Below are 115,343 nucleotides of genomic sequence, written 5' to 3'. Positions count from 1 at the left end.
TAACGTAATGCTGTTTGACCGGAGCGGGCACCGAGCCGTGCTCACCCCCGCTGGCCGTTACCTGCTCGAAGAAGGCAGAACGCTGCTTGAGGCAGCCGAAAACCTTGCGCACTCAACCCGGCAAGTCGCTCAAGGCTGGGAAACGCGTTTACGCATTGGGTTCAACTCACTGCTTCCAGCAGAGTGCCTGTTCCCGGCGATTAAGGACTTCTATGCCCTGGGGGTTCCGGTCGACATCCAAATCACCGAAGAAGTTTTTGCCGGCACCTGGGATGCTCTGCAAAGCCGCAGGGTAGATCTCGTTATTGGTGCCGACGACATCAGCAAACCTGCTGGAAACTTCACCAGCCATGTACTTGGCATTATGGACTTCGTTTTTGCTGTTTCTTTTGACCACCCATTGGCAGAAGCCAAAACCCCCCTGACCGAAGACGACATTTGCCGCTTTCCAGCCGCGGTTGCCGCAGACTCATCCCGCTCGCTGCCTGCGGGCCACGCCGGTATATTTCACCGACAGCGAACGTTAAGCGGCACCAACATCGACCACAAAATTGCCATTCAAAAAGCAGGTCTGGGGATAGGCTGGCTGCCACGAGCCCGAGTTAAAGAGCTACTGGAATCCGGCCAACTCATCGAAAAACAGGTGTGCGAGCCGAGACAGCCCATCACCCTTCAGGCGGCGCGGCACGCCGACGACAAAGGCAAAGCATTAATCTGGTTCTGGCAACGGCTCATAACCGATCCAGCCATAACAGATTGGCTTGAGAGCTGAACTTCCCTGCAAAACACGGTCATCATGACTGCAAAGCAGAATTCAGGCAGGCAAATGAGTCAACGGCATGGTTAGCCGGTTCATTTATACTGCAACCAACCTTGTAAACAATGGAGTCCCTTGATGCGGCAGCTATCGGAACTGGATGCCTCTTTCCTGTACTTGGAGTCAGCTAATGCGCCGATGCATATTGGCAGCATCTATCTATTTGATGCCAGCGAGAGAGAAACGCCCTTAGCGTTCAGCACCTTTGTTTCCTACCTGCGTAGTCGCCTGCATGTGGTGCCGGTATTTCGCCAGCGCCTGAAAGAAATCCCGCTGCGCATGGGCCGCCCCTACTGGATTGACGACCCTGATTTCAGCATAGAGCGGCACCTGGCTTATGTTAGCCTCGGCGAAAACAGCCGGGAAGCGAGCTTAATGACACTGGCTTCCAAAATTCTGGAAGAGCCCTTGAAGCGAGACCGCCCACTCTGGCACATCACCTTTGTTGATGGTTTCCAGCTGGGTGGCGACAAAGAGGGCAAACCCGGCTTCGCACTCATTGTAAAGCTGCACCATGCAGCAATTGATGCGTTTAGCGGTGCCGAGATAATGGGAAAGCTGCTGGAATACACACCGGAACCACAACCCATTAGCGCACCTAGGCCTTGGCAGCCACGCCCGAAACCTTCAGAAGAGCGCGTTATGCTGCAGGCAGGGGCCAACATATTGCGCACACCCTGGCGAGTTACATCGATAGCTGCTGGCGCCATGGAGGCAACTGCGCGCGGCCTAATCCAGAAGCAACTGCGCAGAATACCCCTGCCGTTCCCTCTGTTTTCGGCGCCCCACAGCCCTTTTAACCGCCAGATTACAGCCAATCGCCAGATAGTCTCTGCAAAGCTGGATCTATCTCGCCTCAAGGCAATCAAAGCAACGCTGGGGGATGTCACTCTCAATGATGTCGTGCTGGGGCTTTGTGCGGAAACCCTTCACCGGTACCTTGGCGATCAGGGCGCTAACACTGGCGAATCACTGGTGGCAATGACCCCCCTATCTGTGCGCTCAAGTACACTGAACAGAACCACCGGCAACCAAATGTCTGCCATGCTCCTGGATCTTGCTACCAACGAGCAGAATCCAGCCAAGCGCATTCGCCGGATTCACTGGAACGCAGTAGCGTCTGAGCCATACCGTGAAGCCATTGCAGCAGATCGCCTTACCGAACTGCTGCCTTCCACGATGCTAGCCCTATCAGCACGACTGTATTCGGAGCTACAGATCGCCCAGCGCTATCAACCCGTATTCAACCTGCCCATTACCAACGTTCCGGGGCCCCAAGTACCTCTATACCTGCAAGGCGCAAGGTTGGTGCAACAGTATAACGCCGCCCCGCTTTTCGACAGCATGGGGCTGGTTATTGTAGCTGTAAGCTATCAGGGTAGCCTAACCCTCAACTTTACTATATGCCCAGACGTGGTGGCCAACGGGGACTCTCTGCGACACCATGCCTGCGCGAGTCTCGATGCCATTGAGCAAGCCGCCAGCATGCTGGATCCTGAGGAGATGCACACTCCACTTGAAGAAACCCGGAGCCAGTCACTGGCAGACAGCGCGATGAACTTGCTAGAAGGTTCACTAAAAAAACTGACAAGCCGCCTCAGGCGTTAACCCTACTCAAACGCCCAGCGCAGAAACGCTTTTTTCTCTTCTTCTGACGCAGTCTCCCAGACGGCTTTCAGTCGGTTCAGCGGGCTAACATCTTCGCTATTGGCTAAAGCCTCACCATCGTCGCCACCCTCGCCGAGGGTCAAGGATGTGCTTGCCACCAGAGGCTTGTCGATACCCGACCAGTTACTTGAGCGAGCCAAGGCCTGTCCATCGGCCCCCACAATCGCCGCTGAAAACTCGGGAAGCGCATCTTCAGCCTGTCGGCGGGTTTTAGGTTTGGCAAATTCGAAACGGTAGACGGCATTGGGGCTCGCCTCAAACCGCACAACTTGGGGCTTACTTTCGATCACATGAACCTTCGACTCGCCATTGTTCACAACCCCAGATTTGGCCCAGATCGTTTTGTAGGTGAACACCACCTCGTTTTCACCGGGCAGTAGCGCATAATCCAGCGCTAAGTCGTCCATGAGGTAGTTGGTCATCGAGCGCCCGTTAACCCGGTTGACATGAATAACACCCGGCGCTTTCAAGATTGCCGCGTTCAACGCATTCGCGGGCTCGCCATCCCAGGTCTCAATTTTTGTAAGTGCGGATGAACAACCGGCCAAGGTTGTGAAAAGCAAAGCCGAAAGAAAAAACCGACATATCTGCAGCCACCAACGGAAACCGCTCATCTCTAACCTTGTAACACGCAAAACGCTAAAAACATTCATGCTATTTCCTTATGGTAAGGGGAAGCTTGTTCGGGCCGGGCCAACAGCCTGTTGATACGCATTTTGAACACCGTGACCACTGAGGGCAACCGGTTCCACAAATTGGGGTGTACGCATTTAAACAGGAGGTCAACATATTAATGTTAAAAAAACATTGAATTTGTCAAAAAATGTATTAATTTTAAGCAGACCCTTATAAAACACATATCGCCCGACATACCATAGACGTAGGTCGGACACCGGAGCCGGCCATGAATACTCAGGGCAGATCAGGAGAAGATAGACGTATCCCCTTTCGGAGCAGTCGTTTTTTTTGTGTCGGAAACAAATGGTACTTCACAACCCGCGAAGGATTCGATAGCGGCCCCTTCGCATCGCGCGAGCGCGCCGAAATCGGCTTAAAGCGCTTTCTACACGTGGTAAAGCTGCTTCCTGAAGAGCATCAAGTGCACTAATGCAAGCTCATGAAAGCCTTGACCCCTTATTCTAGAGTATGTAAGGCATCAGCCAGAGATCAATCGCGAATAAGCACGGAAGCGCCATCACACCAGCAACTACGTCATCAACCATGATCCCCAACCCACCGGGCAGCCGCTCATCCAGCCAATTAATAGGCCAAGGCTTGAGCACATCAAAAAACCTAAAAACCAGAAACGCTGACAAAACTCCATAGATTTGGTCTGGAAACAGCCCGAGGGCAATCCACATGCCCACAAACTCGTCCCAAACTATGCCGCCGTGGTCGTGCACTTTTAAATCGGCTGCGGTCTTTCCACATAGCCAAACACCCAGCACGAACGCCAACGCAACAACAGCCCAGTAAGCGATGGGCGGCAGCCATGCGAAACCGTACCAAAGTGGAATGGCAGCCAAACTACCCCAAGTTCCAGGCGCCCGGGGTGCTGCGCCGCTGCCAAAGCCGAAGGCCAAAAGGTGTACCGGGTTCTTCAGGAATCCGGGGGGCAAAATGGCTTGTGGTAAATCCGGTTCTGGCCATTGTTCTTCTTGGCTCATGCCTTTCTCCTGAAATGATCAAAACCTGTCGCTTCAGAACCTGAGACTACAGCACTGCCGTCAAGGCGCAAACCGGCTACGGGTTCAATCACACCGACAACCGTGAGCTGTTGCTTAAGCCACTCCGGCGCCGCTACCCAGCTCGCTTCCGAAATAGTCGCACACAACTCATAGTCATCACCGGAATGCAGCGCATAATCTGTGGCTGCGGCACCCTTCAAGCGCACGAGCGCCGGAGATAAGGGTATCCGGGCAAGCTCGATACTGGCGCCTACATTAGAAGCCTCAAGAATATGATTAAGATCCGCCAGCAATCCGTCGGATATATCAATGGCGGCTGTTGCAAGCTTCCTGAGAGCTATACCCAAATCTAATCTTGGCTGCGGATGGTGGTAACGTTCCAGCACAAACTGTTCATCCGCTGCCACGGAATGGTCGGCATCAAGATCGTCTTGGGCCGGAAGGTAGTCTAGTGCGGCGCCAGCATCCCCCAAGGAGCCAGATACAACAATCAGGTCACCAGCTCTGGCTCCGGTGCGCCGAATCGCGCATCCCTGCTCCACAACTCCGTGTACTTGCACGCTCAGTGTCAGAGGGCCGCGGGTTGTGTCGCCACCAGCGAGTGCCAAACCGAAAGACTCAGCCGCATTGCCAAGCCCAAACGCAAAATCCCGCAACCAGAGTTCGTCTGCTTCGGGAAGTGTTAGCGCAAGCGTAAAGCAGCCAGGCTCAGCGCCCATGGCCGCAAGATCACTCGCCGCCACTGCGAGGGCTCTCCAACCAAGATAATCGGGGCGATAACCAACGGGGAAGTGCACGCCTTCAACCAGCGTATCGATAGAAAAAACCAGATCAGAACCGGGTGGAACTCTCTGAACTGCGCAATCGTCGCCCGGCCCCACGATAACGGAGCTGGAACCGTGCAGACGTGCTAACGGCATAAAGTATTGCCGTATCAGCTCAAATTCTCCCATCGGTCAGCGCGGGCGCGTCTCGGCAAGGCGCAAGCGGCGGCCTAATTTATCCAGCACACTGTTAACAAACTTATGTCCTTCTGTGCCGCCAAACCGCTTCGCCAGCTCTATGCCTTCATTGATAACTACTTTGTAGGGCACATCCATTCTGTGGCGCAGTTCATAGGCACCCACGCGAACAATGGCCAACTCCACAGGGTCTACTTCAAGTAGCGGGCGATCAAGAAATGGCTCGATCAGTTTGTCCAACTCCGCCTGTTCGCGATGAACACCACGCAGAACATCGCGAAAATACAGAGAATCCACTTTGGTCATGTCATTATCGACCATGAACTCAGCTTCAATATCCGAAATCGGGCTCTTGGTAAAGTGGCGCTGGTAAAGCCCCTGCATTGCCAGAATCCGGGCGCGGCGGCGATCACCAGCTTTTGGCTGGCCTGTCGGCGCCGGGCGGGGTGTCGTATCTTCAGTGTCGCTCATTACTCACCCAGTTTGTTGAACAGGCTAACCATTTCAAGCGCTGTAATTGCTGCTTCGGCGCCTTTGTTACCGGCCTTGGTGCCCGAGCGCTCAATGGCTTGCTCGATAGAATCTACAGTCAGCACACCAAAGGTTACCGGCACGTCTGTTTCAAGGCTGACGGCGCCGATGCCACTAGAAGCCTCACCCGCTACATACTCAAAATGCGGGGTTCCACCGCGAATCACGGCTCCTAGAGCAATAATGGCATTGTACCCACCGGTTTCGGCAACGCGCTTCACAGCCAGAGGCATTTCATAGGCGCCGGGCACACGGACGATGGTTATATCGCTGTCTGCAATTCCATGGCGGCGCAGCGTGTCGATGGCTCCATCTACCAGACTTTCCACAACAAAACCGTTAAAACGACCAACCACCAGCGCATAGCGCCCGGTGCACTGGGTAAAATCACCTTCAATTACTTTGATATCGGCCATCGGTGGCTCCTTCTCGGGCTGCAACCGCAATGCTGCAACCGGGTTTATCAGTCCGGGGTGTAGGGAATGTACTCAACTACTTCCAGATCGAATCCGGAAATGGCCGAGTATTTTACGGGCGGGCTAAGCAGCCGCATCTTGCTTACGCCAATGTCCCGCAGAATTTGGGAACCGGTGCCCACGGTGAAATACACACCAGAGCTGCCCTTGCCAGAGGGCCCGTGTCCTTGATCGAAAAATTCGTGAATACGGTCTTCCAGATTGTAGCTGTCCTCTGCACTGTTCAGCAGAACAACAACCCCACAGCCTTCAGTGGCCACCTTTTCAAGCGCATGATGCAGCGGCCAGCTTCGGGAATCCTTGCGGCGCGCGCCAAGCAAGTCCCTAAGGGTATCGGTAATATGGACACGCACGTGCACCGGCTCATCTGCCGGAATTTCACCGTAAACCATGGCAAGGTGCGTGGAACCCTGAATAATATCCCGGTAGGTGCGCAGTTTGAACACGCCGTATTCCGTATCGAGCTGGTTCTCTTCAACACATTCAACGGTGCGTTCGTGGGTAGTGCGATAGTGGATCAAGTCCGCGATGGTGCCGATTTTGAGCTCGTGCTCTTCAGCAAAACGCTCAAGATCCTCGCGGCGAGCCATAGACCCATCATCATTCATGATTTCACAGATAACACCCGCCGGCTCGCTTCCGGCTAGAGCTGCCAGATCACAGGAGGCTTCCGTATGACCCGCGCGACTGAGCACACCGCCGGGATCAGACATTAGTGGGAAAATATGTCCCGGCTGCACCAAGTCTGACGCTTTGGCATTACGGGCAACGGCTGCCTGCACGGTACGCGCACGATCAGCAGCTGAAATACCCGTGGTTACGCCCGTTGCCGCTTCAATGGACAGGGTAAACTTGGTACCGAAGCCCGAAGCGTTCTGCTGGACCATCAAGGGCAATCCCAGCTGCTCGCAACGATCGCGTGTCATAGGCATACAAATAAGACCACGACCAAAGCGGGCCATGAAGTTGATGTCCTCGGCGGTGCAGTGTTCAGCCGCCATAACCAAATCACCTTCATTTTCACGATCTTCATCATCCATCAGGATAACCATCTTGCCCTGACGGATGTCCTCAATGATTTCTTCAACGCTGTTCAGTGCCATACTGTTTTGCACCCTTTCAATGCACCCATTACCGCCTCACAAAAGCAGCTACAGTGCGCACCATGAATTTAAACGCTTAGCGGCGAATCAGGATCAGACGCTGGTCTTCTCCTACCTGCCGCCGGTCTTGTACCGTCCATTCGATTTTGTCGGCCATGGTTTCCAGCGGAAGATGTGCTGTCGGCCTACCGTTGCTGCCCAGAAAAACCGGAGCCTGATAAAGCCAGAGTTCGTCTACCAACTGCTCGTTGATGAACGTGCCTGCCAGCGTTGGGCCAGCCTCAACCAGAAGTTCATTAATGCCCAATTCGCCCAGCGAATCCAAAAGCTCGGCAACGTCGATACCATTATCCTTCCATGAAACACCCTTGAGGCGAATTCCCAGTGCCGCAAGATCTTGCGCGGGCGCTGTTGCTAGCGTGGACGATGCGCAAAAAACCTGCACTTTACCGCCTCGCAAAATGGTTGCAGACGGTGGCGTTCTCGCATCTCTATCGGCGATCACGCGAAGCGGTTGCCGCGAAGGCTCGGTGGCGTCGCCAATATCCCCAAGTTCCTCACGGCGGACGGTTAACGAGGGATCATCCGCGAGCACAGTACCTACACCGGTAAGAATTGCGTCGCTCACCGCACGGAGCCGCTGTACGTCACGGCGGGCTTCTTCCCCGGTAATCCATTGGCTCTCGCCGGAGGCCATGGCCGTGCGGCCATCCAAGCTTGCCGCCATTTTCAAGCGCACCCATGGACGGCCGGTATTCATGCGCTTCATAAACCCGGGGTTCAGGCGTGCCGCTTCATCTGCAAGCAGTCCAACATCAACTCTGATCCCGGCTTCACGGAGCATATCAAGCCCCCGGCCCGAGACCGATGGATTGGGATCCTGTGTGGCTGCAAAAACCCGCGATATGCCCGCGTCAATCAAGGCCCGGGCGCAGGGCGGTGTACGCCCAAAATGACTGCATGGTTCAAGCGTGACATAAGCAGTGGCGCCACGGGCGGCGGTACCGGCTTCGCTCAAGGCGCGGGTTTCTGCATGCGCTTCCCCGGCTCGCTCATGCCAGCCTTCACCCAAAATTTTGTCACCACGGGCTATCACGCAGCCAACCCGTGGGTTGGGGTGCGTTGAATAGCGGCCACGCCATGCAAGCTGCACGGCTCTGGCCATCATGGACCGTTCCCGGAGTTCGGTCATTTCTTTCCTTCAGGAGATTGCTTGTCCGCCAAGGCCTTTGCAACATCCACCGCCGCCTCGCCGTTACTGGCTGAGAGCCGCTCGATTTCTTCCTTGAATTCATTGATGTCTTGAAAGCTGCGGTAAACAGAGGCAAAGCGCACATAGGCTACCTTATCGAGCTGCCGAAGCTCGGTCATTACCTCTTCGCCCAGCTGCATGGATTTCACCTCTCGCTCGCCCGTTGCCCGTAGCCGGTAGCGTATACGATTCAGTGCAGCATCAATTTGCTCAATACTAACCGGGCGCTTTTCCAGCGCCTTCATAATACCGGAACGCAACTTGTCTTCGTCAAAAGGCTGCCGAACGCCATCTTGCTTGACGACCCTTGGCATTATCAGTTCTGCGGACTCAAACGTGGTAAAGCGTTCACGGCAGGAAAGGCACTCTCTGCGGCGGCGCACCTGATCGCCCTCGGTAACGAGCCGCGAGTCAATAACTTTGGTATCCGCTTCACCACAGAAAGGACAGTGCATATCAGGTACTCCGGGAGGGCGCCGGGTGGTGCGGCTATCGCGCACCTTGCCCGGCAAGCATTACCAGACGCTTAAGCGTATACCGGGAAGCGCGCGCACAGGGCTTCAACCTGCTCACGGACACGGCTATTCACAGTTTCGTCTTCCAGATTATCAAGGATATCGCAGATCCAACCTGCCAGCTCACGACACTCAGCTTCACCAAAGCCACGAGTTGTAATCGCTGGCGTACCAAGGCGCAGGCCAGAGGTCACAAACGGCGAACGCGGGTCGTTAGGCACTGCGTTCTTGTTCACGGTAATGTGCGCACGACCCAGTGCCGCGTCTGCATCTTTACCTGTGATGTCCTGTTTGATGAGACTGACCAGGAACAGATGGTTTTTGGTGCCACCGGAAACCACATCGTAGCCGCGATCAACAAATACGTTCGCCATAGCGGAAGCGTTCTTGACCACCTGCTGTTGATAGGCCTTGAACTCGTCGCTCATTGCCTCTTTGAAGCAGATTGCTTTGGCAGCAATCACGTGCATCAAGGGGCCGCCCTGGCCACCCGGGAAAACAGCGGAATTCAGTTTTTTGTGCAGAGCCTCATCATCGCAGGCCAAAATCAGGCCACCACGGGGTCCGCGCAGGGTTTTATGAGTTGTTGTGGTCACCACATGTGCGTGAGGCATGGGGTCGGGATAAACGCCCGCAGCTACCAGACCAGCCACATGGGCCATATCTACAAACAGGTAGGCATCAACCTTGTCGGCAATGGCGCGAAAACGGGCAAAATCCAGTTCCTGTGAATAGGCAGAGAAACCGGCAATGATCATCTTCGGTTTGTGCTCAACCGCTAGAGCTTCCAGCTCATCGTAATCAATCAGACCGGTATCCGTATCGATACCATATTGCACGGCATTGTAGATCTTGCCGGAGAAATTCACGCCAGCACCGTGGGTTAGGTGGCCACCGTGGGCCAAGCTCATGCCTAATACCGTATCGCCCGGATTAACCAGCGCCATAAAAACGGCTGAGTTGGCCTGCGACCCGGAGTGCGGCTGTACGTTCGCGTAAGCGGCACCAAACAGCTCCTTGGCGCGATCGATAGCAAGCTGCTCGGCAATATCAACAAATTCACAGCCACCGTAGTAACGCTTGCCGGGATAACCCTCAGCGTACTTATTGGTAAGGTCACTGCCCTGAGCTTCCATTACTCTCGGGCTGGTGTAGTTCTCTGATGCAATCAGCTCAATATGAGCCTCCTGACGCTTGCTTTCCGCCTGCATGGCGTTCCAGAGTTCGTCGTCGAAACCGGCGATCTTCATATCACGATTAAACATCGATGTGCTGCCCCTGTGTGCTGACTGGCCCGGAGAGTCTTGGGAATGCCTCCGGAATCCCTTAAAATTCGGGCCGCTATTCTAGCCCATTACCGGGTTGGAAATCATCCTTTATACAGTTCGCAGATACCGTCATGCCGATATCGCCTGTTTTCCTGAAATTGCTATAGCTGCCTTGTTTCGATACCTTACAGACCCAACTGTCAATCCTAATTGCAAGGTTGCGCAAGGCGATAGCAAAATCCCCTTACGGAACCTTTTCACATCTCGTTTTTAAGAGGGTAATGCCTTTATGGCCCAATACGTATATAGCATGAACCGCGTGGGCAAGGTGGTTCCGCCCAAGCGTGAAATCCTCAAGGATATTTCCCTGAGCTTCTTCCCGGGCGCCAAAATTGGCGTACTCGGTCTCAACGGTTCCGGTAAGTCCACCCTTTTACGCATTATGGCGGGCGTGGATCAGGATTACATCGGTGAGGCCCGCCCCCAGCCTGGCATCAAAGTAGGCTACCTGCCTCAGGAACCGGAGCTGGACGACAGCAAAACAGTCAAAGAGATTGTCGATGAGGCTGTTTCCGAAGTTCATGACGCACTGGCAGAACTGGACAAGGTTTATGCTGCCTACGCTGAACCGGATGCAGATTTTGATGCGCTAGCGAAAAAGCAAGGCGAGCTGGAAGCGTTGATTCAGGCCACCGACGGCCACGATATAGAACGCAAAATGGAAGTAGCTGCTGATGCCCTGCGCCTACCCGCTTGGGATCAGCCGGTAAAAAATCTCTCCGGTGGTGAGCGTCGTCGCGTGGCTCTCTGCCGCCTGCTCCTCTCCGGCCCGGACATGCTTTTGCTGGACGAGCCGACCAACCATCTGGACGCAGAGTCCGTAGCCTGGCTGGAGCGCTTCCTGCACGATTACGAAGGCACTGTGGTTGCCATCACCCACGACCGTTACTTCCTCGACAACGTAGCTGGCTGGATTCTGGAACTGGACCGGGGCCAGGGCATTCCGTTTGAAGGTAACTACAGTCAGTGGCTGGAGAACAAACAGCAGCGGCTGAGCACCGAAGCCAAGCAGGAAGCCTCGCACCAGAAAGCCATGAAGCAGGAACTGGAGTGGGTGCGCAGCAACGCCAAAGGCCGCCAATCCAAGAGCAAGGCCCGTCTGGCGCGCTTCGAAGAAATGAGCTCGCAGGAGTTCCAGAAGCGCAATGAAACCAACGAGATCTATATTCCACCCGGGCCTCGTTTGGGCGACAAGGTCATCGAAGTGGAAGGTATAAGCAAAGCTTTTGGTGATCGCCTGCTTTACGAAGATGTGTCCTTCACCGTGCCGCCAGGTGCGATCGTTGGCATTATCGGTGGTAACGGTGCTGGTAAATCCACGCTGTTCCGAATGATTGCCGGTCACGACCAACCTAATTCGGGCACCATCACCGTGGGTGAAACCGTTCAACTGGCCTACGTGGATCAAAGCAGAGACCTGGACGGTTCGAAAACTGTGTGGGAACTGCTCAGTGATGGCCAGGACATCATTAAGGTCGGCAACTACGAAACGCCTTCAAGGGCCTATGCCGGCCGCTTCAACTTCAAAGGCTCTGACCAGCAGAAGCGGGTGGGCGATTTGTCCGGCGGTGAGCGTAACCGCCTGCACTTAGCGAAGCTGTTGAAAGAAGGCGGCAACGTATTACTGTTGGACGAACCTACCAACGACTTGGACGTAGAGACCCTGCGCGCGCTGGAGGAAGCTCTGCTGAATTTCCCGGGCTCCGCTATGGTTATCTCGCACGACCGCTGGTTCCTTGACCGAGTAGCCACGCACATTCTGGCGTTTGAGGATGATGGCGAGGTGGTGTACTTCGAGGGTAACTTCGCCGAGTACGACGAAGACCACAAGAAGCGCAAAGGGGACTCCGCCATGGTGCCCCAGCGTATGAAGTATAAGAAGTTGGCGTAAATGACAACACCCCCTCTCCCCAACCCCTCTCCCTCAAGGGGCGAGGGGCTTTACTGCACTACCTGTGAGATTAGTGCAGAGACCTCAGGCTTCAGGTGTGTAGCCCCCCTCTCCCCTCTCCCGTGAAGGGAGAGGGTCTTTGCTGCACTGCCTGTGAGATTTGTACAAAGACCTCAGGCTTCAGGTGTGTAGCTCCCCTCTCCCTTCACGGGAGAGGGGCCGGGGGAGAGGGTGAGAGGGTGAGAGGTTGAACGCTCCGCAAAACCACCAGGACTATCTTCATGGCAAAAGCAAAAACCGCCTACGTTTGCACTGAGTGCGGCGCCGACTACTCCAAATGGCAGGGGCAGTGCACTGCCTGTCAGGCATGGAATACAGTCAGCGAAGTTCGTGGCGTCAGCAGCAATGCAAAAGGTGCTCGCGGAGTGCGCTTTGAGGGTTTCGCCGGCAGTTTGTCAGCGGTGCAAAGCCTTGGTGATGTAAGCCTCGCCGAGCAGGAGCGCATAAGTACCGGCATGCAGGAGTTCGACCGGGTTCTAGGTGGCGGGCTTGTGGAAGGTTCTGCTGTGCTTATGGGCGGACACCCCGGTGCAGGCAAGAGTACGCTGCTGCTTCAGGCTGTGTGTCACTTGGCTGCTAGCGTGCCAGCGCTTTATGTAACAGGCGAAGAATCTCTGCAGCAAGTGGCCATGCGCGCGAAGCGGCTTGGCTTGCCCACCAAAGATTTGAAAATGCTGTCAGAGACCAGTGTCGAGCGTGTTATGCAGGTGGCTGAGGCGGAGAAACCACGGATTTTGGTGGTGGACAGTATCCAGGTGATGCACGTTGCGGACATTGAATCAGCTCCGGGTTCGGTTTCTCAGGTTCGAGAAAGTGCTGCGTTTTTGACTCGCTTTGCCAAACAGACGGGCACAATTCTGTTTTTGGTAGGCCATGTCACCAAGGATGGTAGCCTTGCTGGGCCGAAGGTTTTGGAGCACATGATTGACTGCTCTATTCTGCTGGAGGGCTCCAGTGACAGCCGCTACCGCACCTTGCGCGGGATTAAGAACCGCTTTGGCGCGGTGAACGAGCTTGGTGTGTTCGCTATGTTGGAGCAGGGTCTGAAGGAGGTTAAGAACCCCAGTGCCATTTTCCTGAACCGTGGTGAGGAAGCCGCGCCCGGTAGTGTGGTTATGGTGGTGTGGGAAGGCACACGGCCGATGCTGGTGGAGATTCAGGCGCTGGTAGACATGGCTCAGGGTGGTTACCCTCGTCGCGTTGCAGTGGGGCTGGATCAGAATCGTTTAGCCATGCTGCTGGCCGTGCTGCACCGCCATGGTGGCTTGCATGTGTCGGACCAGGATGTGTTTGTGAATGTGGTGGGTGGCGTGAAGGTGAATGAGACCAGTGCGGATTTGGCGTTGCTGGCTGCCATTGTTTCTTCGTTTCGGGACCGGGCGCTGCCGCAGGATTTGGTGATTTTTGGGGAGGTTGGGTTATCGGGGGAGATCCGTCCGGTGCCTAGTGGTCAGGAGCGGATTAATGAGGCAGCCAAGCATGGGTTTACTCATGCTCTGGTACCCAAAGCCAATGCACCACGTAAAGCTATAGCGGGGATGAAGGTAATTCCAGTAACTAAGCTTAGTGAGGCTATTACGGCGCTGGAGGAGCTTTAGGTTTGAGCCCCCACTGTCGGCCTTGGCAGTCCGGCAGAAGCGGGGAAACCTTTCCAAAAACCGCTACAAGCACATCCATGTGCACTTGTCTCCGGCCATCCTTGGCCTACGACATTTTTGGAAAGGTTTCCCCGCTTCCGCCTGCATATTTCGTGATTCGCCTGCTAGCAAAAATCTAAAACCGACTAATCAATAAGCCGGGTAAATTCTCGCTCAAGAAGAACCTGATCGCCAAGATTCAACTCAACAAGGCGCTTCAGGTGCGTCGCGCTTTCCAGGTCTATGTACTGGCACTTAAAGCCAAGTCGTTGAGATTCAATGTGCTTTAACTCAACCGCCATAACAATCCCTACCTGTTCCCCATCAAGATGGATAACCACCTCACAGGGTTGGTTTAACGGCACATCCCACCCTTCTGGCCGTTTAACCAAAACGCCTTTCAGGGAAATGTCCAGAACCTCTGTTGTCCACACGCTTTCAATCGCATGCAATTCGCAAGGCGCATCAAAGCTTATTCGGTGGAACTTTCGTTTTTCTGCAGATTTAGAGGCGGGCAAGGGACTGCTCCTTTGTTTTCAATGTCATCTGCCATGACTATAGACTGCGGGGAGTTGCCAATCCAGAAGAGTTCTACTCAAGGAAAACTGTCAGAAGGCGCGCTGAGAGGATCAATGCGAGAGTTGAGCCACCGGTTCCAAAAATGTCGTAGACCAAGGACGGCCGGAGACAAGCCACATGGATGTGCTTGGAGCGGTTTTTGGGACCGGCGGCTCAACACCCGCCCACTGAGCCCGCAGGCCCGTGAACGGGGATAGTAAATACTAGCGATGATACTCCGGACTCAATTCAACAACTGCCTCGATGAAGGCTTTGGCGTGCTCAGGATCAACATCCGGGGTAATGCCGTGGCCCAGATTGAATATATGGCCAGGACCCGCGCCGTAGCGACGCAATATATCAGCCACTTCTTCACGAATCCGCGCCTTGGGTGCGTAGAGCATGGTGGGATCCATGTTGCCCTGCAGTGCCACGCGGTCGCCGATGCGGGAACGGGCCTCGCCGATATCCGTGGTCCAATCTAGGCCTACAGCATCAGCGCCAGAGTCGGCAATGGACTCAAGCCACTGGCCACCGTTTTTGGTGAACAGGATTGCCGGCACATAGCGCCCATCGTTTTCGCGAATCAGGTTATCGACAATCTTCTTCATGTAACGCAGAGAGAACTCCTCGTACGCCCAGCCGCTGAGCATGCCGCCCCAAGTATCAAAAATCTGAACGGCTTGAGCACCGGCCTTAATCTGGCCGTTGAGGTAATCGATAACGGCGTCTGCAAGAAGGTCCAGCAGTTGATGCATGACTTCTGGCTGGCCGTACATGAGTTTTTTGGCTTCGCGGAAATCTTTGGAGGAGCCGCCTTCAACCATATAGGTCGCCAGCGTCCAGGGGCTACCCGAGAAGCCGATCAAGGGAACGCGGCCATTGAGCGCGCCCCGGATGGTGGAAACAGCATTCATCACGTAATCAAGGTCGGTTTCTGCCTCGATCTTCGGCATTGCATCCACATCCGCTTGGGAGCGTATGGTGTGCTTGAACTTGGGGCCTTCGCCGGCTTCAAAATACAACCCTAAGCCCAGAGCATCGGGAATGGTGAGAATATCAGAGAACAGAATAGCGGCATCCAGCGGGAAACGCTCAAGCGGCTGGAGAGTCACCTCACACGCCAAAGGCGTGTTCTTGCACAAGCTGAGGAAGTCACCCGCTTTTTCCCGGGTAGCGCGATACTCGGGCAAATAACGGCCGGCCTGGCGCATCATCCATACCGGGGTACGATCAACAGGCTGGCGCATCAGGGCGCGCAGGAAGCGGTCATTCTTCAACTCGGTCATAAGGATCCCAACGTTGTCTCTTTCAAGTGGTCTAAACGGAACGAGAGCAATGATACCCCGTTTGCCATAATAAAAAAGGCCAGCTTACCCTTACTAAGCTGGCCTTCTGATCCGAATCAAAGCGTTTGTCAGATATCCAGATAATCCATGATGCCTTCGGCAGCCTGACGACCTTCCCAGATTGCGGTCACCACAAGGTCTGAGCCTCGAACCATGTCGCCACCGGCAAAAACTTTCGGATTGCTGGTTTGGAAGCCGTACTCCGCCTTTTCCGGGGCGGTTACCCTGCCCGACTCGTCGGTGTTGATGGTTAGGTCATCAAACCAGTCCGCCGGGCTTGGACGAAAGCCGAAGGCAACCAGCACTGCATCTGCCGGGATAACCTCTTCACTACCGGGCACCACCTCCGGGCGGCGGCGACCGTTTTCATCCGGCTCACCAAGCTGTGTCGACACCACTTTTACACCTTCCACCTGATCCTCACCAATGATGGCGATGGGTTGGCGATTGAATAGAAACTTCACACCTTCTTCCTTGGCGTTGGAAACTTCGCGGCGCGAGCCTGGCATGTTGGCCTGATCGCGACGATAAGCGCAGATCACGCTTTCTGCCTGCTGGCGGATGGAGGTGCGGTTGCAGTCCATGGCGGTATCACCGCCACCAAGCACCACCACGCGTTTGCCTTTCATATCAATGAAGTCCGCTGGATCTTGTTCAAAGCCAAGTCGACGGTTAACGTTGGACACGAGGAACGGCAAGGCATCGTAGACCCCCGGCAAATCCTCGCCAGGAAAGCCGCCCTTCATGTAGGTGTAGGTTCCCATGCCCATAAACACAGCATCGTATTCGTCAAGAATGTCCTGCATCTGAACATCCTTACCCACTTCCGTGGACAAACGGAACTCAACACCCATTTCCTCAAACACTTGACGCCGACGCGTCATCACAGATTTTTCCAGTTTGAATTCCGGGATACCGAAGGTCAGCAAGCCACCGATCTCCGGATACATATCGAACACCACCGGCTTCACTCCGTTGCGCACCAGCACATCGGCACAACCCAGACCCGCAGGGCCCGCGCCTATCACGGCTACCTTTTTGTCCGTCCACTTAACCGCAGACATGTCCGGCTTCCACCCCAAGGCGAAGGCCGTATCGGTAATGTACTTTTCAACAGAACCGATAGTAACCGCGCCAAAACCGTCGTTCAGGGTGCAGGCACCCTCACACAAACGATCCTGAGGGCAAACCCGGCCACAGACTTCTGGCAGCGAGTTGGTTTGATGACACAACTCCACGGCTTTCATGATATTGCCCTCCGACACCAACTTCAGCCAGTTCGGGATGTAGTTGTGCACCGGACACTTCCACTCACAATAAGGATTACCGCACTCCAGACAGCGATGGGACTGGGATGCCGCATGATCTGCCGCAAGCGGGTGGTAGATTTCACCGAACTCTTTTTTGCGTTTCTTCGCAGGCACCTTCTTCGGGTCTACCCGCCCTACTTCCACAAATTGGAAATCGTTGTTAAGTCGTTCTTTCATGTTGGCGCTCTCATCAGCTCAATATCGACAAGGGCTGCTGATCTGAGCAGCCCTAAACCCTTACAAGGAAACAGACTCAATGCACTGACCTTACTCAGGACGCGCACGGGTACTTGCCAGAAGGCTGCGCAAATTCGCAGCTTTGGGTTTCACCAGCCAAAAGCGGCCGATGTAGTCGTCGAAATCTTCAAGAATGTGCTCAGCCCAGGCACTGCCGGTTTCCGAGATATGCTCGCGAATCACGCTGCGCAGATGGTTGCGGTAAGCCTCCATGTCCTCGCGGGAAATACGCTGAATCTCCACCAGTTCGTGGTTGTATTTATCGACAAACGTGTTGTCCATATCAAGCACATACGCGAACCCGCCGGTCATACCTGCACCAAAATTGGCACCAGTAGAGCCTAGTACCGTCACCAGACCGCCAGTCATATATTCACAGCAGTGATCGCCTGCACCTTCAACCACGGCATGGGCGCCAGAGTTACGGACAGCGAAACGCTCTCCGGCTGTGCCAGCGGCAAACAGCTTACCGCCCGTAGCTCCGTACAAGCAGGTGTTACCAACAATGGCTGTGTTCTGGGATTCGAAAGCACTACCACGGGGCGGTTTTACCACCAGCTTGCCGCCGGTCATGCCTTTGCCAACATAGTCGTTGGCGTCACCTTCAAGAATGAGGTTAAGCCCACCAACGTTCCAGACACCAAAGCTCTGACCAGCAGTACCCACGAGATCCAGTGTTATGGGTGCATCGGCCATGCCTTGGTTTCCATGCTTCGCTGCAATTTCACCTGAAATACGGGCACCAATTGAGCGATCACAGTTGGTGACGCGGTAACTCCACGCGCCTCCGGTTTTGCCTTCAATCGCAGGCGCTATGGCCTTAAGCATTTCTTCCGCCAGTAAGCCTTGGTCGAAAGGCAGGTTGCGCTCAACTTGACACGTTTGGGGTTTTTCCTCGGGAATATGGTCGTTGGACACTAGCCGTGTTAGATCCAACTTTTTCTGCCGCTCGGTGTCGCCCGGCAGACGCACAAGAAGGTCAACACGCCCGACCAACTCTTCTAACGTGCGCACTCCCAACTTTGCCATCCACTCGCGGGTTTCTTCCGCCACAAAACGGAAGAAGTTCATAGCCATGTCCACCGTGCCTTTGAAGTGCTCCTCACGGAGATGCTCATTCTGGGTGGCAACGCCGGTTGCGCAATTGTTCAGGTGACAGATACGAAGGAACTTGCAGCCCAGCGCCACCATGGGGGTAGTGCCGAACCCGAAACTTTCAGCACCAAGAATGGCCGCCTTCACTACATCTAAGCCAGTTTTAATACCTCCATCCGTTTGCAAACGGATTTTCCCTCGCAAGTCATTAGCTCTCAGCGCTTGCTGGGTTTCTGTTAATCCCAACTCCCAAGGCGAGCCAGCGTAGCGTATTGAAGCTAGCGGGCTTGCCGCCGTACCTCCGTCGTAGCCGGAGACAGTAATCAGATCGGCATAAGCCTTAGCTACACCTGCCGCAATAGTGCCGACGCCGGGCTCGGAGACCAGTTTGACCGACACCAGTGCCTGCGGATTCACCTGCTTGAGATCAAATATCAGCTGTGCCAAGTCTTCTATCGAATAAATATCATGGTGCGGCGGTGGCGATATCAAGGTAACGCCCGGCACCGAGTAGCGCAGACGCGCGATCAGCTGGTTCACCTTGCCGCCGGGCAACTGCCCGCCTTCGCCAGGCTTGGCTCCTTGAGCCACCTTAATCTGCATAACATCGGCGCTACGCAGGTACTCTGCGGTTACACCAAAGCGGCCGGAAGCGACCTGTTTGATTTTGGATCGCTTTTCCGTGCCATAGCGAGCAGGGTCTTCACCACCCTCACCAGAATTGGAGCGCCCGCCAAGAGTATTCATGGCCACCGCCAGCGCCTCGTGAGCTTCCGGCGATAGGGCGCCTAGAGACATAGCCGCAGAGTCAAACCGGGGAAAGATGCTCTCAACCGGCTCAACCTCGGAAAGCTCGATGGCTTCAATACCCTCACGGAACCCAAGCAAATCCCTGATAGTCGCAACAGGCCGCTCACTAACCAGCGCCGCGTATTCTTTGTAGTGCCCGTAATCCCCGGTGCTGACTGCATCCTGCAGTTTGCCGACTACGTCTGGGTTAAACGCATGATATTCCTGGCCATGGATGTACTTCAGGAGACCACCCGGGGTAATGGGCTTACGCGGTTTCCACGCCGTAGCCGCTAGTTGCTCTTGGTCCTGCTGAAAATCGATAAAGCTCGCACCCTGAACTCGGCTGGGCACGCCTTTGAAGCAGAGATCAACAACATCATCCGCCATACCTATAGCTTCGAAAAGCTGGGCTCCTCGATATGAAGCGATGGTAGAAATACCCATCTTGGACATAATCTTTAACAGGCCTTTGTTTATGCCCTTGCGATAGTTGTTCTTCGCTTCGATTGGATCCATCAGCAGTTCGCCGGTTCGTATCAGGTCGTTCATCACCTGATACGCCAGATACGGGTAAACCGCCGTTGCGCCAAAGCCAAACAGCACAGCAAAGTGGTGGGGGTCGCGTGCCCAACCGGTTTCCACAATAATATTGGAGTCGCAACGCAAACCCTGAGCCACCAAATGATGATGAACCGCCCCGGTTGCCATCAGCGAGCTAACAGGCAACTCACCCTGTTTTAGATTCTTGTCCGAAAGAATCAGGAGAACCTTGCCGTCACGGACGGCTTGGGCTGCCTCCTCACACACTCGCCGAATAGCTTGTTCAAGCCCGAACTCTGGCGAATAGCCTAAAGAGATGATCACCTCGGCAAATCCCGGTCGCTTGGTGCCCTCTAACCGGAGAAACTTTGCGGGCGACAGTACGGGCGTTGTCAGAATAATCCGATCAGCATGCTCGGCGGTTTCATCAAATACATTCCGCTCCGCACCCAAGCAGGTTTCCAGCGACATCACTATGGCTTCGCGCAGCGGGTCAATTGGCGGGTTGGTTACCTGAGCAAACTTTTGCCGGAAATAGTCAGCCACATGGCGAACCTTGCTCGATAAGACGGCCATTGGCGTGTCGTCGCCCATGGACCCAACCGCTTCCTGAGCATTTTCAGCAAGAGGGCGCAGGATCTGGTCACGCTCCTCATAGGACACCATAAACATTTTCTGGTGCACCAGCAGTTCATCGGCATCCATCAGCCGGAATTCAGGCGTCTCTTGATTAAACGTGGTTTCCACTCTCAGCGCATTTTCACGCAGCCACTGCCTATAGGGCTTTGCGGTCTTGAGACGTTGGTCAATATCACGGGTGTGCAACACCTCGCCGGTTTCTGTATCAATAGCCAGCATTTGCCCAGGCCCCACGCGGCCTTTAGCGACCACATCCGCTGGCTGGTAGCCGTAGGTACCAATCTCCGACGCCAAGGTGATGAAATCATCTTTGGTAATTACCCAGCGAGCTGGCCGCAACCCGTTACGATCAAGCATACAGACAGCGTAACGGCCATCCGACATAACGAGGCCAGCTGGACCGTCCCAGGGTTCCATATGCATGGAGTTGTATTCGTAAAACGCCCGGAGCTCAGAATCCATCGTATCGACATTTTGCCAGGCTGGCGGAATCATCATGCGCGCCGCACGGAATAGATCAACGCCACCTGCCAGAAGAACTTCAAGCATATTGTCCATGCTTGATGAGTCAGATCCGGCCAGATTCACGAGCGGCTGTAGCGTTTGCAAATCCGGCAAGTTTGGGGAGCTAAATTTTGCGGCTCGAGCAATCGCCCAATTGCGATTGCCATCAATGGTATTGATTTCGCCGTTATGAGCCAGATAGCGAAATGGCTGGGCCAGAGGCCAGCGAGGCATAGTGTTAGTGGAGAAACGCTGGTGAAACACGCAAATCGCGGTGGCAAAATCAGGATCGCCCAAATCCTGATAAAAGTTAGCCAGATCCGCTGGCATCATGAGACCTTTGTACGCAAGTGTTCGATGGGAAAGGCTGCAGATATAGAACTCTGAATCGTCCGCCATATCCCGCTCGGCATGGCGACGCCCGATAAATAGGCTGATGGCAAACTCTTGCTCTGACTTAGCGGCCGGCAGTACATACACCTGCTCGATACGAGGCATGCAATCCAAAGCCATTGGTCCGAGGCAACTGTCGTCAACCGGCACTTCACGCCAACCCATGACTTCTAGACCCTGCTCTACCAACCGCTTTTCAACTGTCGCCCGGCCTTTGGCAGCTTTAGCCGAATCCGGGTTCAGGAACACCTGACCCACGGCAAACAAGCTTTCTGGCTCTTTGCCAAACGCAGATTTAGCCGCTTTTTTCAGGAACGCAACAGGGCTTTGGATAAGCAAACCGCAACCATCACCGGTTTTGCCATCTGCGGCGATACCACCTCGGTGAGTCATGCAAGTAAGTGACTCGATAGCCGTTTGCAACAGCTTGTGGCTAACCTCGCCTTTCATGTGGGCAATCAACCCAAAGCCGCAGTTGTCCTTGAATTCGTCGGGGTGATACAGACCTTCTCTCATAAGCGCCCTCTTGCATAGAAATGCATCTTAATCAGCGACTTGCGCACCAAAACAGTGCAAGAAATCAACCGACGTTAAAAAAATGGGGCAGTGATTCTACACACGTACTAATACGTACTCAACAAAATTTTATATCTGCTGCTGGGAAGGGTTCTGTAAACCAAAGTCATTTCCTGTGGCGAAACAAGAGGTTGGGTTAGGTTTTTGCCAAGCTAAAGACCGTCGGTTGAGCGCACCCAGGGAGTGCGCGAAATCAGTGCATCGGGCAGTTGGGAGGCAGCCTGTCGGGCTTCTTCCTTGGTGGCATAGTTGCCATGAAACACCATAAACCAGGGCTCATTCTTGCGTTCGGTCTTGGTATAAACCATTTCTTCGAAAGACGGGTAGCGGGAGATAACATTGAGTGCCGTTTGCTCAAGGTTTCCGGCAACAAGCTGAATAGTCCAGCCCTTGCTACGGCTACGCAGCTGTTCAACCGTCACGTACCGGCTAGCATTTTTTGGAACAAAGTCAGGCTCAGGCTCAGGCTCAGGCTCAGGCTCAGGCTCAGGCTCAGGCTCAGGCTCAGGCTCAGGCTCAGGCTCAGGCTCAGGCTCAGGCTCAGGCTCAGGCTCAGGCTCAGGCTCAGGCTCAGGAATAGGGTCCGCCGGAGTTACTTGCTCTGTCAATGGCGGAAGCGTCTCAGCGGGCACCTCATCTTCTGGTGTTTCAGGGCCAATGGTAATGCTCTTGCGCACTCTATCCGGCTCTGGAATCGTTTCACTTTCCAGCGCCACCGATTCATCGTATTGCTGGGAAACGAACCACCAAGAACCACCCAAAAGCAGCAGTGCCAGTGCTGGCAAGCGGAGCTGTTTTAAGTCGACGCGCCGGGATGGGCGTTGTTTTGAGGTTTCAGAAACAATGTCCAGCCAGATGCCGGGCGTCACCCTTTTCAGACGGGAAAAGCTACCCTGGCTGAGGTCGTATATTCTCGAAAGGCGAGCAGCACTCAGGAGCTCGTTCACCTTGCCCCCCGCTTTATGAACACGAGGCTCAAGGTAAGAAAAAACCTCTTCCTTGGTTAGAGGCCGCAAGTGAATCTGATGAATGGAAACGGAAGACTCATCAAGGCCAAGAAGCGTTACGAGACGATCCTCCCCGGCAAACACAGGAACTGCCGCCTTGGCACGATCAGCCGCTAAAAAGCCTTCAAGAATAAGCCTAAGAAGCTCAGGAGGCGCACGATCAGCATCATCAATCAGCAACACCATGCGCTGACCTTTAGCAACCCGGCCTTCCGACCAACGGAAAAATCGATACACAGCTTCGCGCGGATTTTCATCAGTGTTGGAGCCGGAACGAGCAACTTGCCGAAGGTCCCTTGCCAGCGCATTGGAGCTGGTCATGGCCGCAGCCGAAAGCCGATGGAAGCCCAACCGTGATGACTCGCTGCGCATCAACTCCGTTAGCAATCGACTCTTGCCAGACCCCGGCCCACCTGTGAGCAGCAGCGCCATATCGCCAAACCCACATAGGTGACGAAGTGCCTCTAGTGCGTGATGGCGCATACCATCCGGAAAGAATGGCGTCTCCATTTCCAGCGGGTTATCTCTCAGACCGTATCGCTGCTGTAATCGGGGGAACAACCCTCCCCCGTCCAGACTGTTGAAGCTATCGTCAGTCACAAAAGATCCTTGCCGTTCAATGTTGCACGTCCTGCTCAGGTTTTCTGGTGGCAAAATGCGCTGAGCGTTGCCGAGAGATTTTCCTCAGTTGCTCGGGATGTTACTTCTGCTTTACCCACGGCCCGAAGCAACACAAGCCTTAGCAAGCCATCGACATTCTTCTTGTCGACAGCCATCAGGCTCATAAAATCCGCAGGTGTCATGTTAGCCGGAGGCGACTCTGGCAAGTTGGCCTTGCGAATAATGTGCAGGATACGGTCGTAATCGGCCGAACTTATCCAGCCTTCCCGAGCGGACAAATCGGCCGCCATCATCATCCCGGTACCAACGGCCTCTCCATGAAGCCAGTTGCCATAACCAGCGAAGGTTTCGATAGCGTGGCCAAATGTATGCCCCAGGTTCAGCGTTGCCCTGAGCCCGTTTTCCTTCTCATCTTGAGCGACAACATCTGCCTTGCAGGCGCACGAACGGAATATGGCTTCAGCCAAGGCTTCGCTATCAAAACCCACAAGTTTATCCATTGCCTGTTCCAGCCAATCAAGAAAAGCTGTATCACGAATCAAGCCGTACTTGATGACCTCTGCGAGCCCCGCAGATATCTCTCTCGGTGGCAAACTGTGAAGCGTATTCGTATCAATTAAAACGGCTTCTGGCTGATGGAAGGCGCCAACCATGTTTTTCCCGAGCGGGTGGTTAATGCCGGTTTTTCCGCCCACAGACGAGTCAACTTGTGACAAAAGCGTCGTCGGAATTTGTATGAACGGCACGCCACGCTGGTAGGAAGCAGCAGCAAACCCCGTCATATCGCCAACAACACCCCCGCCCAAAGCAACGAGAGTGGATTTTCGGGTATGCTGTTTCTCCAGCAAAGCATCAAAAATCAGGTTCAGTGTTTGCCAATCCTTGTGCTTTTCGCCGTCGGGGAGTACGACTACATCAACCGTCTTGTCGGGAAAGCAAGCTTTTGCTTGCTCCAGATACAATGGCGCAACCACATCGTTGGTCACAATCATTACCTGTGAGCCGCGAACGTAATTTGAGAGCTCATATTCACCGAGCACACCCTCGCCGATCACAATGGGGTAACTGCGCTCGCCCAACTCAACCTGGAGTGTGTGAAGCAGTTTATACATGGTTGCGCCCGTCCTTTCGTACTTGTCTTTGTTGTCTCGGTGTTTTGGGGTTTATGCGATTAACCAGTTGGCGCACTACAAGTCGTGGGCTCTTGCGGTCTGTATGCATGATAATATCGGCAAGCTCGGTATACAGGGGATCTCGAACGGCAAACAGCCGCCGTAAGACGCCTTCTGGGTCATCGTTCTGGAGCAGGGGGCGGTTCCGGTCTTTCCGGGTACGCTCTACCTGCTGCTCTATGGATGTTCTCAGGTAAACGACCACCGAATGTTTCTTTAAAAGCGCGTGATTTTCAGTACGCATGACCGCGCCACCACCGGTTGCCAAAACAGTTTCAGGCTCAGTGGACAGCTCGTCCAACATCGCTGTTTCACGCTGCCGGAACCCTTCCTCGCCCTCTACGTCGAATATCCAGGGAATGTTTGCACCACAACGCTCTTCAATGATCCGGTCAGAATCCAGAAACCTATACCCCAACTCCCGGGCAAGCATCCGACCAATCGTACTTTTACCTGCGCCCATGGGGCCAACCAGAACTACGCGTTTGGGCAAAGACATAACTTCCGCTCAATAGTATTCAGGCGGGTGAGAATATCACAGGGCCGAAGATTGCATAAGCTTCAGCGTTGATACAACAAACGATACAGACACAAAAAAGCCGCCGGTTAATCGCGGCGGCTTTTTTCCTGACACCTACTACTGGATCAGGTCGTTCTTAATGATCTTCGGTGTGATGAAGATCAATAGCTCACTGCGAAGCTCCACGACCTCAGAGCGCTTAAACAGGCGTCCCAGATAGGGAATATCGCCAAGAAACGGAGTCTTAGTAGTCTGAGTTATATTGGTAGACTCAAAAATACCACCCAGCACAACGGTTTCACCATTCGCCACCAGCACCTGTGTCGTTACAGAATTGGTATTGATAGCAGGTCCGGCAGTCGTCTCCTCACCACGAGAGTCCTGATTTACCACAAGATCCATAATAATCTTGTCATCTGGCGTTATCTGCGGCGTCACTTCAAGCGATAGCACAGCCTCCTTAAAAGATACGCTAGTCGCACCGCTGCTTGCAGCTTCCTGATAAGGAATTTCCTGACCCGATTTGATTGAAGCAGTCTGGCGATCAGCTGTCACTACACGGGGCTGAGACACAATCTCGGCCTTGCCGTCACTCTCAAGCGCAGATAGCTCAAGATCTACCAAGAAATCATCGCTGCCAAAACCAATGGCAAACGAGGATGCGCCTTCATCGCTAACGCCGAGATCCACTGCGAGCGCTCCCGGGAAAGAAATGCCCGCAGAGCCACCAGCGGCAGCGTCTCTCGCTTCACCGACCGTCCCAAGAGAACCGCCTACGGAAACGATGTTATTTCCACTCACGTTGTATGCCGCACCACCCCAACGAACACCAAGGCTTTCAGATACATTGTTCTGAGCACGCACGATACGAGCTTCGATTGAAACCTGTCGTACAGGAACGTCCCAGGTGGATACGAGGCGGCGGATTTCTTCCAGTTTGCCCGTTGTCTCGCGCACACTGATCGTGTTGGTACGCAAATCGGAGGAAACGAAACCGCGATCGGAAATCAGCTCCTTGTCGGCCTCGATCAGCGCTACGATATCAGCAGCCTTGGCATAGTTTACTTGCACTATATCTAGGCGAACGGGAGCCAACTCAGCAATTTGTTTGGTGGTTTCAAGTTCAAGTTTCTCGCGCGCAGCAATTTCATCTGCTGGAGCGACCAACAACACGTTACCAATCTGGCGCTTATCCAAACCTTTCGTCTTCAGGATAAGCTCAAGCGCTTGATCCCATGGAACGTTCTGGAGGCGCAAAGTGATGCTACCGCCGACAGTATCACTGGCAACCAGGTTCAAGCCCGTAAAGTCCGCTATCAACTGCAGTACGGAGCGTACTTCAATATCTTGGAAGTTGAGGGAAAGCTTCTCTCCGGAATATGGGAACTTCTCCTCGCGGCGGGATTCTGCCTCCTCTTCACTGAGCTTTTCAACGCTAACAGTAAACTGGCTACCGGACTGGTACGCAATGTAGTCGTAATTCCCTTCAGGCCGAATCTCAACCACGGCATTGCCATCTTGCACGAACGTATCAATGCGGCTGACAGGTGTTGCAAAGTCGGTCACATCCAAACGACGACGCAGGTCTGCCGGCACTGCAATGCCATTCATTGTAAGGCGAATTTTGCCGCCCAATTCTGACAAGTCTACCGGTGTTCGCGGGCTTCCAAGGTCTACAATAACTCGACCTTCACCCTTATTGCCCCGGCGGAAGTCAACACCAGCCAGCGTGTCTGGAGCAGACGCTGACTTCGACACAGTGGTCGTTCCGGAAGGACTGGCAGCAACCGAGCCTGAGCCTGCTCCGCCGCCGATTGTCATCACTAGCGAGTTGTTGTTCCGAACTGTCTCGTAGGGAGCAAGCTCAACCAAATTAAAAATCAGGCGAGTCCGGTCCTTTGTTTCGACGACTGTCATGCTTTGGGCATTGCCTGAGCCGAGCGGAACGCTCCGAGTATTCAACCCGCTGGTCGTGTCAGCCAAATCCACCGCTATCCGCGCCGGACGCTCAATGGTGTAACCCGACGGTTCGGGCGGCTCACCATCGAATTTAAGTGTCACTTCCAGACGCTCTCCCGGTAGCGACGAAAACGACACGTCTTCCAGCGTGACCGCACTGGCCAGGCCGGATAACAACCCAAAAGCAATTACGCTGACGTATACATTGAGTTTTCTGAACATCGCTAGCCTCGACCCCGAACTTTTTTGTACATGCATTTTTCTTTCAATTTTCATCCAACCGCTCCTTAACCCGCATCTTCGTCCAGTGTAAGAGAGCGAGGACGCTCTACCCAGCCACCCCGGCCATTGGGAACGATTTCGATAAGCTCTATACGGGTTTCACTAACGCCTATAACACGGCCGTAGTTCTGCCCCATGAAATTCCCGGTGCGGACCCTGTGTATGCCACCCGCATTATCCCGAATCAGTGCAAACAGGTTTCCTTTTTCGCCCTGAAGCGTACCCACCATACCCAGATCCTTGAGATCAAAGTTTTCGAGCACCTCTTTAGGGCGATCTAGGTCGGGCTCAATGTCGCTGATTGGTTTTTCGTCAATCATCGTAAGCTGAACATCCATCGGCGGTTCAAACGGAGCCCGCCTATCAGCTGCAGAGTAACTAAACGCCTCGTACGCATTGAACTCCGGCAATGGCTCTACGTGTCCCCGAGGCTTGGCTCGGGTGTCCGCCATGAACTTGTCCAGATCAGAAAAACCACTGCCCTGGGAGCAGGCTGTTAACAGTGATACCAGACACACACCCAGCCAGGCTTTTCCCGCATGCTTTGCTGCCATGCTCATTCTCCAGCCCGGTAGCGGTAGGTACGAGCAACAACCTGCATATCAAGTCGCTCGTTGTCTCCGCCAGTTGGTTTAATAGTTAAGTCATGCAAGGTCACAATCCTCGGCAAGCTCGCTACGCTGCTAACAAACGAGGCCAGCTCATGGTATGAGCCTGTAACCCGGATATTGATCGGCAATTCTGAGTAGAAGTCTCGCTTCTGCTCTGGCTGAAGCTTTACTTCCTGGAGAGCAAGGCCGCTACCTAAAGCGGTGTTGGTAATATCCTCCAGAAGGCCGGGCACTTCGGTTTCGCTTGGCAACTGCCGCACAAGCGCGCCGAATGTCTCTTCCATTTCAACCATCTGCGTTTTGAAAACCTCCAGATTGGCTACCTGATAAGCTTTCTCTTCATACTTTTTGCGTAAATCCTGCTCTGTCTTTTCGACCCTATCGAGCTGGACGTATTGGTCCTTGATAAAAAACCAGTACCCGCCACCCATTATCAGGCCAAAAACAATCAGAACAACAATCGCCTTGATCGGTGCAGGCCAAATGCCCGCGTTATTGATATCAAGATCATTGATATCAAACTCATTAAGGCTTTTTAGGGAGTCCGAGAGGCTCATTGTTTATCCTCCCCTTCAGGCTCAGGTGTTTGTTGCTTCACAGTCATAGTGAACTCGCTGTAGCCCGCGCGCTGGCCATCCGCTGAAGACACGTTAGACAGGTTCGGGCTTGTGAACCAATCGGACTCATCAAACTGACGCATCAGAGTTGAAACGCGACTGTTGGATTCAGCCATACCCACAATGCTCACCTGATCTCCAGATCTCTTCAAATCCGTGTAGTAGAGGCCATCAGGCAAGGTACGAACCAATTCATCAAAGGCACGGACGATAACCGGACGCTTACCTTGCAAATCCTGAATAACTTTCATTCGGGCCAACAACTCGTCACGCTTGCGCTTGAGGCTATCAATCTCGCGAATCTGCTCATCTAGCTTCTTGGTAGCGGATTCGATATAAGCATTCCGAGACTGTTGGTACGCAATACTGCTATCAAGATCCGAACTCCACAGGAATGTGAGACCGGCGGCGATAATAGCGGTCCCCAGCACCATTACAACAAATTGCTTTTGCTTCTCTGCCCGGAGCTCTTCGCGCCAAGGCCTGAGGTTAATTCTTGCCATTAGTCGAAGCTCCTCATTGCCAGGCCACAGGCAATCATCAGCGAAGGAGCATCATTGCTCAGCGCCGATGCATTGACCCGCGAGCCAACGGCCATTTCTGCAAAGGGATTCGCGACCAGTGTTGGTGTGCCTGTTTTCTCTTCCACCATTTCTGTCAGTCCTTGAATCGAAGCCGTGCCGCCAGCGAGCACCACATAATCCACCGCATTGTACTGGCTAGCTCCGAAGAAGAACTGAAGGGCGCGCGCTACCTGCTGAACGACCGCCTCCCGGAAGGGTGTAAGCACTTCGGAATCGTAGTCGTCCGGCAGACCGCCCTGCTTCTTGGCAAGCCCAGCTTCTTCAACCGAAAGTCCGTAGCGGCGCTGTATTTCTTCGGTAAGCTGTTTGCCTCCAAAAATTTGCTCACGCGTATAAACGGTCTTGCCGTCAGCCAAAACGCTCAATGTGGTCATGGTGGCGCCAATGTCAACAATGGCGACGACCAAGTCTTCGCCTTGGTGATCAAGCTGGGATTCAATCAAAGCATAGGCACGCTCAAGTGCGTAGGCTTCAACATCCACAATCTTCGTGTTGAGCGAGGCTATCTCAAGTGCATCTTCACGGATGTCTACATTTTCTTTGCGGCAAGCTGCCAAAAGAACATCCACTTGATCCGGGTTCGTTTCCGAAGGACCTTGCACCTCGAAATCAATCGCTACCTCGTCGAGCGGATAAGGAATGTACTGATCTGCCTCCAAGGCAATCTGGTCTTCCATCTCGAATTCGTTGAGACCCCCATCCATCTGGATGAGTTTCGTTATCACCGCTGAGCCCGACACCGCCACCGCCACCTGCTTAACGCTGGTCCGGGACTTGGAAGCTACCCGTTTGAGAACCTCACCGACAGCCTCGACATCCGTGATATTTTTTTCCACGACTGCGTTAGCCGGCAATGGCTCAACGGCATAGCTCTCGACCTTGTAGCGGTCGCCCTGCTTCGACAGCTCAAGGAGTTTGACGGAGCTGGAGCTCACGTCGACACCTAATACTGCACTGGATTTCTTTCCGAACAATCCGAACACGCGCTCACCCTATACCTGGTTAGATGCACCCGGTTACATGTGTTATGTGTTTTTTATTTAAGAGAATTTCTTCATTATTCCGTTTACAATACCCGCTCTCATTCAGCTGGGAACAATTGCAACGGTGAAGCGACTCATCCTTCCTAAAGCAATTTCTCAAATGATAGACCTATATCCAACAGTTGTCAGAAAAAATGTCCCATTTGTTGCGTACATCTCGCCTTTTTGCCTGGTTATTTCTCACCGGAATGAGTGTCGCCGTTATCCTAGGCTCAGGCTTCTATCTTTACCTTCGTCCCGGCCTCCCCCCAGTCGAGCAACTTTTGGAGATAAAACTCCAGACGCCGCTGCGGGTGTACAGCAAAGACAACAGATTAATAGCAGAATTCGGTGAAAAGAGAAGGGCACCGATCACAATCGAACAGATCCCAACAGTTCAGTTACAAGCCTTTTTGGCGGCAGAAGACTCGCGATTTTACGAGCACTTCGGGGTCGACATCAAAGGCCTGGTGCGGGCTGCAATCGAACTGGTCTCTACCGGTTCGATCCAATCTGGCGGCAGCACCATCACAATGCAGGTTGCAAAAAATTACTTTTTGTCACGTGATCGGACCTTTATTCGCAAGTTCAACGAGATACTTCTTGCAGTTCAGATAGAGCGTGAACTGGAGAAAAGCCGAATTCTTGAGCTGTACCTAAACAAAATCTATTTAGGCAATCGCGCTTACGGCATCGCTGCTGCAGCTAAGGTTTATTACAACAAACCGGTTAGCGAACTCTCCCTCGCTCAAATGGCCATGCTGGCAGGCCTACCCAAGGCTCCGTCTGCCTACAACCCTCTCGCCAACCCTCAGCGCGCAATGCAGCGCAGGGACTGGATTCTGGGCCGAATGAAGGAGCTCCAGTACATTACTCCAGACGCCTATGACCTTGCCATTCAGGCACCGCTTACCGCCACATACAATGCCACAGAAGCGGAGGTAGATGCGGACTACGTTGCGGAAATGGCCAGAGCAGAAATGGTCAGACGCTTCGGAGAAGAAGCTTACACCGATGGCTACACCGTTACCCTGACGGTAGACAGCAAAGAGCAGCAAACAGCAACCGACGCACTCAGGGACGGCTTAGAAGCCTACGATCGCAGACATGGGTTCAGGGGGGCCATAGGCAAAATTGACGATGAAACTCTGGCTGATGGAGACCTGTCCGGCGCAATGTTGAACTATCCACGAATAGAGTCCTTGATGCCTGCGGTTATTACGGCAGTTAATGATAAGGATAACGAAGCGCGCGCCTATGTCCGCCGCTTTGGATCGGCAGTAATGCCATTTGAATCTATGCAGTGGGCACGGCGTTATAAAACGGAAAATTTGACAGGCCCGAAGCCTGAAAAACCTTCAGACGTTGTCAACGTTGGTGATGTTGTCTACGTTCGGGTCGAGCAACTGCCAAAAGCCCCAACCTTGGCCGAGGACGGCGAACCTTCAGAGACCCCACCAGCCAACGACATTGACCAACCGGTGAAAGTGTCTCTCATGCAAGCTCCCAAAGCCGAGGGCGCACTGATTTCTCTAGAAGCAAAAACCGGTGCCATTCAAGCTCTTGCTGGCGGTTACAGCTTTGGCCAGAGCAAATACAACCGAGCCATACAAGCCAAACGGCAACCCGGCTCTACCTTTAAGCCGTTTCTGTATTTGACCGCACTGGAAAGCGGCATGACACCGGCAACCATCTACAACGACGCCCCGATCGTTTTTGACGATTCAGAGCTCGAAACCGCCTGGCGCCCACAAAATTCCTCGGGCCAATTTTACGGCCCTACGCCGCTTCGCGAGGCTCTGTATCGCTCACGCAACCTTGTCTCCATCCGGCTCTTAAGGGATCTCGGCATCCCCAACACTCTGAACTACCTTAAACAACTCAAGGTCCCGACAGAGAATATGCCCAAAGATCTTTCCCTCTCCTTGGGCAGCGGACAACTCTCACCCATGGAGCTGGCTAGAGGGCTCGCTGTCATTGCAAATGGCGGATACGACGTTGAACCCTACCTGATCGAAAGCATTACAGATGTAAATGGCGAGGAAATATATCGGGCTCCAACTGTTCTTCTTTGCGATCGCGACTGCGATACCAACGACATTGAAACTAAGACCGAAACCGCTAACGACGATGCGATTGCAGACGAAGACACACCCGCACTAACAACAGAGAACACTCCTGAAACGCGGGTTATGCGGCGACTGGCGGACGAGCGTTCAGTTTATATCCTGCACTCAATGCTTAGGGACGTTGTGAAACGGGGCACCGGCCGCCGCGCTCTGGCGCTGGGGCGGGATGATATCGCAGGCAAGACAGGCACAACGAACGAACAAAGAGACACCTGGTTTGCCGGATTCAACCACAACATTGCCACGACGGTATGGGTAGGCTTTGATCAACCCGCCCCACTGGGCCGCAGAGAGTTCGGCGCAAGCACCGCACTACCCATCTGGATAGACTATATGAAAGTAGCTCTAGAGGGTGAGCCATCTGCTTTCATGCCACGCCCGAACGGTATCGTTAATATTCGAATCAACCCGGAAACCGGAAGGCGCGCAAGACCGGGTGAGGATGGCAGCTTCGAGATATTCAAAGAGGAAGATGCACCTGCACCTCTGGCAGAAGAAAATGAGAGATCAAACGGCACTCACGGTAACGGAGATGACCTCTCACGCCAAATATTCTGAACACCAAACACCAAAACAAGCACCCACAAAAAAACCGGCAGGATCACCGCCGGTTTTTTTTGTGAGCTCATAACGCCATCAGTTAGATGATGTCATCCATGCTCTTCAGCGGGTAGTGCTCCGGGTAGCCTTTACCGGCAACACCGGAATCCACAGCAGCACGAGCCACTGCCGCTGGAACAACTTCCAGCAAACGAACATCCATGGGCTTGGGAATGATGTACTCTTTACCAAACTCAAAGCTGTCGGCACCGTAAGCTTCGCAGATTTCCTGCGGCACAGGCTCTTTGGCCAACTCGCGGATTGCATTTACTGCAGCCACTTTCATCTCTTCGTTAATGCAGGTCGCGCGAACGTCGAGCGCACCACGGAAGATGAACGGGAAGCCAAGAACATTGTTAACCTGGTTCGGATAGTCAGAGCGGCCAGTAGCCATAATCAAATCATCACGAACCGAATGCGCAACCGCCGGGTCAATTTCCGGATCCGGGTTGGAGCATGCAAACACAACCGGGTTAGGCGCCATCTTCTTTAGCTGATCAGCACTTAGCAGATCCGGACCTGACAGTCCGAGGAATACATCAGCACCGTCAATTGCTTCGTCCAGAGTGCGCTTGTCAGTATCGTTGGCAAACATCGCTTTGTACTGATTAAGATCATCGCGACCGGAGTGGATCACACCCTTACGGTCAAGCATGAAGATGTTTTCAGAGCTCATACCGCAACTGATCAACAACTTCATACATGCGATTGCAGCGGCGCCAGCTCCCAGGCAAACCACTTTCGCGTCTTCAATCTTTTTGCCCTGAAGTTCAAGAGCATTGATCATGCCCGCCGCTGTAACAATTGCTGTGCCGTGCTGGTCATCGTGGAAGATGGGCACATTGCACTTCTCGATCAGCGCGCGCTCGATTTCGAAACATTCTGGCGCCTTGATATCTTCAAGGTTGATGCCGCCAAAGGTGTCAGCAATACGTTCAACAGTTTCAATGAACGCCTGCGGGCTTTCGGAATTGACCTCGATATCAAACACGTCAATCCCAGCAAAGCGCTTGAACAGTACGCCCTTGCCTTCCATTACCGGCTTGCTTGCCAGCGGACCTAGATTACCCAGACCAAGGATCGCAGTACCGTCGGAGATAACCGCCACAAGGTTGCCCTTGGCAGTGTACTTGTATGCGTTCTCCGGGTCCTTCGCGATCTCACGAACCGGCTCGGCAACACCCGGGCTATATGCCAAAGCGAGGTCGCGGGCGGTCGCAGTCGGCTTGGAGATTTCCACACTAATCTTTCCAGGCCGCGGCTTGGCGTGATATTCAAGGGCTGCTTCTTTCAGATCTTGAGACATTGCCACTGTTCCGTTTGTCACGTTTAAAGGTAATAAGCCTTCAGACGGCAAGTGCCTGCCTGAAGGAGCGCGACATTATGGCGCGCCCGCCCTCAAACGACAAGGGCAAACCGAACAAATTATGATCAGTCAATACGGCGAATTGCGTATAATCAAAATTAAGAGCTTATTTTTCTCCAGCACAAACGAAAAAAGCGCCCTCAGGCGCTTTTTTCAACTTTGCGGCAAGATCAGTCTTTCTTGCCACCAGCAATACGACCGCCAAACCGCTTCTGGAACTTATCGATACGACCGCCGGTATCCATAACCTTCTGCTTGCCAGTGTAAAACGGGTGACACTGGGAGCAAACATCTAGCTGCAGATCGTGACCGATAGTAGAGCGGGTCTTGATCACATTACCGCAGGAGCATGTTGCAGTGATATCTTCGTACTTGGGGTGAATACCTTCTTTCATGGCGAACCTCTGTGGGTCATGCCGCCACCTGATCGCGGGGCTCTTATTTGAGCTCTGGCGTCAGGCACCGCATGTTTGAATCAATGGAGAAGACGGGGCACAATCCATGCCCTGCCGCAAACAGACCGCGAATCTTACTTGCAATTATCTTGGCAGGCAAGCTTTGCAGGTGCATGAATCCTGCCCCATACGCATAAACCATTAAAGGATTACCCGGTGCCATCAACCGCCCGCATTGCGCTGAATCGGCCACTAAGAAGGCTCTTTGACTATAGTGTGCCAGAGGGCGTCACACTAGCACCCGGCCAGCGCGTAAAGATTCCTTTCGGGCGCCAGCAGGCAGTGGGCTTGGTGGTGGAAACAGATGTTGCACCGCCAGAAGGAATTACACTCAAACCCGTGCAAAGCGTTTTAGAAGAATGGCCAGCTCTGCCGAGCGAAACCTTCCAACTCTTGAGCTGGGCGAGCGACTATTACCAACACCCGCTCGGCGAGTGTTTGTTCACAGCACTGCCTCCCGCGCTACGCCGGGGCAGGCCAGCTCTCGAGAAAAGTGAGGATCGATGGCAAGCCTGCGGCAACGGCGCGATACTGCCCGCAACCGCTTATAAGCAAAAAAGCCTGTGGGACTGGGTAAGCCTGCATGTTCAGGGAGTAAAAGGCAGCGAGATCGTCAAAGCTGGCTTCACCCGCGCGCAATTGAAGGCTTTGCACGATAAAGACCTGCTCAAACCTGCAACAGCCCCAGATATAAGCTCCCAAAGCCAGCTTTATAAAGAAGAGATTACAGCGCCTACGTTATCTCCGGCACAAATGGCGGCAGCCTGCCAACTTCCATCGCCAGATGACGGCTTCAGCGCCACCCTCTTATATGGAATAACCGGTAGCGGCAAAACAGAGATTTACCTGCACTACCTAAAAGAGAACCTAACCGCAGATGGGCAAGCGCTGGTGTTGGTTCCCGAAATCAATCTAACTCCGCAAACCGTTGCCCGCTTCAAACGCTATTTTGGCGAACGCATTCTGGTATGGCACTCCGCCCTGAACGACAGCGAGCGCCTAAGCGTATGGCTTAAAATTCGCAACGGCGAACCCATAATACTGATCGGCACCCGATCAGCCGTTCTACTTCCATTTAAAGCACTAAAAACGCTGATCGTCGACGAAGAACACGACAGCTCATACAAACAAGGCGAGGGTTTTCGCTACTCCGGTAGGGATGTTGCCGTCTATCGCGCCCACTTAAACCAATGTCCGGTCATTCTTGGCTCAGCCACACCCTCGCTGGAGTCCTATCATAACGCCTTGAATGGCAAATACCGGCTTATCCGGCTAGAAGAACGCGCAGGTGCAGCGCTACCTCCATCGATCAGCTTGTTGGACATACGTAGCCGCCCTTTGGAGGGCGGGCTCTCCCGCCCTGCCTTGCAGGCACTCCAACAAACATTAGAAAAAGGCAATCAAGCACTTGTATTCGTCAATCGTCGCGGCTTTGCTCCTGTGATGATGTGTTTCGACTGCGGCCACATGGTCGAGTGCCCGCGCTGCGACACACGACTCACCTACCATCGGCGCGACCGAGCCATGCGGTGCCACCACTGCGACTATCAAACAGCAGCAACGGAGACTTGTCCGGCGTGCAAAAGCGAGGCCTTCAAGCCCGTCGGCCAAGGCACAGAGCAAACTGAGGATATCCTAGCCTCCAACTTCCCCACTACCCCTATCGTTCGAGTAGATCGCGACAGCACCCAGCGAAAGGGCAGCATTCAAACTATTCTGCAACAAGTGAATACCGGAGAGCCTTGCATCCTCGTTGGCACCCAGATGCTCGCTAAAGGCCACGACTTTCCGGATGTAACTTTGGTGGTTGTAATCAATGCGGATGGCGGACTTTTCAGCGTAGATTTTCGGGCGCCAGAGCAGCTGATACAAACATTGCTCCAAGTGAGCGGTCGAGCCGGGCGCGGAACGAAAGCTGGCAAAGTGGTTGTACAAACCTGCCATAGCGACCACCCTCTCCTCAGGGCACTGTGCAATGGCCGCTATCTAGCCATGGCCGACCAGCTTCTTGCTGAACGCGAAACTGGGATGTTTCCACCCTTCCGCGCCATGGCAATCTTCCGGGCCGAGGCGGATACCATGGAACAAAGCCTACAGATATTGGATGGCATAAAGCGCCTCGCAAAGGCGCCCGGTATAGAAATTTGGGGGCCTCTGCCCGCGCTCATCGCACGACGAGCAGACAGGCACCGAGCGCAACTTGTTCTGAATACAGATAACCGGAAGCGTCTAAACAGTTTATTGAGTAGAATTTGCCAAACTCTCGAAGAGCAAAGAACCCCCAAAGGCGCAAAATGGATGATTGATGTGGACCCTCAGGAAACAGGCTAAATAGTGTGACCCAGTCCTCGGCGTTCAAACTGTTACATTCCTTTGCATAAAACTGTACTGCAAAGGATTGCCGTTGCGGATACTGTGCTATTATTTTTACGATACGCTTAAAATGCCAGCAACAACCTGAGGTTGCGATTCTCTCTTTATCCGTTCTTTTAGAGAGAAACGAACTGCCAAAGGAACGTGCTGTAAACGAGAACTGGAGATTATAAAATGTCAGGGAAATTCCTTGCGCGTGTGCTCGCTTTGTCGCTTGCACTTTTTTTGGTGGCCTGTGGCGGTGGTGACGATAGCTCTACGCCTCTAGCCGGAGGTGATGGTTCAGGAAATGGTGGAGGCACACCTGATGAGGTAGCCAACGTAGGATCAGTTCAGCTTCTGGCAAGCCCGGTTCAGATTGGCACGTCCTCAGGAGCCACATCGACCTTAACCGCTTTGGTTAAAGATCCCAATGGAATTTTGCTTCCCGGTGTGCCGGTCCAGTTTTCGGTCAACAACAATGGCACTCTGCGCGTGGACAACCCCACTACAGACGAGTCTGGCACGGCGACAGCGATTCTGAGCACCTCGGACGATGCAAGGAACAGAACGAACACTGTCAGCGTTAGCGCAGGTGGCAAAAGCGATTCAGTGGAGATCACCATTTTGGGATCATCCATATCTATCGCAGGCCCCAGCGCCGTATCGTTGGGGGACTCTGTCAACTACAGAATCACTCTTAGTGACGGCAATGGGGATGGCATAAGCAACCAGAGCGTGACCGTCACGACTAACACCAGCACGGTCACATCATCTAATCTCACAACAAATGATGGCGTTGTAGATATTCAACTGAGCGCTGAGACTAGTGGAGAAGACGTTATAACCGTATCGGCATTCTCTGGCGAAAGTAGAGTCGAGGCTACCAAAACTATCTCCATCTCTCCTGAGTCCTTTGTCTTCGCATCACCAGCGGCTGCAACTGAAATCAACCTGAACACACCACAAACAATTACGCTGAATTGGGAGTCTGACAACGTACCTGTTGACGGTCGCACCGTTCGTTTTAGCAGCACTCGAGGTACTCTGCAGCCAGCTGATGGCTTGGTGACCTTGTCAAACGGTCAGGCTTCCGTTCGCATTAGCTCAAACATCTCAGGCCCTACAACAATCACCGCAACAACCCTCGACTCAGGTTTGTCCACTGAGCGTACCTTCGAATTTGTGGCCGTCACTGCCAATGCAATTGACGTACAAGCAACAAAAACACAGCTCGATCTTGGTGAGACCACCGAAGTTCTGGCGGTAGTTCGAGATCAAAACAATAATCTGGTAAAAAATCAGCTAGTCAACTTTCAGATTATTGCCGACGGCAGTAGCGGTAACTTATCGTCGAGCACCGGATTGACCGACAGCCTAGGCCGCGTTTCTACCACCTATACAGCAGGGCAATCTATCAGTGCGCGGAACGGAGTTGTGATCCGAGCCTCAGCAGCTGACAACAGCAGCGTCGCTGGAACGCTCTCGATGACTGTAGCCCGAAGAGCCCTACGTGTCGTAATCGGAACAGGTAACTCGATTCAAGAGCCAGATGAAGCCAGCTACCTTAAAGAGTTTGTTGCCATAGTGACGGATGCAAATGGAGCGCCTGTAGAAAGCGCCGTCGTTGAGCTTAGCGTACTGCCAGTGGGCTACGCCAAAGGGCGCTGGATTGACGACACTTTTTCCAAGTTTTGGAGGCGAGTCATCACGAGCGTGCCATCAGGGAACCCACCCGAAGTGTCAGGCTTTTGTCCAAACGAGGATCTCAATAAAAACGGGATACTAGACTCAGGTGAAGACTTTAATCGCGACGGAATACTTACACCCACTAATCCGGCCACGACAACAGTATCCTCGCTGGTAACCCAATCAGACGGCTCTGGTCAGTTTTCAATAAAGTATCCCCAAAGCGTATGCGGCTGGGTTGAAACACAAATCACAGCAACCGTGCGAGTTGGCGGCACTGAAAGCATAGAAAATTATGACTTCTCACTAAGCTGCGCTGCCGATGACTTGATCATTCAGGACGGTGATCCCCCAGGTGGTCAAACAAGCCTTTATGGCACAGGCACAAGCTGCTTCGATACCAAGTAGCACCTGCTTAACAATGCGAGCCAAATCGGCTCGCATTGTTTTTTCCAGCTTTCCCACTCCATTGAGAATCCCTCCTCTTTCCCCGATAATACGTCTCCCAAGACCACAGTCGGGACGCCCGTCGTCTCCAAACACTCCGAATCATCGAGTTAACTGAAAGTATGAAAGAGACAGTTTCCGATCTGCTCCAGTCCGCACTGGTCGCTCTTCAATCCGAGGGCAGGCTGCCAGCCGACCAGACCTATTCGCCGCAAGTAGGCAACACCAAAGATAAATCCCACGGTGACTACGCCTGCAACATTGCATTGGTTGCTGCAAAAACGGCGGGGTGCTCGCCCCGTAAACTGGCTGAGATGCTTATTGAGAAACTGCCCGAAAGCAGCGCCGTGGCGAAGGTCGAAATTGCAGGCCCCGGTTTTATCAATTTTTTCATGAGTACCGCCAGCGCCTTCGAGATAGTGAATACAATCTTGGACGAGGCTGGCGAATTTGGCCGCAACAACAGCGGCAAGGGCGAAAAAGTTCAGGTGGAATTTGTGTCCGCCAACCCCACCGGGCCGCTACATGTAGGCCACGGTCGAGGCGCTGCCATTGGCGATTGCCTAAGCCGTCTATTGGAGGCCAACGGCTACGAGGTTACCCGTGAGTTTTACTACAACGACGCGGGCGCCCAAATCAATAATCTGGCGCTCTCTGTGCAAGCTCGCGTTAAAGGACTAACACCCGAGGACGAGAACTGGCCGGAAGATGGCTATCGTGGCGACTACATCACTGATGTCGCCAAGGCATATCTGGCAGGTGATACCGTTACCGCTGACGACAGAGAAGTAACCGCTAGCGCCAACCCGGACGATCAGGCTGCCATTCAGGAATTTGCGGTGGCGTATCTGCGCCGGGAGCAGGATTTAGACCTAAAGGCATTTGGGGTCGAATTTGATGTGTATTTTTTGGAGTCGTCCCTGTATCAGGACGGCAAAGTAGAGGCTACGGTCAAGCGCCTTCAGGACAACGGCTACACCTATGAAGACGGTGGCGCCCTGTGGCTGAAAACCACAGAATTCGGTGATGACAAAGACCGGGTCATGCGCAAGAAAGACGGTGGCTACACCTACTTTTTGCCCGACGTAGCCTACCATCTAGACAAGTGGCAGCGCGGCTTTACTACCGTCATCAATGAACAGGGAGCCGATCACCACTCAACGGTTACCCGGGTTCGCGCCGGGTTGCAGGCCCTTAACGCTGGCATTCCGAAGGGCTGGCCGGATTACGTTCTACACCAGATGGTGATGGTCACCCGTTCCGGACAGGAAGTAAAAATTTCCAAGCGCGCTGGCAGCTATGTCACCATTCGCGACTTAATCGATGAAGTTGGCCGGGATGCTACCCGCTTCTTTCTGGCGGCACGACGCGTTGACTCCCAGCTAACCTTCGATATCGACCTAGCCCGCTCACAGACCAATGAAAACCCGGTGTACTACATCCAGTATGCCCATGCTCGTATATGCAGCGTGTTACGGAAGTTGGCGGCGGAAGGCGTTGAGCGCGGACTCAATGAATGCCTAGGCGACCTGTCTTTATTGGCGCTGGATGAGGAAAAAGAGCTAGCAAACCAGCTGGCGAAGTACCCTGAATTGATAACAAACTCTGCCACCCAGCGTGAGCCCCATCACCTCACACACTACCTGAGGGATCTGGCGGGCCAGTTCCACACCTACTACAACGCCCATAAGGTGCTGATTGAAGACACAGCACTGCGCGATGCCCGCATCAGCCTGTACCTCGCTGTGCGACAAGTGATAGCCAATGGGCTTGACCTGCTGGGCGTAAGCGCACCGGAAGAGATGTAAGTAACAACCATGTCCCGAGACTATGCTCGCAAAAACCGCTCTGGCGCGTCCTCAGCTGCCACCAAGAAAAAGCCCGCGAAGGCTGCTCGGGCCCCTAAAAAGCGCACGAAGCCAGCAGCTCCCGCCCACTCTCAGCGGGGAGGCTTGTCTTTGAAGTGGATTTTTTCTCTGGCAACGGTGGGTGGCTTTATTGGTTTTATTGTGTACCTGAACTCGGTCCCCCCAAGTGAAGGGCCAAGGCAGCCTGCAACTGCCGAAAAGTCAGCAAAAGCTCCGGCAAACAAGGCCGCTAAACAGGAAGAAAAAAAACCTGGCTTCCGATTCTATGAAATGCTTCCGGAATCGGAGGTTATCCCACAAAAAGTCGAGGAATACACGCCTGGCCCAGCCAAGCAAGACTTTGACTATTTGGTGCAGTCCGGCTCTTTTCGCAGCAAAGAAGACGCAGAGCGTCAGCGCGCACAGATTGCTTTTCAAGGTCTTAGAGCCGGGGTGCAGCGCATAGAACTTGATAGTGGCTCGGTCTGGTACCGGGTAAATGTGGGACCGTTCACATCACGCAGCCAAATGAGTTCGGCTATCGACAAGCTTGTTTCGATTAACATACAGCCGCTTATTCGGAAGGTTCCTAAGCAGGGTTGAGGTCGAGCCTGAATGATATGGAGTACGCGGGTTTCAGGCGAGGCTTCCTAAAACACGCTGTGAATACATCCATGTACGCTCGGCTCCGCCATCCATGGCTCCGCACGGTTTCAGGAAGCCTCGCCTGAAACCCGCCTCGCAGCTGTATTCGCGCCTAACGAAAACAGCCTCTTGAATTCTCCGTTACCGCCTCCATAACTGCCCAATACCGATTTCTATCAGGCAATTGGAGCCCTAATGACTACCATACTTTCCGTCAGACGCGACGACGAAGTTGCCATGGGTGGCGACGGCCAGGTTTCTCTGGGAAACACAATGATGAAAGGCAACGCCCGCAAGGTGCGCCGCCTCTATAACGGGCAAGTTATCGCGGGTTTTGCAGGTGGTACTGCGGATGCATTTACTCTATTCGAGCGATTTGAGGCCCAGCTTGAGAAGCACAACGGTAACCTCACAAGAGCAGCCGTAGAGCTCGCCAAAGATTGGCGTACAGACAGAGCACTGCGCAAGCTGGAAGCGCTTTTGGCAGTAGCAGATAAAACCGCATCTCTGATTATCACAGGGAATGGTGATGTGATCGAGCCCGAACACGGGCTAATCGCTATTGGCTCAGGTGGTCCGTTCGCACAGGCCTCCGCTCGAGCATTGCTCGAAAATACTGAGCTTTCCGCCCACGACATTGTAGAGAAAGGGCTGGAGATAGCGGCGGACATCTGTATTTACACAAATCATAACCGCACTATCGAACTGCTCTCTAACGTAGCACCCTCCAAAACGACTGATCCGGAGTAACCATGTCTGCAATGACTCCCCGTGAAATTGTTCACGAACTCAACAAACACATCGTGGGTCAGCAAGAGGCCAAGCGAGCCGTGGCGATCGCTCTGAGAAACCGCTGGCGCAGGATGCAACTGGACAGCACTCTTCGTGATGAGGTCACACCCAAAAACATCCTGATGATTGGCCCAACTGGCGTAGGTAAAACTGAAATTGCCCGCCGTCTAGCGAAACTGGCCGATGCGCCTTTCCTGAAAGTGGAGGCTACCAAATTTACCGAGGTGGGCTACGTAGGGCGCGATGTTGAATCAATTATTCGCGATCTAGCGGATATGGCCGTCAAAATGCTTCGCGTCAAAGAAATGAAGCGCCACGAAGAGCGAGCGCTAGATGCAGCGGAAGAGCGCATTCTTGATGCCCTACTGCCGCCCCCTAGAAGTTTCAGTGAAGACAGCCAAGCCCCCTCTGAGGACTCATCCACCCGGCAAATGTTCCGGAAGAAGCTGAGGGAGGGTGAACTTGATGACAAGGAAATCGAAATTAACCTCCGCAACCCAAGCGCTGGCGTGGAGATCATGGCTCCCCCGGGCATGGAGGAAATGACCAATCAGTTGCAGAGCATGTTCTCTAACATGGCAGCTGATAAATCCAAGCCTCGCAAGATGAAAGTGGCAGATGCCCTGAAGCGGGTAAAGGAAGAAGAAGCTGCCAAGCTGGTTAATGAAGAATCAATCAAGCACAAAGCTATTCTTGCCGTGGAGCAGAATGGCATTGTATTTCTTGACGAAATTGACAAAGTGGCCAAGCGTTCGGAAAACACCTCATCCGATGTGTCCCGGGAAGGTGTTCAGAGAGACCTACTGCCACTGATTGAAGGCAGCACGGTGAGCACAAAATACGGCTCTGTTCGCACCGATCACATCTTATTTATTGCCTCTGGAGCCTTCCACCTGTCCAAACCATCGGACCTGATTCCAGAGTTGCAGGGCCGATTACCGATTCGTGTCGAACTGCAGGCACTGAGCCCGGATGACTTCAAGCGCATTCTCACCGAGCCGGATGCATCGCTGGTTCAGCAGTATGAGGCGCTGATGAATACGGAAGGGGTTAAACTAACCTTCAGTGAAGAAGCCATTGCTCGCATCGCAGAGATCGCCTGGAAGGTAAACGAGACCACAGAGAATATCGGTGCCCGGCGTCTTCATACGGTATTGGAGCGGCTGCTCGAAAGCCTGTCATTTGATGCAGGAGATGGCGTAACCGATGCCTTTGAAGTCACTGCCGATTACGTGAATGAAAAGCTTGGAGACCTATCGGAAGACGAAGATCTGAGCCGCTATATTCTTTGACCCGGCAATCTAGTTTGAAAGCCCTTGGCTCAGGCATGCTTTGTTCGCCTGAGCCAAGGATTTATTCAGCTTTCGAAAACAAATGGGTGACGTTTTCCAACCCGGTCGCCAACTTGCCTTTACCCGTTGCTTTTTTCTTTCTGCTCTTTGCCACATACAGCGGAAGCATTTCACCATAAAGGCTGGTGCTGATGGTTCGCTGTTCATCCTCCAAACGATCCCGCCTTAGCTTTATTCCGTACTTCGCCAGCTTTGGCTCTAGCTCGTCAGCGCGGCTACGCAGATCACTTCGAGTCATTTGATAAGCGTGCTCACATACCATCCGGCGTGACTGAAAACTGAATACGTTAGAGAAAAACAGCTTGGCGTCGTCCCGGGTTGGCTCGAAAAGGAGAATATCCTTGTTCGGATAATCCGTGGCGTAATGAGCAATGCCCGACTGCATACGGGAGTAAACCATAGTGCGGAACATCTGCGACAGCAGGTTTGGCATACCCGAACGGGTTAAATCCCCGGGTGCCATGGTGCCCGCTCGCACGGCCGCGCTGGCATCGATGGGCACCTGAGGGTTGACGGCAAAAACCAAGTCGGCGCCATCTTCAAACGCAACCGACGCATGCAAACCTTTGCGCAGGGTTCCGTCTACATAATACCGGCCATCTATGTCCACCGGAACATACAAGCCCGGAGACGCCGTGCTTGCTTGAATGGCTTTGGATATGGGCACATGATCAAACCCGGGAGCACCAAAGCACACCGCCTCGCTGCTCTCAACGTCAGCTGCCACGATATACAGGCTACGCTTCAACTGCCGGAAGTCGTTCGAGCGCCCCAGCATAGAAAAAGCCCGCTTGAGGTAATCGTGTAAGCCTTGGTTATCAAATAGCCCCGCGGGCGCCGCCTGAGCCAGTATGGTGAAGGCTTCCAGCAGGCTCTGGTCATAGGGATTGGTAACAAAGCGACGAACGGCTGTTGTGAGCAAACCCGGAACCGCAAGCAGCCGCCCTGCCATTTCCTTAAGCGCCGGACGATAGAAGACATCCGGGTGAAAAGGATGAACCTCGGCCTCATTGCGAACAAAAATCCGGCACAATTGCGCGGTGGTCATCTGGTTCGCAAGGTTTGCAGCAACAAACGAGCCGGAGTTAACACCCACGTATACATCAAGGTTGTTGAAATCCAGCCCATCCAAGGCTTCATCCAGCGCCCGGAGCGCGCCAATTTCATAAATACCGCCTAATGGACCGCCACCGCCGAGCGCGAGCCCGATACGTGACGCAGGTTTCATTTCGGTTGGCTTTCTCATAGCCTTTCCTTTTCCGGATAAATAGCCAGATCAGATATTCTGGACTGTCTTACTCACAAAGTAGCAATCCGGTTTAGAGCACGCACCCTAGATTTAAAGGGCGGCACAATACGACACCACCTAGGAGGCTGACTGCCCAGCAAGAGCCGCTGTTGTGGATATACTGGGCCGGAGGTAACGGCCAAAGCCTGCATTGCGTAGCGCAAGATCCACACAGCTCTTAATAACGTGAGGCGAGTCCAGCAATAGCACGTCTTTCAATAACTTTACCGCCCACTCCCGGCTGACACTGCGAATGACGGATTTTACTTTTGGCAGGCTGGCCGCGTTCATGGAAAGTGAGTCGTAGCCCATGGCCATCAGCAGCAACGCGCCGCCGGGGTCTCCCGCCAGCTCACCACAAATGCCCACCGGCTTACCGACCGCATGGGCATCTTGAGCAATTCGCACAAGAGCCTGCAAAACGGCAGGATGGTATGAGTGGTAAAGCTGTGCCACCCGGGGGTTGTTGCGATCTACTGCAAGCAGGTATTGGGTCAGATCGTTAGAGCCGACCGAAAGAAAATCAACACGATCCGCCAACTCGCGCACCTGATATACAGCAGCCGGTATTTCCACCATTACACCCACTTTGGGCATATGGATATCAAAACCCTCTTCCCGTACCTCGTGGTAAACCCGGTAAATCAGGTGCAGGGATTCCTCAACCTCGGAGATGTTGCTGACCATGGGCAACATAACTTGAAGATTGTTCAGGCCTTCACTGGCCTTGAGCATAGCCCGTACCTGAACAAGAAAAATTTCCGGATGATCTAAGGTTACCCGGATACCGCGCCACCCAAGAAACGGGTTCTCTTCCTCGATAGGGAAATAGGTCAGGGCTTTGTCACCACCGATATCGAGAGTGCGCATAGTCACAGGGTTAGGCGCAAAGGCTTCCAGCTGCTCGCGGTAATACTGCCGCTGCTCCTGCTCCGACGGGAAGCGGTCTTTAATCATAAAGGGCACTTCAGTGCGGTATAGACCTATGCCTTCTGCGCCGTGAGACAGGGAGCGCACCACATCGGTCATCAAGCCGGTGTTCACCAGCAAGGGAACACGGTGGCCGTCCGTTGTAATGCATGGCTTGTCTCGAAGCGCTTCCAGACCGCGGTCCAGCTCGTCCTCTTCTTCACAAATAGCCTGAAAAAACGCCCTGAGATCTGACGAAGGCGAAGCAAAAATCTGCCCCTCAAAGCCATCCACAACCAGCTCCTTGCCATCGAGCTGATTGACCGGAATATCCACCAGCCCCATAACCGTCGGCACGCCCATAGCACGGGCCAGAATGGCGACATGGGAATTACTGGAGCCTTTGACCGAAACCAAGCCGACTAACTGCCCCCGGGGCACTTCTCCAAGCATGGCCGGTGTCAGCTCTTCACTGACCAGTACCGTACGTTCAGGGTAGGTCAAATCCTCCTGCTCACCTTCCTGCAAATACGCAAGCAGGCGACGACCAAGATCACGGATATCAACAGCCCTTTCCCGGAGGTAGTGGTCGTCCATCATTTCAAAGTGGCGAACGTAATGCTGAACCACCTGTTTGAGAGCACCTTGGGCCCAGATACCTTCACGGATTCGGCTATTGACCTCACCAGGCAAGGCCTCGTCACTTAGCATGCGCAGGTATACGTCAAACAGCGCCAACTCTTCCGGGCGCAAGGTTGATGTCAGCCGCTGAGCAACCTGTTCAATGTCTGCACAAACCGCTTGTACCGCCGACCGGAATAACTCCAACTCCTGATCAATATCCTCCGCTGACCTGTCAGGAACCACATCTAGATCAGCCGCTGGATAAACCACAACACCATGGCCTATCGCCACACCAGGCGCGCCGGGAACACCATTAAAGCTCACATCGCGGGCTTCTTCACCGGTCAGTGAGAGACCGCTGATAGCACCCGTTGCTTCACTGTGGGCAATAACGCCCGCCAGCTGGGCCGAGACCGTCACCAGAAATGCCTCTTCACCTTCATCGAAGCATCGGGAACTCTCCCTCTGCTGCACAACCAAAACGCCAAGCACACGGCGATGGTGAATGATGGGAACCCCGAGAAACGAGCGGAAACGTTCTTCGCCGGTTTCGGGAAAGTAACGGTAGCGTGGGTGAGACGGGGCGTCTTCCAGATTGATCGGCTCTTCTCTCGAACCCACTAAACCCACAAGCCCCTCTGAGTGGGCGAGGCTTACCTTACCCACGGCTTTCAGATACAGGCCTTCGGTTGCCATCAAAATATAGCGATTGGACGCTGGGTCCAGCAAGTAAACAGAACAGACCTCGGTGTTCATGGCTTTTTGCACCCGCGACACGATAATACCCAGCGCTTCCGAAAGATCTCGGGCACTGTTTACCTCTTGTACAAGACTTCGCAGAATGCTCAGCATGGGCGTGTTAGTCCGTCATTTCGCTTGATCCTTTAAACGCCGGTTATGCTCGCTCCTGTGCCACTGCTCCATGTTATAGAACAGCCTTGGTGCGAGCTCTCTCAGCGCACGTCGATATACTTCACGCTTGAAAGAAACCACCTGCCCCAACGGATACCAGTAACTTACCCACTGCCAGCCGTCGAACTCAGGTGACTCCGTACCGTCAACGCGTACTCGCGCATCGGGTGATAACATCCTCAGCAGGAACCATTTCTGTTTTTGGCCCACGCAGACGGGGTGCGAGTTGTGCCGTACCATTCTTCGGGGAAGGCGATACCTTAGCCAGCCCCGGGTACAACTGATGATTTCGACATCATTGGCGCTTAAGCCAATTTCCTCTCCAAGCTCCCGGTACAGTGCTTCTTCCGGCGTCTCTTCATAATGGATACCGCCTTGGGGAAACTGCCAAGAGTCCTGCCCTATTCGCCTTGCCCAGAGAACTTCTCCCTGATGGTTGGCCAGAATGATTCCGACGTTGGGTCTGAAACCGTCTGAATCGATCACGGCACAGTCCTCTTAATAAAGTCGGCAGACCGGTCAAATATTTGCCGGTCGGATTTTTCCAAGTTGCGCTCATTCTTACAGAATCCCAACACTTCGGCAAACGCAGCTGTACTATAGCTGCCGTGATAAGATACGGGTTTTGACTCGCCTGTTTCCTTGGAGGTAATCGCTTGACGCTCGCAATTTTTGATCTCGACAACACTCTGCTGGCTGGTGACAGCGATCATGCTTGGGGTGAGTTTTTGGTAGAGGAAGGTATTGTTGATGCCGAAGTCTATCGCAAGGCTAATGACCGCTTTTATGAAGAATACCTGAATGGCGGGCTCGATATACTGAGCTATCTAAGATTCGCGCTTCAGCCCCTGTCAATTCACAGCATGGATGAGCTTTTGGACTGGCGGGGCAGGTTTATGGAAAAAAAAGTGCGCCCGATGCTGCAGCAAAAGGCCCGCAAACTTTTAGACAGCCACCGCGAGCGCGGCCATACCCTCATGATTATCACCGCCACCAACCGCTTTGTGACCGAACCGATTGCCGACGTGTTGGGCATTGACCATCTTATCGCCACTGAACCCGAGATGGTCAACGGCCGCTACACCGGCGAAATTGCTGGCACCCCGAGCTTTCAAGAAGGCAAAGTGACCCGTTTAGACGACTGGCTGGTTGCTACAGGTGAAAACTTGAACGGCGCCTGGTTTTACAGCGATTCACACAATGACTTGCCGTTGCTTGAGAAGGTGGATAATCCGGTGGCGGTTGACCCGGATCCGAAACTTGAGGCGTTCGCCAAAAACAAAGGTTGGCGTGTTATGACTCTCCGCGATTGAACTCCCGCTGAAGAGACTCTGAGCCCGCTCTCTCTCCGGGAGCGGGCTCAGAGTTGATGCTACATAAAGCCGGTCAGGGACCGTACAAAGCAGGATTTAATGTAGTCCGTTTCGGGAATCCCTGGAATAATCGGATGATCTGGCGCTTGATGCCCCTGCTCCAGAAGCTGCACAAAGCGATCAATTTTTCGCCCGCTGCCCCGAATGATATCCACCAACTTCTCCTGAGAGAGATGCATGGAGCAAGAAGCAGACACAAGAATTCCGTCCCGATCTAGCAGCCGCAAGCCAAGCTGGTTTAAGCGCGCATAGGCTTGCTCTCCGGCTTTCTGGTCACGACGGCGGGGAATAAAGGCAGGTGGATCCAGCACGACGATGTCGTACTTCTCCTTTTCTTCCGCCAGCGCTTTCAAGGCATCAAACGCATCGCCCTCAATGGTTTCTACGTTATCCAAACCGTTTAGCTTTGCATTGTGGTGCACCGAATCAACCGCGGCTGCAGAGCTATCCACACAGGTAACCTGTGTTGCACCTGCACAGGCGGCTTGAATACCCCAGCCACCCACGTAGCTGAATACGTCCAGCACCCGCTTGCCCGGTGCATAAGCCTGAAGACGCTGGCGATTCATGCGGTGATCGTAAAACCAACCTGTCTTCTGGCCGCCTTCAAGCGGCACCTCAAATCGAACGCCATTTTCTTCCACTTCAAGCAGCGTCGCTTCCGGGCCATGGGCCTGCTCAACATAGGTGTCCAACCCCTCAACGCTACGCATCTTGCCGTCGTTTTTGAGAATGATGGCCTTAGGATGCGTCAGGCGTTGAACCGCCCGAACGATGGATTCCTTCATCTGCTCCATGCCAGCTGTGGAGATCTGCACCACCACCGTATCGCCAAAGCGATCCACTACCAGCCCAGACAAGCCGTCGCTATCGCCAAATACCCAACGATAGAAGGGTTTATCGAATAATCTATCGCGCAACGCCAGCGCCGTTTCCATCCGCTGGGTTAATCGGTTTGGTGTCATGCCTTGTGCCGCATCGCGGCTAATCAGGCGGCCACAAATAAGAGCGTGGGGGTTTACGAAAACGACCCCGAGTGGTTTGTCATTGGAAGCCCGCAGCTCGGCCTGTGTGCCTGCTTCAAACTGCGTTAGCGGTGAGCGCTGAATATCCACTTCGTTGCTGTAAACCCAAAGGTGGCCAGCCCGAAGCCTGCGCTCGGCGCCTTTGCGTAGATATAAAACAGGGAAATTCATTGCTGCCACCTAGGGTAGAGAAAAATAGGGCGGGAATTATACATGAAGCCCAAGCGGACGCACTCAAGCTCGGGGGAACCGTCGGGCAAGGCTTTCCAAAACTGTGCGGAGCCATGGGTGGAGTGCGAAGCACTTCACGGGCAAGCCATGGACGGCTTGCCCAGGACCTTTAGCGCGACGCAGGAGCAATAAGCGCTAAAGGGCGGAGCCAAGCGTACATGGACGTATTCACAGCGTGTTTTGGAAGGCCTTGCCCGACGGTTCCTACTCGGTTTACTCGGTAGCCGCTACATGCTCAGCATAGGCATCGGCATCCATCAGTCCATCAAGCTCACCCTTGTCAGCAAGCTTTACTTTAAACATCCAGCCATCACCGTAGGGGTCTTCGTTAACCTTCTCCGGCTCATCCTCAAGAGACTCGTTGATCTCAACAACCTCACCGGTTACCGGGCTGAACACGTCAGATGCAGATTTCACAGATTCGGCAACGCCGGCTTCTTCGCCGCCGGTAACGGTATCGCCCACGTCCGGAACGCCGATGTACACCACATCGCCCAGCTGCTCCTGAGCAAAGTCGGTAATGCCTACTGTGGCAGTGCCGTCGGCGTCTACGCGCACCCACTGATGGGTTTCAATGTATTTCAGATCGGGAGGTGTTTCGCTCATAAGGGTAATTCCTGACAAATTTTTTGGGCAGTGTAACCGAAACCTTAGCGCCAGCGAACCTCTCTCGCCAGCTTCATGAAGGAATCCATGTATTGCACCCCCACATCCCGCTCGCGTCGGCCCAGAAATATTTGTTTGGCGATGCCGTCCTTACCCAGTTTTACCGGAACTATGCCCAGTCGGTCGCTGTATTCGGTTACCAGCCAGCGGGGCAAGGCTGCCACTCCACGCCCTGCAGCGACCATTTGCAGCATAATGTCGGTGGTTTCAATGGTTTTGTGGCGCGCTGGGCGCATGTTTGCGGGCACCAGTAGATAATTGAACACGTCCAACCGCTCAATGGCTACGGGATAGGTGATCAGAGTTTCTGGTTCGAGATCGGCAGCCTCTGCCCAAGGCTTGCCAGCAAGAGCATGATTGGCCGAAACCACCAGCACCTGTTCGTAATCAAACACTGGCTCGAACACCAAGCCCGGCCTGTGTAATGGATCGGGGGTGACGAGCATATCGATATCGTGACCAAACAGCGCGCCAATTCCGCCGAACTGAAATTTCTGTTTTACGTCCACATCCACCGATGGCCACTGTTTAAGGTAGGGACCTACAACCTTCAACAACCATTGATAACAAGGGTGGCACTCCATGCCGATACGAAGTGTACCCGCCTGCCCTTTGGCAAACTGGCCGATCAGCATTTCCGCGTGTTCAAACTGTGGTATCAGGCGGTTGGCTAGAGCCAACAGGTGGTTGCCAGCCTGAGTCAGGCGTAGCTGTCGCCCTTCCCGAAGCCAAATTTGGGTTCCCAGCTGTTGCTCCAGCTTACGGACAGAGTGGCTCAGTGCGGACTGAGTAAGGTGAAGGCGATTCGCTGCTGCTGTTAAGGAACCCTCCGCTTCCACAGCTCGAAGAACTTCCAAGTGATGACGCTCAATCATTTCCCGACCCATGAATAGAATTAATGCAACCCTGAAATAATACCATTATTTTTCATCAAAACTTAAAGCTAACCTGACAACTCCTATCAACAGCCCATTAAACACTGAATCAGGAGTTCGGAATGACGACGACACACAACCTCGGCTACCCGCGCATCGGCGCCCGTCGGGAGCTTAAATTTGCTTTGGAAGCACTCTGGCACGGCAAGTCTAGTGAACAAGCCCTGCAAGAAACGGCCGCAGGGTTGCGCGCACAGAACTGGCAAGAGCAGGCAAGCTTATCTCTGGCGCCTGCGGGCGATTTTTCGTTGTACGATCAGGTTCTGGACATGAGCGCCACTCTCGGTAACTTGCCCGAACGGGCCAGCGCCCAGACTGGCTCCGCACTGGACGCGTATTTTCGTGTTGCGCGGGGCCGCTCCCCCAACGATAGCGCATGCTGTAGCGTACATGCGGGGGAAATGACCAAATGGTTCGACACCAACTATCACTATATAGTGCCGGAGTTCGATGCAGGTACAAGCTTTAGCCTGAACGCTGATCGCATTCTGGAGCTACTCGCCGAAGCCCGAGCACAAGGCATCAACGCCAAACCGGTCATCATCGGGCCGGTCACCTATCTTTGGCTGGGCAAAGCCAAGGACGACTCCGATCGCCTGAACCTGCTGAACAAGCTGCTGCCAGTTTACACGGAACTGCTAACAAAGCTTGCTGAAGCCGGGGCCGAATGGGTTCAAATTGATGAGCCAGCACTGGTTACAGAGCTGGACGCTGACTGGCGCCACGCCTTCATCCTCGCCTACCACGAGCTGAAAACAGCGCCGGTAAAACTGCTGCTTACAACCTATTTCGGGGAACTCAGAGAAAACCTGCAACTGGCTTGCGAACTGCCGGTAGCGGGCATTCATTTGGATGCTATCAGCGCACAAGGTGAAGTTGCACGGCTGGCGGACTGGCTGCCAGCCCACAAGGTACTGTCTCTCGGTGTTATCAACGGACGTAACATTTGGAAAACCGACCTAAGCGCAACACTTGATTTGCTGGAACCCTTAAAAGAAAAGCTGGGAGAGCGGCTATGGCTCGCGCCTTCATGTTCCCTGCTGCATGTTCCCGTTGATCTAGAGAGTGAAACCACGCTGGATTCGGAGGTCCGTAACTGGTTGGCCTTTGCACGACAGAAGCTGCAGGAGTTGAATACGCTGGCCAAAGCGCTGGATGAAGGCCGTGAGTCGGTCGCGCAAGAGTTGAGCGCAAACCAAAAGGCCATCGCGAGCCGCCGTCAATCTTCGCGGGTTCACAACCCCACGGTTTCAAAGGCATTGGCAGCCATTACGCCAGAGCATGGTCAGCGCAAGAACCCATTCAGCGCTCGGACTAAGTTGCAGCAAGAGCGATTCCAGCTGCCAGCGTATCCAACCACAACCATTGGCTCATTCCCGCAGACCCCCGAGATACGCGAGGTTCGCAAAGAATTCCGCCAGGGAAACTTGAGCCAACAGGACTACACTGCGCGAATTCGCGAAGAAATTGCGTACTGCGTTGAGCAACAGGAAGCGCTTGGTCTGGATGTACTGGTGCATGGCGAAGCCGAGCGTAACGACATGGTGGAGTACTTTGGTGAGCAGTTGGAAGGCTATGTATTCAGCCGCTTTGGTTGGGTACAGTCTTATGGCTCTAGATGCGTAAAACCACCGATTCTTTTCGGTGACATAAGCCGTCCCAAAGCCATGACTGTAGATTGGACCACCTACGCCCAATCACTGACGAGCAAGCCTATGAAGGGCATGCTAACCGGTCCGGTGACGATCCTGAACTGGTCCTTTGTGCGTGACGACCAGCCGCGTAAAGACACCTGCCTACAGCTGGCTTTAGCCGTGCGTGAAGAAGTGCAGGATTTGGAAAAAGCTGGAGTAGGGATTATTCAGATTGACGAGGCCGCCCTGCGTGAAGGCCTGCCTTTGCGACAGTCAGATTGGAACAGCTATCTGGAATGGGCCATTGAATCCTTTCGCATCAGTGCCAACGGCGTGCAGGATAATACTCAGATTCACACCCATATGTGCTATTCCGAGTTCAACGACATTATTGACGCCATTGCTCGCATGGATGCGGACGTCATTACCATTGAAACATCACGGTCGGCCATGGAGCTTCTGGACGCGTTCAAAGGCTTCGAATATCCCAACGATATTGGCCCGGGCGTTTACGACATCCATTCGCCGAACATTCCGCAAGTCGAGCAAGTGACAGACTTGATGAAAAAGGCTGCCGAGCGGATTCCAGCAGAGCGGTTGTGGGTCAATCCGGATTGCGGTTTGAAAACGAGGCGCTGGGAAGAAGTGATACCTGCGCTCAAGGCTATGGTCGCTGCCGCACAGCAACTGCGGGCGCAAAGCCAAGAGCGTAATATGGTGAAACAGGAGACTGTAGAAGCCGCTCAGTAACCGGAACTGGTCTGATCAAGCTCGAAGTCGAAGTCCAGAGCCCGGCATACTTCTGTTGAGAAGTTGCCGGAGCTTTGGAGCTCAAACCAGCGATACCCGGGCGCCAAGTCTTCTACGGAAAACTTGCTCGAGCCAGAAGTAAACTGAATACAGGTGGAAGGGCTAGCCAGTAGCTTCACACCGTTCCTCTGCTGTTCGTGGGTCTGGTGGATGTGTCCCCACAGCACAATCTTTACTTGCGGGAAGCGGTCCACTAACTGCCAGAAGTCTTCACGATTTTTAAGGCCAATATTGGCCATCCAATCGGTGCCAATATCAACAGGATGATGGTGTAGCGTGATAAGCGCTGGCATCTCCGGATGCTGCTCAAGCATCTCAGCCAAAAAATCCAGCTCGGATTCCGCCAATTCTCCGTGCACTTTGCCTGGAACCGATGAGTCCAGAAGAATAAACTGCCAACCACCTTGAATAATGTGACGACGATCTGCGCCGCAGCGCGCTGCAACGGCCCTCAGGCTCGCAACCTGATCATGATTTCCAGCAATCCATGCAGATTCGCAACGAAAAGCGCCAAGTCGATCAGCCAAAACCCGATAAGCTTCTTCCGAACCATCCTGAGCGAGGTCGCCCGTGGCTAGGATGAGATCCGGCTGCCCGTGGGATCTGAGTACCTCAGTTATAACGGCGTCCAGACTGTCGCGAGTGTTTACACCCAGCAATGCGCCATCAGCGTTCGCCATCAGGTGTGGATCGGTTAACTGCAGTACCCGAAGCGGTCGGGCGGTTTCCTTGGAAGTCATGATTCTTATCGGTCTGCTTGCTGTCATCCATTGAGGAACAGATTCATGGGCTACCACCTAACTCAGGCTCCCATGGCTCACATACAAGTGTACGTTGTCAGCTTCCGAATTTATCACTTGCGACTGGAACCGGCGTCACATTCTGGCTCAACGCCAGTAATTTATTGCCGTTTTTGCCAACTCAATGCGCCTTTACAAGTGTACGGTTTTACTTCAGTAGCGGGTAAGCCAGATTAATCAGCGCTCTTTCCCGCACTCTTCTCAGCATTCTCTCCGGCGCTATCTACGGCATTTTCAGCGCCGGTCCAGGCCGCATGTTCAAGAGGCAAGTGGCCGAACCGAAGGCAGTACTCCAACCAATCGGCAAGAAATCCGTTCACTTGAGTTTTTTCATCGGGGTGATGCATAAAACGATTGGGATAATCGTTGACTGGTGTGATTTGTGTATCACGATAGCAGCTAATAACCTCGGCCATCAGCGCATCGTGGTATACCCGAACCGTCATCTGTGGATTGTTAAGCCAGCGACCCTTGTTGTGGATCTGCTCAAGCAGGAGGGTTTCGGTATAGCGGGCGGTTTGCAGCACTTGAATTCGAACGCGCCCTAGGTATTCGTTTTCTCGGTGCAGCTCGATTTCACATACGGGCTCATCGTCTACCCTCAGCTGGCGCAGTCGGTTAAGCCGATGGTAATTGCCCTCACACAAAGCGCCCAGTTGACGCAGGTCTGGCACGTAGCGCTTGGGTTTCATTGCCCATTCGTTCATAACTACCACCCTGCCCGCAACCTTGTACGGTTTAGCTCCAGCCATTGAAGGGCAATAATTGCAGCTGCGTTGTTGATGCGGCCATCGGTAATCATGGCGATGGCGTCGTCTGCAGAAACTACATGAGCTCGTATATCTTCGCTTTCCTCATCCAGACCAAACAAGCCCCCCGCAGACTCGGTACTTACTTTCCCGCAGTACAGGTAGACCATTTCCGTAGTGCCGCCCGGAGAGACCAAGTAATCGCAAATTTTTTCCAACTTGCTAAAGCTGAGACCCGCTTCTTCCTCAGCTTCTCTTTGGGCCACCTCTTCGCTTGTTTCGCCGTCTTCGTTCATTCCGGCGACCAGTTCCAGCAACCAAGGAGATTGCTCGCGCCCGAGTGCGCCGAGGCGAAATTGTTCAAGCAATACAACTTCGTCTCTTTCGGGGTCGTAGGGGAGTACGCAGGTGGCGTCGCCGCGAATGAAGAGTTCGCGGGTAAACTGCGGCATGCTTCGGCCATCAAAGCGCGGGTGTGTCAGCCATAGCTTGTCCATGCGGAAGAAGCCTTGAAAGACGGTTTCGCGCTTTTCGATTTTGACGTCGCTGGCTTTAAACTGGAACGGCTTTGTCATGCTTTGCTCTGTTTGACTTAGGTTTTGCACGATAGCCGGTTGGTGTTGTTTATTGCAAGCCTGCTTTGGGTGGGGCGGCTTGTGACAAGGGCGACTTTCCAAAACACGCTGTGGATACATCCTTGTACGCTTGGCTACGCCATCCATGGCTCCGCACAGTTTTGGAAAGCCGCCCTTGTCACAACCGATTCAACACTGTGCTGTCCGCTCTTAAACAATCAACGAGATCAGCACCCATCAATCACTTTACGCTCTATTTTCCTTCGCGAATTCTGCGCTCGGTGGGAGGCCTGATTCAGGACTGTGCGGAGCCATGGATGGCGGAGCCCAAGCGACACACGGACGTGCCGCAAGGAGCGTGTCCTGAATCAGGCCTCCCACCGGGCGTGTACTCCGCACTCACATGCCTGCGAAACCAGTCTCAGACTTTGTCGTAAAGCTTACTTCCAGACTCCACGAATTCCCGAGACTTCTCTTTCATGCCAGCATCCACTGCTGAAATCTCGTCAATACCATGCTCAGCCGCATAGTCGCGAACTTCTTGGGAGATTTTCATGGAGCAGAATTTCGGGCCGCACATGGAGCAGAAGTGTGCCACTTTGGCGGAGTCCTTCGGCAGGGTTTCATCGTGGAAGGCTCGGGCGGTGTCTGGGTCGAGGCCGAGGTTGAATTGGTCTTCCCAACGGAATTCAAACCGGGCTTTGGAAAGGGCATTGTCGCGTATTTGGGCACCGGGGTGGCCTTTGGCCAAGTCAGCTGCGTGAGCGGCGATTTTGTAGGTGATGATGCCGGTTTTTACGTCATCCTTGTTGGGCAGGCCCAAATGTTCTTTGGGAGTGACGTAGCAAAGCATGGCACAACCGAACCAGCCAATCATGGCAGCGCCAATGCCGGATGTGATGTGGTCGTAGCCCGGGGCTATGTCGGTAACCAAGGGGCCAAGCGTGTAGAAGGGGGCTTCGTCGCAACATTCCAACTGTTTGTCCATGTTCTCCTTTACTAGGTGCATGGGTACGTGGCCGGGGCCTTCGATCATGCATTGAACATCGTGTTTCCAAGCAATTTTTGTGAGCTCACCTAGGGTTTCCAGTTCGCCAAACTGGGCTGCGTCGTTGGCATCGGCTATGGAACCGGGGCGCAGACCGTCGCCGAGGCTGAAGGACACGTCGTAAGCTTTCATGATTTCGCAGATGTCTTCGAAATGCTCGTACAAAAAGCTTTCTTTGTGATGAGCCAAACACCACTTCGCCATGATGGAGCCGCCACGGGAAACAATGCCTGTGGTGCGCTTGGCGGTCATGGGTACGTGGTGCAAGCGCACGCCGGCGTGGATGGTGAAGTAGTCAACGCCCTGCTCTGCTTGCTCGATTAAGGTGTCTCTAAAGATCTCCCAAGTGAGGTCTTCGGCAACGCCGCCTACTTTTTCCAGAGCCTGATAGATGGGTACTGTGCCAATGGGAACCGGTGAGTTTCGAATCAGCCATTCACGGGTTTCGTGAATGTTCTTGCCGGTGGAGAGATCCATGATGGTGTCGGAGCCCCAGCGTATGCCCCATGTGAGCTTTTCCACTTCTTCCTCGATTGATGAGGTAACCGCTGAGTTGCCGATGTTGCCGTTGATTTTCACCAGAAAATTGCGGCCGATGATCATGGGCTCGGATTCGGGATGGTTGATGTTGGCCGGGATAATCGCCCTACCTCGAGCAACTTCACTGCGCACAAACTCGGGGGTGATTTCCTTTGGAATGCTGGCGCCGAAGGATTGGCCGGGATGTTGATCATCTGCCAAGCCCTGCTCCCGAGCTTCCTGTAGTTTCATGTTTTCGCGAATCGCGATGTATTCCATCTCCGGTGTAATAATGCCTTTGCGGGCGTAATGCATCTGGGTAACGTTCTTACCTTCAAGCGCCCGCAGTGGTTTGCGCTCATCCATGAAACGAAGCGGATCAAGCTGTGGGTCTTTCATGCGACGGCGGGTATATTCAGAGGTGTAATCTGGCAAGGGTGCAGTGTCTTCACGCTCTGCTATCCAGGCGGCACGGATGGCGGGAAGGCCTTTGCGAAGGTCGATGGTCGCGTTTGGGTCACTGTAAATACCCGAGGTGTCATACACCATTACCGGCGGGTTCTTTTCCCCGCCCATTTCCGTGGGTGTGTCCTGCACGGTGATTTCCCGCATAGGCACACGTAGATCGGAACGACTACCCTGTACGTATATTTTGCGCGATCCTGGCAACGGCTGTATCGCGGCGGAATCTACGCGGGCGGAATCACTGAGGTAAGTTGGTAGATCTGTCATCATTCGCTCCCGGAACATTGTTTTGGTATTCGGGTCGCGCATGACGGAGAGAGTAGCTCTGCCTTTGTTTCGCAGGCGGCGCTGGCTCTTCGATGGTCTGGTCTCAATCCCTACGCCGGTATTATCCGGATCAGGTCGCGGGTTCTGCGTTGCAATCTCAGCCGGTGGCCTAAACACGTTAGGCCGCCAGCACCCCGTCAAGACGCGAGTCTGTAATGCATAGCACGCAAAGTGAGTGCTGTTTGCAAGTGTAGAGCTGAGCGCAATTATTGTCCATAATGACCGGTCTGTTTAGGCCGGTACGACTTTCCATGCCATTACTGATGCCAGATCCATAATATCTGTAGATATCCGGCATCCCTGTTGAGCGCCTCGAAAGGGCGCAGACGCGCACATGTACTCAGGAGTAACAATGAAAAAACGATTGCTTTCCGGACTTGTTGGCCTCTTGGCGGCACAGCCCGCCCTTTCCTTGGATCTGGTAGAGACCTACGAGAAAGCACTCTCCTACGACTCTGGTATTGCAACAGCGCAGGCCAGATTCGAATCGCAGCAGGCCTCGAGTGATATCAGCCAGAGCGCTTTATTGCCCCAAATTGGCGCCTATGGCGATGCCCAACATATTGATATTGATGGCCCCAACCAAGACAACAGCTATCGCGAGCTAAAATACGGCCTTCAACTGACACAGCCTCTGTTTCGCGCCGACGCCTGGTTTCGCTATGACGCCAGCCAGTTTCAAACAGATTCAGCGCGTGCTCAGTACAATCTGGCCCAACAGCAACTGATTCTTGACGTCGCAACGGCTTACTTTAACGTGTTGCGAGCACAAGATACGGTCATGACCTCCCAGGCCACCGAGGCAGCAATCCAGCGCCAATACGAGCAAGCTCAAGAGCGTTTTGATGTGGGCCTTATTGCGATCACAGAAGTATACGAAGCCCGCGCCAGCTACGACGACAGCCGGAGTTTGCGCATTGCTGCTGAGAACCAAGCTAACATTGCCAAGGAACAGTTGGCCCGGTTGACTGGCGAATACACGAACGAACTGGAAAACCTACGCCAGAACTTCCCTCTTGGCCGTCCGGAGCCCATGGACCCGGCTGCGTGGGAAATGACCGCGCTGGAGCAGAACTGGTCTATTCAGTCTGCCATGTATGAACTGAACGCCAGCGAGGCCGGGCTAAAACAGGCCAAAGCGGGCCACTACCCCACACTGGATCTCAGTGCGTCTTACGGTAAATCCGATGTTCATGGCATCGAGCAAAATCCGCCCACCCTCCAGCGTGATGGCGAAACAACTCAGGGTATTATCGCGCTCAACCTTAAGGTTCCTTTGTACTCGGGCGGCGGTACTCAAGCCGGGGTACGCCAGCAGCGGTCTTTGGTGACCGTGGCGGAGCAGTCGTTGAATACCGTTCGCCGCGACGTGCGTGTTAATACCCGCAGCCTGTTCCTGACGATCAACAACAATATTGAAACAGCTTCAGCTCTGGAGCGCACCATCATCTCCCGCCGCAGCGCACTCGATGCCACTCGTGCGGGTTATGACGTAGGCACCCGGAATATTGTTGAAGTGCTGGATGCGGAACGAGCTTACTACGTGGCGCTGAGAGATTACGCCAACGCACGCTACGACTACGTCATCAACATGCTTCAGCTAAAACAGGCTGCAGGCACACTTAGCCCGAGGGATTTGATTGAACTGAACAACTGGCTTAGCGCCAACGCACCGGGCATTGAGGCTCTCGCCAATGATAAAGAAACCCTGAAGGACCCGACCCTCTAGGTTAATCTTCAGCACTCGGCAAACGAATGAAACAGGGTGTGGAACCCAGCTTCCCCACCCTGCCTTTCATCACACCCTTGCAATGATTCCATCAACAACCCTATCCAGCGCACCCTTGTTCTTGTTGACCACCGAGAGCGCCCGCTGACCACTCGCCTGTCGCTCATCAGCATTGCTGAACAAAGCTGATAAGTGATGAAAGAGTTCATCGCTGTTGCCGACCATGGTCACACCGCCATCGTCAAGGAGCCTTTGATAGATGGTTTCAAAGTTAAACACGTGATGCCCGGAAACCACCGGAATGCCCCAGCCTGCGGGCTCTAAAGGGTTGTGACCGCCGCGCTGAATCAGCGAACCACCAACAAAAGCCACGTCACTGGCACCATAGAGCATCATCAACTCACCCATGGTATCGCCGAGATATACTTGGGCACCTGAGAAATCACCGCCCAACGAGCGCCGCGCCAGAGAGAACTCATTTTGGAGAACCAAATCCGCCACGGATTCAAACCGCTCGGGGTGGCGAGGCACGATGATCAAAAGTGCTTCAGGTTGGTCGCGCAAAAGTTGTTTATGCGCTGCCAACAATTGGGCATCTTCGCCCTCATGGGTGCTGCCAGCAACCCATACAGGTCGGTTAGATAGGGACTGCTTTAACTGCAGTGATTCTTGGCGTACCGCCTCGGGTATATCCACATCAAATTTGACACTGCCAGTAACGGCAACTTTAGAGGCAGCCACCCCTATTCTGCGAAAGCGCTCCGCATCCTTTTCAGCCTGAGCAGCCACCCAACTGATACTGCGCATAATCGGCGCAACCAGTCGCTTAACACGCTCGTAACCCTGTGCAGAACGCTCGGAGAGCCGTGCATTGATAAGGAATACCGGCACGCCTCTGGCGCGGCTTTGGCGAATCATGTTTGGCCATATTTCCGTTTCCATAATGACCAGAATTCTGGGATTAACCCGGTTGAGAAACCGGCGTATCGACCCGGGGGTATCGTAGGGTGCGTAGGCATACTGAACTTGGCTGCCAAACATTTTCATCGCCTGCGTGAGGCCTGTGTCTGTCATGGCTGTCATCAAGACAGTAATATCGGGATTGCGGGTAAGCAGCCGCCGCACCATGGGCGCTGCTGCAATCGTCTCACCCACCGACACAGCATGTACCCAGACAACCGTACCACTGGCCCGAGGCACAAACCCCACACGCTGTTGCCAATTCACCCTTAGCTCCGGCGCCTCTCGGCCTTGCCACCATAAACGCAGAAGAATAAAGGGTAGCGCCAAGCGTATAAGCTGTGAATAAATAAATTGAAGCACGCAGGACCCCCAGAAAACCAAGTGCGATATCATATCGTAAAGCCTAATCATTTGCTTCCGACTCACCCTCCCGGGCAGCATGGGCTAAGCAATAATCCACTGAGCTTGCAGGGCAGATTTCAAGTGACTAAGACATACCGCCGTCAGGCGCGCAATACAGACTACTCAGCCTACCGCCACCCCCGCTGGTGGCCGACCTGGATTGGTATTTTTGTCATGTGGTGTTCAGCACAACTCCCTATTCGCTTTCAGTGGTGGCTAGGCAAATGCATAGGGCTACTGGCGTTGCGGCTAACCAAAAAACGGCGTCACATCGCCGAGGTTAATATACGCCTGTGCTTTCCCGAGCTTCCAAAGGCACAGCAAGAGGCCTTAGTTCGCAACACCTTTATCGCAAACGGCATTGGTGTAATGGAATTGGGAATAGCCTGGTTCCGAAACCCTGCAAAGTTAACAGGTATAACGATAGTTCATGGCAAGGAGCACCTTGATAATGCCCTGGCCGAAGGCAAAGGTGTATTGCTACTCGGTGGCCATTACAGCACTCTGGATTTAGGGGGCAGCCTGGTTACCGAGTACATTGAAGCTGACGTAATGCAGCGGGATCATAATAACCCTCTGATGAATGCCGTTATGACCCGTGCAAGGGAGCGCCGCTATGAGACGGTTCTTGGCGCGCGAGATCTCCGCGGCCTGTTCCGAAGCCTGCGTAATAACCGCACGGTGTGGTATGCCGCAGACCAAGACTACGGTCGCAAAGAGATTGTATTCGCGCCATTTTTTGGAGTGCCAACGGGCACCATTACGGCCACCTCCCGTATTGCTGCACGCAGCCACTGTAAAGTAGTCCCGTTCAGCCACTTCCGGCGGCAGGATAAACCGGGCTATGACATTTACTTCCACCCTCCTCTGGACCCATTTCCCAGCGGCGACGACATGCAGGACGCAACCGAAATCAACCAGATTCTTGAGCGAGAAATCCGCCGCGCACCAGATCAATATCTCTGGATGCACCGCCGCTTCAAGACACGGCCAGACATAAACGACCCGGGCTTTTATGGCGACAAATAACACCTCTGCGGCACCTGTAATATGGTTGCTAACAGACAACAAGCCCGGGCACCGGAATCAGCTAAAAGGTCTGGGTAACCGATTGCGGGTTAAAGCCGGCGCCAGTCTGTTCTGGATTTCAACTCAAGACACCAAGGTTCCACTTTGGCGGGCGTTACTTGCGATTCCCCCTTCGCTGGACCCGTCGCTCCCCCAACCCGATCTGGTTATTGCTGCAGGCTCCGGTACACACAGGCTTTTGCTCTCACTACGAAGGCGCAGAAACGCCAAAACGCTGGTGATTATGAAGCCCAGTTTCCCACGCCAGTGGGTCGATGGCGCCATAATTCCTGCCCATGATGGCGTAGCACAAGACCAGAAAACGCTGATCACCGAAGGCGCCATAAACACCGTAACGCCCCTTGCCAGAATTACTGACAAACCGGAGGCTCTGATATTACTTGGGGGACCATCGACACATTTTGACTGGGACGACGACGTTGTACTTGGGCAAGTGGCGCACCTGATCGGCGAATACCCTGATTGGCGCTGGACGATCACGAGCTCAAGGCGAACACCAGAAGCACTCAAAACAAACATTGATGAGTTTGTAAGCGCCAAGATTACAGTGGTCACCCCTGACCAGACACATGAAAATTGGCTCAACCATCAAATCGCTGCATCCCGTGCCATTTGGGTAACACCGGACAGCATGTCCATGGTGTGTGAGGCAGCAACATCCGGTGTACCAACCGGACTGTTTCAGCTACCAGAACGCTCCGGCAGCCGTGTTGCAAACGGCATATGGGAGTTAGTAAAAGCTGGTTATGTGGCACGCTGGAGTGATCATGCTACGGTAATGGCAGGCAAAACCGGTCAGGAGAAGGCTCTCTGGGAAGCGGATCGGGCTGCCGAGTGGGTGATACAACGCTGGCTTGCACCAGATATCCGAAAGCGATCAAAATCAAAGAGGGAGAGCACTTGAGAATCCTTCAGGCACTGCCAGCCCTCCACAGTGGCGGAGTAGAAAGAGGCACCGTAGAGTTTGCTGCGGACCTTGTACGGCACGGCCACGAGTCCTATGTTGTTTCTAATGGCGGCCCTCTGGCGAAGCGCCTTGAGGAGCAAGGCTCAACTCATATTGAAATGCCCATTCACCGTAAGTCGCCAGCATCGCTCGGGCAAATCCGCCCCATGCGTACCCTGATTCAGGAGTTGCAGCCAGACATTATTCACGTGCGTTCACGCATGCCGGCCTGGATTGTGCGCCTTGCATGGAAGGGGTTACCCGTGCGTCAGCGGCCAGCCATTGTTTCAACCTTTCACGGCATGTACTCCGTTAATCCGTACAGCGCCATCATGGCAAAATCCGATCAGGTGATTGCAGTATCCAACTGCGTGCGGAACTACATCATCCAAAACTATCAGGTTCCAGAGCAAAAACTGACGGTCATTCAGCGCGGTGTGGATGTGGATTATTTCCAGCGCAGAGCGTTGAGCGAGGCATGGCGTCAGGCTTTGATAACGAAGTTTCCGGAACTTGAAAACAAACGCATTCTGATGATGCCAGGGCGTATTTCGCGGTGGAAAGGCCAATTGCAGTTTCTTGAAGCCATGCAAGAGATCACCCGCAAAAATGCAGATTGCCACGGCATTATTGTGGGCGGAGCGGAACCGGGCAAAGAGCGCTTTATGCAGGAGCTTGAGCGACATAGAGAGAAGCTTGGGCTTGCCAACAAGGTAACGTTTCTGGGGCAGAGAGACGACATGGCAGAGCTATACCTCTTTGCCGATCTGGTGTGCCACATGTCCACCAAGCCGGAACCTTTCGGCCGCACAGTGACAGAAGCCCTGTCCTCCGGAACACCGGTGGTTGCCTTTAACCGAGGCGGCGCCGCAGAAACATTACAAGCCTGTTTTCGCGACGGGTTGGTAACACCGGATGATACCCGTGAGTTCGCACAGGTAGCCCTCAAACTGTTACAGGGCAGAACTCCAGCAATTGACATTCCATACCGTTTTCGGCTTCAGGCGCAAACCGAGTCTACGCTCGATATATACCAGAGATTGATACAGCAATAGCCTGATAAAGAGCGAGCCTGCAGTTACCGAAAGCGTTGCAGGGAGGGGATCAGTTTTTCTAATTGGGAAAGCACCCGATCACCGGCGCGATCGTCTTTATTGGTGTTACTTGGCAGACGAGGCACACATGAGCCCAACTGGTGCAGGTTACAGTATCCCGCCTCCTGAAAGCGCAGAAGCGCTTGACGGTGACGCTCGCTTGGCTTTGCATTGTCTGGCTCCAAAACAACGGTTGGCTTTTGGCTCGCAATTGCCTCATTAACCATCATCATACTGTCCCCCGTGACAAACACGGCATCCGCCGCGCCAAGGTAGCTGCTCATTACTTTTTTCGGTTCATTGCCCCACCAAACGGAGTCTGCCAACACTGACTGTGGCAATGCCTTTCTCAGCAACTGCTCACCTGTATTACCCGTGCGCCGCGAGGTCGTAACAAGCCACCGGCAATCGTCTCGCCCAGATAAATCCGCGACAAGCTCACCAAGTTGCCGCCATGTAGCTTCCTCATAAATAAAACCTGAACCATCACCACCAACAATAAGACTATAGAGTGGTTGTTGTGCCTGCAGTTGCAAACTCGCTCGCAATACACAGCCCTCACGGCTTTGCTCGCTTAGATTGGTTCCCGTTGGAACCAGATCCATAACGATATTGTGCGGCTCTCCAGTCGGCTCAAGGGTTAGGTGTGCTGCAAAGTCATCTGAATGCAGCCTACGGCTTGAACCCAAAAACACATTCGGCACAGACCACTTTCGTGCCAAGGCAATATTCAAAAACGAAGTATTCCCGCCCGCAGAGATGATCAGATCCGGCGGTGTGCCATCAAGGCCATGTGTACGATAAAAAGCCTTGCCAACATTGGCGCCTATGCCACGCACTTTGAGCGCATAAGGCAACAAAACACGAGCCGCTGGCCTCGCACGTAAACTGACCGCTTGCTCAGAGCAAACTAACTCGTATCGCTTCGACAACCAATGCACCAAGCCCCGCGCTTGATTAACATGGCCGGGAACGCCATCCGATAAAATCAGCACCTTCAATTTGGTCACTTACGGCCCATTACCTCCTGATAAATATTGAACGTTTCGGCAACCATATTATCGACCGTTAACGCCTGACGAGCCCAATCAAACAGTGTAGCCTGATCCTGCTTAGCCCTTTCAAGGTTTTGTGTCAGCCAGCTCAAACTATCTCTAAGCGCGTCAACATTATCGCATTCAACTAAATACTCAGGTGGCAGCACCTCCTCAGCACCAGGCACCCTTGTAGATAGCACGGGTAGGCTACTCAACAACGCCTCTGCCAACGCATAACTAAACCCTTCGCGATGGGAGGCGAACACAAGCAAGTCCGCAACCTGCATCATTGCCCGAACATCAGAGCGAAAGCCCGCCAGCTTCACGCACTGTTCCAAGCCCCTTTTGCGAATCATGCTTTCCAGCGTGGGTCTTTCAGCCCCCTCTCCAACAATAATTAATTGCCCATGGCGGGGCTGCCAGGCTGAAATCAGATTATCAAAGGCCTTGGTAGGTACCAACCGACCGACTGACAGGGTTATTGGAAGATGTGGGTTCAAGTCGAAAGTTTGCGCAAAAGCGGATCGGTCAACCGCCTGCTCGGAATAAGGTTTCATACCGTTATAAACAACCCGCACATCAGGGTGTGTAAGATTGGAAACCACACCCCTACTGACACCTATCACTGTTTGCATCCTGGCAAACATTCCAGTCGAACGCTTACTATTATGAATAGTCCCTACGCGATATCCGGGAACTACGGCCCTAATCTGTGCCAGCATTTCAACCGCTTTGTTAGCTTGGGCATGAACGATATCCGGAGCTTCTTGTCGTAAAATCCAAGCAAGATGCGCTAACAATAGCGGGTTACGGCGCCCTCCACTCAGATCGAGCGGGATATGCCTCACAGACGACTCGAAGCGGCTACGGTATTTTTTATGACCTATGGCGACCAGATGACAGCCAGCGCCCGCCAAGCCGTTACTAAGCTCACCGAAATGGCTCTCAAGACCACCGTCTCCATCTCCGGCCATGACCTGACATACTTTCATCAACAACCTCTTTGTATTAGTCAGGAGAATTGGCGCAACCCCTAACTGCCAGACAGAGCAGCCTGTGTTAATATTCCGCCCTTCGAAGATGCCAATGCTGACTGAAAGCTACACTTGGAGCAATTGCATGATCTATCCCGTCATTATGGCTGGCGGCACCGGCTCGCGACTTTGGCCGCTGTCACGGCAACTTAACCCCAAACAGTTTCTCAAGCTGGCCGACGGCCCGCTTTCGATGCTGCAGAGCACTGTGGCTAGACTTGACGGAATAGACGCTCGAAAGCCACTGCTGATCTGCAATGAGGAACATCGCTTTTTGGCGGCAGAGCAAATGCGACAGTCCGGGCTTGAAGACAGCTGCATTATTCTTGAGCCTTGCGGTCGTAACACCGCGCCTGCCATCGCGCTGGCAGCACTGCGCCTGTGCGAAAGCAGCGATAGCGATGACCCGCTGATGCTGGTACTTGCCGCTGACCATCTCATCAAGAATGTAGAGGCTTTTCAACAAGGCGTCACAAAAGCGATACCTTTAGCCAAAGAAGGCAAGCTTGTGACCTTTGGAATTGTTCCCCATCAACCGGAAACCGGTTACGGATACATACACCGCGGCAACGAAATTTCTGCCGATTGCTACTCCGTTGATGGCTTTGTGGAAAAGCCAGACAGTCAAACGGCAAAAGCCTATCTTGAATCGGGAGAATACCTCTGGAACAGCGGCATGTTTATGTTTGGTGCCCGGCAATACCTGAACGAGCTTGAGTTGCACCGCCCGGATATTCTCAAAGCCTGCCGCGCAGCCATGGCAGAGACCGATGAAGACCTCCACTTTATACGGATAAACTCTGAGCTGTTCGCCAGCTGCCCCTCCGAATCCGTCGACTACGCCGTTATGGAAAAAACCGATCACGCTGCGGTTGTTTCTCTTGACGCTGGGTGGAGCGATATAGGTTCCTGGTCCGCTCTTTGGGAAGTTAGCGATAAAGACGCTGATGGCAATAGCCTGAGCGGTGACGTGATAGCTCTCCAAGCCAGCAACACCCTTGTGCGTGCAGACAGTAGGCTCGTCGCAACGATTGGTGTCGATGATCTCGTTATCATCGAAACCAAAGACGCGGTTCTTGTTGCTCGCAAAGATAAGGTTCAGGAAGTAAAAGCAGTGGTCGAGCAAATTCGCAATGATGGCCGGCACGAACATATGAACCACCGTGAGGTGTATCGCCCCTGGGGCGTTTATGACTCCATAGACAGTGGCCACCGTTATCAGGTCAAGCGAATCACTGTGAAGCCTGGCGCCAAGCTTTCCGTGCAGATGCATCATCATCGCGCTGAACACTGGATTGTCGTCAGCGGCACTGCAAAGGTAACAAACGGAGAAAAAACCTACTTGGTCACTGAAAATCAGTCCACTTATATCCCGATAGGGCAGGTGCATTCTTTGGAAAACCCGGGGGTTATCGATTTAGAGCTAATTGAAGTGCAGTCCGGCTCCTATCTCGGTGAGGATGATATTGTCCGGTATGAAGACCGATACGGCAGAAAGTAAGGCTTTAAGTCTGCCGAACAAAGAGACCAAACAACCTAAGGGGTCGCAATGATCTTCTGCATCTTTTCTTTCAATAGGGGCCAGTTCCTAGAAAACTGCATCCGCTCCATTGAGAGTTGCGCCCCAGGCCACCCCATCACGATTTTTGATGACAACAGCAACGACCCCGAAACAATACGAGTACTCGAAAAACATAGTAAGACGCACGACGTCATTCAACCCGATCAAAATGCAAAGTCGCGTCATCACCTTGGGGGGCTCTATGGCAACATGCAGCTGGCTTTCGAAAAATTTCGCCATGCTGACTTAGTCTGTTACCTGCAAGATGACACTCAAATGGTGCGACCATTGGGTGACGACGACTTTGCAAAAATCGAACACGCTTTTACCGCAGACCCTTCGCTCGCCTTTATAAGCCCATGCTTTATTCGCGGAATTAATTTTACTAAAAACGCCAAATACTCCTATAACTCTGGGCTTGGGCTCTATTTCAAGGAATCCACACCGCGCAGTTCGGGCGCCTACTTTTCCGCACTGCTTATAATGAAGCCCCAACGTTTAGCATCCGCCAAATGGACATTTTCTCGCTCAGAACCAGAAAACAATAAAGTGGCGGCCAAAGCTTTTACGCTAATGGGATACCTTCATGCCCCGTTTGCCATGTGGCTGCCTGAGGTGCCCGCATATCGCGGCAAGAAAAAGACGATCGGTTTAAAGCTTGCTGAAAAAAAGAGAAACTGCGGTTACTATCCGTTTGCACTGATGACAGAACAGGAAAGCACGTCTCTTAAACATAGAGACAGTCACAAGCTACCTGTTGCAGAAGACTTTCTGCGTTGTGAAGGTTTTGAACCACCAAAACCATGGGCCTATAATCCGCTGGCGAATACCGGGTGGTTGAAACCCCTAAATCAGCTTGAGGTGAGCGTCCGTCGTTTATTAAAGTAACACAGGCATTCCACGAGCAATCCCGAAGTTGTATTACCCCTGACTCAAGGGTCGCCTTTGGCCTCGGAGTCAAAGATTACTTACAGGACTGACACCATGAAGCTTTCTGTCATTATGACCACTTACAATTCGCCAGAGTGGCTTGAAAAAGTTCTGTGGGGATACAGCGTCCAGTCCCATGAAGACTTCGAGATGATCATTGGAGACGACGGATCTACAAAGGAGACCCGAGAGGTTATCGACCGCATTCGTGACGAAACCGGCATGAAGATTAAACACGTATGGCAGGAAGACATGGGCTTTCGGAAGTGTCGAATCCTGAATAAGTCTATCTTAGAGGTTGAGTCAGAGTATGTCGTCTTTACTGACGGCGACTGCATACCCCGCAAAGACTTCCTAGACGTTCATGCCCGGGAAGCAGAGCCTAATAAATACCTTTCTGGCGGTTATCATAAGCTCCCCATGAGCACCAGCAAAGCCATTACGAAAGACGACATCATCAGTGGGCGCTGCTTTGATCTCAAATGGCTAAAAGCCAACGGTCTTAAATCCAGCTATAAAAACAGCAAGCTCACAGCGACCCCTCTCAAGGCAAAGATTTTTAACGCCCTCACGCCGACAGCCTGTAACTTTAAAGGCTCCAATGGCTCTGCCTGGCTCAAGGACGTTTTGGCGGTGAACGGCTTTGACGAAAGAATGCCTTGGGGCGGACTTGATCGTGAGTTTGGCGTAAGGCTCACTAATATTGGCATCAAGCCCAAACACGTCCGTTATAACGCTATTGTTATCCATTTAGACCATAAACGGGGGTATAAAGATCCAGAGCTTGTCGCAGCTAATAAGGCTTTGCGTGTGGATTCCGAAAAGCAAGGAATTACACGCACCACTCACGGGATAGAGCAACTTTCACGCCCCGCACAGCGTTAAGAACGGGGGCGGGACGACATCAAGTTTTGGCAAAGTTGGTGAAAGTTATCGGCAATCTCGTCACGCTGATAGCCTTTAAGCGTGTCAAAATTACCTGCGAGTTGCTCATAGATCCCATCATTCACCCAGCGGACCAGCATTTGAGATAAAGACGCCTGAGTTGGCTCAAAATACTCGGCAACCCCGTTGAGAGCGCCCTTCATTTGATAGCCAGAAACAACCAGCGACGGTTTTCTGTAGAGCAGCACATCAACATCAATCCCAGACGCCTTACTTTTTCCGTATACCTCGTGATACTTCCGAAAGTGAGTATCAACTTGGATAGGCGCAAGCAGAAAGTCGATACTCTTAACTTTTTCTTCAAACACCTCGGCTGGCACGTAGCTTTCGCTATAGTCCAAAGAGAACATCTGGCCTTCCAGAGATTTGAACTTCGCAAGAATCGACTGCGCTTGCTTATCGGCAGCCTTTCCAAGCAAAACAAGCCGAACCGGCTTATTGAGCTGATTCAAACACGCTTTGAGAGCGCTGAACACTAAATCAAAGTCCTTCTTCGCATTCGTCACCTTTCCTGTGATCGCGATTCGAACCTCTTGATCACTTTTCGGTAGGCTCGGATGCTTTGTACCAAGAAATCCAAATGGCAACACCGGAGGTAAAACCCGGGAGGCAGGTAGCCATTTATTTTTCAGTACATAATCGGTGATGGCTTGATTGGGAAACATGAAGTAATCAATTTTTCGGAATAGCCTATTTTTTGCGCGCCACTCCCCGCCAACCAACACTTTTCGAATCAGGTGAGAGAGGATGCCAAAGATGTTCACAATTGGCTTGTGGAAATGTCCCCAGGGGGCAAAATCGCAATGTGCATTATGCACCCTGACCATTGAGGGCGCTGCGGACTCGATTTGAGCCAGCTCATCCCAGTAGTGGCGAATCGTGTTGAAGTATAGAATATCCGCAGACTCAAAAACGGCTTTCATTCGGCGGATAAATACATCAACTGACTCATCAGGCTTTTTCAGGTGTGCAGTGAAAACGGAACCGCTGTTGGCGTCCAACCCTGCATCTTCAAAAATTTTCGGCAGTGTCACAATCGAAATCTTGAAAAGGCCGTTTCCCAGAACCTCAACAATATTCCGAATCAGCTCACTGTGGTGGTGCAGCTCGACCACAACAAGATGAATGACCGGCTTCACTTTGTCATCCAATGCAACTTGATTCATAAGGTTCTAACCAGTCCAATTCGGCAGAGAGCCGCCAGCATTTTATAGCTTGAATAAACGCCTAAGGGCCAACTCTAAGCTATTCAGTTTTTTGAGCCAGCGACTCCCTTGCATGGGATAGTATCCCCAAGGCGTTGGCAGGTTGCTATTCGTACACTCCAGAAAATCTTCTGCAATAGGCAGCACATCAGACGACCGGGTATTTAAGTTACGGACCTCCTGCTCGCTCATAATCTTATAGGGGTACAGGCCGCAGCCTCTTGCCCTTTCTGCCAACTTCAACGCTAGGGTCTTACGCTTTCCGCGGTATGCGGGCACCTCTGGTAGCCACATTGCGAACGGCGAAAACAGGTGGCCTATCCGCTCGAAATGCTGTCTCGCCTGCTGGTCGTTCTCGGGTTCATTTCTACGAAACAACCAGCCTTTATCCAACAATCTAGAAGGGCGAACAATCAGAATAGCTGAGAAATACTGGCCTGCGCTCTGCCCCGTATCGCTGCGGCGATAGGCCGCTAAATCGGGATTGAAATCCAACGTTGAGACGTCCCGCTCTCGATTTATCCCTTTCAAGAAACAAGGATGAAGAAATGCAAGGTTTGGATTTTCATCAAACGTGCGATCAAACCCTGCTATTTCATCGCTAGCAAGAGGCCGGACAATTTGCATGTCATCTTGCAAAAAACAAACAAGGCTGCGGTCGGCCGCATACTCCAGCGCCGACTGCATATTGCCATACAAGCCCCCTAGCTTGTGCGTGGATTGGTTTCCAGGCTGCAGCACTTCATGCTTATCAGCGAATCGGGCGAGCACCTCGCGGGTATAGTCGTCGTAGCTTTCGTCATCAAAAATCGCAATATCCGCATCCGGTACGCACTGCTCGATTGTACTTATGCAGTGCTCTAAAAACCGGCCGCGATTGAATGAAAAAACACAGAATAGAAGCCTAGTATTCATAGATAACCTATCGATCAGTGGGCTCGGGAGGAACTTTGCTCCAGAACCAAACGAAGGCCACTGGAAACCAAAAAAACAACCACAGCATTTTTATTGACGAGATAACGCCCTGTGAAACAGTCAATGTGAGAATAAACACCAACCCAAGTATGCCCACTAAGCGCACCTTTTCCTGACTCGCCAGCGCTGAACTGTATACAGCCTTAAATAGCAGCACGGCCATTAGAATGAGGAACAGCACACCAATAATCCCTGTTTCTACTAGCGTACCCACATACACACTGTGAGGGTGAAAAACGGGGATGCCATTGGGTTTCCAAAACGCCTCCACTGCAGGGACGTACTGACTTTCTGTTCCCAGCCCGAATCCAAATAACCAAGAGTCCGGCGGATAGTCTATATACCCCCTCCAAATTTCTAGCCGATAAGAGGTTCCTCTAGCCATCAATTGATCCATTAACGACTCGGGGCCATAGGTGATTACTACCGCACCAACTACCATGGCTATAGCGATAACCGAAATAATGAAGCTCCTGAGCCTAACGCCAGAGTGCAGCTCAACGATGGCTATAAATGGCAAATAAGCTAGCATCGCAACGATGGGACCACGACTCTCGGAGAGCAGCACGGCCACTGCGACGAGAGCCAAGGTAAGCAACAGCAGAAGGCGGTCTCTTATTGCTGTTGGCGCGACTTGCTTGGCCAGAACAAAGTGCGCAATCGCCAGAAACACGATAAACACGGCGCCAGCATGGATAGGATTATGCAAGCCGCCAAAGCCCGTCAGTCGACCTTGCATGTCATCCAAAAGTACAAACTTCAAAATTCCGGCTAATGCAGCGCAACATGTAATAACCAAAAGATATTTGGCCCACCACACGGGGCGGCGCATTACATCGGGCAGCCATGCCCAAAGAGCAAGAAGACCAAATGCCGCCTCGATAGACCATCGCAGGGCTCGAAAATGTCCATCAATCGGACCAAGCCCAATAAAAAATGTAGTTATCCCTGCGTAAACGAAAAAGCACAACGCCACGTTTAAGAGGGAATCAACTCCCGCAAAGCTAAGCCTTTTCGAAAACAGTAACACCAGCACAGCTGGCGCGATTATGCCGTGGAAAAAGACCTTGTAGAGTTCTTGATGCGGCCCCAACACAGCGAGAAAGAGCCAAACAGCCATCAAAACAGGGAATTTAGACGCCACTCGGGCAGAGAAAGAAGCTGACGCTACCCCTGCCTTACCTGTTGATCCCGACGCGTTCACTCTGGCACTCCTTCAAAGCTAGTCATTCGCCGAAACGCTTCCCTGCTTTTTATCTCGTCTTTGCGACTGCCACACCCGCAACCATGTTCTAAACTTGCTTCGAGTCTCGTTACCACTGTAACGCCCTTTCGCAACATGCCGAATTCGAAAAACACCGGGAACTGAAATGGGCTCGCCCTGACTACGCAGCAGCCAACGAAATGCCCGGTCTTCATGGCATTTTGCAAAGCTCTCTACAGGCTGCTGATAAAGACCTATATTTTGGCAATACCCCACAGCCCTACACACGTCGCCGTGGGCAATCTGAAGCGGCCCGGTAGCTTTGGATATTTGCCGCGAGGTAAAGGATGTGGTGTCAATATCCAGCACCTGCGGCTCCGTTGAGCCCGCCTGAAGCATAGGGTTGTTTTCAGCCAACAAGTCCGTTGTGCGCTCAACGGCTGGGAATAATAGTGCTTCTTGCCTGCCTTGTAGTGTCTCAGCCAAAACATCGAGGCAATCGTCGCGAAACATCAGGTCACAGTCCGTAAACCAAACCCAGTCAGCCTTTGTGGCGAGTGCAGCCCGATTGCGACCAATAGCGCGACGAAAAAGCTGTTGTTTTGGCACTGGTTGCCAGTTCCAAGTAACGCCAGGAACGCTCTGCCGGCCAAAAAAATCCAATAACGCCTTGGTTTTTACATCGTCTGGGCTGTAAAAAACGGTCATGGTTACATCAAGCTTTTGGGGCGGAAAAAGCACAACAGAACTGAGTTGGTACACCAGAAAGTGCGAGTAGTTCCAGCAATGACTGACAACTTCCAGCTTTAGGTGGCCATTACGAGCGGCTCGATCATTTTCTGGAGGCAGGTTTGGCTCAAACCATCTGGGCGGTATCCAGCCACCTGCCGCAAATCGGAAAAAAGCCAATTGGATTAGATTCCACATAGTTGTTGCCCGTGCCACGTCTGGTTCTTGCGCCCGGCAGCAGGGATGACCTCTCACTGGGCGACAGTTCGAAAAGCGAGAAATTCTATCACGGAGCCACATCAAAAACAGAAAACCCTAGATTAACTGCGTGGCCATCGGCTTGTGCGGGCCAGATGACAATGGTACTTTTCCGCTTTGCACTCTGCTGATTGGATTTCTCCTGTGTCCGCCAAACTCATTGCTCTGGCTTTCCGCTTACTATCCCTTCTTAGCCTACGTTGGGCACAACACATCGGCCGCTTTCTCGGGGGCGTAGTGTGGTCACTCGGTGGGCGCTCTGTAGAAACCACGCGCAAAAACCTTAGTGCCTGCTATCCGCATTTAACAGCCTCAGAACGCGAAGAGTTGGGCAGACAGAGCCTCCAAGAAACCGGAGCAACAGCGATGGAGATTCCGTTGATGTGGGAGTGGCCCGTTGAACGGTGCTTAGGTTTGATCAAAGAAATTGAGGGTGAAGAACTGCTTGATGACTACAAAGCTGACGGCAAAGGGTTGCTCCTTCTAGCACCGCATTTGGGCAACTGGGAACTGGCAGGGCTATTCTTCGCTTCCCGCTACAAGATGGCCGCGTTATATAGCCCACCAAACCGCCCGGAGTTTGAAACCTACATTAAAAACGTCCGCAGCCGCAGCGGCTCCGAGCTGGTTGCAACCGATCGGCGGGGCATTATGCGCCTTCTAGCCATATTACGCGGCGGGGGCGTGGTAGGCGTGCTGCCCGACCAAACCCCAAGACAAGAAGGCGGTGAGTTTGCGCCGTTTTTCGGCATTCCTGCGGTCACGATGACGCTCGCCTCAAAGCTGATCCACAAAACGGACGCGCACCCGCTGATCACCTTTGCCCAACGGCTGCCCAACGGCGAGGGATTCAAAATTGTTATAAAGCGAGCAGATGACGGCATGATCTCTAAAGATATGTCTGAATCGCTCAAGGCACTGAATCGCTCGGTAGAGCACTGTATTGAATTGGCTCCGGCCCAATACCAGTGGGAGTACAAGCGTTTTCGTAGAACAGCGCCCGGCGAAACACCCGTATACTGATCAGGCCCTGCGGTAACCCGTCATAAATTCCTGCCAGAACTGATCACGCACGTTGCTGTCCAGTTGACCTAGGCACTTCTTCACTGAACGTTCAAGACGGCGGATATTGCCTTTCTTCCAACGCTCTCCCGCGTGTTCAGGCATTATGCGGCCTCGGTCAAAATCAATCAGGTACACCTGATCTGCAACCAGTATATTCATGCAGTTAAGGTCGGCGTGGTACACACCTGCGTTGTGAAAGTTGCGCACACAGCTTCCTGCCGCGCGCCAGATTTCTCCGCTACTAGAGGTGCCGACACATTCTGCAATAGGCTTCGCATCGGGAATCCGGCGCACAATTAAAGACGCGGTGTAGAGCAGAGGCCCACGCAAACGATAGCCTGCCGCGAGGGGCTCAGGAACAGGCAAACCTTGCTTGAAGAGATGATTTAACAATCGGAATTCAGCGACTGACCGAACAGCTTCCTCACGAGTAAACACGTAACCTCGTCGGATAAAGCGCCCGGGTAGCCCACCACGGCAAAAGTGGCGCAAGACAAGCTCACCACAAGGCGCGTGAATAAACCACGCGGCGCCTCGACCACCCTGAGTAATTAAAACCGCCTGCTCACCCCAGAACTCCGGATCAAACCATTCTTCCCGGAAGTGTTCTTTGGCTGCGAGGGACACCAAATAACCTCCGGTGCCCCCTTTATGCTGGATATAATCCGCCCCCACTGGGCAATTACCGCACGTGTGTCAGCCAGTCACTATGCTGCGGCAGCTTTCCTTTCACTGCATCAAAATACATAGCCTGCAACTTCTCGGTTACCGGCCCACGCTTGCCTGCGCCAATGGCGCGGCCGTCCAGCTCACGAATGGGTAGCACTTCAGCGGCTGTGCCGGTAAAGAATGCCTCGTCTGCGATGTAAACTTCATCACGTGTAATACGGCGCTCTTTTACCGGAATGTTCAATTCTGCTGCGAAATCCAGAATAGTTTGGCGAGTAATACCTTCCAAACAGGAGGTTAGTTCTGGAGTATGCAGCACCCCATTACGCATAATGAATATGTTTTCGCCGGAGCCCTCAGCCACATAGCCTTCGTTATCCAACAACAGGGCTTCTTCGCAACCGCTGGCGATCGCTTCGTTCAACGCCAACATGGAGTTGATGTAGTTGCCATTGGCTTTGGCTTTACACATGGTGATATTAACGTGGTGACGGGTATAGGATGAGGTCCGCACCTTAATACCGATTTCCTTGGCTTCCGGCGACATGTAAGACGGCCAGCTCCATGCTGCAATCATCACGTGCACTTTCAGGTTGTCTGCACGCAGCCCCATGCCTTCAGAGCCCAAAAATGCCATCGGGCGCAGGTAGGCTTCATCCAAATTATTCTCACGAACTGCAGCACACTGGGCATCGTTCAATTCTTCCTTGGTGAACGGCATTTTCATATTCAGAATATGAGCGGACCGGAACAAACGGTCGGTGTGCTCTTTCAGGCGAAAAATAGCCGGGCCATTCGCAGTGTTGTATGCGCGCACGCCTTCAAAACAGCCCATGCCGTAATGCAAGGTGTGGGTCAGGACATGGGTTTTGGCATCACGCCAGGGAACCATTTCTCCATCTAGCCAGATAACGCCATCGCGATCAGCCATCGACATGCTTCGTTGCTCCTAAAAAAAGCGGTTTTGGGGGAACTTGCATTCTAGCAGGAAATTTTGACGGAACGACAGCAGGCACGCTATACCGCCATGACTTTCTGCCAGACAGATTGAATGTAAACCCGCTCGTCTACAAATGCATCGCCTGCCACCTGACTGTTGAGATTCTGCAGCGCCCGTCTATGGATGCTGGAGCGCAGCGCAATGTAGGCTTCGCGCAGTTTCTCTGCATCGCTTACAGGCAATACACCTGCCCTACCCAACTCTTCCATCTGCCGAATATTATCAGACCACTGGGTCAACTCAGGATGCAACTCACACCAGGCGAGCATCAGGTACTGCACCATAAACTCCATATCCACAATGCCGCCAGAATCGTGTTTGATGTGAAACGTCTCTTCTTGCCTGCTCTCCGGCGTGCCCAAGTTGGCACGCATCTTTTCGCGCATCTCCACCACTTCATGGCGCAGCTTGTCTTTATCACGGCTCTGGCACAGTATGTTGTGCCGAACGGTTTCAAACGCTGAAATTGCTTCGGCACTTCCGGCAACGCCCCGGGCTCTGGCCAAAGCTTGGTGTTCCCAAGTCCATGCGTCATTGCGCTGATACTTCTCAAAGGCCTGCAACGTACTAACCAGCAAGCCGGAATTGCCTGAGGGTCGTAGGCGCATGTCGACTTCATACAGCTGGCCCGAAGGTGTTTGGGCGTTAAGTATGTGAACAATCCGCTGCCCAAGGCGCGTATAGAAAACCGCATTATCAATAGGCTTATCACCATCCGTTGCCAAGGCCGGATCGGCTGTGTGAATGAACACAAGATCAAGGTCCGAAGTATAACCAAGCTCGATACCCCCAAGCTTGCCATAACCGATAACCGCGAAATCCGAGCCCTTATTTACACCTTCAGCCTGCCCGGGATAACCGTGGCGGGCCACCAGGTTGGCAAAAGCAACATCCACAACGTGATCTAGCACCACTTCTGCGATCCAGGTCAGGTAATCACTTACCTTCATGAGAGGCAAGGTACCTTTGAGCTCAGACGCAGCAACACGCAAGGTGTGGGCTTTTTTGAAATGACGCAGCGATTCCATCTGGTTTTCCAGATCATCATAGGAAATTCGCAGCATTTGCTGTCGCAATTCATCCTGCAACTCGTCGCGAGCAGGCGGGCTGTATAGGCTTTCGGCGTTGAGCAGTTCATCCAGCAGCAGCGGTGTTTCTGCGAGCTGTCTCGCAATCCATGGGCTTTCACTGCACAGGCTTACCAGTTGCGCACGGGCGCCCGGATTTTCCAGCAGAAGCACCATGTATGCCGTTCGGCGCAATATCGCTTCAACTAACTGCAAAACCCTAGACAGGGTTTCAGAGGGCTTATCTACTTCCGTCAGCGCCTCCAAAAGCACAGGCATAAACTGATTCAAGCGCTTGCGCCCCTGTGTCTGCATAGTTTGGACGGTGCGGTTATCACGCAGACTACTGAGGAGGCTGAGACTGGCTGCCGGATCTTCGTAGCCGTGTTTTTCCAGCCACTGGGTGTCTGAAACCTCGTCAACCTCCGCCAGCCATAGCTCGCACCAACCTTCGTCTAGTGATGACTGAGCGCTGCTATCATCCTCTTCGCTGGCAATGATGTTGGCAAAATGTGTGGCAACATTTTCCCGGTGCCGTGCCAGTTCCTGCTGGCAGCTGTGCCAATCATCAAACCCCATGATCAGCGCGACTCGTGCTCTTGCCAGGTCATTTTCAGGCAACAACTGGGTTTGCTTATCCTCCATACCTTGCAGCGCATGTTCCAGATTGCGGAGGAAAACGTAGGCCTCGCGGAGCTCGTTGATTACCTGAGGTGGCAGCAACTCCAAGGCTTCAAGCTCTTTTAGTATGATCAGCAATTCCCGTTGCTGCAGTTCCCTATCCCGGCCACCACGGATGAGTTGGAACGCCTGAACCACAAACTCAATTTCCCGGATGCCACCGCTGCCGAGTTTAATGTTGTTCTCCAGCCCTTGCCGACGCACTTCACGACCAATCATGGCTTTCATACTGCGCAACGATTCGAAGGCACTGAAATCAATGTATCTGCGATACACAAATGGTCGCAGGCTCTCCATAAGAATCTGACCAGCTTTCATATCCCCAGCCACCACACGGGACTTGACCATGGCGTAACGCTCCCAGTCTCGCCCCTGATCTTGGTAGTAGGTTTCCAGCGCAGCAAAGCTCAATGCAAGCGCCCCGCTCTGTCCATAAGGGCGCAAGCGCATATCCACACGGAAGACAAAACCATCGGCGGTGATCTGATCCAGTGCTTGAATCAGGCGCTGACCAAGACGGATAAAAAATTGCTGGTTATCCAGTGAACGACGGCTGCCCCGGGTTTCGCCCTTACCGGGAAACGCAAAAATCAGATCTATATCCGAAGACACGTTTAGTTCACGCCCACCCAGCTTCCCCATACCTATAACGACCAAGGATTGCGGCGCCTCCTCACCCGATACTGGGTCCTTTCCCCAAGGCGTGCCATATTGCTCACAAGCGGCCTCATGCAGCCAGTCCAACGCACCCTGAATACAAACCTCTGCAAACGCACTCGTCGCAGCCATCGTCTCCTCAAGGTCGGCCCAGCGCAGTAGATCCCGCCAGATAATACGGAACTGCATTTCCCGGCGAAAACGGCGTAAGGCTGCGTGTAAGCTGGGCTCATCAGTAACATCGGCAAGATACTCAGCCCAACGTGCTTGCAGGTAGTCGGGGGTGGTCGGCTCACCCAGCGTCCGCGATTGCACCAGTGCGCGGACTTGGTCCGGATGACGCTCAAGGGTTTGGCGTAAAAAGAGGCTGCGGGCGACAGCCTGAGCAATTACTTCTTCCGATACGCTGGCATCGTCCAGCAGCCAATTTGGCAAACCTTCCGGAAAAACCGAGGCCCAACTGGCAGCGACATCATCTGCCAAAGGTAACGGAAGGCAATTCCATGGCTCGGACATAATGCAAACCCCTGTCTCTCTGTTATATTTCCGCTACTGTATAACGAACTTAACCGAGACTGAACAGGGCAACACCGGATGCTGAGAAACCGCTTTCCCCTTAACGCCGAACATGAGAAGAGCCATATACCCATGGGCGGGCTCATCAGGGAGCGAGTAAAGCGTCTATTCATGATTTTGATAGCACTACTGACCACCCAGATACTGATTATTTGGGCGGTTGAAGACCTAACCCTGTTCGAATCTCTGTGGATGTCGATGACCACCATCGCGACAGTCGGTTATGGCGATTTCGCACCTGTGACCTATATAGGGCGAATTAGCACCATTTTGCTCATGTTCGTGGGCGCTATCACCCTGCTAACCCTCATTGTCAGTGATTTTATTGAGTACCGGTTCTACCGCCGGGAACGCATTTTAACCGGACGCTGGATCTATAAAATGAACAACCACATTGTCATCATCAACACCCCAAAACACGGCGGCGTAACCTATTTCATGCGCTTTGCAAAGCAAATCCGTTCTGTTCAGGGCTATGAAACCATACCTATCATGCTGCTTACCCGGGAATTCCCCAGTGGCCTGCCCGCGGAGCTGTCCGATTTGGGCATAGTGCATTTCCACGGTTCGGGCTTCGATCCGGAGGCCTTGAAGGCCGTGCACGCGGGAAGTGCAAAGTACATTGTTGTGCTGGCAGCGGACGAATCTGACCCCCACTCGGACAGCCTGACTTTCGACATTTCCCACCGCCTCGCCGAGCTCAACCTTGGCCAGAAAACCACGGTAGAGTGTGTTACGGACGCTAACCGCAGCCGCTACAAAGAACTCGGTGTGCGGGCGGTTATACGCCCTGTTCGGACCTATCCTGAAATCATGGTGCGCTCCGTGGTAGCGCCCGGATCGGAAAAGGTGTTGGAAGACATGTTCAATTACGAGCAAGATCACCCGCACCGCTACGATTTGGTACTGGATGATCTAAACTGGGCGGACATTGTCAGCGCGTTGATCCGTCACGGCATTGGGACTGCACTGGCGTATATCGATCATAACGACGAAGTTGTCTGCCACCCTCCCATAAGCAAAGAGATTGAGGGGAAAGGACTTATCGTGCTGGTGAAATCCAGCGATACACCGGACCTTGAAGTGATTAAGGAGGCACTGGAGCGCTACCGCAAGTTTATGGAGAAATGGAGAAACATGCAGGAAGATGCGACCATTACTGATCCATCCGCTTCCACTACCCACTGAGCAACTTCCCTAGGCACTTTCTATGGAATCCGTACTTTTCCAGCCGCTGGTAGATGCGCTTGCATCCGGGCAACCTCAAGCCGTTATTGACGCAGCCAACCTGTTTAACGCAGCCGACCTTGCCGAGTTTATTGAACAAAGCAGCGAGGGCGATGCTGGTATCTCCCTGTTTAAGAGTCTCCCGCTGGCCCAGCGAGCGAAGGTGCTGGGCTATACCAACCCGGAGACCCAGCTGGTACTGACACAAGCAACACCCCTAACAGAGCTTGCGCTGCTGACCGCTGAGATGCCATCAGACGATCGGGTTGATTTCTTTAACTTGCTTGAAGAGCCTCGCCAGAAGCAACTTATCCGAAAGCTCGACGAGGAAGATAGGGATGACCTAACCGCCCTTTTAGCCCACGCCGAAGGCACAGCTGGCGCACTGATGAGCACGGACTACGCCGTGTTTGAGTCTGGCATCACGGCTAGTGAAGCCATAGATATTTTGCGGAAAACAGCAGAAGACAAAGAGACCATTTACCAATCGTACGTGATTGATGAGGAACAGGTACTACTCGGCGTGGTTTCTTTGCGCCGCTTGATTGTTGCCAAGCCAGACGCCGTCATCGATTCCCTGCTTGCGACCGGTTTGGTAACAACCCGAACCGACACTTCTCAGGATGATGTTGCCAGATTGATCGCGAAATACGACTTACTGGCGTTGCCTGTGTTGGATGAACACAACCGCTTGGTAGGAATTATTACCTACGATGATGCCATGGATGTTATCGAAGCCGAGGCCACAGAAGATATCCATAAAGGTGGGTCGGTCAGTAATCTGGATACCGGCATTACGACAGCCTCCCCTTTCTCCCTGTACCGCTCCCGGATTCAATGGCTGGTTATTCTGGTATTTGCCAATATCTTTACCGGTGCGGGCATAGCCCATTTTGAAGACATCATCGGTGCGCATCTGGCTTTACTGTTTTTCATGCCTCTTTTGGTGGCCAGTGCGGGAAACGCAGGTGCGCAATCTGCCACGTTGGTGGTACGAGGTATTGCAACAGGAGACGTGGTAAACCGTGACTGGCTTCGCCTGTTCAACAAGGAACTGTTTGTAGCAACTGCGCTGGGCCTGACCATGGCCCTAACAGTTTGGGCAGTCGGCATGTTTCGCACGGAAATGGTCATTGCCACCATCGTAGCCATAACCATGATAGCCGTCGTACTGGCGGGCGGGCTTATCGGTATCTTGCTGCCACTGCTGCTTAACCGGCTAGGGGTTGACCCGGCCGCGGCGAGCATCCCACTTATCACAACCATTGCTGACGTAAGCGGAGTACTAATTTACTTCAGCATCGCCACAGCGATTTTAGGCACCTGACCCAAGGCGATTCGCCAACAATGCGAGCTGACACCGACCAATGTCTGGTTTGGCCAGTAAGTCCTGCAAGGGCTGTCCCATTTCTAGGGCTTCAATAACGGACGCAAAGGACTGCCCCAACCCACAAGCCTCGGCCTGAGTTCTCAGCGATTGAATATCCAAACCTGCAAGCGGGACGCTTGTCTGCTCTAGCCAAGCATTGCTGAGCCGTTGTAAAAAACGATCAAGGTCATCCTGCTCGTCGGTGTTTTCAATAACGGCGGAACCGACCATGTGTATGCCCGCAAGACAGTAACCTTGCTCGGCCTTACTGATCAGGTTTAAAAAAACCGGACATTGCTGGGCCAGACGTTCGGCCCAGATAAGCAGGCGTTTCGGGTCGCCGGAGACCAACTCAAACTCGACTTCGTGTAGCGGCTTTTCCCGACCACCGCCTGCAATAACCCCCTCATCCAAAGCGCATTCAATCACGGCATCGCCATCGTCCAGCATGACCACTTGGCGGGTAAAGTTGGTTTCAAAAACAGGCGCCAACCGAGCTAAGTTCACCCTGTCTCCCAACGATGTATCCGCCAGCAACCCCAACGATAAATTCGGTCCCGAGACTGGCCACTCCCATTCTTCGCGGCGGTGAGCACCATTGACGAACTCACCACGGGTTTTAAGGGTTTGTATATACTGGCTGCCAGCCTGACGCACACGCAAGGCGGCTTTTTGGTGATTAAGCTCCGCATCTGGCGTGTCATAGTAGCAGTTCACCAGTGACTTCTTGCTCCCCTTTTCGGCCTCTGGCTGAGACTGCAACCAATTGAACGCCTTCATTAAATGATCAGGCGCAAGACTCAGTTTTATCTCTAGCTCTTCAGCCATATTTATTACACCTTTAAATTCTACGAACCAAAAAAGCAAAAACCGGTGACCCTAGGGTCACCGGTTTTTAGTACTAAACTAACTGATTAGCCGGTTGGCTGATCAGAAGTAGTAGGTACCACCAACAGCCAAAGCAGAACGCTCGCTTTCGTTTGCAACGCCATAGGCGCCGTCGTCACCGTTGCCCAGGTAACCTTCTACGTACACGTACATGTGGTCAGACAGGTTGTGCAGAGCTTGAACAGTGATGGTATCGCGGCTCAAATCAGAGCCATCAATCTCTTCGATTTCGTAGGAGAACGCGAACTGGTTTGCGCCCAACGCGTAAACAGCGTGAACACCGTAGTTGTCACGTGCGTCTTTACGAGTCTGGAATTGACCAGTCAGGCTCAGGCTGCCCATGTTGTAGGTAGCACGTACGCCGTAGGTATTTTCATTACTGCCATCACCCTCGTTTGAGTCCATTGCGACAGCAAGCTCCAACGCATCCAGAGAGTATGTAGCGGCTAGCTGGTACGGGTAAGACTTTTTGGTCGTCTGGGAGTCAAGATCGCCATTTATCTGAACGGCCGCACCAAGAACCAACCCGCCAAAGGAAGGCGATGCATACTGAATGAGATCGCCTTCACCAGTAGTGTAACCACCGCCAAAGTTGTAAGCTCCAAACTCGTAAAAGTTCGAGATCTTGTCGATCGAACGCTCATAAGTAGAGTCATCGGAACCTACCCAAATCTGACCGAAGCTATCTCCTTTTACACCGATGTAAGCTTCATCCAGACGAGCTTGACCGCGACCGTAAGACTTGTCATCAGCGTTAAAGCCGTCCAACTCCAGCTTGAAGAAACCAGTGATGCCCGGAGCGATTTCGTGGTCGTGCAATACGCCTAGCGTAGAACCATTGTCTGCGTGCTCGAGACCGTTAGCTCCACCAGCCACATCAGCGTGATATGCAACATACTGAATGTTACCGTAAACCGTCGGCAGATTGCTTTCCTGAGCCAGTGCGGTGCCAGAAATCGTGGCGGCAGCGATAGCAGATGCGATAAGCGTTTTTTTCATCTTGTATGTCCTTTTGCGAGTTATTTCAGGTTTTAACAACGGGTTAATCCCGATTTTGTAAGGTGCCCCAGAAAACCGGATGGCTCCCATTTTATGATCGCTACATGTCAAGTACATGACATAACAGCAACTTTTCCTATAACAAAGATCCGCAGCTTGGCGTCTCTTTATGGCTCAGTCACTTACGGCGCCATCTTAAAGCGCCACCTGATGACTCATCAATAATACAATCAAGCCAATTTTGCAAATATTTAATGCCTTGCGTCACCCAGCGCCGATATACTCAAGGAACGCTTAGCGGGTAGACAGCATGAAAGTTACCGGCCCATCGTTTACTAAGCTCACCTTCATGTCCGCGCCGAAGCAGCCTTCTTTAACACGCTCTACACCTAAGCTCGCTCGGGCGAAATCGAGGAAGCTGCCGTACAAACTTTCAGCTAAATCCGGGCTAGCTGCGTGCGAAAAACCCGGTCGAGTACCAGATGACGTATCAGCGGCGAGTGTAAACTGGGGCACTACCAGTAGAGCACCACCAGTATCAAGCAGACTAAGATTCATGCGCCCTGCCTCATCGGGGAAAATTCGATAAGCAAGAATTTTCCGGCACAATTCCTGCGCTTCGTTCTGCCCATCTTTCCGCTCTATACCTAACAGCAAAAGAACGCCTGCATCTATGCATGAAACTTCATGCCCGCCAACCTCGACACCTGCTTTCACTACCCGCTGAACAAGCCCTTTCATGTGGCTTTTGGCAACTCCCGAGATGCAAGAAAATTACAAACAAGCAAGAGTGTATCCATGCATATAAGTTCCCGCAACCCCGATTAACGAATAGCCTCAGCCTGCAATTTGCTCTGCTTTGGCGATCACCTCGTCCACACCTCGCACTAGCGCATCCACAATCGCAGGTTCAGACGCTGAGTGGCCAGCTTCACGAATAATCCTCAAATCCGCTTCCGGCCAAGCCTTGCTGAGTGCGAGGGCGTTGTCCAAAGGGCAAACCATATCGTAGCGCCCATGCACAATAATGCCGGGTACATGCCGGAGCTTGTGGGCATCCCTTATAATTTGGTTGTCCTCTAAAAAGGAGGCGTTCATAAAGTAGTGGCATTCGATTCGCGCCAGAGCAATGGCAACATGAGGGTGACCAAAATGCTCAATAACCCTCGGGTTCGGGTGCAGAGTTGCGCATCGGCCTTCCCATATAGACCAGGCCTTTGCAGCCTGTATCTGTTCCAGCTCGTTGCTGCTTGTGAGCCTGCGGTAGTAGGCACTCACCATATCATCGCGCTCATCCACTGGTATCGGCGCCTCAAAGTCCTGCCAGTAATCCGGAAATACGCGGCTTGCACCATCTTGGTAAAACCAGGAGATATCCCGGGGGCGGCAAAGAAAAATGCCACGAAGAACCAACCCCATAACGCGCTCAGAGTGGGTCTGGGCGTACACCAAACTGAGCGTCGACCCCCAACTCCCACCGAACAGCAGCCAGCGTTCGACACCTAAAAACGTGCGGATTGTTTCCATATCCTGAACCAGCTTGTCAGTGCTGTTACCTTTCAACTCCGCAAGCGGTGTTGAGCGGCCCGCGCCACGCTGATCCCACAGAATGATGCGAAAGCGCTCTGCATCAAAAAAACGGCGGTGATAATCTTCGCAGCCGCCACCCGGGCCGCCATGTACAAAAAGCACAGGGATCCCCTCTGGGTTGCCGCTTTCCTCAACATACAACTCATGGGGCGCCTCCACCGCCAGCCGGTGTTTTGCGTAAGGCTTGATATCGGGGTAAAGGGTAAGCATGGGTCACTCCGCTATTGAAATTGGTTTCGTTGACAGTGTAGCGGAGTTAAGCCCACACAGAACGGCCTTTGCAAAGAACGAAGACCAAAAAAAGGCCGGGGCTGTGTTACCAGCGCCGGCCTGATTTAGAGCGTAAACCTTACTTCTTATTCGCGCGCTTGCGCTCGTTCTCGGTAAGGTGTTTTTTACGCAGTCGAATGGACTTAGGCGTTACTTCAACCAACTCATCGTCATCGATAAACTCCAGCGCCTGTTCAAGGGTAAACTTGATCGGTGGCACCAAGCCGATGACTTCATCCTTGCCAGAGGCTCGCATGTTGTCCAGTTTCTTACCCTTGGTTGGATTGATAACCAAGTCATTTTCACGGCTATGGATACCGCAAAGCTGTCCTTCGTATACTTCCTGACCCGGGTCAAGGAAGAGCTTGCCACGGCTCTGAAGGGTTTCCAGCGAGTAGGTCAGAGCTGTACCTGTCGCCATGGAAACGAGAACACCATTTTGGCGATTTGTAACATCACCGCTCTTGATGGGCCCGTAGTGACTGAAGGTTGAGGTCAAAATACCCGTGCCGGACGTCATAGTCAGAAAGCTGTTACGGAAACCAATCAAGCCCCGCGCAGGAATGGTGTATTCAAGGCGCATACGACCCTTACCATCCGGCACCATATTGGTGAGCTCACCTTTACGCAGCCCCATTTGCTCCATCAAAGGCCCCTGATGCTGCTCTTCAATATCAACAATCACGTTCTCGTATGGCTCTTGCTTCTCGCCGTCCACTTCTTTGATAACAACTTCAGGGCGACCTACCGCCAGCTCGAAGTTTTCACGGCGCATGTTCTCGATCAGAACCGACAGGTGTAACTCACCACGGCCAGACACCTTGAACTTGTCTGCTGAATCACCCTCTTCAACGCGCAAAGCAACGTTGTGCAGCAACTCTTTCTCAAGGCGGTCTTTGATGTTCCGGCTAGTTACAAACTTGCCCTCCTTGCCACAGAAAGGAGAATCGTTAACCTGGAAGGTCATCGAAACCGTAGGCTCATCAACCGTTAGCGGCGGCAGAGCCTCCACATTGTTCATATCGCACAGGGTGTCGGAGATATATAAAGCGTCCAACCCACTGACGCACACGATATCGCCCGCCTGAGCTTCGTCGACTTCTACGCGCTGTAGGCCGGAGTGCCCCATAATTTTAAGGATGCGGCCCTGACGCTTTTTACCATCGGCGCCAATAGCAACGACCGGCGAGTTGGTTTTAATCTTGCCGCGAGCAATTCGGCCTATACCAATCACACCTAGAAAGCTGCTGTAATCCAGCTGGGATATCTGCATCTGGAAGGGGCCTTCCGGATCAACAGCGGGCGCAGGTACGTGATCAACAATGGCTTGGAATACAGCATCCATGTTATCTGCAAGATCTTCATGATCCAGCCCAGCAACACCGTTCAGCGCGCTGGCATAAACGATTGGAAAATCTAACTGCTCATCTGTAGCACCAAGGCTATCAAACAGATCGAAAACCTGATCTACAACCCAGTCAGGACGAGCGCCCGGGCGGTCGACCTTATTCACGACTACAATCGGGCGCAAGCCCGCTGCGAAAGCCTTTTGAGTTACAAAGCGTGTCTGGGGCATGGGGCCATCGATGGAATCTACCACCAGCAGCACACAATCCACCATGCTCATTACCCGCTCCACTTCGCCACCAAAATCCGCGTGGCCTGGGGTATCTACGATGTTGATGTCGTAGCCGTTCCATTTCAGCGCGGTATTTTTGGCAAGAATGGTAATGCCCCGCTCTTTTTCCTGATCGTTGGAATCCATAACGCGCTCGTTTTCGAGCTCTTTGCGATCCAGCGTTCCAGACAAGCGCAGCAGCTTGTCCACCAGCGTGGTCTTACCATGGTCAACGTGGGCGATAATGGCGATATTACGAAGTTTTTCAATCACAAAATTAATCCTGCGGCATGCACTCAATGACCTGAGAAGGTCGTTCACGAGCAAGGCCCGCACATGCCATCTCAAATCTGTAAAATGAACTCATCCACCGGAACCTGAAGGCCCGGCGCCTCACGTGTAACATCCGGATCAATGGCCCGGGCACACGCGGAGAAAATGAAGCGGCGCGCAGTATATCGAAAACTCTGCACCGTTTATATGAAGAAGAACGCCTATTTCTTAATCAGCTTTGCCAAACCAAACTCGGCGCACCAACTTGGCGCAACGCACCAGCCGATAGCACCATAACGCACCAGCTTAGTGCGCTTCAGCAACTCTAAGTCAGCCCAGCCCACACAGCCCCGTTATATAATCAACGCAGATACTGCGGCCTGCTGACCGAAAACACCCTGATCCATGGGATTCAAGTCAAAACTGGCAAGCACCTTGCTTTAACCCTGCCAACAGGTTTTAAAACCTTCTGCGCACCTGAAATGTGAAGGTAAGAATCGACAGCTTTTGCTAAGCTGCGCAGACCTGTATAACAGACCGGAATTCAGCCCTGCAGAACGATCCGGAACACTGATCACGAATTCACCCGCTGTGCGGGATTACTTACGGAGCATACACATGTCCAAGACAGCTGATTTGATCAAAGAGCACGAAGTGAAATGGGTTGATATGCGGTTCACCGACAGCCGCGGCAAAGAGCAGCACGTCACTATACCTGCGACCGAGGTTAACGAGGACTTCTTCGCCGAAGGCAAAATGTTTGACGGCTCATCTATCGCTGGCTGGAAAGGCATCAATGAATCCGACATGATCCTGATGCCGGACGACAGTAGCTCCGTTCTTGACCCGTTCACCGAAGAAAGCACCATCAACATTACCTGCGACATTGTTGAGCCTTCAACCATGCAGGGCTACGAGCGCGACCCTCGCTCTGTTGCTCGTAGAGCCGAAGAGTATCTAAAATCCACAGGCATCGCAGACGGCGCCTTGTTTGGCCCTGAGCCAGAGTTTTTCGTTTTCGATTCCGCGAAGTGGAAAACCGACATGCAGGGCTCCATGTATTCGCTGCACTCCGAGGAAGCTGCCTGGGTTTCCGGCGACGACTTCGACAGCAACAACATTGGTCACCGCCCCGGCGTTAAAGGCGGCTACTTCCCCGTACCACCGGTAGACAGCCTGCACGACCTGCGCGGCGCAATGTGTGCTGCTATGGAATCCATGGGATTGGTTATTGAGGTGCATCACCACGAAGTGGGCACAGCTGGCCAGTGTGAAATCGGTGTCGGCCCTAACTCCTTGACCAAAAAGGCGGACGAAGTTCAGATTCTTAAATACTGCGTGCACAACGTAGCCCACGCCTACGGCAAAACCGCTACCTTTATGCCCAAGCCAGTCGTCGGCGATAACGGCTCCGGTATGCATGTGCACATGAGTCTGAACAAAGATGGCAAAAACCTGTTTGCAGGCGACAGCTATGCTGGCCTGAGTGAAATGGCACTGTTTTACGTGGGCGGCATCATCAAGCATGCCAAAGCCTTGAACGCGTTCACCAACCCGGCTACTAACAGCTATAAGCGTCTGGTTCCGCATTACGAAGCACCGGTTATGCTGGCGTACTCTGCGCGCAACCGCTCCGCATCTATCCGTATTCCCTATGTCACCAGCCCGAAAGCCCGCCGTGTGGAAGTGCGCTTCCCTGATCCGGCCGCCAACCCGTACCTTGCATTTTCTGCGCTGATGATGGCTGGCCTTGATGGCATCCAGAACAAGATTCACCCAGGCGATGCCATGGACAAAGACCTTTACGACCTGCCGAAAGAAGAGGCTCTTAGCATTCCAAAAGTTGCTGAGACCCTTCAGGAAGCCTTGGTCGCTTTGAAAGAAGACCATGAGTTCCTGACCCGTGGTGGCGTGTTTACAGAGGATATGATTCAGGGCTACATCGACCTTAAGCGTGGTGAAGTTGAGCGCATCAACATGACCACTCACCCGGTCGAGTTTGAACTGTATTATTCCTGCTAAAGCCTTTCAGTTGCCGTCGATAAAACCGCACTGGAACTGAATAGCAGCATCAAAAGCCCCACTCAAAAAAGTGGGGCTTTTTTTGTGATTCTAAACACAACGCCCTTGCCCTTAACGATATGTAACCATCATCTCATCCTGTCACATTGAAAAGGTCCGCTCGGCCATTGATAATCACACCAAACAATACAGCGGACTGTACTTATGAGACTGAAACATGGAATAACCGCAGGGCTAATGCTACTGATCACGACACCGGTAATCGCAGAGGTTTACCGTAACGTGGATGCGCAAGGCAACGTAACCTTCTCCGATGAGCCGTCCAAAGGCGCGGAGACAGTGAAAGTAAAACCTGTAACAACCATAACACTCCCCAAACCGAAAAATGTGCGTGAAACCGACAAATTGCGGGAAGAAGTGAAGCGGGAAGGGTCGATTTACGAACAAGTTTCATTCATCTACCCTGAGGATGAACAAGCGTTCCACAGCGGTAGCGGCGATGTGCACTTTGAAATGCGCAGCACCCCTGAACTTGAACCGGGGCACAAATACGAAGTAACGCTCGATGGCCAACCCGTCGGCCAAAGCGCATCAGGGTCGGTTACCGTCAACAATGTTTTCCGTGGAACCCACGATGCGGGCATTCACATTATTGACCGAAACGGCGTTCAGATTAAAACCGGCAAACCCATACGCTTTACCGTTCACCGCCCTTCTGTGCAAAACTAAATCTTCGGGCCGCACCGGTCTGGTGCGGTCGCACTCTTTTGGTGCAATAATGGCTTAGCGCCGATAGATAAAACACCAAACCTACCTGCGCTGTTTGATCCCAGACTGCCCTGAACTGCTCCGCCCGGCGCCTCTGCTGCTTGGCCCAAACTTCCGTTTACTGGCTCACCGAAACTGGTTCGGTTCTTGCTGAATTCTGTTACAGCGACAAAGGCAGATATGGGGAATTCCGTTTAGACACCCTCCCACTTCTTTTGCCATAACCAACAGGATCCGCGCATGGCACAGTCATCAACCAGCGAAAACCACTTTAAGAACATGCTGGACAACCTCACCACATCAGTTGTTGTATTAGAGCGCAATTTGGTTATCCGCTACCTAAACCCTGCGGCAGAAAACCTGTTCGAAACCAGCATGACACGCAGCGCTGGACTTGCGCTCAGCGACATCCTGCTGGATTCGGATGACGCTTTCAGAACGTTGCGCAAAGCATCCGAGACCGGCCACTCTTACACTCGCCGGGAGACTGAATTTCTGCTTGCCAGCGGCTCGCAGCGCACCGTCGATTACTCCGTGTCTCTCCTTGACCAAGATCCAGCTGTGCTTTTGGTGGAGATACAGCCTAGAGACCGCCTACTTCGGATAAGCCGAGAAGAAGACTTGATTGCCCAGCAGGAAACCACCCGCATACTTGTAAGGGGCATGGCGCATGAAATTAAGAACCCGCTAGGAGGCATCCGCGGCGCCGCGCAGTTGCTTGACCGGGAACTGGCTAGCGCAGACCAGCGGGAATATACGCGAGTTATTATTGAAGAGGCAGACCGCTTGCGCAGCCTTGTTGATCGCATGCTGGGCCCCAACAAAGCACTCAAGCTCGCACAAACCAATATCCATGAAATACTCGAGCGCGTACGCACCCTTCTTGACGCAGAAAGCAAAGGCAGAGTGCTATTCCAAAGGGACTACGATCCCAGTCTGCCGGAGCTGCTGGGAGACAAAGAGCTGTTGATTCAGGCGTTCCTCAACATCGCCCGCAACGCTATGGAAGCGGCCTTTGAAAGCCCAACCAATCATTCCGGTGTTGAACAAGCTCCCAGCATTACATTCCGCACACGCGCCCTGCGACAAGTCTCCATTGGCCCCAATCGCCACCGGCTTGTGTGTCGAATAGATATCATCGATAACGGCCCAGGCATTGCACCAGAGCTGCGCCAGAATATTTTCTACCCGATGATCAGCGGTCGCGCTAACGGCACAGGGCTAGGGCTATCCATTACCCAAAGCATTATTGGCCAGCACCATGGACTGGTTGAGTGCGAGAGCGAACCGGGCCAAACGGACTTCATTATCTTCCTGCCTCTGGAGGGCACATCATGAGCCAGACATCCGCCAAAGTATGGATTATCGATGACGATCGCAGTATACGCTGGGTACTGGAGCGCGCCCTCGATCAAGCTGGCCTGCAGCCAACCGCGTTCGAGAGTGGCGAGAACATCATGAAGCGGCTGGAACAGGAACAGCCCGACGCTATTATCAGCGACATCCGTATGCCCGGCATCGATGGCATCACCCTGTTATCACGGATTTCTGCATCTCACCCAGACATTCCTGTGATTATCATGACGGCCCATTCTGATCTGGAAAGTGCGGTCACCAGCTACCAGACCGGGGCTTTCGAGTATCTTCCGAAGCCCTTTGATGTAGACGATGCCGTTGCGTTAGCTGAACGGGCCGTAGCCCATAGTCATGAAAAGCGAGCGGGCTCCCAGCCAAAGGAAGAAGCCCACCAGCACAGCACCGAAATCATCGGCGAAGCCCCAGCCATGCAGGAAGTTTTTCGCGCTATTGGCCGGCTTTCCCACTCAAACATCACAGTACTGATCAACGGGGAAAGCGGAACAGGCAAAGAGCTGGTTGCTCAAGCCCTGCACAATCACAGCCCCCGCAGCAGCCACCCTTTCATTGCCTTAAATATGGCCGCCATCCCCAGAGACCTTATCGAATCCGAGCTCTTCGGACATGAAAAGGGGGCTTTTACCGGAGCATCAGCAATACGTCAGGGGCGGTTCGAGCAAGCTAACGGAGGTACCCTATTTCTTGATGAAATTGGCGACATGCCAGGCGACACCCAAACCCGCCTGCTAAGAGTTCTTGCCGATGGCGAGTTTTACCGGGTTGGCGGCACCACGCCCGTTAAGGTTGATGTACGAATCATAGCTGCCACACACCAGAATCTGGAAAAGCTCGTTCAGGCTGGCGACTTCCGGGAAGACCTTTTTCACCGCCTGAATGTCATTCGCGTACACCTACCGAAGTTGGCTGAGCGCCGGGAAGACATCCCCCGGTTGATGCAACACTTCCTGCAAAGGGCAGCCAACGAACTCACGGTAGAGCCCAAGATCCTACGCCCGGAAACTCAAAGCTTCCTTACCACATTGCCTTGGCCCGGAAACGTGAGGCAGCTTGAAAACATCTGCCGCTGGCTCACGGTAATGGCCAGTGGCAGAGAGGTTCATATAAACGACCTACCACCCGAATTGCGCCATCAAAGCGAACCCCGCAGTAGCGGAACCACTTGGCAGGAAGGGCTGAAAAACTGGGCGAATCAAGAGTTAAGGCGGGGAGAGACCGCCATTCTCGAATCCGCAATGCCTGAGTTCGAAAAGATCATGATCGAAACGGCACTCGAATACACCGGTGGCAAGCGCCGCGATGCGTCAGTTCTGCTGGGCTGGGGAAGAAATACCCTGACGCGCAAAATCAATGAGTTGGGTATGGATCGCGCAGAGGAGGAATAGCTTTTCTCTCGCACACACGGTCCGAATCAATTCTGAACAACTGGCAATTGATCATGGTTGTGTTAAAACATGCGACACTTTTAGCCTTGACCTACCGAACTCACTCACATGACGAAAACGCACTACAGGATATTTCTGGCCGTCTCACTCACCTTACTCGTGAGCGAAGCGATCTTCGTCATGATCAACTATGTGAGTGACAAAGAGGCCCTACAAACCGCGCTCGCTCAGAAAGGGCAGCAGTCACAAAAAACTTTTGAAGTTGCTTTATCGACAACTCTGGACAGCATGTCTCAGTTGGCGACTTTTGTCGCTAACTCTCCCGATGTCCAAAGGTTGCTGAACGAAGCCGAACGCGCCACTGCAGGTAACAGCGGCGGCAATGTCATGAAGCCTGACGACATCCGCGCACTGCTGTACGAAGCAGTTTCTCCGGGCTGGCAAAAAATGACGAAAGAATATCAGGTGCGCCAGCTGCATTTTCATCTCGGACCGGGCTCTAACAGCTTTTTACGCGTCCACAAGCCTGAAAAGTTCGGCGACAACATGGATAACTTGAGGCACTTGGTCGTAGATGTAAATCGTGACGGACAGCCTCGTCAGGGGTTTGAATTGGGCCGGGTATACGCTGGCCTGCGTGGTGTTGTGCCCGTTTTCAGTTTCAGTGACCCAACAAAACAGGTTGGGGCACTGGAGGTAGGAACGTCGTTCAGTACCCTGATTGAGTCGTTGAGCTCCGCAATCGGTTACGAAGTGGCGATCGTGATCCGAAAGGAGCGCGTGGACGAGGCGGTATGGAAACGACCAACTGAACCGCTCATATCAAACTGCGGCTGTTTCGTTGAAGCCAGTTCATCCGACAATTTGAAAGAGGTGCTTGCAGCCCGTGAAAACAAGCCGGAGCACCACCCGACATCCGAAGGCCGCACCATCATACTGAAAACACAAAGCGGCCCGATTACATTAACGGAATTTGCACTTCGTGATTACATCGGCATCCGTGACAAACACGAACCGCCGCTAGGGCGAGTGATGATTTGGCAACCCGCTGACTCCGCACTACAAGGGCTCTATCACGACACATGGGTCAATATTGTCTATGCCATTGTTGTCTTCATTCTGATCGAACTTGCACTCTATTTTGGTATGCATCTAGCAATGAGCAAGTTGGAAGCCACCATTAAATCCCGAACCAGAGATATCAGAACACTGAACGTCAAGCTGGAAGAAATGGCCAACAAAGACGCACTTACCGGAGTTTACAGCCGCCGCTATTTGATGGAGCGCGTGCGACAAGAACTGAACCGAGCATCCAGAGGAGAGTATCCAGCTGTTATTTTAATGCTGGATGTAGATCACTTTAAACAGATCAATGATAACTGGGGGCACCAGACTGGCGACAGGGTGCTTGCAAAGCTAGGCCGCATAATGATGGAGCATGCCAGAAACTATGATGTAGTTGGCCGGTACGGCGGAGAAGAGTTCGCCATTTTGATTCCCGGCGCAAATGAAAAAATGGGCTATCAAATCGCGGAGAAGTTGCGCGTTCGCGTGGCTGAGGAAATCACAATCCCCGGCAGTGAGGATAGTATCATCACTATTAGCGTGGGGGTGGCTGGCTACAAAAAAGATTACCGGCAAGAGGACTGGTTCGCCGCTGCGGATACGGCCCTATACGCTGCCAAACGTGCGGGAAGAAACAGGGTTATAGTCAGTGAGCCGGATGGAGGCGCCTAAACTCAATAAATTTTTGCCAAGAATTAAAAACCAGTCGGCCCCAATTTTGGGGCCGGCCGGTTTTTAACAATTTATCTGGGTTAGACAAACGCTTAAAACGGAATATCGTCGTCAAAGTCATCCACTGGCTCGGGCATGCTGCCCCCCTGTTGTGGCTGACCTTGATTTTGGCCCTGACTATACCCACCGGACTGTGGCGGAGGGCTATTCTGTGACTGTGCTGGTGCCGACTGCGGTTGCGGACGGCCAGCAGGAGCGCCTTGGTTCATACCGCCCTCACCACCACGGCTATCCAACATCTGCATCTGGCCGTTGATATCGACAACCACCTCGGTGGTGTAAACGTCTTGGCCTTCTTTATTCTGCCATTTGCGAGTCTGCAGTTTGCCCTCGATATAAACTTTGGAGCCTTTACGTAGGTATTGGCCTGCAATCTCGGCAATCTTTCCAAACATGACAATGCGATGCCATTCCGTTTTCGGAACCATCTGGCCGGTTTGGCGATCCTTGTAGCTCTCGTCGGTCGCAAGGCTCAGGTTCACCACGGCATTGCCGTTCGGGGTGTAACGGGTATCCGGATCCTGCCCTAGGTTCCCGATAAGAATAACTTTGTTTACGCCTCTTGCCATGTTCTGCTCCCGATTCTGTTTTCAACGATACCCGCATTCCTTGCGGGCCTTCGGATTTCAAGAATTGCTGCCGTGTCGAACAAATGGAAAGTCCGCAAGCAACGCCTCGTCAAAGTGCTGTCGATCCACCTTTAAATAGGCAGTGGCAGCGTTTTCAATAATGACCACATCTTGCACGCCCGGCAAGCGTCGCAGGCTGCCATCAACGTCGTCATATTGGCCGCCTATCACATCCCGCAACTGTACCACGAAACCGGAGGTGTGGCCCGGCGCTGGCATTGTCACTGCGATCAGCAACCATAGACCAAGAACAGCGACCATAAACCAAACAACACCCTCAATCCCGACCTGCTGTAGCAGATAACCACCAAAGGCTCCGCCCAGGAAAGCCCCCATAAATTGGGAGGTAGAATACACACCCATAGCGGTTCCCTTGCTGGCCGCTGGCGCCTCTTTACTGATCAAAGACGGTAAACTGGCTTCCAGAAGGTTGAAGGCCATAAAAAAGAAGAACATCACCCCCCAGGCAAAAATAAGGCTGGCGGATATTCCGGCAAGCCCAGCCGTAGCGAGGGTAAGCAGCGCTATTGCACCGCAGAGCACTGGTTTCATCATGCGTTTCTTCTCGCCCATGATAATAAAAGGCACCATGGCGAAAAATGAAGTGATCATCACGCTAAGGTAGAACCACCAGTGTGATTGACTGGCAAGGCCAAGCTGATCCTGTAAAACCGATGGAAACACCAGAAACAGCGACGTCAACACCAAGTGCAGCGCGAATATACCAAAATCCAGCCGCAACAAGCGTTTGTCTGACAATACCCGCCCCAGCATCGCTTTTGCCGGGTGAGTATCAGCACTGATTTTGTGCTGGTGTGGTGTCGGCACCACCCGGTTAACGATGAGCAGCGCAACCAGCGCCAATGCTGCGGTAACGTAGAAAATCCCCGAGAGCCCCCATGCCGCTCCCAGTAACGGCCCCAGAACCAGCGACACTGAAAAGGATAGCCCAATCGATATGCCCACAGTAGCCATGGCTTTGGTTCGTTCTTCTTCGCGGGTAAGGTCGCTGAGCAACGCCATAAGCACACTGGCAATAGCACCAGCCCCCTGAAAGATCCGACCAGCAATGACAACGTATATTGAGTCCGCAGAGCCTGCGAGTATGCTCCCTGCAGCAAACAGAATCAGGCCAATATAAATCATGCGCTTGCGGCCTACTCGATCAGACAGCAGGCCAAATGGAATCTGCAGCAAGGCCTGACTCAAACCATAGGCGCCAATAGCGAAGCCGAGTAGAGCTGGAGTTGCGCCTTCAAGGTCATCACCTAAGAGCATAAATACAGGCATGATCATGAACAGCCCGAGCATGCGAATAGCGTAGACCGATGCCAGCGCAAATACGGAGCGTTTTTCCAGCGCATTCATGGCAGTTGGCTCCTCTCCCGGGGGTTGAAAACGTGACCTTGCGAAAGTACATATGTTCCGCAGGCGGCGCATTGTAACAGAAGGATCTTCAACGGGGGACACTACAGACGGGACACTAGTTAACCGGCATTTTCGCCGCGGCCGACGTAACGCGGTATAATTTCCGTTTTTTCTCCAAGCGAGGTGTTATGGATCATATCCAGATCAAAGGGGCACGTACCCACAACCTGAAGAACATCGACCTGGATATCCCTAGGGACAAACTGATCGTGATCACGGGGTTGTCCGGCTCTGGCAAGTCGTCTCTCGCATTTGATACGCTTTATGCCGAAGGTCAGAGGCGCTATGTGGAGTCGTTGTCCACCTATGCCCGCCAGTTCCTCTCAATGATGGAGAAGCCCGATGTCGATCACATCGAGGGCCTTTCACCTGCAATCTCTATTGAGCAAAAGTCAACGTCTCACAACCCTCGCTCGACAGTCGGCACTATCACCGAAATATACGATTATTTAAGGCTCATGTTTGCACGCGCAGGCGAGCCTCGGTGCCCGGAGCACGGGCAGCCACTAGAAGCTCAAACTGTTAGCCAGATGGTTGATCAGGTGCTTGCGTTGCCCGAAGACAGCAAACTGATGATTCTTGCTCCCGTGATTCGCGACCGCAAAGGTGAGCATTTACAGGTTGTAGAGACTATGCGCAGCCAAGGATTTATTCGACTGCGCGTAGACGGCACCGTCTATGACATAGATGACGTTCCAGTCCTCGACAAAAAGCGCAAACACCAGATTGACGTGGTCGTCGACCGATTCAAGGTAAAGCCCGGCCTTGAGCAACGGCTGGCTGAAAGTTTCGAGACCGCGCTTGGGCTTGCCGACGGCATAGCGCTTGTTGCGTCAATGGATTCGGAAGCCGAAGACAAGAGCGAAGAACAAACCTTTTCCGCAAAATACGCGTGTACTCAATGTGGTTACGCGTTAAGCGAACTCGAACCTAAGCTATTTTCCTTCAACAACCCCGCAGGCGCCTGCCCTACTTGCGACGGCCTAGGTGTTAAGCAGTTTTTTGATTCCGAGAAAATCGTGCAACATCCAGAGTCAACCATTGCTGCTGGCGCCATCAAAGGCTGGGATAGACGGGCTGTCTATTATTTCCAAATGCTGGGCAGCATTGGGGAGCACTATGGCATTGATTTGGAAACCCCCTGGGAGGAACTGCCGGAAGACTTCCGGAAAATACTCCTCTACGGATCTGGCCGTGAAGAAATTCCGTTTCGTTACGTGAATTCTCGCGGCCAGATCATGGAGCGGGCCCACTCTTTTGAAGGTATAATCCCGAACCTTGAGCGCCGTTACCGCGAAACCGACTCCCAAAGCATGCGCGAAGAGCTGGCTCGCAACCTCAGCACACAGCCCTGCAAAGACTGCAAAGGTTCCAGACTTCGGCGCAGCGCCCGCCACGTTTTTATTGAAGAACTGAACATCTCAGACATCACACGCCTTCCAATCGGCGAGGCCCACTCCTACTTTGACGCACTTGATCTGCCAGGACGTAAGGGCGAAATTGCGGAGAAAATAACCAAGGAAGTCCGTCAACGACTCCAGTTTCTCGTAAACGTTGGACTTGATTATTTAACACTCGAACGCAGTGCTGACACTCTGTCTGGTGGAGAAGCACAGCGCATAAGACTGGCCAGTCAGATTGGTGCTGGCCTAGTGGGTGTAATGTATATTCTGGATGAGCCTTCCATAGGGCTTCATCAAAGAGATAATGACCGACTTCTCAGCACACTTACCCACCTTAGGGACTTAGGAAACACCGTCATAGTCGTCGAGCATGATGAAGATGCCATCCGCGCGGCTGACCATGTAATTGATATCGGGCCCGGCGCTGGCGTGCACGGTGGCCAGATAATCGCTCAAGGCACACCTGCTGACATTCTTGCAAACACTGACTCCCTTACCGGCCAATATCTCAGTGGCGTAAAAGAGATAGCCATTCCGACAACCCGGCATAAAGGAAATGGTGAAACTCTCACACTGACCGGCGCCACCGGCAATAACTTGCAAGATGTCACGCTAGCCTTGCCTTTGGGCATCATGACCTGCATAACGGGCGTCTCGGGTTCTGGTAAATCCACCCTGATAAACAGCACGCTCTATCCCGTCGCAGCGGCCAAGCTAAACAAAGCCACCAGCCTAAACGCCGCGCCTTACAAGGGGCTGACTGGGCTAGATAAGCTGGATAAGGTAATCGACATAGATCAAAGCCCCATTGGGCGCACTCCCCGCTCTAATCCCGCCACCTACACGGGCCTGTTCACTCCAATCCGCGAACTTTTCGCCGGGACCCAGGAAGCGCGCTCACGGGGGTACAAACCGGGACGTTTCTCCTTCAATGTCAAAGGCGGGCGCTGCGAAGCCTGCCAAGGGGACGGCATGATCAAGGTAGAAATGCACTTTCTGCCCGACGTGTACGTTCCCTGCGACGTATGCAAAGCCAAACGCTATAACCGGGAAACGCTTGAGGTCCGCTACAAAGGGAAAAACATCAACGAAGTATTGAGCATGACCGTGGAAGAAGGTCGTGAGTTTTTTGACGCGGTGCCCTTCCTCGCCAGAAAACTCCAAACGCTTATTGATGTGGGCCTCTCGTACATCCGCCTTGGGCAAAGTGCAGTAACCCTGTCTGGCGGCGAGGCCCAGCGCGTAAAGCTCGCCAAAGAGCTCTCAAAGCGCGATACAGGTAAAACCCTGTACATACTCGACGAACCCACAACCGGCCTGCACTTCTACGACATCCAGCAACTGCTGAACGTACTGCAAAGATTGCGAGACCACGGCAACACTATCGTAGTTATCGAGCACAACCTGGACGTTATCAAAACAGCAGACTGGGTGATCGATCTGGGCCCGGAAGGTGGTTCAGGGGGTGGTCAGATCATTGCGGAAGGCACACCAGAAGACGTTGCAGAAAATCCCGCATCGCACACAGGACGCTACTTGAAACCAATATTGGGAGAGAAAAGAATCTAGCACACAGTATGCTCGGTCGAATACACCGCCAAACTTTAGACACAAAAAAACCGGGAACCTTATGGCACCCGGTTTTTTTTGCAGACTAACGAACGATATTACTCGTCGCCTTCGTCCACTTCTTCTGCTTCGATGTCCAACGGACGACCTACCAACTCAACAAATGCCATAGGGGCATTGTCGCCAGCACGGAAGCCACACTTCAGAATACGAAGGTAACCACCCGGACGCTCGTTATAACGGGGGCCAAGCTCATTGAACAGCTTAGCAACCGCCGCGTCGTCGCGCAGGCGAGAAAACGCCAGACGACGATTCGCTACCGAATCTACTTTGGCGAGCGTGATCAAAGGCTCAGCTACACGACGAAGCTCTTTAGCTTTCGGCAGCGTTGTTTTAATCAGCTCATGACCAACCAGTGACGCAGTCATGTTACGAAACATGGCCTTGCGATGCGCACTGGTCCTGCTGAACTTACGACCACTTTTACGATGACGCATTGCTCTGATTCCTTACCTTAAACTAATCGGCAATCAACCGCCCAAAACCCGGTCGTCGCCCCGAAGGCTAGCCGGTGGCCAGTTATCAAGACGCATTCCCAGAGACAAACCGCGAGACGCCAAAACGTCCTTAATCTCGGTGAGCGACTTCTTACCAAGGTTAGGCGTCTTCAACAGCTCAACTTCTGTGCGCTGGATAAGATCGCCGATGTAGTAAATATTTTCAGCCTTCAAGCAGTTAGCTGAACGTACTGTTAACTCTAGATCATCGACAGGACGCAGCAGAATAGGATCAATCTCTTCCTCTTCTTCTACGCGCTCTGGCTCTTTTTCATGATCAAAATCAACAAATACCGCCAGTTGCTGCTGAAGAATCGTGGCTGCCCGGCGAATTGCTTCTTCCGGATCGATAGTGCCGTTCGTCTCCAGATCAATAACCAGCTTGTCCAGATCGGTACGCTGCTCTACCCGTGCACTTTCCACGGAATAAGCAACACGGCGAACCGGGCTGAAGGTGGCATCCAATTGCAGACGGCCGATGGCGCGGGTTTCATCTTCCTCAAGACCACGCTGATCTGCCGGCTCATAGCCGCGACCACGTGCCACACGCAAACGCATGTTCACTTCACCTTTTTCACTAAGGTGACAGATCACATGATCCGGATTGGAAATTTCGACGTCATGATCCAGCTTAATATCGCCAGCTGTTACAACGCCCGGGCCTTTCTTACTGAGCGTAAGCTCAGTGTCATCCCGACCGTTCATCTTGACCGCGACACCCTTGAGATTCAGAAGAATCTCAATGACGTCTTCCTGAACACCCTCAATGGCGCTGTACTCGTGCAAGACACCGTCAATCTGCGCTTCAGTCACAGCGCAGCCAGGCATCGAAGACAAGAGAATACGACGCAACGCGCTACCCAAAGTATGGCCAAAACCTCTTTCCAGAGGCTCCAACGTTACCTTGGCGCGCATTGCACTGGATTCTTTCACGTCAATGGTACGAGGTGTCAATAACTCATGTACTGAACGCTGCATAGACGCCCCTATCTGCTATCGTTGCTACTTACGTTGCAAATCAGGCTTTACTTAGAGTAAAGCTCGACGATGAGGTTCTCGTTGATGTCGGCCGGCAGTTCAGTGCGCTCTGGCACTGACTTGTAAACGCCTGACATCTTATTGGCGTCGACCTCTACCCAGCTCACCGGTGCACGGCTTGCAGACAACTCAAGAGCGCCTTTAACGCGCAGCTGATTTCTTGCCTTCTCACGCACACTCACAACATCGCCTGGCTTGACCTTGTAGGAAGGAATATTCACTACTTTGTCGTTAACCAGAATCGCCTTGTGTGAAACGAGCTGACGGGACTCTGCACGGGTGGAACCGAATCCCATGCGGTATGCAACGTTATCAAGACGCGTCTCGAGAAGCTGCAACAGGTTCTCACCGGTTGCACCCTTCAGACGAGCCGCTTCCTTATAATAATTGCGAAATTGCTTCTCCAGCACGCCGTATATACGACGAACTTTTTGCTTTTCACGAAGCTGGACGCCGTATTCAGACAGACGACCGCGGCGTGCGCCATGCATGCCGGGCGGCGTTTCGATGTTGCACTTGCTGTCAAGTGCTCGAACTCCGCTCTTCAGAAAAAGGTCTGTCCCTTCACGACGAGACAGCTTGCACTTCGGGCCTATATAACGAGCCATATTTCACTGTCTCCTGTGTTAGACGCGGCGCTTTTTGGGCGGACGACAGCCGTTATGGGGAATCGGCGTCACATCTGTGATGTTGGTGATCTTGTAGCCGCACGAATTCAAAGCGCGAACTGCAGACTCACGTCCGGGCCCGGGACCCTTAACCTCTACGTCCAGGTTTTTAAGGCCGTATTCAGCAGCCGCGTTACCGGCTCTTTCAGCTGCTACCTGCGCAGCAAAAGGTGTACTCTTACGTGACCCGCGAAAACCAGAACCACCTGAAGTGGCCCAGGACAGGACGTTGCCCTGACGGTCAGAAATGGTCACGATCGTGTTATTGAAGGACGCATGTACGTGTGCGACGCCATCAACAACGGTCTTTTTCACCTTTTTACGGGTACGTGTACCTGGCTTTGCCATGTTTGCCTACCTGTTACTTACGAATAGGTTTGCGTGGACCTTTACGGGTGCGTGCGTTGGTCTTGGTGCGCTGGCCACGGACTGGAAGTCCATGACGGTGACGCAGACCACGATGACATCCGAGATCCTTCAAACGCTTAATGTTCATCTGTACTTCACGACGCAAATCGCCCTCAACGACAACCTTACCCACTTCTGAACGAAGTGTTTCAAGCTGCTCGTCGGACAGGTCTTTGACCTTGACGTCCGGCTTAACGCCGGTTGCATCGCAAAGCTTCTGGGCTGTTGTCTTGCCAACACCAAAGATGTAGGTCAGCGAGATAACAGCATGTTTGTGATCGGGTATATTGACACCGGCTATACGTGCCATCCAAATTACTCCGCGTTCAAAGCTTTGCTGTGTGAATTTTCCGCCACAAAAAAGGGGCGCGAAATAATAGCGCCTGACTCGGCATCGAGTCAAGCGCTATCATTACGAACCTCGTTTTCAAGCCAGAGTGTTTCCCGAGGGAATCAGCCCTGGCGTTGCTTGTGGCGAGGCTCCGAGCAAATGACTCTTACTGAGCCATTGCGACGAATTACTTTGCAGTTACGGCAAATTTTCTTTACCGAAGCGCGTACTTTCATTGTCGACTCCAGTTTTCAAGGGGAACGGTTTTAACCGTTCCGACCATAGCCCTTGAGATTGGACTTCTTCATCAGTGATTCATACTGATGCGACATCAGGTGCGACTGAACCTGCGCCATGAAATCCATCACCACGACTACAACAATCAGCAGTGAGGTGCCGCCCAAATAGAACGGAACATTCCCGGCCACCATCAGGAACTGAGGGAACAGAGAGACTGCTGCAATGTACATTGCACCGAACAAGGTCAAGCGAGTCAAAACGCCATCTATGTACTTGGCAGTTTGATCGCCTGGACGTATGCCCGGTATAAACGCGCCTGAGCGCTTGAGGTTATCCGCAACTTCCTTCGGATTATACATCAGAGCAGTATAGAAGAAGCAGAAGAAAACAACCGCTGCCGCAAACAGAATGATGTATAACGGCTGGCTTGGAGCCAAGGCCTGAGAAATATCACTAAGCCACTCCATGCCCTCACCCTGTCCAAACCACTGACCCAACGAAGCAGGGAAAAGCAGGATGGACGAAGCAAATATAGGCGGGATAACCCCGGCCATATTAACCTTCAAAGGCAAATGACTGGACTGCTGAGCAAAAACCCGGCGGCCTTGTTGACGTTTCGCATAGTTAATGGTCAGACGCCGCTGCCCACGCTCCATGAATACCACAAAGCCAACCACTGCGATGGCAAGGATACCGATACCCAAAACCACCAACAGGCTCATCTCACCGTTACGGGCCTGCTCCAAAGTCTGACCGATTGCGCCCGGTAGCCCGGCCACAATGCCTGCAAAAATCAGCAGGGAGATACCGTTACCGACACCTCGCTCGGTAATCTGCTCGCCAAGCCACATCATAAAGACCGCACCACTTACGAAAGAAACAACCGCCACAAAGTGGAAGCTAAAGCTGTCGTTGAAGGTGACGCCCTGAGAGGCCAAACCAACAGAAATACCAAAACCCTGAACCAATGCCAGCACAACTGTACCGTACCGGGTGTACTGGCTGATCTTACGACGTCCAGCCTCGCCCTCTTTTTTCAGCTGCTCAAGCTGCGGACTTACCGCAGTCATGAGCTGCATGATAATCGAGGCCGAGATATACGGCATGATACCGAGAGCGAAGATACTCATGCGCTCGAGCGCACCACCTGAGAACATGTTGAACATACTCAGGATTGTGCCCTGATTCTGCTCAAACAATGCTGCCAGTCGGTCTGGGTTAATACCTGGCACCGGTATGTGGGCACCGATCCGGTACACCAACAGTGCCAGAAAGACAAACCAGAGCCGGGATCGCAGCTCCGCCAGTCCTTTTCCCGCGCCCGCAGGCAATGATGCGTTCTTGGCCATTTAGTCCTCGACTCGCCTTAGTCTTCGACTTTGCCACCCGCGGCAGAAATTGCCTCGCGCGCGCCTTTGGTTACACGAAGCCCCTTCACAGTTACTGCACGGTCAAGCTCGCCGGACAGAATAACCTTAGCTTCGCGAATTTCCTCACGGATAATGTCGGCCTTTTTAAGGGCTGCAAGATCCACAGTATCGCCTTCCACCTTGGCCAACTCGTTCAAACGAACCTCGGCAACATAGCGCTGTTGGCGCGATGTGAAACCGAATTTCGGAAGACGACGGGCCAAAGGCTGCTGACCACCCTCGAAACCGGGAGCAACGCTGCCACCGGAACGGGATTTAAGACCTTTATGACCACGGCCACCGGTTTTACCGAGACCGCTACCGATACCACGACCGACGCGTTTTGCAGAGGGACGTGAACCAGGCTCTGGACTAAGTTCGTTCAGACGCATCTTAGTTCTCCTCAACCCGAACCAGGTAATTTACCCGGTTGATCATTCCGCGAATGGAAGGTGTGTCTTCCACTTCAACGGTATGACCGATTTTACGAAGACCCAAGCCCTTCACACAAAGTTTGTGCTTAGGCTGGCAGCCGATTGGGCTGCGGGTCAGAGTTACTTTGATCGTATTTGCGTTCGCCATGACTTCAACCCAGAATCTCTTCGACGGATTTACCGCGCTTGGCTGCAATATCTTCAGGCGCCTGAGTTGCCTGAAGACCCTTGATGGTGGAACGTACAACGTTCACCGGGTTGGTAGAGCCGTAACACTTTGACAGTACGTTCTGCACACCCGCAACTTCCAATACAGCACGCATCGCACCACCGGCAATGATACCTGTACCTTCGGAGGCTGGCTGCATGTACACCTTAGAGCCGCCGTGCTGTGCACGCACCGCGTACTGCAAGGTCGTTCCGTCAAGCGGAACGTCTACCATATTCTTGCGCGCAGCTTCCATTGCCTTCTGGATTGCGACCGGCACTTCACGTGCCTTACCGCGACCGAAACCAACGCGTCCTTTTCCGTCACCGACCACGCTCAGCGCGGTGAACGCAAAAACGCGACCGCCCTTGACCACTTTGGCAACTCGATTCACCTGAACCAGCTTTTCCTGGAGCTCAGGCGCTTTCTGATCGTTAACGCTCATCTTCTCCACCTCTTAGAATTGCAAGCCAGCTTCACGGGCTGCGTCGGCCAGAGCCTGAACTCGGCCGTGATAACGGTAACCGGAGCGGTCAAAAGCGACCTGCTCAACACCTGCTGCCTTGGCTCGCTCAGCAATCAGCTGACCAACCTTTTTAGCAGCATCCACGTTACCGGTTGCACCCTGGCGCAATTCCTTATCCAACGTGGAGGCAGTGGCAAGAACTTGGCTGCCGTCTGCTGTCGTGACCTGAGCGTACATATGACGCGGAGTGCGATGAACGCACAAACGTGTCGTACCCAGTTCACGGATCTTCATGCGCACTTTGCGTGCGCGACGCAATCTTTCATTATTCGCGCTCATAGTCCCGCCTTATTTCTTCTTGGCTTCTTTGCGTCTTACCTGCTCATCCGCATACCGAACTCCTTTGCCTTTATAAGGCTCGGGTGGACGGAACGCGCGGATTTCCGCAGCGACGTGGCCAACCTGTTGCTTATCGATACCGCGAATGACAACTTCCGTATTAGACGGAGTTTCAACGGTAATCCCCTCGGGCAGCTCGTATTCAACCGGGTGAGAAAAACCCAGTGTCAGATTGAGCTTCTTACCTTGCGCCTGAGCCCGGTAACCTACACCGATCAGCTGAAGCTTACGCTCCCAGCCTGCGGAAACACCGGTCACCATGTTGTTGACCAGCGCGCGGGTTGTTCCAGCAAGAGCGCGGGACTTTTGGGCACCATCACGAGCAGCAAAGCGAAGAAGGTTCTCTTCCTGCTTAACTTCCACCGCTTGATGAATTGAAAAATCTAGAGCTCCTTTGGAGCCTTTTACACTAATTTCCTGTCCGTTCAGCTTAACCTCAACACCGGAAGGCAGCACGACAGGATTATTGGCAACCCTGGACATGTGATTCTCCTAGAATACGGTGCAGATGACTTCGCCACCCACGCCAGCAGCTCGTGCGGCGCGGTCTGTCATAACGCCCTTAGACGTAGAGACAATCGCGACTCCCAAACCACCGGATACCTTCGGCAGCTCGCTTGTACCCTTATACTGACGCAGACTTGGGCGGCTTACGCGCTTAATCTGTTCAATAACAGGCTTCCCGCCAAAATACTTGAGCGTGATCGTAAGCTCAGGCTTTACATCGGCTGTAACGGAAAAATCTGCAACGTAACCTTCGTCTTTGAGAACCTGGGCTACAGAGATCTTCATCTTAGAAGATGGCATCGTAACGTCTGCTTTCGATGCCATCTGGGCGTTGCGAATACGGGTTACCATATCCGCAAGCGTGTCTTGCATACTCATTGGTATGAGTCTCCTGATCTTTTTAGTTGTGCAGCGGCGCGCCGCACCGCTTACCAACAGGCACCCTGACCTAGGTCAGGATACCTATCTTACCAGCTTGCTTTAGTCAGACCCGGAACGTCGCCACGCATGCCGTACTCGCGGAGTTTAATCCGCGAAAGTTCGAACTTGCGCAAAACGCCGTGGGGACGACCTGTCACCTGGCAACGATTACGAAGACGCGAAGGAGAAGCATCGCGAGGAAGCTGTTGCAACTTCATCTGTGCGTCCCAACGGTCATCATCGCTGGTATTGGGGTTTTTGATAATCGCCTTGAGCTCCGCACGCTTCGCTGCAAATTTCGCAACGGTTTGCTCGCGCTTGAGCTCACGGTTTTTCATTGACACCTTAGCCATTACTCTCGTTCCTTTATTTCTTGAACGGAAAGCCGAAAGCTTTCAACAGCTCACGACCTTCGTCGTCGGTAGCAGCAGTAGTGGTAATGGTGATATCCAAACCGCGGATCTTGTCGACTTTGTCATACTCGATCTCAGGAAAGATAATCTGCTCACGCACACCCATGCTGTAGTTACCGCGCCCATCAAAGGACTTGGGGTTCAGACCGCGGAAGTCACGAATACGAGGAACCGCAATGTGAACCAAACGGTCAAAGAAATCCCACATACGCTCACCGCGCAGTGTAACTTTGCAACCAATCGGCCAACCTTCACGGATCTTAAAGCCCGCAACGGATTTACGCGCTGTAGTAACAACCACTTTTTGACCTGCCAGACGCTCTAAATCCGCCACAGCATTTTCAATCAGTTTCTTGTCGCCAACTGCTTCGCCGACACCCATGTTCAGGGTGATCTTTTCGATACGCGGCACCTGCATAATGTTCTTGAAACCGAACTCTTTCTGCAGGGCGGGTACCACTTCCTTGCTGTACTGCTCTTTCATATTAAGCATCGTAACCACCACCGCTTACTGGTTATCGACAGCTTCTTTCGTAGCTTTGAAGATCCGCACTTTCGCCCCGTCTTCCTTTGTCTGGAAGCCAACACGATCGGCTTTGCCGGTCTGCGGATTAAAAATAGCTACGTTGGAAGCCTGGATAGGTGCTTCTTTTTCGACGATGCCACCAGGGGTGCCCAACATCGGGTTTGGCTTAGTGTGCTTCTTCATCATATTGATGCCAGAAACGATCACCTTACCGTCGTCCTGAACTTTCAGAACTTTACCACGTTTGCCTTTGTCTTTCCCCGTAGTGACGATTACTTCGTCATCTCGTTTAATCTTTTTCATAACCGGCCTCTGGTCCTTTAAAGTACTTCGGGTGCCAGTGAGATAATTTTCATGAACTTTTCATTTCGCAGCTCACGGGTAACCGGTCCGAAGATACGGGTACCGATAGGCGCGTCCTGATTGTTCAGAAGTACAGCTGCATTACCGTCAAAACGGATCAGCGACCCATCAGGACGACGAACACCCTTACGGGTGCGTACTACTACAGCCTTCAGGACCTGGCCCTTTTTCACTTTTCCGCGGGGGATAGCTTCCTTAACGGTCACTTTAATAACATCCCCTACGCTGGCGTAACGCCGATGTGAACCGCCCAGGACCTTAATGCACATCACCTGACGCGCACCGCTGTTATCCGCGACTTCAAGCATTGTCTGAGTCTGAATCATGGTTGTTCTCCGGGCGATTTACACCTTGGATGCATGTTCAGTGACTTCCACCAGGGCCCAGCTTTTGGTCTTAGAGACCGGGCGGGTTTCCTGAATGGTCACAGTGTCACCGATATTGCACTGGTTGCTCTCATCGTGAGCATGGATCTTGGTTGAACGTTTCATGTACTTACCGTACAGAGGGTGCTTCACCTGACGCTCGACCAACACCACGATGGATTTCTCCATCTTGTTGCTTACGACCTTGCCGCTAAGAGTTCTGGCAGTTTGGGTAGCTTCGGTCATGTCACTGTCCTGCCTTTTCGTTCAATACTGTTTTCACACGAGCAATGTCGCGCTTCACCCCGACGAGAAGGTGAGACTGATTGAGCTGACCTGTCGCCTTGCGCATGCGCAGGTTGAACTGCTCCTTCAGGAGGTCGATCAGCTCCTTATTCAGCTCCTCGGCTGATTTTTCACGCAGCTCTGTTGCTTTCATCACATCACCGTCCTCGTTACGAAGGTGGTCTGTACCGGCAGTTTGGCCGCTGCGAGTGTGAAGGCTTCGCGTGCGATATCTTCAGCAACACCTTCCATCTCGTAGAGCATCCGGCCAGGCTGAATTTCAGCCACCCAGTACTCGACAGAACCCTTACCTTTACCCATACGTACTTCAAGCGGCTTACCGGTGATCGGCTTATCGGGGAAAACCCGAATCCAGATCTTACCGCCACGCTTGATCTTACGTGTCATGGTACGACGTGCCGCTTCTATCTGGCGCGCAGTTATACGCCCGCGAGTTGTCGCTTTCAATCCGTATTCACCGAAGCTCACCTTGTTGGCGCGGTGAGCAAGACCAGTGTTACGGCCTTTCATTACCTTGCGAAATTTGGTGCGTTTTGGTTGCAGCATAAGATTGCCCCTTTACTTAGAACCTTTCTTCCCAGAGGCTTTCTTGTCAGCACGGACCTGTTCCATACCACCAAGAATCTCACCTTTGAAGATCCATACCTTGACGCCGATAATGCCGTAAGTGGTATGCGCTTCGTAGGTTGCGTAATCAATATCTGCACGTAGTGTATGCAGAGGAACACGACCTTCACGATACCACTCGGAACGCGCAATCTCAGCACCCCCGAGACGACCACCAACCTGAATCTTGATGCCTTTGGCTCCCTGACGCATGGCGTTCTGTACCGCACGCTTCATAGCGCGACGGAACATCACACGACGCTCCAGCTGTCCGGCAACGTTTTGCGCTACCAGGCGAGCATCCAGATCCGGCTTGCGGACTTCTTCGATGTTGATGTGCACAGGCACACCCATCATCTCGCCGACTTCGCGACGCAGACGATCAACATCTTCACCCTTCTTACCGATAACAATACCGGGGCGGGCAGTATGAATCGTGATACGGGCGTTCTGAGCAGGGCGCTCGATCACAATCTTGCTAACAGACGCCTTAACCAGACGCTTGTCTAGGAATTCGCGAACCTGAATATCGTTCAATAGGTTCTTTGCGTATTCCTTTTTATCGGCATACCAAACTGAGTTGTGCTCTTTAATCACACCCAGGCGGAAGCCGATTGGATTTACTTTATGACCCATCTGAGCATCTCCTACTTGTCGGCGACCTTGACGGTGATATGACAGGTGCGCTTCATGATTCTATCAGCGCGCCCCTTGGCTCGAGCCTTGATCCGCTTGAGCGTTGGGCCTTCATCCACCATGACAGTGGAAACCCGCAGTTCGTCAACGTCTAGACCTTCGTTGTGCTCAGCGTTAGCGATGGCAGATTCAAGAGCTTTCTTGATAATCACCGCCGCTTTCTTAGGGCTGAAAGTCAAAATATTCAGGGCGTCCTCAACAGCCTTGCCGCGAACCTGGTCGGCGACAAGACGCGCTTTCTGAGCTGAGAGGCGAGCGCCCTTATACTTGGCTGCTACTTCCATTTCTATTCCCCTCACAATCAGCGTTTAGCTTTCTTGTCGGCCGAGTGGCCACGATAAGTGCGCGTTGCCGCGAACTCGCCAAGTTTATGCCCGACCATATCTTCGGTGACATAAACCGGCACGTGTTGCCTGCCGTTGTGGACTGCGATGGTCAAGCCTACGAACTCTGGAAAGATCGTTGAGCGACGGGACCAAGTTTTGATCGGTCGCTTATCGTTTGCTTCCAGAGCTGCCTCGACCTTCTTCAACAGATGCAGGTCTATAAAAGGACCTTTCTTTAAAGAACGTGGCACAGCATTTACCTCTATGTGGTCGTTTACTTGGCTGAACGACGACGTACTATCATCTTATCAGTACGCTTGTTCTTACGAGTCTTATGCCCTTTGGTCGGAACACCCCAAGGAGTAACTGGGTGACGCCCGCCAGAGGTACGCCCTTCACCACCACCATGTGGGTGGTCAACTGGGTTCATAGCCACACCACGAACCGTTGGGCGCTTACCGCGCCAACGTGATGCACCCGCTTTGCCAAGCCGCTTGAGACTGTGTTCACTGTTGGATACTTCACCCAACGTAGCACGGCAATCTACAAGCACCTTTCGCATTTCGCCTGAGCGCAGACGGATGGTCGCGTAAGCGCCTTCCCGAGCTACAAGTTGCACAGATGCGCCCGCAGAGCGAGCCAGCTGTGCGCCTTTACCAGGCTTGAGCTCAACGCAATGGATCACAGAACCAACCGGCATGTTACGCAGTGGCAATGTGCTTCCTACCTTGATAGGCGCGTCGATTCCTGAGCGCACAGGCTCGCCAATCTGCATACCTTTGGGAGCGATAATGTAACGACGCTCGCCATCGGCATATTTGATCAGCGCAATGTGCGCAGAGCGGTTAGGATCGTATTCAATGCGCTCGATTGTCGCAGGAATACCATCTTTGGTCCGCTTGAAGTCTATTATGCGGTAGTGCTGTTTATGGCCACCACCAATATGACGGGTAGTGATACGGCCGTTGTTATTACGACCACCCGACTTGCTTTGAGATTCGACCAACGGTTCGTAAGGACGCCCTTTGTGTAAATCTGGGTTGTACAGCTTTACAACGTGACGGCGTCCGGCTGATGTTGGCTTGGTTTTGACGATCGGCATATTACGACCCCTTTACCTTATTCCACATCCAGAAAATCGATGTCCTGACCTTCAGCCAGCTTTACATAAGCCTTACGAATGTCATTACGCTTGCCGAACCCGCGGGCTGTGCGCTTAAGCTTGCCCTTACGATTCAGAACTTGAACACCTTCTACGGTGACGTTGAACAGTTGCTCAACAGCCTTTTTGATTTCCGGCTTGGTGGCGTCCGGGGCTACCCGAAAAACAACCTGACCATGCTCGGCGACCAGAGAGGCTTTCTCCGATACGTGAGGCCCAAGAAGGACCTTGTAAATACGTTCCTGATTCATCCCAGCATCTCCTCGATCTTCTTCAGAGCGGGAACAGTCAACACAACCTTCTCGAAGGCGACCAGGCTAACCGGATCCAGACCTGCAACATCACGCACATCGACGTGAGGAACGTTGCGAGAAGCCAGGTGCAGGTTCTGCTCAAGACTTTCTGTCAGGATCAGGGCATTGGAAACACCCAGATCTGCCAGCTTGGCTGTAAAGGCCTTGGTCTTTGGTGCGTCTACTGCAAAATCATCCACCACAACCAGACGCTCTTGACGAACCAGCTCGGAGAAAATAGAACACATCGCGGCACGATACATTTTACGGTTAACTTTCTGCTCAAAACCGCGAGGCTTGGCAGCAAAAGTCACACCACCGGAGCGCCAAATAGGGCTACGGATAGTACCGGCACGGGCGCGACCTGTGCCCTTTTGACGCCAGGGCTTCTTACCGCCACCACTGACTTCTGAACGGGTTTTCTGAGCCTTGGTTCCCTGACGGCCAGCTGCCATGTAGGCAGTCACAACCTGGTGAACCAGCGACTCGTTAAAATCTTTGGCAAATGCAGCATCGGAAACAGAAATTCCCTTGCCACTACCTGTAATAGTCAATTCCATCGAACCGCTCCTCAGGCTTTAAGTGCAGGCTTGATGACAACATCACCACCAGTCGCGCCGGGTACGGCACCACTAATTAGCAGGAGGTTGCGCTCGGCGTCGACACGGACAACTTTCAGGTTTTGCACTGTAACTTGCGCATTACCCATCTGGCCCGCCATCTTTTTGCCCTTGAATACCTTGCCCGGAGTCTGGTTCTGACCAATAGAACCCGGAGCACGATGCGAGAGGGAGTTACCATGCGTTGCATCCTGCATGGAGAAGTTCCAGCGCTTAACGCCACCCTGGAATCCTTTACCCTTAGACTGACCTGTGGCATCTACTAGCTGACCGTCTTCGAAGACAGCCGCAGTAATCTCGCCACCTGCGGAAAGGTCTTCACCTTCACCGTCAGCCAATCGAAATTCCCAGACACCCCGACCAGCCTCAACGCCAGCTTTGGCAAAGTGACCTGCCTCAGCCTTGGTAACACGTGAAGCGCGACGAGCACCCACAGTTACCTGAACAGCACGATAGCCATCGTTCTCAAGGGTCTTGAGTTGAGTAATGCGGTTAGGATCAACCTCAATTACTGTAACAGGCAGCGCCTGCCCATCTTCCGTAAAAATACGGGTCATACCAGCCTTACGGCCGACAACACCAATTGCCATGTTTCACCTCTAAGTGTACGGGGCTCTCACCCTCTATGGCCTTAGGACAGTTACACAGGTTAATACCGGGCGGTATTAACCGAGGCTAATCTGAACGTCTACACCTGCTGCCAGGTCCAACTTCATCAAAGCATCTACTGTCTTTTCCGTTGGCTCAACAATGTCGAGCAAACGCTTATGAGTACGAATTTCATACTGGTCACGCGCGTCTTTATTGACGTGCGGAGAAACCAGAATAGTGTACTTCTCCTTCCGCGTCGGCAGAGGGATAGGTCCACGCACTTGAGCGCCGGTCCGCTTTGCGGTATCGACAATCTCCTGCGTCGACTGGTCGATAAGGCGATAATCAAACGCCTTCAACCGGATTCGAATCTTTTGGCTTTGCATGATGCACCAAACTCCACTCGTAGCAGCTACTAGTTAGCCGACCTTCAAAAAAAGGAGCCGCATTGTATGCATAATACCCAACCCTGTCAACAACCTTAACTGTCGACCAGATCGGGAGAAGCGGTTGCGACCGAAACGGAAAAAGGGGCTGACAAAATCAGCCCCTTTTCCAGATGCAACGAGCGTATTACTCGAGGATCTTAGCGACGACGCCGGCACCAACGGTACGGCCACCTTCGCGAATCGCGAAGCGCAGACCATCTTCCATGGCGATCGGAGCAATCAGCGTGACTTCCATCT

At 53.0% G+C, this 115,343-nt stretch carries 108 protein-coding genes, 1 pseudogene and 1 riboswitch (1 of these 110 running past the window's edge); of the genes and pseudogenes, 30 read left to right on the top strand and 79 right to left on the bottom strand.

Going from position 1 to position 115,343, the window contains the following annotated elements:
* Positions 1-772, top strand: the 3' portion of a protein-coding gene (locus FE845_RS15785) for a LysR substrate-binding domain-containing protein (protein ID WP_200366779.1). 140 nt of this gene lie to the left of the window's left edge; only the last 772 of its 912 coding nucleotides appear in the window; its start codon lies off the left edge, out of view; the stop codon is at positions 770-772.
* Positions 773-895: 123 nt separating this feature from the next.
* Positions 896-2,425, top strand: a complete 1,530-nt coding sequence (locus FE845_RS15780) for a WS/DGAT/MGAT family O-acyltransferase (protein WP_200366777.1) — start codon at positions 896-898, stop codon at positions 2,423-2,425.
* 2 nt (positions 2,426-2,427) lie between these two features.
* Here FE845_RS15780 and FE845_RS15775 read toward each other — a convergent pair whose 3' ends face one another.
* Positions 2,428-3,138 carry a DUF2057 family protein gene (locus FE845_RS15775; protein WP_227714422.1) on the bottom strand — a complete coding sequence of 237 codons (711 nt, stop codon included), beginning with the start codon at positions 3,136-3,138 and terminating at the stop codon, positions 2,428-2,430.
* Positions 3,139-3,389: 251 nt separating this feature from the next.
* Between FE845_RS15775 and FE845_RS18700 the strand changes: the two genes are divergently transcribed.
* A complete protein-coding gene (locus tag FE845_RS18700; RefSeq protein ID WP_227714421.1) occupies positions 3,390-3,593 on the top strand; it encodes a DUF6316 family protein in 204 nt (67 codons plus the stop codon).
* Positions 3,594-3,624: 31 nt separating this feature from the next.
* On the opposite strand, the gene FE845_RS15770 is transcribed toward FE845_RS18700, so the two are convergent.
* The 8 genes from FE845_RS15770 to glyA all read right to left on the bottom strand — a co-directional run bounded on the left by FE845_RS15770 (position 3,625) and on the right by glyA (position 10,277).
* Complete coding sequence (locus FE845_RS15770; protein WP_200366775.1) at positions 3,625-4,152, bottom strand: phosphatidylglycerophosphatase A; 528 nt, start codon at positions 4,150-4,152, stop codon at positions 3,625-3,627.
* A complete protein-coding gene (gene thiL, locus FE845_RS15765; protein WP_200366773.1) occupies positions 4,149-5,126 on the bottom strand; it encodes a thiamine-phosphate kinase in 978 nt (325 codons plus the stop codon). Before thiL ends, FE845_RS15770 begins: the two co-directional genes overlap by 4 nt.
* Before the next feature lie 3 nt (positions 5,127-5,129).
* Complete coding sequence (gene nusB / locus FE845_RS15760) at positions 5,130-5,606, bottom strand: transcription antitermination factor NusB (protein WP_200366771.1); 477 nt, start codon at positions 5,604-5,606, stop codon at positions 5,130-5,132.
* Positions 5,606-6,082 (bottom strand): 6,7-dimethyl-8-ribityllumazine synthase, encoded by a 477-nt coding sequence (ribE, locus tag FE845_RS15755; RefSeq protein ID WP_200366769.1) that lies wholly within the window; start codon positions 6,080-6,082, stop codon positions 5,606-5,608. Before ribE ends, nusB begins: the two co-directional genes overlap by 1 nt.
* Before the next feature lie 47 nt (positions 6,083-6,129).
* Positions 6,130-7,245: a bifunctional 3,4-dihydroxy-2-butanone-4-phosphate synthase/GTP cyclohydrolase II gene (gene ribBA / locus FE845_RS15750; RefSeq protein WP_200366759.1), complete on the bottom strand. Its 1,116-nt coding sequence runs from the start codon at positions 7,243-7,245 to the stop codon at positions 6,130-6,132.
* Positions 7,246-7,321: 76 nt separating this feature from the next.
* Positions 7,322-8,437 (bottom strand): bifunctional diaminohydroxyphosphoribosylaminopyrimidine deaminase/5-amino-6-(5-phosphoribosylamino)uracil reductase RibD, encoded by a 1,116-nt coding sequence (ribD, locus tag FE845_RS15745; protein ID WP_200366757.1) that lies wholly within the window; start codon positions 8,435-8,437, stop codon positions 7,322-7,324.
* Positions 8,434-8,952 carry a transcriptional regulator NrdR gene (gene nrdR / locus FE845_RS15740; RefSeq protein ID WP_200366755.1) on the bottom strand — a complete coding sequence of 173 codons (519 nt, stop codon included), beginning with the start codon at positions 8,950-8,952 and terminating at the stop codon, positions 8,434-8,436. The genes ribD and nrdR overlap by 4 nt, the downstream gene beginning before the upstream one ends.
* A gap of 71 nt (positions 8,953-9,023) precedes the next feature.
* The gene (gene glyA, locus FE845_RS15735) at positions 9,024-10,277 is read right to left on the bottom strand and encodes a serine hydroxymethyltransferase (RefSeq protein ID WP_200366746.1); all 1,254 of its coding nucleotides are present in this window, start codon (positions 10,275-10,277) and stop codon (positions 9,024-9,026) included.
* A 292-nt stretch (positions 10,278-10,569) separates the two neighbouring features.
* Between glyA and ettA the strand changes: the two genes are divergently transcribed.
* Positions 10,570-12,231, top strand: a complete 1,662-nt coding sequence (ettA, locus tag FE845_RS15730; protein ID WP_200366744.1) for an energy-dependent translational throttle protein EttA — start codon at positions 10,570-10,572, stop codon at positions 12,229-12,231.
* Positions 12,232-12,512: 281 nt separating this feature from the next.
* Positions 12,513-13,889 (top strand): DNA repair protein RadA, encoded by a 1,377-nt coding sequence (gene radA, locus FE845_RS15725; RefSeq protein WP_200366742.1) that lies wholly within the window; start codon positions 12,513-12,515, stop codon positions 13,887-13,889.
* 185 nt (positions 13,890-14,074) lie between these two features.
* Here radA and FE845_RS15720 read toward each other — a convergent pair whose 3' ends face one another.
* The 12 genes from FE845_RS15720 to FE845_RS15665 all read right to left on the bottom strand — a co-directional run bounded on the left by FE845_RS15720 (position 14,075) and on the right by FE845_RS15665 (position 30,277).
* On the bottom strand, positions 14,075-14,446 hold the full coding sequence (locus FE845_RS15720; protein ID WP_200366740.1) for a PilZ domain-containing protein: 372 nt from the start codon (positions 14,444-14,446) through the stop codon (positions 14,075-14,077).
* Positions 14,447-14,710: 264 nt separating this feature from the next.
* Entirely contained in the window at positions 14,711-15,775 is a 1,065-nt protein-coding gene (hemE, locus tag FE845_RS15715) for a uroporphyrinogen decarboxylase (RefSeq protein ID WP_200366738.1), read from the bottom strand.
* A gap of 128 nt (positions 15,776-15,903) precedes the next feature.
* Positions 15,904-17,322, bottom strand: coding sequence for an FAD-dependent oxidoreductase (locus FE845_RS15710; RefSeq protein ID WP_200366729.1), 1,419 nt, complete (start codon positions 17,320-17,322; stop codon positions 15,904-15,906).
* A gap of 90 nt (positions 17,323-17,412) precedes the next feature.
* Complete coding sequence (gene gltB, locus FE845_RS15705) at positions 17,413-21,861, bottom strand: glutamate synthase large subunit (protein ID WP_200366727.1); 4,449 nt, start codon at positions 21,859-21,861, stop codon at positions 17,413-17,415.
* Positions 21,862-22,073: 212 nt separating this feature from the next.
* Positions 22,074-23,528 (bottom strand): AAA family ATPase, encoded by a 1,455-nt coding sequence (locus FE845_RS15700; protein ID WP_200366725.1) that lies wholly within the window; start codon positions 23,526-23,528, stop codon positions 22,074-22,076.
* Between the two features lie 35 nt (positions 23,529-23,563).
* Positions 23,564-24,661 (bottom strand): 3-dehydroquinate synthase, encoded by a 1,098-nt coding sequence (aroB, locus tag FE845_RS15695; RefSeq protein ID WP_200366722.1) that lies wholly within the window; start codon positions 24,659-24,661, stop codon positions 23,564-23,566.
* The gene (gene aroK, locus FE845_RS15690; protein ID WP_200366720.1) at positions 24,654-25,220 is read right to left on the bottom strand and encodes a shikimate kinase AroK; all 567 of its coding nucleotides are present in this window, start codon (positions 25,218-25,220) and stop codon (positions 24,654-24,656) included. Before aroK ends, aroB begins: the two co-directional genes overlap by 8 nt.
* A gap of 138 nt (positions 25,221-25,358) precedes the next feature.
* Entirely contained in the window at positions 25,359-27,422 is a 2,064-nt protein-coding gene (gene pilQ, locus FE845_RS15685; protein ID WP_200366711.1) for a type IV pilus secretin PilQ, read from the bottom strand.
* 65 nt (positions 27,423-27,487) lie between these two features.
* Positions 27,488-28,036, bottom strand: a complete 549-nt coding sequence (locus FE845_RS15680) for a pilus assembly protein PilP (RefSeq protein WP_200366709.1) — start codon at positions 28,034-28,036, stop codon at positions 27,488-27,490.
* A 2-nt stretch (positions 28,037-28,038) separates the two neighbouring features.
* Positions 28,039-28,650: a type 4a pilus biogenesis protein PilO gene (locus tag FE845_RS15675; protein ID WP_200366706.1), complete on the bottom strand. Its 612-nt coding sequence runs from the start codon at positions 28,648-28,650 to the stop codon at positions 28,039-28,041.
* Positions 28,647-29,213, bottom strand: a complete 567-nt coding sequence (locus FE845_RS15670; RefSeq protein ID WP_200366704.1) for a PilN domain-containing protein — start codon at positions 29,211-29,213, stop codon at positions 28,647-28,649. The genes FE845_RS15675 and FE845_RS15670 overlap by 4 nt, the downstream gene beginning before the upstream one ends.
* A complete protein-coding gene (locus FE845_RS15665) occupies positions 29,213-30,277 on the bottom strand; it encodes a pilus assembly protein PilM (RefSeq protein ID WP_200366702.1) in 1,065 nt (354 codons plus the stop codon). The genes FE845_RS15670 and FE845_RS15665 overlap by 1 nt, the downstream gene beginning before the upstream one ends.
* A gap of 194 nt (positions 30,278-30,471) precedes the next feature.
* Here FE845_RS15665 and FE845_RS15660 point away from each other — a divergent pair, with 194 nt between their 5' ends.
* Entirely contained in the window at positions 30,472-33,003 is a 2,532-nt protein-coding gene (locus FE845_RS15660) for a penicillin-binding protein 1A (protein WP_200366700.1), read from the top strand.
* Positions 33,004-33,085: 82 nt separating this feature from the next.
* Here the strand turns inward: FE845_RS15660 and FE845_RS15655 are convergent, their stop codons facing one another.
* Both FE845_RS15655 and rpmE read right to left on the bottom strand, forming a co-directional pair.
* Positions 33,086-34,351, bottom strand: a complete 1,266-nt coding sequence (locus tag FE845_RS15655) for a malic enzyme-like NAD(P)-binding protein (RefSeq protein ID WP_200366698.1) — start codon at positions 34,349-34,351, stop codon at positions 33,086-33,088.
* Positions 34,352-34,581: 230 nt separating this feature from the next.
* On the bottom strand, positions 34,582-34,806 hold the full coding sequence (rpmE, locus tag FE845_RS15650) for a 50S ribosomal protein L31 (protein ID WP_200366696.1): 225 nt from the start codon (positions 34,804-34,806) through the stop codon (positions 34,582-34,584).
* 216 nt (positions 34,807-35,022) lie between these two features.
* On the opposite strand from rpmE, the gene FE845_RS15645 reads away from it, so the two are divergent.
* From FE845_RS15645 to hslU, 6 genes are all read left to right on the top strand, one after another.
* A complete protein-coding gene (locus tag FE845_RS15645; RefSeq protein WP_200366683.1) occupies positions 35,023-37,197 on the top strand; it encodes a primosomal protein N' in 2,175 nt (724 codons plus the stop codon).
* Positions 37,198-37,413: 216 nt separating this feature from the next.
* Positions 37,414-39,315 carry an Ig-like domain-containing protein gene (locus tag FE845_RS15640; RefSeq protein WP_200366681.1) on the top strand — a complete coding sequence of 634 codons (1,902 nt, stop codon included), beginning with the start codon at positions 37,414-37,416 and terminating at the stop codon, positions 39,313-39,315.
* Positions 39,316-39,476: 161 nt separating this feature from the next.
* Complete coding sequence (gene argS, locus FE845_RS15635) at positions 39,477-41,162, top strand: arginine--tRNA ligase (RefSeq protein ID WP_200366678.1); 1,686 nt, start codon at positions 39,477-39,479, stop codon at positions 41,160-41,162.
* A 9-nt stretch (positions 41,163-41,171) separates the two neighbouring features.
* Positions 41,172-41,804: an SPOR domain-containing protein gene (locus FE845_RS15630; RefSeq protein WP_200366676.1), complete on the top strand. Its 633-nt coding sequence runs from the start codon at positions 41,172-41,174 to the stop codon at positions 41,802-41,804.
* Between the two features lie 237 nt (positions 41,805-42,041).
* The gene (hslV, locus tag FE845_RS15625; RefSeq protein ID WP_200366674.1) at positions 42,042-42,596 is read left to right on the top strand and encodes an ATP-dependent protease subunit HslV; all 555 of its coding nucleotides are present in this window, start codon (positions 42,042-42,044) and stop codon (positions 42,594-42,596) included.
* A 2-nt stretch (positions 42,597-42,598) separates the two neighbouring features.
* Positions 42,599-43,930 carry an ATP-dependent protease ATPase subunit HslU gene (gene hslU, locus FE845_RS15620; RefSeq protein ID WP_200366672.1) on the top strand — a complete coding sequence of 444 codons (1,332 nt, stop codon included), beginning with the start codon at positions 42,599-42,601 and terminating at the stop codon, positions 43,928-43,930.
* Between the two features lie 61 nt (positions 43,931-43,991).
* Here hslU and FE845_RS15615 read toward each other — a convergent pair whose 3' ends face one another.
* The 3 genes from FE845_RS15615 to FE845_RS15605 form a co-directional block, all read right to left on the bottom strand.
* On the bottom strand, positions 43,992-45,236 hold the full coding sequence (locus FE845_RS15615) for a patatin-like phospholipase family protein (RefSeq protein ID WP_200366670.1): 1,245 nt from the start codon (positions 45,234-45,236) through the stop codon (positions 43,992-43,994).
* A 120-nt stretch (positions 45,237-45,356) separates the two neighbouring features.
* Complete coding sequence (gene ptsP, locus FE845_RS15610) at positions 45,357-47,663, bottom strand: phosphoenolpyruvate--protein phosphotransferase (protein WP_200366668.1); 2,307 nt, start codon at positions 47,661-47,663, stop codon at positions 45,357-45,359.
* Between the two features lie 15 nt (positions 47,664-47,678).
* Positions 47,679-48,209 (bottom strand): RNA pyrophosphohydrolase, encoded by a 531-nt coding sequence (locus FE845_RS15605; protein WP_200366658.1) that lies wholly within the window; start codon positions 48,207-48,209, stop codon positions 47,679-47,681.
* Between the two features lie 170 nt (positions 48,210-48,379).
* On the opposite strand from FE845_RS15605, the gene FE845_RS15600 reads away from it, so the two are divergent.
* Complete coding sequence (locus FE845_RS15600) at positions 48,380-49,036, top strand: HAD family hydrolase (RefSeq protein WP_200366656.1); 657 nt, start codon at positions 48,380-48,382, stop codon at positions 49,034-49,036.
* 59 nt (positions 49,037-49,095) lie between these two features.
* On the opposite strand, the gene FE845_RS15595 is transcribed toward FE845_RS15600, so the two are convergent.
* The 3 genes from FE845_RS15595 to FE845_RS15585 form a co-directional block, all read right to left on the bottom strand.
* Complete coding sequence (locus FE845_RS15595) at positions 49,096-50,292, bottom strand: class I SAM-dependent rRNA methyltransferase (RefSeq protein WP_200366654.1); 1,197 nt, start codon at positions 50,290-50,292, stop codon at positions 49,096-49,098.
* Positions 50,293-50,565: 273 nt separating this feature from the next.
* Positions 50,566-50,958 (bottom strand): glycine cleavage system protein GcvH, encoded by a 393-nt coding sequence (gene gcvH, locus FE845_RS15590; RefSeq protein ID WP_200366652.1) that lies wholly within the window; start codon positions 50,956-50,958, stop codon positions 50,566-50,568.
* Between the two features lie 44 nt (positions 50,959-51,002).
* Complete coding sequence (locus tag FE845_RS15585) at positions 51,003-51,893, bottom strand: LysR family transcriptional regulator (protein WP_200366651.1); 891 nt, start codon at positions 51,891-51,893, stop codon at positions 51,003-51,005.
* Between the two features lie 122 nt (positions 51,894-52,015).
* Between FE845_RS15585 and metE the strand changes: the two genes are divergently transcribed.
* The gene (gene metE / locus FE845_RS15580; protein ID WP_200366650.1) at positions 52,016-54,337 is read left to right on the top strand and encodes a 5-methyltetrahydropteroyltriglutamate--homocysteine S-methyltransferase; all 2,322 of its coding nucleotides are present in this window, start codon (positions 52,016-52,018) and stop codon (positions 54,335-54,337) included.
* On the opposite strand, the gene cpdA is transcribed toward metE, so the two are convergent.
* The 4 genes from cpdA to thiC all read right to left on the bottom strand — a co-directional run bounded on the left by cpdA (position 54,331) and on the right by thiC (position 58,820).
* Positions 54,331-55,137 (bottom strand): 3',5'-cyclic-AMP phosphodiesterase, encoded by an 807-nt coding sequence (gene cpdA / locus FE845_RS15575; RefSeq protein ID WP_200366648.1) that lies wholly within the window; start codon positions 55,135-55,137, stop codon positions 54,331-54,333. The genes metE and cpdA overlap by 7 nt on opposite strands.
* A gap of 233 nt (positions 55,138-55,370) precedes the next feature.
* Positions 55,371-55,904: a DUF1249 domain-containing protein gene (locus FE845_RS15570; protein ID WP_200366646.1), complete on the bottom strand. Its 534-nt coding sequence runs from the start codon at positions 55,902-55,904 to the stop codon at positions 55,371-55,373.
* 2 nt (positions 55,905-55,906) lie between these two features.
* On the bottom strand, positions 55,907-56,521 hold the full coding sequence (locus tag FE845_RS15565) for an NUDIX domain-containing protein (protein WP_200366644.1): 615 nt from the start codon (positions 56,519-56,521) through the stop codon (positions 55,907-55,909).
* Between the two features lie 421 nt (positions 56,522-56,942).
* Positions 56,943-58,820 carry a phosphomethylpyrimidine synthase ThiC gene (gene thiC, locus FE845_RS15560; protein ID WP_200366642.1) on the bottom strand — a complete coding sequence of 626 codons (1,878 nt, stop codon included), beginning with the start codon at positions 58,818-58,820 and terminating at the stop codon, positions 56,943-56,945.
* Between the two features lie 90 nt (positions 58,821-58,910).
* Positions 58,911-59,027: riboswitch (TPP riboswitch) on the bottom strand.
* Positions 59,028-59,232: 205 nt separating this feature from the next.
* On the opposite strand from thiC, the gene FE845_RS15555 reads away from it, so the two are divergent.
* The gene (locus tag FE845_RS15555; RefSeq protein ID WP_200366640.1) at positions 59,233-60,609 is read left to right on the top strand and encodes a TolC family outer membrane protein; all 1,377 of its coding nucleotides are present in this window, start codon (positions 59,233-59,235) and stop codon (positions 60,607-60,609) included.
* A gap of 69 nt (positions 60,610-60,678) precedes the next feature.
* Here FE845_RS15555 and waaA read toward each other — a convergent pair whose 3' ends face one another.
* On the bottom strand, positions 60,679-61,932 hold the full coding sequence (gene waaA, locus FE845_RS15550; protein WP_200366638.1) for a lipid IV(A) 3-deoxy-D-manno-octulosonic acid transferase: 1,254 nt from the start codon (positions 61,930-61,932) through the stop codon (positions 60,679-60,681).
* A 123-nt stretch (positions 61,933-62,055) separates the two neighbouring features.
* On the opposite strand from waaA, the gene lpxL reads away from it, so the two are divergent.
* Genes lpxL through FE845_RS15535 form a run of 3 tightly spaced genes read left to right on the top strand, consistent with a single transcriptional unit; the run spans position 62,056 to position 65,064 of the window.
* Positions 62,056-63,003, top strand: coding sequence for an LpxL/LpxP family Kdo(2)-lipid IV(A) lauroyl/palmitoleoyl acyltransferase (lpxL, locus tag FE845_RS15545; protein ID WP_200366635.1), 948 nt, complete (start codon positions 62,056-62,058; stop codon positions 63,001-63,003).
* Positions 62,990-63,967 (top strand): mitochondrial fission ELM1 family protein, encoded by a 978-nt coding sequence (locus tag FE845_RS15540; RefSeq protein WP_200366633.1) that lies wholly within the window; start codon positions 62,990-62,992, stop codon positions 63,965-63,967. Before lpxL ends, FE845_RS15540 begins: the two co-directional genes overlap by 14 nt.
* A complete protein-coding gene (locus tag FE845_RS15535) occupies positions 63,964-65,064 on the top strand; it encodes a glycosyltransferase family 4 protein (protein ID WP_200366631.1) in 1,101 nt (366 codons plus the stop codon). The genes FE845_RS15540 and FE845_RS15535 overlap by 4 nt, the downstream gene beginning before the upstream one ends.
* Positions 65,065-65,087: 23 nt before the next feature.
* Here the strand turns inward: FE845_RS15535 and FE845_RS15530 are convergent, their stop codons facing one another.
* Positions 65,088-66,113: an ELM1/GtrOC1 family putative glycosyltransferase gene (locus tag FE845_RS15530; RefSeq protein WP_200366629.1), complete on the bottom strand. Its 1,026-nt coding sequence runs from the start codon at positions 66,111-66,113 to the stop codon at positions 65,088-65,090.
* Positions 66,110-67,132, bottom strand: coding sequence for a glycosyltransferase (locus FE845_RS15525; protein ID WP_200366627.1), 1,023 nt, complete (start codon positions 67,130-67,132; stop codon positions 66,110-66,112). Before FE845_RS15525 ends, FE845_RS15530 begins: the two co-directional genes overlap by 4 nt.
* Positions 67,133-67,259: 127 nt before the next feature.
* On the opposite strand from FE845_RS15525, the gene FE845_RS15520 reads away from it, so the two are divergent.
* From FE845_RS15520 to FE845_RS15510, 3 genes are all read left to right on the top strand, one after another.
* Positions 67,260-68,675 carry a mannose-1-phosphate guanylyltransferase/mannose-6-phosphate isomerase gene (locus FE845_RS15520; protein WP_200366625.1) on the top strand — a complete coding sequence of 472 codons (1,416 nt, stop codon included), beginning with the start codon at positions 67,260-67,262 and terminating at the stop codon, positions 68,673-68,675.
* 48 nt (positions 68,676-68,723) lie between these two features.
* Positions 68,724-69,623 (top strand): glycosyltransferase family A protein, encoded by a 900-nt coding sequence (locus FE845_RS15515; RefSeq protein ID WP_200366623.1) that lies wholly within the window; start codon positions 68,724-68,726, stop codon positions 69,621-69,623.
* 96 nt (positions 69,624-69,719) lie between these two features.
* On the top strand, positions 69,720-70,550 hold the full coding sequence (locus tag FE845_RS15510; protein ID WP_200366621.1) for a glycosyltransferase family 2 protein: 831 nt from the start codon (positions 69,720-69,722) through the stop codon (positions 70,548-70,550).
* On the opposite strand, the gene FE845_RS15505 is transcribed toward FE845_RS15510, so the two are convergent.
* From FE845_RS15505 to FE845_RS15490, 4 genes are read right to left on the bottom strand one after another with little or no spacing between them, the layout of a single operon-like run.
* Positions 70,547-71,776 (bottom strand): hypothetical protein, encoded by a 1,230-nt coding sequence (locus FE845_RS15505; RefSeq protein WP_200366619.1) that lies wholly within the window; start codon positions 71,774-71,776, stop codon positions 70,547-70,549. The two genes, FE845_RS15510 and FE845_RS15505, sit on opposite strands and share 4 nt — an antisense overlap.
* Before the next feature lie 42 nt (positions 71,777-71,818).
* Positions 71,819-72,730 carry a glycosyltransferase gene (locus FE845_RS15500; RefSeq protein WP_200366617.1) on the bottom strand — a complete coding sequence of 304 codons (912 nt, stop codon included), beginning with the start codon at positions 72,728-72,730 and terminating at the stop codon, positions 71,819-71,821.
* A gap of 7 nt (positions 72,731-72,737) precedes the next feature.
* Positions 72,738-73,994 carry an O-antigen ligase family protein gene (locus FE845_RS18935; RefSeq protein WP_200366615.1) on the bottom strand — a complete coding sequence of 419 codons (1,257 nt, stop codon included), beginning with the start codon at positions 73,992-73,994 and terminating at the stop codon, positions 72,738-72,740.
* Between the two features lie 18 nt (positions 73,995-74,012).
* Complete coding sequence (locus tag FE845_RS15490) at positions 74,013-74,921, bottom strand: glycosyltransferase family A protein (protein ID WP_200366613.1); 909 nt, start codon at positions 74,919-74,921, stop codon at positions 74,013-74,015.
* Between the two features lie 204 nt (positions 74,922-75,125).
* Here FE845_RS15490 and FE845_RS15485 point away from each other — a divergent pair, with 204 nt between their 5' ends.
* Entirely contained in the window at positions 75,126-76,004 is an 879-nt protein-coding gene (locus FE845_RS15485; RefSeq protein WP_200366611.1) for a lysophospholipid acyltransferase family protein, read from the top strand.
* Here the strand turns inward: FE845_RS15485 and FE845_RS15480 are convergent, their stop codons facing one another.
* From FE845_RS15480 to glnE, 3 genes are all read right to left on the bottom strand, one after another.
* Positions 76,005-76,673 carry a 3-deoxy-D-manno-octulosonic acid kinase gene (locus FE845_RS15480; protein WP_200366609.1) on the bottom strand — a complete coding sequence of 223 codons (669 nt, stop codon included), beginning with the start codon at positions 76,671-76,673 and terminating at the stop codon, positions 76,005-76,007.
* A 55-nt stretch (positions 76,674-76,728) separates the two neighbouring features.
* Positions 76,729-77,652, bottom strand: a complete 924-nt coding sequence (locus tag FE845_RS15475) for a branched-chain amino acid transaminase (RefSeq protein WP_200366607.1) — start codon at positions 77,650-77,652, stop codon at positions 76,729-76,731.
* Positions 77,653-77,732: 80 nt separating this feature from the next.
* Entirely contained in the window at positions 77,733-80,636 is a 2,904-nt protein-coding gene (gene glnE / locus FE845_RS15470; protein ID WP_200366605.1) for a bifunctional [glutamate--ammonia ligase]-adenylyl-L-tyrosine phosphorylase/[glutamate--ammonia-ligase] adenylyltransferase, read from the bottom strand.
* Positions 80,637-80,714: 78 nt separating this feature from the next.
* On the opposite strand from glnE, the gene FE845_RS18865 reads away from it, so the two are divergent.
* Together FE845_RS18865 and mgtE are read left to right on the top strand one after the other, a co-directional pair.
* The gene (locus FE845_RS18865) at positions 80,715-81,884 is read left to right on the top strand and encodes a potassium channel protein (protein ID WP_200366603.1); all 1,170 of its coding nucleotides are present in this window, start codon (positions 80,715-80,717) and stop codon (positions 81,882-81,884) included.
* A gap of 22 nt (positions 81,885-81,906) precedes the next feature.
* A complete protein-coding gene (gene mgtE, locus FE845_RS15460) occupies positions 81,907-83,250 on the top strand; it encodes a magnesium transporter (RefSeq protein WP_200366601.1) in 1,344 nt (447 codons plus the stop codon).
* Here the strand turns inward: mgtE and FE845_RS15455 are convergent.
* The 5 genes from FE845_RS15455 to typA form a co-directional block, all read right to left on the bottom strand.
* On the bottom strand, positions 83,239-84,120 hold the full coding sequence (locus FE845_RS15455) for a CYTH domain-containing protein (RefSeq protein WP_200366599.1): 882 nt from the start codon (positions 84,118-84,120) through the stop codon (positions 83,239-83,241). The genes mgtE and FE845_RS15455 overlap by 12 nt on opposite strands.
* 102 nt (positions 84,121-84,222) lie before the next feature.
* Entirely contained in the window at positions 84,223-85,179 is a 957-nt protein-coding gene (locus tag FE845_RS15450) for a porin (RefSeq protein WP_200366597.1), read from the bottom strand.
* A 294-nt stretch (positions 85,180-85,473) separates the two neighbouring features.
* Positions 85,474-85,920: a D-aminoacyl-tRNA deacylase gene (gene dtd / locus FE845_RS15445; RefSeq protein ID WP_200366595.1), complete on the bottom strand. Its 447-nt coding sequence runs from the start codon at positions 85,918-85,920 to the stop codon at positions 85,474-85,476.
* A 96-nt stretch (positions 85,921-86,016) separates the two neighbouring features.
* A complete protein-coding gene (gene pip, locus FE845_RS15440) occupies positions 86,017-86,979 on the bottom strand; it encodes a prolyl aminopeptidase (protein WP_200366592.1) in 963 nt (320 codons plus the stop codon).
* A 139-nt stretch (positions 86,980-87,118) separates the two neighbouring features.
* Positions 87,119-88,930 carry a translational GTPase TypA gene (gene typA / locus FE845_RS15435; protein ID WP_200366589.1) on the bottom strand — a complete coding sequence of 604 codons (1,812 nt, stop codon included), beginning with the start codon at positions 88,928-88,930 and terminating at the stop codon, positions 87,119-87,121.
* A 618-nt stretch (positions 88,931-89,548) separates the two neighbouring features.
* Here typA and glnA point away from each other — a divergent pair.
* The 5 genes from glnA to FE845_RS15410 all read left to right on the top strand — a co-directional run bounded on the left by glnA (position 89,549) and on the right by FE845_RS15410 (position 96,216).
* The gene (glnA, locus tag FE845_RS15430) at positions 89,549-90,952 is read left to right on the top strand and encodes a glutamate--ammonia ligase (protein ID WP_200366587.1); all 1,404 of its coding nucleotides are present in this window, start codon (positions 89,549-89,551) and stop codon (positions 90,950-90,952) included.
* A gap of 204 nt (positions 90,953-91,156) precedes the next feature.
* Complete coding sequence (locus FE845_RS15425) at positions 91,157-91,681, top strand: DUF4124 domain-containing protein (RefSeq protein WP_200366585.1); 525 nt, start codon at positions 91,157-91,159, stop codon at positions 91,679-91,681.
* A 279-nt stretch (positions 91,682-91,960) separates the two neighbouring features.
* Entirely contained in the window at positions 91,961-93,058 is a 1,098-nt protein-coding gene (gene glnL, locus FE845_RS15420) for a nitrogen regulation protein NR(II) (RefSeq protein WP_200366583.1), read from the top strand.
* A complete protein-coding gene (glnG, locus tag FE845_RS15415; RefSeq protein WP_200366580.1) occupies positions 93,055-94,479 on the top strand; it encodes a nitrogen regulation protein NR(I) in 1,425 nt (474 codons plus the stop codon). Before glnL ends, glnG begins: the two co-directional genes overlap by 4 nt.
* Before the next feature lie 108 nt (positions 94,480-94,587).
* On the top strand, positions 94,588-96,216 hold the full coding sequence (locus FE845_RS15410) for a diguanylate cyclase (protein ID WP_200366578.1): 1,629 nt from the start codon (positions 94,588-94,590) through the stop codon (positions 96,214-96,216).
* A gap of 92 nt (positions 96,217-96,308) precedes the next feature.
* Here the strand turns inward: FE845_RS15410 and ssb are convergent, their stop codons facing one another.
* Both ssb and FE845_RS15400 read right to left on the bottom strand, forming a co-directional pair.
* Positions 96,309-96,845 carry a single-stranded DNA-binding protein gene (ssb, locus tag FE845_RS15405; RefSeq protein ID WP_200366568.1) on the bottom strand — a complete coding sequence of 179 codons (537 nt, stop codon included), beginning with the start codon at positions 96,843-96,845 and terminating at the stop codon, positions 96,309-96,311.
* Positions 96,846-96,902: 57 nt separating this feature from the next.
* On the bottom strand, positions 96,903-98,273 hold the full coding sequence (locus FE845_RS15400; RefSeq protein WP_200366566.1) for an MFS transporter: 1,371 nt from the start codon (positions 98,271-98,273) through the stop codon (positions 96,903-96,905).
* Positions 98,274-98,461: 188 nt separating this feature from the next.
* Here FE845_RS15400 and uvrA point away from each other — a divergent pair, with 188 nt between their 5' ends.
* The gene (gene uvrA / locus FE845_RS15395) at positions 98,462-101,305 is read left to right on the top strand and encodes an excinuclease ABC subunit UvrA (RefSeq protein WP_200366564.1); all 2,844 of its coding nucleotides are present in this window, start codon (positions 98,462-98,464) and stop codon (positions 101,303-101,305) included.
* A gap of 98 nt (positions 101,306-101,403) precedes the next feature.
* Here uvrA and rplQ read toward each other — a convergent pair whose 3' ends face one another.
* The 29 genes and pseudogenes from rplQ to FE845_RS15250 all read right to left on the bottom strand — a co-directional run.
* On the bottom strand, positions 101,404-101,802 hold the full coding sequence (rplQ, locus tag FE845_RS15390; RefSeq protein WP_200204912.1) for a 50S ribosomal protein L17: 399 nt from the start codon (positions 101,800-101,802) through the stop codon (positions 101,404-101,406).
* Positions 101,803-101,835: 33 nt separating this feature from the next.
* On the bottom strand, positions 101,836-102,840 hold the full coding sequence (locus tag FE845_RS15385) for a DNA-directed RNA polymerase subunit alpha (protein ID WP_200366562.1): 1,005 nt from the start codon (positions 102,838-102,840) through the stop codon (positions 101,836-101,838).
* Between the two features lie 47 nt (positions 102,841-102,887).
* Positions 102,888-103,508 carry a 30S ribosomal protein S4 gene (gene rpsD / locus FE845_RS15380; RefSeq protein ID WP_200366560.1) on the bottom strand — a complete coding sequence of 207 codons (621 nt, stop codon included), beginning with the start codon at positions 103,506-103,508 and terminating at the stop codon, positions 102,888-102,890.
* Between the two features lie 18 nt (positions 103,509-103,526).
* Positions 103,527-103,916, bottom strand: a complete 390-nt coding sequence (gene rpsK / locus FE845_RS15375; RefSeq protein ID WP_100641182.1) for a 30S ribosomal protein S11 — start codon at positions 103,914-103,916, stop codon at positions 103,527-103,529.
* A 13-nt stretch (positions 103,917-103,929) separates the two neighbouring features.
* Positions 103,930-104,286, bottom strand: a complete 357-nt coding sequence (gene rpsM / locus FE845_RS15370; protein WP_200366551.1) for a 30S ribosomal protein S13 — start codon at positions 104,284-104,286, stop codon at positions 103,930-103,932.
* Positions 104,287-104,429: 143 nt separating this feature from the next.
* Complete coding sequence (gene rpmJ, locus FE845_RS15365) at positions 104,430-104,543, bottom strand: 50S ribosomal protein L36 (RefSeq protein WP_008174902.1); 114 nt, start codon at positions 104,541-104,543, stop codon at positions 104,430-104,432.
* A 30-nt stretch (positions 104,544-104,573) separates the two neighbouring features.
* Positions 104,574-105,896, bottom strand: coding sequence for a preprotein translocase subunit SecY (gene secY, locus FE845_RS15360; protein ID WP_100689257.1), 1,323 nt, complete (start codon positions 105,894-105,896; stop codon positions 104,574-104,576).
* A 17-nt stretch (positions 105,897-105,913) separates the two neighbouring features.
* Entirely contained in the window at positions 105,914-106,348 is a 435-nt protein-coding gene (rplO, locus tag FE845_RS15355; RefSeq protein ID WP_200366543.1) for a 50S ribosomal protein L15, read from the bottom strand.
* Position 106,349: 1 nt separating this feature from the next.
* Entirely contained in the window at positions 106,350-106,538 is a 189-nt protein-coding gene (gene rpmD / locus FE845_RS15350) for a 50S ribosomal protein L30 (protein WP_200204918.1), read from the bottom strand.
* Between the two features lie 4 nt (positions 106,539-106,542).
* The gene (gene rpsE, locus FE845_RS15345) at positions 106,543-107,043 is read right to left on the bottom strand and encodes a 30S ribosomal protein S5 (RefSeq protein ID WP_071267330.1); all 501 of its coding nucleotides are present in this window, start codon (positions 107,041-107,043) and stop codon (positions 106,543-106,545) included.
* Between the two features lie 12 nt (positions 107,044-107,055).
* Complete coding sequence (gene rplR, locus FE845_RS15340; RefSeq protein ID WP_100641175.1) at positions 107,056-107,403, bottom strand: 50S ribosomal protein L18; 348 nt, start codon at positions 107,401-107,403, stop codon at positions 107,056-107,058.
* A gap of 9 nt (positions 107,404-107,412) precedes the next feature.
* Positions 107,413-107,946, bottom strand: coding sequence for a 50S ribosomal protein L6 (rplF, locus tag FE845_RS15335; protein WP_200366541.1), 534 nt, complete (start codon positions 107,944-107,946; stop codon positions 107,413-107,415).
* Positions 107,947-107,955: 9 nt separating this feature from the next.
* Positions 107,956-108,348, bottom strand: coding sequence for a 30S ribosomal protein S8 (gene rpsH / locus FE845_RS15330; RefSeq protein WP_200366539.1), 393 nt, complete (start codon positions 108,346-108,348; stop codon positions 107,956-107,958).
* Between the two features lie 89 nt (positions 108,349-108,437).
* Positions 108,438-108,743: a 30S ribosomal protein S14 gene (rpsN, locus tag FE845_RS15325; RefSeq protein WP_041341451.1), complete on the bottom strand. Its 306-nt coding sequence runs from the start codon at positions 108,741-108,743 to the stop codon at positions 108,438-108,440.
* 13 nt (positions 108,744-108,756) lie between these two features.
* Complete coding sequence (gene rplE, locus FE845_RS15320; protein WP_200366530.1) at positions 108,757-109,296, bottom strand: 50S ribosomal protein L5; 540 nt, start codon at positions 109,294-109,296, stop codon at positions 108,757-108,759.
* Between the two features lie 15 nt (positions 109,297-109,311).
* The gene (rplX, locus tag FE845_RS15315) at positions 109,312-109,632 is read right to left on the bottom strand and encodes a 50S ribosomal protein L24 (RefSeq protein WP_200366520.1); all 321 of its coding nucleotides are present in this window, start codon (positions 109,630-109,632) and stop codon (positions 109,312-109,314) included.
* Between the two features lie 17 nt (positions 109,633-109,649).
* Positions 109,650-110,018, bottom strand: coding sequence for a 50S ribosomal protein L14 (rplN, locus tag FE845_RS15310; protein ID WP_012139776.1), 369 nt, complete (start codon positions 110,016-110,018; stop codon positions 109,650-109,652).
* Between the two features lie 18 nt (positions 110,019-110,036).
* Positions 110,037-110,303: a 30S ribosomal protein S17 gene (gene rpsQ / locus FE845_RS15305; RefSeq protein ID WP_071267344.1), complete on the bottom strand. Its 267-nt coding sequence runs from the start codon at positions 110,301-110,303 to the stop codon at positions 110,037-110,039.
* A gap of 1 nt (position 110,304) precedes the next feature.
* A complete protein-coding gene (gene rpmC, locus FE845_RS15300) occupies positions 110,305-110,496 on the bottom strand; it encodes a 50S ribosomal protein L29 (RefSeq protein ID WP_200366854.1) in 192 nt (63 codons plus the stop codon).
* Positions 110,496-110,909, bottom strand: a complete 414-nt coding sequence (rplP, locus tag FE845_RS15295; RefSeq protein WP_200366518.1) for a 50S ribosomal protein L16 — start codon at positions 110,907-110,909, stop codon at positions 110,496-110,498. The genes rpmC and rplP overlap by 1 nt, the downstream gene beginning before the upstream one ends.
* A gap of 12 nt (positions 110,910-110,921) precedes the next feature.
* The gene (rpsC, locus tag FE845_RS15290; protein ID WP_200204922.1) at positions 110,922-111,605 is read right to left on the bottom strand and encodes a 30S ribosomal protein S3; all 684 of its coding nucleotides are present in this window, start codon (positions 111,603-111,605) and stop codon (positions 110,922-110,924) included.
* An 11-nt stretch (positions 111,606-111,616) separates the two neighbouring features.
* On the bottom strand, positions 111,617-111,949 hold the full coding sequence (gene rplV, locus FE845_RS15285) for a 50S ribosomal protein L22 (RefSeq protein WP_096784144.1): 333 nt from the start codon (positions 111,947-111,949) through the stop codon (positions 111,617-111,619).
* Positions 111,950-111,966: 17 nt separating this feature from the next.
* Positions 111,967-112,242 (bottom strand): 30S ribosomal protein S19, encoded by a 276-nt coding sequence (gene rpsS / locus FE845_RS15280; RefSeq protein WP_096784145.1) that lies wholly within the window; start codon positions 112,240-112,242, stop codon positions 111,967-111,969.
* A gap of 23 nt (positions 112,243-112,265) precedes the next feature.
* Positions 112,266-113,093, bottom strand: coding sequence for a 50S ribosomal protein L2 (rplB, locus tag FE845_RS15275; RefSeq protein ID WP_200366507.1), 828 nt, complete (start codon positions 113,091-113,093; stop codon positions 112,266-112,268).
* A 17-nt stretch (positions 113,094-113,110) separates the two neighbouring features.
* Positions 113,111-113,404: a 50S ribosomal protein L23 gene (rplW, locus tag FE845_RS15270; protein WP_144780223.1), complete on the bottom strand. Its 294-nt coding sequence runs from the start codon at positions 113,402-113,404 to the stop codon at positions 113,111-113,113.
* Entirely contained in the window at positions 113,401-114,006 is a 606-nt protein-coding gene (gene rplD, locus FE845_RS15265; RefSeq protein WP_200366505.1) for a 50S ribosomal protein L4, read from the bottom strand. Before rplD ends, rplW begins: the two co-directional genes overlap by 4 nt.
* A gap of 11 nt (positions 114,007-114,017) precedes the next feature.
* Positions 114,018-114,656 (bottom strand): 50S ribosomal protein L3, encoded by a 639-nt coding sequence (gene rplC / locus FE845_RS15260; RefSeq protein WP_200366503.1) that lies wholly within the window; start codon positions 114,654-114,656, stop codon positions 114,018-114,020.
* A gap of 75 nt (positions 114,657-114,731) precedes the next feature.
* Positions 114,732-115,043 (bottom strand): 30S ribosomal protein S10, encoded by a 312-nt coding sequence (gene rpsJ, locus FE845_RS15255; RefSeq protein ID WP_041341420.1) that lies wholly within the window; start codon positions 115,041-115,043, stop codon positions 114,732-114,734.
* 187 nt (positions 115,044-115,230) lie between these two features.
* Positions 115,231-115,343: pseudogene (locus tag FE845_RS15250) on the bottom strand (elongation factor Tu); the annotation flags it as partial.

Source organism: Marinobacter sp. 1-4A (assembly GCF_016597725.1).
Taxonomy (GTDB): Bacteria; Pseudomonadota; Gammaproteobacteria; order Pseudomonadales; family Oleiphilaceae; genus Marinobacter.
The sequence above is the reverse complement of the archived record's forward strand: the minus strand, read 5'-3'. Positions and strand labels throughout refer to the sequence as shown.

Excerpts from the sequence above, each read along its gene's own strand:
- rplV (WP_096784144.1), bottom strand. The coding sequence starts at position 111,949 with ATGGAAGTAGCAGCCAAGTATAAGGGCGCTCGCCTCTCAGCTCAGAAA.
- FE845_RS15595 (WP_200366654.1), bottom strand. The coding sequence starts at position 50,292 with ATGAATTTCCCTGTTTTATATCTACGCAAAGGCGCCGAGCGCAGGCTT.
- glnE (WP_200366605.1), bottom strand. The coding sequence starts at position 80,636 with ATGTCCGAGCCATGGAATTGCCTTCCGTTACCTTTGGCAGATGATGTC.
- rpsK (WP_100641182.1), bottom strand. The coding sequence starts at position 103,916 with ATGGCAAAGCCAGGTACACGTACCCGTAAAAAGGTGAAAAAGACCGTT.
- rplO (WP_200366543.1), bottom strand. The coding sequence starts at position 106,348 with ATGCGTCTGAACGAACTTAGTCCAGAGCCTGGTTCACGTCCCTCTGCA.
- FE845_RS15505 (WP_200366619.1), bottom strand. The coding sequence starts at position 71,776 with ATGAATCAAGTTGCATTGGATGACAAAGTGAAGCCGGTCATTCATCTT.
- ptsP (WP_200366668.1), bottom strand. The coding sequence starts at position 47,663 with ATGCTGAGCATTCTGCGAAGTCTTGTACAAGAGGTAAACAGTGCCCGA.
- rpsJ (WP_041341420.1), bottom strand. The coding sequence starts at position 115,043 with ATGCAAAGCCAAAAGATTCGAATCCGGTTGAAGGCGTTTGATTATCGC.
- rpmD (WP_200204918.1), bottom strand. The coding sequence starts at position 106,538 with ATGGCGAACGCAAATACGATCAAAGTAACTCTGACCCGCAGCCCAATC.
- glnG (WP_200366580.1), top strand. The coding sequence starts at position 93,055 with ATGAGCCAGACATCCGCCAAAGTATGGATTATCGATGACGATCGCAGT.
- rpmE (WP_200366696.1), bottom strand. The coding sequence starts at position 34,806 with ATGAAAGAAGGTATTCACCCCAAGTACGAAGATATCACTGCAACATGC.
- FE845_RS18865 (WP_200366603.1), top strand. The coding sequence starts at position 80,715 with ATGCTGAGAAACCGCTTTCCCCTTAACGCCGAACATGAGAAGAGCCAT.
- thiL (WP_200366773.1), bottom strand. The coding sequence starts at position 5,126 with ATGGGAGAATTTGAGCTGATACGGCAATACTTTATGCCGTTAGCACGT.
- rpsH (WP_200366539.1), bottom strand. The coding sequence starts at position 108,348 with ATGAGTATGCAAGACACGCTTGCGGATATGGTAACCCGTATTCGCAAC.
- glnL (WP_200366583.1), top strand. The coding sequence starts at position 91,961 with ATGGCACAGTCATCAACCAGCGAAAACCACTTTAAGAACATGCTGGAC.
- radA (WP_200366742.1), top strand. The coding sequence starts at position 12,513 with ATGGCAAAAGCAAAAACCGCCTACGTTTGCACTGAGTGCGGCGCCGAC.
- hslV (WP_200366674.1), top strand. The coding sequence starts at position 42,042 with ATGACTACCATACTTTCCGTCAGACGCGACGACGAAGTTGCCATGGGT.
- FE845_RS15475 (WP_200366607.1), bottom strand. The coding sequence starts at position 77,652 with ATGTCGATGGCTGATCGCGATGGCGTTATCTGGCTAGATGGAGAAATG.
- FE845_RS15520 (WP_200366625.1), top strand. The coding sequence starts at position 67,260 with ATGATCTATCCCGTCATTATGGCTGGCGGCACCGGCTCGCGACTTTGG.
- pilQ (WP_200366711.1), bottom strand. The coding sequence starts at position 27,422 with ATGTTCAGAAAACTCAATGTATACGTCAGCGTAATTGCTTTTGGGTTG.
- rplR (WP_100641175.1), bottom strand. The coding sequence starts at position 107,403 with ATGAGCGCGAATAATGAAAGATTGCGTCGCGCACGCAAAGTGCGCATG.
- FE845_RS15515 (WP_200366623.1), top strand. The coding sequence starts at position 68,724 with ATGATCTTCTGCATCTTTTCTTTCAATAGGGGCCAGTTCCTAGAAAAC.
- FE845_RS15630 (WP_200366676.1), top strand. The coding sequence starts at position 41,172 with ATGTCCCGAGACTATGCTCGCAAAAACCGCTCTGGCGCGTCCTCAGCT.
- dtd (WP_200366595.1), bottom strand. The coding sequence starts at position 85,920 with ATGAAAGGGCTTGTTCAGCGGGTAGTGAAAGCAGGTGTCGAGGTTGGC.
- FE845_RS15655 (WP_200366698.1), bottom strand. The coding sequence starts at position 34,351 with ATGTCTCAAGATCTGAAAGAAGCAGCCCTTGAATATCACGCCAAGCCG.
- pip (WP_200366592.1), bottom strand. The coding sequence starts at position 86,979 with ATGCTTACCCTTTACCCCGATATCAAGCCTTACGCAAAACACCGGCTG.
- rpsD (WP_200366560.1), bottom strand. The coding sequence starts at position 103,508 with ATGGCTCGTTATATAGGCCCGAAGTGCAAGCTGTCTCGTCGTGAAGGG.
- rpsM (WP_200366551.1), bottom strand. The coding sequence starts at position 104,286 with ATGGCACGTATAGCCGGTGTCAATATACCCGATCACAAACATGCTGTT.
- FE845_RS15680 (WP_200366709.1), bottom strand. The coding sequence starts at position 28,036 with ATGGCAGCAAAGCATGCGGGAAAAGCCTGGCTGGGTGTGTGTCTGGTA.
- glnA (WP_200366587.1), top strand. The coding sequence starts at position 89,549 with ATGTCCAAGACAGCTGATTTGATCAAAGAGCACGAAGTGAAATGGGTT.
- gcvH (WP_200366652.1), bottom strand. The coding sequence starts at position 50,958 with ATGAGCGAAACACCTCCCGATCTGAAATACATTGAAACCCATCAGTGG.
- rplP (WP_200366518.1), bottom strand. The coding sequence starts at position 110,909 with ATGCTGCAACCAAAACGCACCAAATTTCGCAAGGTAATGAAAGGCCGT.
- FE845_RS15525 (WP_200366627.1), bottom strand. The coding sequence starts at position 67,132 with ATGAAAGTATGTCAGGTCATGGCCGGAGATGGAGACGGTGGTCTTGAG.
- rpsC (WP_200204922.1), bottom strand. The coding sequence starts at position 111,605 with ATGGGTCATAAAGTAAATCCAATCGGCTTCCGCCTGGGTGTGATTAAA.
- nrdR (WP_200366755.1), bottom strand. The coding sequence starts at position 8,952 with ATGCACTGTCCTTTCTGTGGTGAAGCGGATACCAAAGTTATTGACTCG.
- FE845_RS15660 (WP_200366700.1), top strand. The coding sequence starts at position 30,472 with ATGTCCCATTTGTTGCGTACATCTCGCCTTTTTGCCTGGTTATTTCTC.
- mgtE (WP_200366601.1), top strand. The coding sequence starts at position 81,907 with ATGGAATCCGTACTTTTCCAGCCGCTGGTAGATGCGCTTGCATCCGGG.
- uvrA (WP_200366564.1), top strand. The coding sequence starts at position 98,462 with ATGGATCATATCCAGATCAAAGGGGCACGTACCCACAACCTGAAGAAC.
- FE845_RS15675 (WP_200366706.1), bottom strand. The coding sequence starts at position 28,650 with ATGAGCCTCTCGGACTCCCTAAAAAGCCTTAATGAGTTTGATATCAAT.
- FE845_RS15570 (WP_200366646.1), bottom strand. The coding sequence starts at position 55,904 with ATGAACGAATGGGCAATGAAACCCAAGCGCTACGTGCCAGACCTGCGT.
- FE845_RS18700 (WP_227714421.1), top strand. The coding sequence starts at position 3,390 with ATGAATACTCAGGGCAGATCAGGAGAAGATAGACGTATCCCCTTTCGG.
- FE845_RS15410 (WP_200366578.1), top strand. The coding sequence starts at position 94,588 with ATGACGAAAACGCACTACAGGATATTTCTGGCCGTCTCACTCACCTTA.
- thiC (WP_200366642.1), bottom strand. The coding sequence starts at position 58,820 with ATGACAGATCTACCAACTTACCTCAGTGATTCCGCCCGCGTAGATTCC.
- FE845_RS15615 (WP_200366670.1), bottom strand. The coding sequence starts at position 45,236 with ATGAGAAAGCCAACCGAAATGAAACCTGCGTCACGTATCGGGCTCGCG.
- rpmC (WP_200366854.1), bottom strand. The coding sequence starts at position 110,496 with ATGAAAGCAACAGAGCTGCGTGAAAAATCAGCCGAGGAGCTGAATAAG.
- FE845_RS15770 (WP_200366775.1), bottom strand. The coding sequence starts at position 4,152 with ATGAGCCAAGAAGAACAATGGCCAGAACCGGATTTACCACAAGCCATT.
- rpsQ (WP_071267344.1), bottom strand. The coding sequence starts at position 110,303 with ATGACCGAAGCTACCCAAACTGCCAGAACTCTTAGCGGCAAGGTCGTA.
- rpmJ (WP_008174902.1), bottom strand. The coding sequence starts at position 104,543 with ATGAAAGTACGCGCTTCGGTAAAGAAAATTTGCCGTAACTGCAAAGTA.
- rplC (WP_200366503.1), bottom strand. The coding sequence starts at position 114,656 with ATGGCAATTGGTGTTGTCGGCCGTAAGGCTGGTATGACCCGTATTTTT.
- rpsE (WP_071267330.1), bottom strand. The coding sequence starts at position 107,043 with ATGAGCGTTAACGATCAGAAAGCGCCTGAGCTCCAGGAAAAGCTGGTT.
- nusB (WP_200366771.1), bottom strand. The coding sequence starts at position 5,606 with ATGAGCGACACTGAAGATACGACACCCCGCCCGGCGCCGACAGGCCAG.
- FE845_RS15450 (WP_200366597.1), bottom strand. The coding sequence starts at position 85,179 with ATGAAAAAAACGCTTATCGCATCTGCTATCGCTGCCGCCACGATTTCT.
- FE845_RS15400 (WP_200366566.1), bottom strand. The coding sequence starts at position 98,273 with ATGAATGCGCTGGAAAAACGCTCCGTATTTGCGCTGGCATCGGTCTAC.
- FE845_RS15670 (WP_200366704.1), bottom strand. The coding sequence starts at position 29,213 with ATGGCAAGAATTAACCTCAGGCCTTGGCGCGAAGAGCTCCGGGCAGAG.
- argS (WP_200366678.1), top strand. The coding sequence starts at position 39,477 with ATGAAAGAGACAGTTTCCGATCTGCTCCAGTCCGCACTGGTCGCTCTT.
- FE845_RS15540 (WP_200366633.1), top strand. The coding sequence starts at position 62,990 with ATGGCGACAAATAACACCTCTGCGGCACCTGTAATATGGTTGCTAACA.
- rpsN (WP_041341451.1), bottom strand. The coding sequence starts at position 108,743 with ATGGCTAAGGTGTCAATGAAAAACCGTGAGCTCAAGCGCGAGCAAACC.
- metE (WP_200366650.1), top strand. The coding sequence starts at position 52,016 with ATGACGACGACACACAACCTCGGCTACCCGCGCATCGGCGCCCGTCGG.
- FE845_RS15585 (WP_200366651.1), bottom strand. The coding sequence starts at position 51,893 with ATGATTGAGCGTCATCACTTGGAAGTTCTTCGAGCTGTGGAAGCGGAG.
- glyA (WP_200366746.1), bottom strand. The coding sequence starts at position 10,277 with ATGTTTAATCGTGATATGAAGATCGCCGGTTTCGACGACGAACTCTGG.
- ribD (WP_200366757.1), bottom strand. The coding sequence starts at position 8,437 with ATGACCGAACTCCGGGAACGGTCCATGATGGCCAGAGCCGTGCAGCTT.
- FE845_RS15510 (WP_200366621.1), top strand. The coding sequence starts at position 69,720 with ATGAAGCTTTCTGTCATTATGACCACTTACAATTCGCCAGAGTGGCTT.
- FE845_RS15780 (WP_200366777.1), top strand. The coding sequence starts at position 896 with ATGCGGCAGCTATCGGAACTGGATGCCTCTTTCCTGTACTTGGAGTCA.
- FE845_RS15490 (WP_200366613.1), bottom strand. The coding sequence starts at position 74,921 with ATGTGGAATCTAATCCAATTGGCTTTTTTCCGATTTGCGGCAGGTGGC.
- ettA (WP_200366744.1), top strand. The coding sequence starts at position 10,570 with ATGGCCCAATACGTATATAGCATGAACCGCGTGGGCAAGGTGGTTCCG.
- ribE (WP_200366769.1), bottom strand. The coding sequence starts at position 6,082 with ATGGCCGATATCAAAGTAATTGAAGGTGATTTTACCCAGTGCACCGGG.
- aroB (WP_200366722.1), bottom strand. The coding sequence starts at position 24,661 with ATGTATAAACTGCTTCACACACTCCAGGTTGAGTTGGGCGAGCGCAGT.
- rplN (WP_012139776.1), bottom strand. The coding sequence starts at position 110,018 with ATGATTCAGACTCAGACAATGCTTGAAGTCGCGGATAACAGCGGTGCG.
- FE845_RS15385 (WP_200366562.1), bottom strand. The coding sequence starts at position 102,840 with ATGCAGCGTTCAGTACATGAGTTATTGACACCTCGTACCATTGACGTG.
- rplW (WP_144780223.1), bottom strand. The coding sequence starts at position 113,404 with ATGAATCAGGAACGTATTTACAAGGTCCTTCTTGGGCCTCACGTATCG.
- cpdA (WP_200366648.1), bottom strand. The coding sequence starts at position 55,137 with ATGACTTCCAAGGAAACCGCCCGACCGCTTCGGGTACTGCAGTTAACC.
- rplX (WP_200366520.1), bottom strand. The coding sequence starts at position 109,632 with ATGAAAAAGATTAAACGAGATGACGAAGTAATCGTCACTACGGGGAAA.
- FE845_RS15425 (WP_200366585.1), top strand. The coding sequence starts at position 91,157 with ATGAGACTGAAACATGGAATAACCGCAGGGCTAATGCTACTGATCACG.
- hslU (WP_200366672.1), top strand. The coding sequence starts at position 42,599 with ATGTCTGCAATGACTCCCCGTGAAATTGTTCACGAACTCAACAAACAC.
- ssb (WP_200366568.1), bottom strand. The coding sequence starts at position 96,845 with ATGGCAAGAGGCGTAAACAAAGTTATTCTTATCGGGAACCTAGGGCAG.
- rplF (WP_200366541.1), bottom strand. The coding sequence starts at position 107,946 with ATGTCCAGGGTTGCCAATAATCCTGTCGTGCTGCCTTCCGGTGTTGAG.
- FE845_RS15500 (WP_200366617.1), bottom strand. The coding sequence starts at position 72,730 with ATGAATACTAGGCTTCTATTCTGTGTTTTTTCATTCAATCGCGGCCGG.
- aroK (WP_200366720.1), bottom strand. The coding sequence starts at position 25,220 with ATGTCTTTGCCCAAACGCGTAGTTCTGGTTGGCCCCATGGGCGCAGGT.
- hemE (WP_200366738.1), bottom strand. The coding sequence starts at position 15,775 with ATGACCGAGTTGAAGAATGACCGCTTCCTGCGCGCCCTGATGCGCCAG.
- FE845_RS15555 (WP_200366640.1), top strand. The coding sequence starts at position 59,233 with ATGAAAAAACGATTGCTTTCCGGACTTGTTGGCCTCTTGGCGGCACAG.
- FE845_RS15710 (WP_200366729.1), bottom strand. The coding sequence starts at position 17,322 with ATGAAAGAACGACTTAACAACGATTTCCAATTTGTGGAAGTAGGGCGG.
- rplD (WP_200366505.1), bottom strand. The coding sequence starts at position 114,006 with ATGGAATTGACTATTACAGGTAGTGGCAAGGGAATTTCTGTTTCCGAT.
- gltB (WP_200366727.1), bottom strand. The coding sequence starts at position 21,861 with ATGAGAGAAGGTCTGTATCACCCCGACGAATTCAAGGACAACTGCGGC.
- FE845_RS15775 (WP_227714422.1), bottom strand. The coding sequence starts at position 3,138 with ATGAATGTTTTTAGCGTTTTGCGTGTTACAAGGTTAGAGATGAGCGGT.
- rplB (WP_200366507.1), bottom strand. The coding sequence starts at position 113,093 with ATGCCGATCGTCAAAACCAAGCCAACATCAGCCGGACGCCGTCACGTT.
- secY (WP_100689257.1), bottom strand. The coding sequence starts at position 105,896 with ATGGCCAAGAACGCATCATTGCCTGCGGGCGCGGGAAAAGGACTGGCG.
- ribBA (WP_200366759.1), bottom strand. The coding sequence starts at position 7,245 with ATGGCACTGAACAGCGTTGAAGAAATCATTGAGGACATCCGTCAGGGC.
- rplQ (WP_200204912.1), bottom strand. The coding sequence starts at position 101,802 with ATGCGTCATCGTAAAAGTGGTCGTAAGTTCAGCAGGACCAGTGCGCAT.
- FE845_RS15455 (WP_200366599.1), bottom strand. The coding sequence starts at position 84,120 with ATGGCTGAAGAGCTAGAGATAAAACTGAGTCTTGCGCCTGATCATTTA.
- rplE (WP_200366530.1), bottom strand. The coding sequence starts at position 109,296 with ATGCTTAATATGAAAGAGCAGTACAGCAAGGAAGTGGTACCCGCCCTG.
- FE845_RS15565 (WP_200366644.1), bottom strand. The coding sequence starts at position 56,521 with ATGACAAAGCCGTTCCAGTTTAAAGCCAGCGACGTCAAAATCGAAAAG.
- FE845_RS15640 (WP_200366681.1), top strand. The coding sequence starts at position 37,414 with ATGTCAGGGAAATTCCTTGCGCGTGTGCTCGCTTTGTCGCTTGCACTT.